The organism is Micromonospora sp. WMMA1976, from assembly GCF_027497335.1.
GTDB classification, from domain to species: domain Bacteria; phylum Actinomycetota; class Actinomycetes; order Mycobacteriales; family Micromonosporaceae; genus Micromonospora; species Micromonospora aurantiaca.
Map to the genome: position 1 here is coordinate 113905 of NZ_CP114912.1, position 110555 is coordinate 224459.

Below are 110555 nucleotides of genomic sequence, written 5' to 3' on the forward strand. Positions count from 1 at the left end.
GCAGTACGCCCATGGTCAGGCCGGGCGGCAGGTACCAGAACGTGAGGAAGCCGGCCGGTGGCGTCAACGGCAGTGCCGCGACGAGCGCCCACGCGACGCGGCGTGGCAGCACACCGCGACGCAGCCCTTGCAGGCCACACCAGACGGTGCCCACCAGCGCCGTCAGCAGGGCCAGGAGGTCGAAAATCCACCCGTACCCGGGGCTGTTGTATTCCAGGCCGATCGCGATGGCCGCGGCGAGGAGCCCGTAACGCGTGAGGCGCCGGGGCGTCGCGGTGGCGTGGCCGGTCACCGTCCAGACGAGCGGCAGCGCCAGCAGCACCGACACGAAGAAGGGCCCACGCCAGATCCACGCGGGCTCCCCACCGTCGAACAACGGCAGGTTCTCGGCCATCCATCGCGCCGGAGCGGGGAGAGAGCTGACGGCTCGGCCGCCGCCGACCTCCCACTGCGTGGCCATCGCGGCGCCGAGCACCGCGGCGACCAGCGGCGCGAGAATCGCAAGGGCGCGCCGCCAGCGGGCGACCGCCCACTTAGCCTCGACACCGGGCGTGCCGGTGCGATCGGGTACGTGCCGCGGATGCTCCTGTCGCATCGGATGATCGTCCCCGCGCTGCTCGGAAATCCCATCAGGAGAACAGTCGGGATCACCAGTAGCGTTTCGGCTGTAGACGCGGTTACGAGGCCGCCCGTGCTCTTCTGCCCGGAGCGGGCAGTTCGGCGGCGACCGTGCCCAGCAGCGCCAGGGCCTGCGCCGAACGACTGCCGGGCTCGGCCTGGTAGACGACCATCTGCTGGCCGGTCGCGCCCGCGACGGTGAGGGAGTCGTACGTGAGGGTCAGCTCGCCGACGTCGTGATGGTGGAACAGCTTCGCCTCGTGCGTCTTTCCCCGTACGTCGTGGCGGGCCCACAGCCGGCGGAACTCCGGACTCTTCAGCGATAGTTCCCCGACCAGTTCGGTGAGCCGCGCGTCGTCGAGCATGTCGGCTGCGGCGGCCCGCAGCGCGCCCAGGCTGGACCGCGCGACCCGGTCCCAGTGGGGATAGAAGGAGCGGGCCGCCGGGTCGAGGAAGACGAACCGGACGAGGTTGGGCTCGTCGGCCTCGAACAGCTTGGCGAACAGGGCGCGTCCGAGCCGGTTGGCAGCAAGCACGTCCATCCTGCGGTCGATGATCAGCGCGGGTGTGTGCAACCAGCCGTCCATCAGGCGCAGCAGGCTCGGCCGGACGGTCTCCCGCGTACCCCGGCGGACAGGCTTGCGGCCGATTCTGGCCAGCAGGTGCAGATGCGCCGTCTCCTCGGCGTCGAGTCCGAGGGTGCGGGCCAGGGCGTTCAGCATCTGTTCCGACGGATGCTGTTCCCGCCCCTGCTCCAGGCGCGCGTAGTAGTCGGTGCTGACCCCGGACAGCTGGGCGACCTCCTCGCGCCGCAGACCCGGCGTGCGGCGCCGGCCCGAGGAGACGATGCCGGCCTCCGCCGGACTGGTCGTCTCACGCCGGGCACGCAGGAACTCGCCGAGCGGATTGCTGCCGTCCACCACCCCAACATAACCGCGGCCGACCGGCCGCCAGGAGCCTCAGCCGGGGTGTGACGCACCCTGGTTGCAGCAGGCCGTACTCCGCACCGTGGAGTCATGGAATCCACACAGAAGGTCGTTCTGGTCACGGGCGCGAGCAGCGGGATCGGTGAGGCGACCGCGCTGCGTCTGGCCGCCGAGGGGCACGCCGTGGTCGCGGGCGCGCGGCGCGGCGAGCGGCTCGCCGCGCTCGCCCAACGGCACGACAACATCAGGGTACGGCGGCTCGACGTGGCCGACCGTGAGGACGTCGCGGCGTTCGTCGGCAGCGCAGTGGCTGAGTTCGGGCGGGTCGACGTGCTCGTCAACAACGCGGGTCTGATGCCGTTGTCCCGGCTCGACGCCCTGCTGGTGGACGAGTGGGACCGGATGATCGACGTCAACGTCCGGGGTCTGCTGCACGGCATCGCGGCCGTCCTACCGGTCTTCCAGCGGCAGGGCAGCGGCCACCTGATCACCGTCGCCTCCGTCGGCGCGCACGAGGTGGTGCCGACCTCCGCGGTGTACTCGGCGACGAAGTTCGCCGCGTGGGCGATCACCGAGGGTCTGCGCCTGGAGGCCGACCCGAGCCTGCGGGTCACCACGATCACGCCCGGCGTCGTCGAGTCGGAGCTGGCCGAGTCGATCACCGACCCGGTGGCCCGGGAGGCGATGCGGGAGTACCGCCGGAACGCGATCTCGCCGGACGCGATCGCGCGAGCCATCTCGTACGCCGTCGGCCAGCCGGCGGACGTGGACGTCAACGAGATCATCATCCGTCCGACCCGGCAGCGAGGCTGACATGTCCGGCACCAACCACCGCAAGGCCGCCACCGTCTTCGTGACGGCGGCGCTCACCGCCTGCGGGACGGAGACGCCGCCCCCATCCCGGTCCGCGCCGGCCACGACGCAGGCGCGGCCCCCGGCCTCCGGAACCGTCCATCCGTACGTCGGGATGTGGGTCACCGCCGACGGCCACATCCGGCAGGAGCTGCTGCCCGACGGCCGGTACGACGAGGCGCGTGGCGACCGGGCGAGCGCCTACACCGGCCGGTACGAGGTGACCGGCGAGCACATCGACTACTGGGACGACAGCGGGTTCACCGCCGATGGCCGCTTCGACGGCGACGTCCTGCACCACGGCGGCTACCTGTTCTACCGGGAGGGCAGTGCGGCCCACCGAAACGCCGTCGCGGACCGGGCGTCGAATCGCCCGTCCGGATAGGCCGGACAGGGGAGCGCCGGGCGCCCGCTACCGGCGCCCGGCGCGTTGCCGGGCGGCCTCGTAGAGCGCCACCGTCCCGGCTGCCGCCGCGTTCAGCGAACTCGCCGCCCCCACGATCGGGATGCGCACCATCCGGTCGCTCGCCTCCTGCCAGCCCTTGCTGAGTCCGTGCGTCTCGTTGCCGATGAGCAGGAGAGTGGGGCCGGTCAGGTCGTGCTCGGCGACGTCGACGTCCCCGTGTTCGTCCGTACCGATGATCTGGACCTGCGGAAGTCCGTCCGCGCGCACGGCGGCGACCCAGTCCAGGACTTCGCGGTGACCGGCGACGCGCACCACCGGTACGGCGAACAGCGAGCCGGTGCTGGCCCGGACCGCCTTGGGGTCGTACGGGTCGGCGGCGTGGCCCGTGATGATCACGCCGGACGCGCCGAAGGCGTCGGCGGAGCGGACCAGCGTGCCGATGTTGCCAGGGGTCTTGGGGCGGTCGAAGACCACCACGAGCATCGCCGGCCCGACCGGGATGCGGGCCAGGTCGTCGGCGGGCTGCGCCACCACGGCGAGCAACTCGGGGGACTCCTCGTCCTTGCCGCTCAGTTCCCGCATCAGCTCCGGCGCGAGCGCGACCCGCCGGGCGTCGGCGCGGTCGAGCAGGTCACGGCACCAGCGGGACAGCGGCTGCCGGTCCGGGTACAGGAGCGCGCGGATCTCCCAGCCCTGCTCCAGGGCCACGGTGATCGGGCGTACCCCCTGGACCAGGAACTCCCCGGACCGCTGCCGCTTGGTGCGGTTGGTCAGCAGCGCCTGCCACTGCTGGAAGCTCGCGTTGCGGGTGGTGATCGTCAGGGTCTTCGCCACGCAGCCGATTCAACCGCATCGGGGTCGGCGGCCACGCGGCGGTGAGGCGTACGACGCGGCGCGATTGTCCCGCCGAGTGACCAGCCGCTATCGTTCCCTCGCCCCCAGCCGCAGAGTTTGAGGATCGCGATGACTTCCCCGCCGTTGACGAAGGTTGCCGATCGGGAAGGTTCACCCTCCGAGGAGCCGGGCGGTACGTCGACCGCGCGCGAGCCGGGCAGGGAGGCGACGCCGAGCCGGTTCCGGGCCGACGTCGCCGGGCTCCGGGCCGTCGCCGTGGGGCTGGTGCTGCTCTACCACGCCGGGCTGCCGTTCATCCCCGGTGGTTTCGTCGGCGTCGACGTCTTCTTCGTGATCTCCGGTTTCCTCATCACCGGGCAGCTCATCTCCGAGATCGAGCGCAGCGGCCGGGTCTCGCTGATCGGCTTCTACGCGCGCCGGGCCAAGCGCATCCTGCCCGCCGCCACCGTGGTGCTGGCGGCCACCGCCGTCGCGGTCCGGCTGTTCGTACCCCGGGGTGAGTGGCAGGTCGTCGGCGGTGACATCGCCGCCGCGGCGACGTACATCGTGAACTGGCGCTTCGCCGACCGCGCGGTCGACTACCTGGCCGAGGACGTCGCGCCGTCGCCGGTCCAGCACTTCTGGTCGCTCGCCGTGGAGGAGCAGTTCTACCTGCTCTGGCCGCTGTTGATCGTGCTGGCCATCCTCGCCGCGCGCAAGCTCCGGCGGGCGAACGTACGGCCGGTCCTGTGGGTCGGTCTCGCGGTGCTGGCGGTGCCGTCGTTCGTCTGGTCGATCGTCGAGACGGCGAACTCGCCGCAGCGGGCGTTCTTCGTCTCCACCACGCGGTTGTGGGAACTCGGGGTCGGCGCCGCCATCGCGCTGCTGGCGGTCCGCGCCGCCCGGATGCCCCGGTCCGTGGCGGTCGTTCTCGGGTGGCTCGGCCTCGCCGCGATCGTCGCGGCGGCGCTGCTTGTCAGCGGGAAGACCGCATGGCCGGGGTACGTGGCGGCGCTGCCCACGCTCGGCGCGGCGGCGGTGATCGCGGCCGGCGCGGCAGCGGGCTCCCGGGGGCCGGTGATGGTGCTCGGCACGCGTCCGTTCCAGTGGATCGGTGACCTGTCGTACTCGCTGTACCTGTGGCACTGGCCGATGCTCGTGGTGGCCGCCGCGCACTTCGGTGACCTGTCGCTGACCGAGGGCCTGCTGGTGGCGCTCGCCTCGGTGATCCCGTCCTGGATCACGTTCCGGCTGGTGGAGAACCCGCTGCGCTACTCGCGGAAGATCTCCACGTCGCCTCGTCTGGCGTTGAGCCTGGGCGGCAACTTCACGCTCGTCGGCATCTGCGCCGGCATGGTCCTGGTGCTGATGGGCGCATGGGCCGCCGCCGCGACCACCACCAAGGGCCAGTACGCCCCGGGGGCCGCGTTGCTGTCGACAGCGCCCGGTACCGCCCCGATCGGCCCGGTCCCGGAGCGGTTCGACGTGATCAAACCGGATCCGCTGCAGATCCGGCAGGGCTTCATGGACGTGCCCGACACCAACCGGGACAAGTGCTTCCAGCAGGTCGACGGCGCCGAGGTGCTGTCCTGCACGTACGGCAACCCGAACGCGGCCACCACCGTCGCGCTCGTCGGCGACTCGAAGATGGACCAGTGGCTGCCCGCGTTCCAGGTGCTGGCCGAGCAGAACGACTGGAAGATCCTGATCGCCGCGAAGGCGTCGTGCCCGTTCACCAGCGCGCCGGCGGTCCGGGCCGACGACCCGAGCAAGCTCTACACCGACTGCATCGACTGGAACCGGTCGCTGATGCGCAAACTGGTCGAGGAGCGACCCGACTACCTGGTCACCTCGCAGGGCGCGGCGCGCGCCTTCGACAGCGACGCGAAGGAGCCGACGGTCGAGGCGATGGTCGCCGGGGTCCGGTCGGCGTGGAAGAAGCTCGACGCCGTGGGCACGCAGGTCGTCGTGCTCGCCAACAACCCCGGCCCCGGCCCGGCGGTGACGTGCGCCGACAAGAACCGCAAGCGCCTGTCCCGGTGCGCGTTCGACAGGGAGCGGCACGACCAGGACCCGGCGTACCGGATGCAGCGGCAGGCGGTGTCCGGCGCGCCGAAGGTCAAGATGATCGACCTGTTCGACGCCGTCTGCCCGACCGACAGGTGCCCCGTGGTATTCGGCAACGTGCTCATCTACCGGGGTGGCTCGCACATCGGCGCGGCGTACGTGAAGACGACAGCGCCGCACCTCGCCCGCGCCCTGTCCGACGTCGGCGTGCCGGCGCGCTTCAGCCCGGCCGGATAGCTCGCCCGGGTTGCGGCGCCCGGTCACGATGGCGGAGTGATCATGCGTCGGCCGCTCTGGCTCAGCCTCGCGTACGCGCTGCTGGCGGTCGCCGGTGCCACCCTGCTCTGGCTGCCGTTCCACACCCAGTCGGCGCTCGACGACTGGGGGGTGACGCTGCGCGAGCGGGGTACGCCCGCCCGGGCGACGGTGGTCGACCAGGTGACCGAGAGCGGCGGTAACAAGGGTTCCTCGTCGAGCACCATGTACTTCAGCTACGTGGTCGAGGGCCGGACGCACGCGCAGGAGGTGCCCTGCTTCGAGGTGTGCCGGGCGGCCGGCGCCGAGGTGCCGATCTGGGTCAACCCGGCGGACCCGGGCGATTTCGTCACCGACTTCGGGCAGCTCAGCGGGCATCGCGGGCGCGTGCAGGGCGTACTCGGCGTGGTCGGGCTGGCCGCTCTGGGCGCCGGTGTGGTGCTGACGCTGTCCCGCATCCGGCGCGCCGCCCGGCCAGGCCACGACCGCGCAGCCCGGCCGGGCAGAGACCGCGCCGTCCGGCTGCGCCGGGTGGCGCCGGCGCCGGTCGGAGACGGCCGCCTCTACACCGGCCGGGGCAAACGCAAGCGCAACGTCCGGCGCTGACGCACCGCTCGGCGGCGACGCGCTCAGCGGTAGAGCGTCTCCAGGTACGCCGGGCCGTAGTGGCGCTCCAGGTCGGCCAGGCTCTCCGCCGGGGCCTCCACCTCCTTGATCAGCCGGGCCCGCGTCGGCAGCACGTCCGGCTGCCAGGTCTCCGGCTGCCACAGCTCGGAGCGCAGGAACGCCTTCGCGCAGTGGTAGAAGATCTGCTCGATCGCGACCTCGACCGCGAGCAGCGGCCGGTGACCCTTGACCTCCATGTCGGCGAACCACGGCGCGTCGGAGATCAGCCGGGCCCGGCCGTTGATCCGCAGCGTGTCGGTGCGGCCGGGGATCAGGAAGATCAACCCGACGTGCGGGTTGGCCAGGATGTTGCGGTAGCCGTCGGCCCGCCGGTTGCCGGGCCGCTCCGGAATCGCGATCGTGGTGTCGTCGAGCACCAGCGCGAAGCCGGGCGGGTCACCCTTCGGGGAGACGTCGCAGGTGCCGTCCGCTCCGGCGGTGGCGATCAGGCAGAACGGCGAGGCGGCGAGCCACTCCCGGTCGCGTTCGTGCAGCGTACGGCGGTCCTTGGCGGCAGCGCGCGGCATCGGCGTGCCGATCAGCTCACGTAGTTCGGACTCGCTGGTGATCTCCCGGGTCGTCACGTCTTCCTCCCCCGTCCGTTGACCTTGACGGCGGTTTCGCCCCGCGATCCGCCACTGTCAGCCTAGGAGAGCGCGTCGAGCGCCGGGTTTGCCCCCGGGGCCGGCGGGTAGGGACCGGTTCGCAGCGTGCGGCCGGACGTGACGGATGGAGGCCGAGATGGAGAGCCGGCTCAAGGTGCTCGGCCATCCCGTGCATCCGATGCTCGTGATGTTCCCGGTGGCGCTCTTCGTGACCGCGGTGATCTTCGACGTGGTGGACACCGTGGGCGGGCCCGGCTTCCTGGCCGAGGTCGCGTACTGGAACATCACAGTCGGTCTGATCGGCGGCCTGCTGGCCGCGGCGGCCGGGGCGTTCGACCTGCTCGCCCTGCCGGCCGGCACCCGCGCCAAGCGGGTCGGTGTCACCCACGCCGCCGCCAACGTGGCGGTCATCCTGCTGTTCGCCGCGGTCTGGGCGGTCCGGCTCAACGCCGACTCCCGGGCGGCCGGCGGCGCACTCGTCGCCATCGAGGTGGTCGCCCTGGCGATCCTCGGCGTCAGCGCGTGGCTCGGCGGCGAACTGGTGGACCGGCTCGGTGTCGGCGTCGACCCGGAGCACGATCTCAACGCGCCCAGCTCGCTGCGACCCCCCTCGGCGACACAGCGGATCGGAGACGCGCGATGACGGAACAGGGCGGCGGACGGGGCTGGCGTGGCCGCCAGCAGGGCTGGGATCCGATGGGCGAGCTCCAGTCGCTGCGCTCCGAACTGAGCCGGCTGGTCGGCGGACGCTCCGGCGGCCAGGACGTGGACCTGGCCGAGACGGCCGACGGCTGGGAGGTGGTCGTCCGGCTCCCCGGCGTCGCGCCGGAGGAGGTCGCCGTCGAGCTGGACGACCGCGAGCTGTGCGTCCGCGCCCGGTCGGAGGCCGAGGTGAACGCCGACCACGGCATCCCGGGCGGGTTCACCACCCGGGGCTTCGAGTACCGCGTGGACCTGCCGTCCCGCGTGGACCCGGACCGGATCGACGCGGTGATGGACCACGGTCTGCTCCGGGTGCGTCTGCCCCGGGCGACCCGGCCCGCGCCGCGCACCATCACCGTCGGGCGGACCGGTCCGCGACCGGGTGCCGACCGTACGCAGATGCCCGCCGACCCGGCCGCGGACCGGGAGCTGCACCACCCGGACACCGCGCTCGACGAGATCGACAGGCCGTAGGGGCCGCGTGACCAGCCCGTCGGGCGACTCCGACTCGCCGCGCCGCGACCCGGGGCCGTCGTCGGTGCTCGGACCGGTCGGCGAGCGCGTCCCTGACGTCGAGCGGATCGCCGTGCTGCGCGCCAACGCGCTCGGCGACTTCATCTTCGTGCTGCCGGCGCTGGACGCGCTGCGGTCCGCGTACCCGTCGGCGGAGATCGTGCTGCTCGGCGCGCCGTGGCACGCGGCGCTCTGGCGCGACCGGCCCGGCCCGGTGGACCGGGTGCTGGTGGTGCCGGCGGTGCCCGGCATCCGCGATCCCGGGCCCGGCGATTCGCCGGGTGACGTCCCGGCGTTCCTGGCCGCCGCCCGCGCCGAACGGTTCGACCTGGCGTTGCAGGTGCACGGCGGCGGCGGCAACTCGAACCCGTTCGTGGCCGGGCTCGGCGCGCGGGTCACCGCCGGGCTGCGGGCCGAGGGAGCGCCGCCGCTGGACCGGTGGCTGCGCTACGTCTACTACCAGCACGAGGTGATCCGCTACCTGGAGGTGGCCGCCCTGGTCGGCGCGCCCGCCACCACGATCACCCCGGCGCTGGAGGTCACCGCCGCCGACCGGGCGGAGGCCGCCGCCGTGCTCGGCGAACCCACCCGGCCGCGGGTCGCGCTGCACCCGGGCGCCACCGACACGCGGCGGCGCTGGCCGCCGGAACGCTTCGGCGAGGTCGCCCGCGAGCTGACCGGAGACGGGTACGAGGTGCTTGTCACCGGCACCCCCGCCGAGCAGGAGACGGTCGATGCGGTGGTGGCGGCGGCAGGCGTTCCGGTGCGTCCCCAGGTCGGCACGCTCAGCCTGGGCGCGCTCGCGGCCGCGTACGCGGAGTGCGCGCTCGTGGTCTCCAACGACACCGGCCCGCTGCACCTGGCCGCCGCGGTGGGCGCGCCGACAGTCGGCGTCTTCTGGGTCGGCAACCTGATCAACGGGGCGTCGCCGCTGCGCGGGCGGCACCGCCCGATCGCCGCCTGGACCACCCACTGCCCGGTCTGCGGCGTCGACTGCACACCCGGGATCTACCCGCACCGGCCCGGCGACGGCGAGTGCCCGCACCGCGTCTCGTTCGTGGCCGACGTGCCGGTGGCCGAGGTGGTCGAGGCGGCTCGCGAACTGCTCACACCTCCGCCGGCGACTCGCTGAGCACCACTTCCCACGCCTCCACGTCGCGTTCGGTGACAGTGGTCGGCGACTCCAGGTGGTAGGCCCCGCTGGGCAGCACCCCGGCGCCGCCGTGGCGCTCCAGCACGGCGAGCTGCGCGGCGACGTCCTCGCCCTGGTGCCGCTCGGGCAGCCGCTCCCAGAAGTCGAAGCCGCCGGCGTCGACGAGCTTGGCGCGGTCGTAGAGCACGCACCCGCCGATCCAGGAGACCTTGTACGCGCGCCACTCGCCCGCCGCCAGGTTCAGCTTCTCGGTGATGTGCAGCAGGTTCGCCGCCGGGTGGATGGACGCCCGGTGCCACTCCGGCGTGCCGGGCATGATCCGTTCCGGCACCGGCGGCCCGGTCCACTCCTCGTAGTGCCGGTGCGTGTCCGGGCGGACGTCGTCGGCGTAGGAGAGGCCGTGCACCGCGTTGCCGACGAACCCGCAACCCAGCTCGTCGAGCGCGGTGACCAGGCGGGACAGCGCACCCGGCTCCAGCCACACGTCGTCGTCGAGGCAGAGCACGACGTCGGCAGCCGACTGGGCCAGCAGGTAGGACCGGTGCTCGGCCAGGCCGCGGCGGGGCAGCCGCCGGGTCAGCAGCACCGGGTGCCCCCGGTGGCGCAGCGCCCGGACCATCGTGGCGGCGGCCGGGTGCGCGTACGCGGGCTCGCCGTCGGACTGGTCGCTGACCACCACGCCGAACCCGGGTACGCCCTCCTGGGCGGCCAGCCCGGACAGCGTGACAGCCAGTTCGGCGGGCCGGTTGCGGGTGGGGATCAGCACGTCGAGCCGCCGGTGGTGCCGGAACCGTCCGGGCGTGCCCGGGTCGAGCGGACGGGTCACGCCGGCCTGCTCTCGCCGACCGTGTCCGTAACCGGGTGGGCACGGATGCGGTCGATGATCGCCGAGGTGGAGCGGTCCGGCACGTACCCGAGCGTGCGCACCTGCCCGCCCAGCCGCCGTACCAGCGGCGCCTCCGGCACCATCTCCGGCGGGTAGTCGCCGCCCTTGACGTAGACGTCGGGCCGGACCGCCTCGATCAGCCGGGCCGGGGAGTCCTCCTCGAAGACCACCACATGGTCGACGCAGGCCAGCGCCGCCAGCAGGGCGATCCGGTCCTCGACCGGGTTGACCGGCCGGTCCGGGCCCTTGAGCCGCCGGACGCTGCCGTCCGAGTTGACCGCCACGATCAGCAGGTCACCTAGCGCGCGGGCCTGGGTCAGGTAGCGGACGTGCCCGGGGTGCAGCACGTCGAAGCAGCCGTTCGTGAACACCACCGACCGGCCTGCCTGCCGGTGCTCGTCCACCAGCGCGGCCAGCTCGTCGGCGCCGACCAGCGCCGGGTGCCCGCCCTCGTCCGGGCCGGTGCCGAGCGCGGCCAGCAGGTCCTGCCGCCGGCACACGCAGGTGCCGGTGTCGGCCACCGTGATGGTGGCGGCGAGCTGGGCGAGCTGGGCGGCGGTGGGCAGGCCCGCGTCGGCGGCGAGCGCCAGCGTCATGGCCGCCAGGTACGCGTCTCCGGCGCCCACCGCGTGGCTGGCCGGGACCGGGGTGCTGTGGCTGCGCCGGGGCTCGCCCTCGGCGCCGCCGACCACAGCGCCCTCGGTGTCCAGGGTCACCGCAACCACGTCGGCGCCGGTGTGCGCGCGCAGCTCGGGCAGGCGCGACTCGGCCAGCACAGCCCGGTCCACCCCGGCGCCGGCCGCCGCGCTCACCGTCACGCCGGTCCCGGTGACGCTCAGCCCGTCGCCGGTCAGCGCCACCCGCTCCTCGCCCGGCACCGGCTCGCCGGTCGGCCCGGTGGGGGCCTCGGCGGCGGGCGTACCGGAGGTCGGATGCGGGCTGCCCGGTACGCGCTCACCCGATCCGCCGGGCGCGGCGCCCACCATCAGCTCGGACGGGCCGTCGGCCTCGGCCGGGTGGTCCAGGTGCACGTCGCCGCTGGGGACGGCACCCCGCTCGGCGTGCGCGAACCCGGCGGCGGCGCGGGCCAGCAGCCGGGTCGCCTCCGCGAAGCTCGGCGTCACCACAGTCGGGTTCAGTCCGCGCCAGTCGGCCAGGTCGTGCGCGTCGAGCGCCACGGTGCCGTACCGGTCGCGGTTGGCGACCAGCCAGGCGCGCACCGCCGACGGCAGCGCGCCCAGGCCGTAGTCGCAGACCACGAGCGTGAGCGGCTGGCCGGCGGCCACCGCCCGCAGCTCCTCGGTGGCGCAGTGCAGCGCGGTCAGCAGGCGGGCCACGCCGTCGGCGCCCAGCCCGTCCTCCGGGCCGCCGGAGTCCTCGCGGAGCAGGATCTGGTTGCCGGCGAGCATCCGCCGCTTGACCGGCGTGGGCCGGCCCGGCTGGCTCACCGTACGGTCCCAGACCGCCGCCCGGTCCAGGCAGTCGTGCAGTTCGTCGCCGGCCACGTCGGCGCCGACCGGGGCGACCAGCGCGGCCCGGCCGCCGAGCGCCGCGACGTTCACCGCCGTGTTGGCGGCGCCTCCGGCCGCGGAGATCCGCCGCCGCAGGGTGAGGACCGGCGCGGGTGCCTCGCGGCAGAGCCGCTCCGACTCGGCGAACCGCCACTCGTCCAGCATGGCGTCCCCGACGACCAGCACGGGGCGCTGCTGCCAGCTCGTCACGACTGTGGCGAGCCGGCGCTCTTCCGCTGCTGCTCCTGCCATGCCCCTGCGGATCCCCCCGGGCCGTCGGGCCAAACGCGACGCGGGCCACCCGATGCGTCCGGTTTCGTGGCATCGGGCCGGGGAACCGTCTCAGACGTACCCCGGAGAGGAGAGAACAGCATGGCAGCGACACTTCAGGGCAAGCGCATCGCCTTCCTGGCCGCCGACGGCGTCGAGGAGGTCGAGTACACCAAGCCCCGGGAGGCGGTGGAGAACGCCGGCGCCCAGGTCGAGCTGGTCTCCATCGAGTCCGGCACGATCCAGGCCTTCAACCACCTCGACCACGGCAAGCAGTACCAGGTCGACGTCACCACCGAGGAGGCGGACGCCGGGGCGTACGACGCCCTGGTCCTGCCCGGTGGCGTGGCGAACCCCGACTTCCTGCGGACGGACCCGGAGGCGGTCCGGTTCGTCAAGGCGTTCTTCGACGCCGGTAAGCCGGTCGGGGTGATCTGCCACGGCCCGTGGACGCTCGTCGAGGCGGACGTGGTGCGGGGCCGCACCATCACCTCCTGGCCGAGCCTGCGCACCGACCTCACAAACGCCGGCGCGAAGTGGGTCGACCAGGAGGTCGTCACCGACAACGGGCTGGTCAGCAGCCGCAAGCCGGACGACCTGCCGGCGTTCTGCGCCAAGATCGTCGAGGAGTTCGCCGAGGGGCGACACGCCGCCCGGTGAAACTCGTACGCCCACCGGGGGCATGATCCGCCCCCGGTGGGATAGGAAGCGGGATGACCGCCCAGGCCGCCCCTCCCGCGTTGCCCGCCCGACAGATCCGCCTGCTGATGTTCGGTCTGATGACCGGCATGCTGCTGGCGGCGCTGGACCAGACCATCGTCGGTACCGCGTTGCCGACCATCGTCGGCGAACTGGGCGGCATCAACCACTACTCCTGGGTGGTCACCGCGTACCTGCTGGCCTCGACCGCCTCGACGCCGCTGTACGGCAAGATGGCCGACCTGTACGGGCGCCGGCCGGTCTTCCTGTTCTCCATCGGGATGTTCCTGCTCGGCTCGCTGCTGGCCGGGCTGTCGCAGGACATGACCCAGCTGATCGTCACGCGGGGCGTGCAGGGCCTGGGCGCGGGCGGCTTGATGACGCTGGCGTTCACCATCATCTCGGACGTGGTGTCGCCCCGGGAGCGTGGCCGCTACCAGGGGTTGTTCGGCGCGGTGTTCGGCGTCTCGTCGGTGGCCGGACCGCTCGTCGGCGGTTACTTCGCGGAGAACAACTGGCGGTGGATCTTCTACATCAACGTGCCGCTGGCGATCCTCGCCATCGTGGTCTGCTGGCACGTGATGCGACTGGTGCCGTTCGAGCGGCGGGAGCACACGGTCGACTGGATCGGCGCGGCGCTGCTCGTGGCCGGCGTGAGCTGCCTGCTGCTGGCGCTGAGCTGGGGCGGCGCCGAGTACGCCTGGGGCTCCGGCGTGATCGTCGGGCTGTTCGCCGCGGGCGCGGTGCTGGGTGTGCTGTTCGTCGTCCAGGAGGCCCGGACCAGGGAGCCGATCCTGCCGCTGCGGCTGTTCCGCAGCGCCACGTTCGCGCTCGCCAACGGCGCGGGTTTCGTGCTCGGTCTGGTGATGTTCGGGTCGATCATCTTCATCCCGCTCTACCTCCAGATCGTCAAGGGCGCCTCGCCGACCCGCAGCGGTCTGCTGATGCTGCCGATGATGGCCGGCGTCATCGTCACCTCCGTGCTCACCGGCCGGGCGATGAGCCGGATCGGCAGGTACAAGTGGTTCCCGGTGGCCGGCGCGGCCGTACTGGTGGCCGGCATGCTGCTGTTCCAGCAGCTCCAGGTGGGCACCTCGCTCTGGCTCGCGTTCGGCTACATGGTGGTGATCGGCGTCGGGCTGGGCCTGTGCATGCAGTCGCTGATCCTGGCCGTGCAGAACGCGGTGAGCGTCCGCGACCTGGGCGCGGGCACCTCGTCGGCGACGTTCTTCCGGTCGCTCGGCGGCTCGTTCGGTGTGGCCATCCTCGGTGCGGTGCTGTCGTCCCGGCTCACCTCGGAGATGTCCGCGCGGCTGCCGGGTGCGCTGGCACAGCTCCCGCCGGAGCAGCGGGCCGCGGTGACTGCCGGCGGGGACTTCTCGATCAACGATCCGGCGGCGATCCTCGCCCTGCCCGCCCCGGTACGCGCCGCCGTGCAGGCCGCGTTCGTCGAGTCGCTGCACCTGGTCTTCCTGACCACCGGGCTGATCGCCGTGATCGCCGTGCTGGTCACGCTGGCGATGCCGAACCTTCAGTTGCGCGGCACCGGCCCGCAGGGCGCCACCGGTGGCGCCGACCCGCTCGGCGGGAAGGCGCCCGCGCCCGGCGGCAAGCCGCTGACGAAGGAGTCGAAGGACGAGGCCGCCGCCGACATGGAGGCGAAGTCGCAGACGATGCTGTGACCTGCGGCTACTTGAGGATCAGCCGGTTGGTCTGCTCGAACACGTCGAGGTCGGCGAGCGTCTCGTGCACGCTCGACGACAGCGGGTGCGGGAAGTCGGCCGGGTGGAAGAAACCGGAGTCGGTGGTCTCGTCGGTGAACCGGGCGAGTTCGCCGTCCCACTCGTCGACCCGGAACGCCGTGGTGAAGACCTGGTACGTGTGCCCGTACATGTTGGTGTGGGTGCGGTCGGGGCCGGTGTAGAGCGCGAACGCGCTGACCCGCAGCGCCCGCAGCCCGGTCTCCTCCCGGACCTCCCGGACCGCGCAGTCGGCGATCGACTCGCCGAGTTCCATGGCGCCGGCCGGCAACGCCCACTGGCCGTTGTCGGAACGCTGGATCAGCAGCACCCGGGCGGCGTTGTCGCGCACCACGGCGCGCGCGCCGACGAACATCAGGGTGCGGTCACCGGCCAGGGCGCGGAGCTGCCCCACGTACGAGTCGGCCCACGAGATGCTCACCCGGACAATCTACGCACCATCCGTGATCACCTCGCCGATTCCGGGGGGTTCCGCAGATGTGACCGCCGCCACTACCTTGTTACCCATGCGTAGCACGATGATGGATGCCCCTCTCCAGGTCGCCCGGATCCTCGAACACGGCTCCACCGTGCACGGCGCGGCGGAGGTGGTCACCTGGACCGGCGCCGAACCCCGCCGGATGACGTACGCGGAGGTCGGGCGCACCGCCGCCCGGCTGGCCCATGCGTTGCGTGACGAGTGCGGGGTGACCGGCGACGAGCGGGTCGGCACGTTCATGTGGAACAACAACGAGCACCTGGTGGCGTACTTCGCCGTGCCGAGCATGGGCGCGGTGCTGCACACGCTCAACATCCGGCTCTTCCCCGACCAGGTCGCCTACATCGCCAACCACGCGCAGGACCGGGTGGTGCTCGTCGACACCACGCTCATCCCGCTGCTCGCCCGGGTGATCGGCGAGATGACCACAGTGGCTCACGTGGTGGTGGTCGGCGGTGGCGACCCGGCGCCGCTGCTGGCCGCGGCCGGCGACCGGATCGCCGTGCACCACTGGGATGCGCTGCTGGCCGACCGCCCGGACCAGTTCGACTGGCCGGAGGTGGACGAGCGCGACGCCGCCGCCCTCTGCTACACCTCTGGGACCACCGGCAACCCCAAGGGCGTCGCCTACTCGCACCGCTCGATCTACCTGCACTCGCTCCAGGTCTGCATGCCGGAGGGCTTCGGGCTCGGCCCGAACGATCGGGAGCTGGCGATCGTGCCGATGTTCCACGCGATGTCGTGGGGCCTGCCGTACGCGGCGTTCCTCTCCGGCGCGTCGCTGATCATGCCGGACCGGTTCCTCCAGGCCGAGCCGATCGCCGCGATGATCGCCGCCGAGCGACCCACGCTCGCCGGCGCGGTGCCGACCATCTGGACCGACCTGCTGGCCTACCTGGACGCGCACGAGGTGGACCTCTCCTCGCTCAAGGAGGTCATCGTCGGTGGTTCGGCCTGCCCGCCGGCGCTGATGCACGCGTTCCACGACCGCTACGGCATCGACGTCATCCACGCCTGGGGCATGACCGAGATGTCGCCGCTGGGCTCGGTCTCCCGGGCACCGGCCGGTGCGACCGGCGACGACGCCTGGCGCTACCGCTACACGCAGGGCCGCGTCCCGGCGGGCGTGACCGCGCGGATCGTCGGCCCGGCCGGCGAGCCGCTGCCGGCCGACGGGACGTCGGTGGGGGAGCTGGAGGTACGCGGGCCGTGGGTGACCGCCCGCTACATCGGCGACGACGCCCCGGACGAGGAGAAGTTCCGGGACGGCTGGCTGCGGACCGGTGACGTCGGCACGCTCTCGCCGGACGGCTACATCACGCTCACCGACCGCGCCAAGGACGTGATCAAGTCGGGCGGGGAGTGGATCTCCTCGGTCGAGCTGGAGAACGCCCTGATGGCGCACCCGGCGGTGCTGGAGGCGTGCGTGGTGGGCGTACCGGACGAGCGCTGGGACGAGCGGCCGCTGGCCACCGTGGTGGTCCGCGAGGGCACCTCGGTGACGGCCGAGGAGCTGCGGGACTTCCTCGCCGGCTCGGTGGCGCGCTGGCAGCTGCCGGAGCGGTGGGCGTTCATCGACGCGGTGCCGAAGACCAGCGTCGGCAAGTTCGACAAGAAGGTGGTGCGCTCGCGGTACGCCGACGGCGGCCTCGACGTGCGGGAACTGACCGCGTCGTAACGTTTCGCGGCGTACCGTCGCCTACACGGGTAGGACGCGTTCCCAACGGACATTCCTCCCAGAGGGCGGCCCCGGCGTTCGCACCGCGCCGGGGCCGCCCGTCCGTTACGGGGTGACCCGCACCGTCATTGTTGCGAAACTTGTTCGCTTCTGTCCGGCTGTCGCGGAAATCCGGTCGCCTACTCGTCGGCGGTGCTCACCAGCACCTTGCCCACCACGCTGTCCTGCACCGCCTGCTGCGCTGCAGCGGCCTCCGCCAGCGGATACCGGTGCAGCGGCAGGCCCGCCTCCTCACCGACCCGGATCGCGCCCTGAGCCACCGCCGCCGCGATGTCGGTGACCGCCTGCGCCTTCGCCACCTTCGGCGCGGTGTAGATCAGCACGAACTGCCAGCGCGCGTTCGGGACCATCAGCGGCCGGATCGGCAACGTCACCCCGTCGCCGCCGTCGTCGGCGTACACGCAGACCGCCCCGCCGGTGCGCAGCATCCGGACGTCGGCGGCGGCGTTGCGGGCGGCGGACACCTCGACGATCGTGTGCACCCCGTCGGGCGCGACCTTGCGGACCTCCTCGACCACGTCCTGCTCGCGATAGTTGATCACGAAGCTGGCGCCGGCCGCCGCCGCGAGCTGCGCCTTCTCCGGGCTGCTCACCGTGGTGATCACGCACGCGTCGGCCCAGCGGGCGAGCTGGATCGCCGCGTTGCCCACCGCGCCCGCACCGCCCTGCACCAGCACCACGTGGTCGCTCAACGCACCGGCGTGCAGCTTGTCCGGCATGAACTCACCGGCGGTCAGGCAGCGGTGCGCGGTCATGAACGGGATGCCCAGCGCCGCGCCCAAATCGAACGAGGCCGGACCGAGCGGCACCGCGTGCCGGACCGGCACCAGCGTGTACTCGGCGGCGGTGCCCCACGGCCGCTGCCACGCCGCCTCCCACACCCAGACCCGCTCACCGATCAGCGTCCGGTCGACGCCCTCGCCGACCGCCTCGACCACCCCGGCGCCGTCCTGGTGCGGGATCTGCCAGCCGGCCGGCAGCGGCCACGCCTGGCGGGCCTTCCAGTCGGTCGGGTTCACGCCCGACACGGCCATCCGGACCAGCACCTCGCCCGGCCCGGGTTCCGGCACCGGCCGCTCCACCACCTGGAGCACCGAGGCGTCCCCGCTGCGCTCGTACACGATCGCCTTCATCGCCGTCCCTCCGCCGTCCTTCCGGGTGCGCTACCCGGCAGCCGCCCGAACATGCGGCCCCGGGCACACCCGGCCACCGTACGACGGCTCGTCAGGCGGCCGGCTTGAGCACGACCTTCGAGTAGCCCGGTTCGCGGCGGTCGAAGCGCTGGTACGTCTCCGGCGCCGCGTCCAGCGGCAACTCCTTGCTCACCACGAAGCTCGGGGTCGCCCGCCCCGCCGTGATCAGGTTCCGCAGGTACGCGTTGTAGGTCTTCACGTTCGCCTGCCCGGTGCCGATCCGCAGGCCCTTCTCGAACAGCTTGCCCACCTTGAACAGCAGCTCACCCCGGGCGGAGTGCTCGTCCGGGGCGCCCGGGTCCGCCGAGAGGTAGAGCCCGACCACGCCGATCGCCCCGGTCGCGCGCACCACCTCCACCAGCGTGTTCAGCACCAGCGCCGGCTGCTCCTCGCCGCTGGGTGCGGACGCCTGGTATCCCACCGCGTCCACGCCGTGATCGGTCCCCACCCCGGCGGTCCGGTCCCGGATCTGCTCGACCGGGTCGCCCGCGCTGAAGTCGATCGGGGTGGCGCCGATCGACTCGGCCAGCCGCAGCCGGTCCGGCACCCGGTCCACCACGAACACCTCGGACGCCCCGATCAGCACCGCCGAGTACGCGGTCATCAGCCCGACCGGCCCGCCGCCCATCACCGTCAGGTTCTCGCCCGGCCGCAGCCCGGTCATCGCCACCCCGTGGTAGCCGGTCGGGAAGATGTCGGCGAGCATCGCGTAGTCGTTCTCGTGTTCGGTGCCCGGCGGCAGCTTCAGGCAGTTGAAGTCGGCGAACGGCACCCGCAGGTACTCCGCCTGCCCACCCCGGTACGGCCCCATCGACACGTAGCCGTACGCGCCGCCGGCGAAGCCCGGATTCACCGTCAGGCAGAACCCGGTGCGCTGCTCGCGGCAGTTGCGGCAGAACCCGCACGCCACGTTGAACGGCATCGAGACGCGGTCACCCACGCGCAGGCTCGTCACGCCCGGCCCGGTCTCCACGATCACGCCCATGTTCTCGTGGCCGAACACGATGCCCGGCTCGGCGGCCGTCCGTCCCTCGTACATGTGCAGGTCGGAACCGCAGATCGCGGTCGTCGTCACCTGGACGACCACGTCGTTCGGGTCCTCGATCCGCGGATCGTCGACCTCGTTGACGGCCACCTCGTGCGGCCCCTCGTACACCACAGCCCTCATGTCACCGACCGTAGGCCGGGTGGCGGCGGCGGGTGGGTGGTTCAGTCGATCCCCGCCACCACCTCGGGCGTGAGCGCGCCGATCGAGGGGAGCAGCACGGCCGCGAGCGCCTCGGCGTCCGGATCGAGCGGGTACGACGCATGCGGCACCGCCACCACCCGGCACCCGGCGGCGGCCGCCGAGCGGACCCCGTTCGACGAGTCCTCCACCGCGACGCACCGGGCCGGGTCGACGCCCAGCCGCTGCGCCACCGCGAGCCACACGTCGGGCGCGGGCTTGCCCCGGGCGGTTTCCTCGGTCGACAGCGTCGCGCCGAACGAACCGGCCAGGCCCGTCGCGTCGAGCGCCGCCGCGATCAGCCGGGTGGGTGAGGAGCTGGCCAGCCCGAGCGGCCACCGCGCGGCGATGCGGCGCACGACCGCGTCGGCGCCGTCGATCAGCGGTACGTGTTGCGCGTACCGCCGGGCCATCTCGGTCACCACCTCGGTGGCGACCTGCTCGGCCGACCTGTCGACGCCCAGCTCCCCGCTCAGGTAGCCGGCCCACTCGGCGGTGCTCATGCCCATCAGCCGACGCTGGGTGTCCGGCTGCCAGACGCCGCCGTGCTCGGCCACGTACGCCCGCCGGACCTCCTCCCACACCGGCTCGGAGTCCACGATCACGCCGTCCAGGTCGAAGAGCACCGCGTCCACCATTCCGCCATCCTGCCCCAGCCGGCGGCCCGGTTCACCGCGGCTGCGCCGCCTTCGCCGAACGCTGCGCCGGAAGGCCGATCGGGGCCTTGGCCGGGATGATCGTGCGGCAGCGCGTCGCGATCGGTTCCAGCAGCTCCCGCAGCCGGGCGGTACGCTCCGCGCCCAGCGCCCGCCACGGGCCCGACGCGGCCCGGTCGGTGGCCTCCTCGACCACGCGGAACGTCTCCGTGGCGTACGCCGTGGGGTCCAGGTCGTCGGTCAGCCAGCCCTTGTCCACGAGGCGCTGCTCGGCGGCGGTCCACTGCTCGTCGGTCCAGCCCCGGGCCGGCTGGTGGAACTCGCGCGACTGGTCGACCCGGCACCGCCAGGCCACCACCTCGACCGGTTCCAGGCCCGTGGTCACGAGCGCCGCCACGTGCCCGTCGCCCCGGTGCTCGCGCAGCGTCGCGGCGGCCTGCCAGAGCCGGGCGAGCGGGTACTCGCCCCGGGGCAGGGCGGCGTTCACCGCGCCGAGCACCCGCCCGGCCGTGTCCACCCGCCCGGCCGCCTCCTCCAGCAGGTCGGCGGCCTCGACCAGGTGCGATTCGGGCAGCTCGTAGGTGAACTCGGCGAGCGCCTGCACGCCACCGGTGAGCCGGGCCCGCAGTGCCTCCTCCGGGGTGGCCAGGCGCCACACCGACGGCAGTGCGCGGGCCACCATGGCCGGCGCGAAGCTGAAGAAGGCAGCAGTCACCGCCGGGGCGTCGACCGGTCCGAGCGGCGCGGCCCGGCCGGCGAAGTAGCCGCGCCAGTAGCCCCGCAGCCCGACCGCCTCGAACGCGGCCCGGGCCCGGGGGTGGAAGTAGGTCACCGCGTGGACCGGCTCGTAGAGCGTCCACATCTGCCGGGTCACCCCGGCCTCGTCCAGCGCCGCCACGTGCACCTCCGCGTCGGTGGGCAGATCACCACGGACGGATGTGCCGCCCGTGGTGACCATGAACCTACTGCCGCTGGGTGACCGGACGGAAGCCCGGAGTGATCTACTGCGCAGCGAGCACGTCGACGACGAAGCGCAGCGGCCCGGCCGGGCGACCGCCCGCGGCGTCGTTGCCGTACGCCAGCTCGGCCGGAAGGTCCAGCTGGACCCGGCTGCCCACCGGCACGCCGACCAGGCCCTGGTCCCAGCCCTTGATGACCTGGCCCACGCCGATCTGGAAGGTGGCCGGCTGGCCGCTGTCCCAGGACGCGTCGAACTGCTTGCCGTCCTTGTAGAACACGCCCACGTAGTTCGTGGTGATGTTCTGACCGGCCTTCACCGCCGGCCCGGTGCCCTTCACCAGGGTGGTGACGGTGAGCTTCTTCAGCTCGCCGGTGCCGGCCTGCACTGTCGGCTTGGTCTTCAGCGCCGGGTCGATGCCGGCGGGCAGCTCCTGGGCGGGCGCGGTGGGCTCGGCCGGCGCGGTGGGGCTGGCCGACGAGCCGGCGGTGGACGTCTTGTCGTCGTCCCCGCTGTTCAGCCAGACCAGGCCACCGACCAGGGCCACCACCGCGAGCACGCCGACCGCCGCGCCGAGGATCGACTGCCGGCGGCGACGCGCCTCGGCTGCCTTCTTCTCGGCCAGCTGGGCGGCCAGCCGCCGCTGTGCCTTGGTGGCCGGGGCCTGGCCCGCCGACCGGTTCTCCACACGCTCGCTCACGTCGACTCCCTGCAGGGTGGGTGGGTGCGCCCCCGGCGGGCCGCCGCCGAGGCCAGCGCACACGGTACCCGCCCGGACCCCCAGCGTGCCCATACGGCCGCCACGATCCGGACACGATGCCCGATACGGGGGCACCGCACGGGGTACGTTCCGACAATGGCGATCCTCAGCGAAGAAGACCTTGCCCTGCTCGGCGAGCCGCAGCTCGCGCACGTGGCGACGATCGAGGCCGACGGCACCCCGCACGTCACCCCGGTCTGGGTCGACACCGACGGCGAGCACATCGTGTTCAACACGGCCAAGGGCCGGCAGAAGTACCTGAACATGTCCCGCAACCCGGTGGTTGCGGTGTCGGTCGCGGACAAGGCCGACGACTTCCGCACGCTCTGGGTCAAGGGCACCGTCGAGTTCGTCACCGAGGGCGCCGACGAGCACATCGACCGGATGGCGAAGAAGTACCTCGGCCAGGACACCTACCCCTGGCGCCGCCCGGGCGAGGAGCGCGTCATCGTGCGCGTCACCCCGACCGAGAAGCTCGGCCGCGGCTGAACGGCGGGAGCCCCGCCCGCCACCGGGGCGGGGCCATCGCCGTACGCGTCAGGCGGTCTTCTTCTTCGCGGGCGCCTTCTTGGCGGCGGTCTTCTTCGCCGGTTCGGCCTTCTTCGCCGCCGTTTTCTTCGCGGGCGCCTTCTTGGCAGTGGTCTTCTTCGCCGGTTCGGCCTTCTTCGCCGGCGCCTTCTTCGCGGCCTTCTTGGCCGAGCGGGCCGACGAGATCGGCGTCGGCTCGGCCCCGCCGCCGGACGGCGCCTCGCCCCGGGCCGCCCGGGCCCGCTCGACCGACGCCTTCAGCGCGGCCATCAGGTCCACCGCGGCGGCGGGCGCCGCTTCTTCCTCCTCCGGCTGCACCACCTCGCGGCCCTCGACCTTCGCGTCGATGACCTCCTGCAACGCCGCCCGGTAGTCGTCGGTGAACGCGTCCGGCTCGAACTCCCCGGCCATCGAGTCGATGAGCGAGCTGGCCATCGCCAGTTCCGGCGGGCGTACCTTCAGGTCCTCGTCCAGGAAACCGAAGTCGGGCCGGCGGATCTCGTCCGGCCACAGCATGGTGTTGAGCAGCAGCACGCCCTCGCGGACCCGCAGCGTGGCGAGCTGCTCACGCTGGCGTAGCGCCACCTTGACGATCGCCACGCGTTCCGAGTCGGACAGCGCGTCGCGCAGCAGCACGTACGGCTTCGTCGCCGAGCCCTCCGGCTCGAGGAAGTACGCCTTGTTGTAGAGGATCGGATCGACCTGCTCGGCCGGTACGAACTCCAGCACGTCGATCGCGTGCGACGTGCTCAACGGCAGGTCGGCGAAGTCGGAGTCGGTGAGGATGACCATCTCGCCGCCGCCGATGTCGTACCCCTTGGCGATGTCGTCGTAGGTGACCTCCTCGCCGCAGACCGAGCAGGTGCGCTTGTAGCGGATCCGGCCGCCGTCCTCGCGGTGCACCTGGTGGAAACGGATGTCCTTCTCCTCGGTGGCCGAGTAGACCTTCACCCCGATCGACACCAGGCCGAACGACACCGCTCCTTTCCAGATCGCCCGCATAGCCGCGCTCCTCTCCCCGGTTGACCACCAGAATCGCAAACGATCGAACGCGACGCACGCGCTTCGCTACGCAACTACAGTCAGGAGGTGCCCGGCGCGCCGTTGAAGCCGATGCTCGCGACGACCGGGCAGCTCCCGGCCGGCGCCGCCTGGTCGTACGAGTTCAAGTGGGACGGCGTACGCGCGCTCGCCGACATCTCCCGCGGCGACAGGCACTTCTACGCCCGCTCCGGCGTCGAGATCACCACCGCGTACCCGGAACTGCTCAACCTGGCCGAGCAGGTGGACGACGCGCTGCTCGACGGCGAGGTGGTCCTCTTCACCGACGGGCAGCCCTCGTTCACCGCGCTCGCCGAGCGGATGCACGTCCGCAACCCGGCCAAGGCGGCGCGGCTGGCGGCGACCGTACCCGTCACGTACATGATCTTCGACCTGTTGCGGCTCGACGGCGTCGACCTGACCTCCCGGCCCTGGCGGGAGCGGCGGGCGGCGCTGGAGTCGCTCGGGCTCGGCGCCGCCCGGTGGGCGGTGCCGCCGGTCTTCGGCGACGGCCCGGCCACCTACGCGGCGGCCGGCGAGCACGGGCTGGAGGGGGTGATGGCCAAGCGGGTCGACTCGCTCTACCGGCCCGGCGTGCGCTCGCCGGACTGGGTGAAGGTCAAGCTGGAGGTCACCGCCGACTTCGTGGTCGGCGGCTGGCGGCCCGGCGCGCGGCGCGTCGGTGGCCTGCTCGTCGGCGTGCCCGGCCCGGACGGGCGGCTCGTCTACCGGGGGCGGGTGGGCGGCGGGATCGGCGCGGCCATCGAACGGGAACTGCTGCGCGAGCTGGAACCGCTGCGTGCCACCGACTCGCCGTTCGCGGCCGGGGTGCCGCGCGAGGATGCCCGGGGCGCGATCTGGGTAACTCCCCGGATCGTGGTGGAGGTCAAGTACGGCCAGCGCACGCCGGACGGCCGGCTGCGCTTCCCGCGCATCCTGCGCCTGCGCCCGGACAAGCCGCCCGAGGAGGTCGACGATGCCGTCTGACCGGCTCAAGGTCGAGGTCGAGGGGCGCTCGCTGGAGCTGTCCAACCTGGACAAGGTGCTGTTCCCGAAGGCCGGCTTCACCAAGGGAGAGGTGATCGACTACTACACCCGGATCGCCCCGGTGCTGCTGCCGCACCTGAGCGATCGCGCGCTGACCCGGATCCGGTTCCCCAACGGCGTCGACGGCGGCTCGTTCTTCGAGAAGAACGCACCCGCCGCGACCCCCGGTTGGGTACGCACCGAGAACCTGCCCGCCCCCGGGTCCACGAAGGGGCGGGAGACCATCGACTACGTGGTCTGCGACGAACTCCCGACACTCGTGTGGCTGGCCAACCTGGCCGCGCTGGAGCTGCACACTCCGCAGTGGAAGATCGGCGCGCACCCGGACATGATGGTCGTCGACCTGGACCCGGGCGCCCCGGCGGCGCTCAAGCAGTGCTGCCAGGTGGCGCTGCTGATGCGCGACCGGCTGGCTTCCGACGGCGTCGAGGCGTACCCGAAGACGTCGGGGAAGAAGGGCATGCAGCTCTGCTGCCCGATCGCCGGCACGCAGGACGCCGATCTCGTCTCCGACTACGCCAAGCGGATCGCGCAGGAGCTGGAGCAGGCACACCCGAAGCTGATCGTGTCGAAGATGGCGAAGAACCTGCGCCCCGGCAAGGTCTTCATCGACTGGAGTCAGAACAACGCGGCGAAGACGACAGTGGCGCCGTACTCGCTGCGCGCCCAGCCGGTGCCCTCGGTGTCCACGCCGCTGACCTGGGACGAGGTGGAGGCCGGGGCGGCGGGGAAGCGGCCGTCGACGCGGCCGTACACCGCCGGCGAGGTGCTCAAGCGGGTGGAGAAGCAGGGCGACCTGCTGGCGCCGCTGCTCGACGGCGGTCCCGAGCTGCCCGTGCGCTGATCCGGGCTGCTTCGGCTGCTCCGGACGGGCGGCTCGGACGGTTAGGGTGAGCGGACCGGCAGACAGGAGTTTCGCGCATGGCACACCAGGCAGCCGTCGCCGTCGCGCCCGACGCGGTCGGGTACCCGCTGCTCAGCTACCACGACGACGCGACGGGCGAACGCACCGACCTGACCGCCGCGCAGCTCGGCGAGTGGGCGGCCCGCAGCGCCGGGCTGCTGCGCGACGGATGTGGGCTGCGCCCCGGTGACCGGGTGGCGGTGCTGCTGCCGCCGCACTGGCGTACCGCGGCGGTGCTGCTCGGCGCCTGGTCGATCGGGCTGACCGTCTCGTTCCGTCCCCGTGCCCTGGCCGGGCTGCCGGTGCTGGAACCCGGTGCCGACCGGCCGTACGACGCGGTGTTCGTGACGCCGGAACGCCTCGACGACTGGCTGGAGGACGTACCCGAGGGGACGCACCGCTACCTGGTGGGCACCGGGCCGGAGCCGCTCGGCGAGGTGCCGCCGGGCTGGCTGGACTGGTCGGCCGAGGTGCTGCGACACCCGACCGACCCGCCGGACTACACCGCCGTCGACCCGTCCGACCCGGCCACGCCGGACGGCACCAGCTTCGGCGCGTGGCGGCGCCTGGCCGCCGAGATCGCCACCCGGATGGACCTGCACCCCGGCGACCGCCTGGTGGTGGACCCGAGAGAGGACGAGCAGCCCGTGAGGTGGCTGCTGGCCCCGTTGTCCGCCGGCGCCACAGTCCTGATCCACGCCACCCCCACCCCCTAGCCCTGGCCCGAGCCCCCGCCCGAGCCCCCGTCGATCTTGCGGTTTCGGCCCTCCTGGTGCCCGGGTTGCGGCTTCTGTCGGGGCGGCAACTGCATGATCGACAGGGCGGTGGGGCCGCTTCTGCCGATCTTGGAGTTGTGGCGCCCAGATGGTCGGTTTGGCGGCCTTTGTGAGTGCCACAACTCCAAGATCGCGGTGGGCGGGCGGGTGGGTGGGTGGGTGGGTGGGGAAACTGGTTGACCGTGGGGGACGGGGTGGGGCCTACTGCGTCGGTGTGCCGGACCGTGAGGGGCGGGCGGGGTGGCGGGAGTGGGAGTGGGCGTGGGCGGGACGGATGCGCTGGTGTGGCGGGAGTTCGGCGAGGAAGAACTGCCCGCCTTGACCGGCCTGGCGCAGGCGTGCCTCGCCACTGACGGCGGGTTGCCGCTGTTCGGGCGTACCCCGTTGGCGCGAGCGCGGCTGCTGCAGACGCGTACCCACGGCGCCTGGTCCGGCAACGACCTGGTCGCGGCCGTCGGGGTCGGCACGGGACGGACGCCCGCCACCGCCACCGGCCTGGTGCACCCGGCGTGGCGCGGCCGTGGGCTCGGCGGCGCGCTGCTGGACTGGGCCGAGAGGCACACCGGCGACGCGGGCCTGCTGGTCACCACGGAGACGTGGAACGTGGCAGCGGAGGAGTTGTTCGCGGCGCGCGGGTACACGCGGACGTTCCTGGAGTGGGTGCTGCGGCACGACCTCGACGTGCTGCCCGAGGTCGCCGTCCCGGACGGCGTGACTGTGGAGCCGGCGACGCTGGGAGCGGAGCTGTTCACCGCCTACCGCGCGTCGTTCGCCGATCGGCCCGGATTCGTGGAGCCGGAGGCCGACGAGTGGCTGGGCGACCTGCGTGACGACGAGGACTTCCGGCCGGAGTTGACGCTGCTCGCACGCGGCCCGGACGGCGCGGCGGCCGGCTTCGTCACCGTGCTGGACAACTGGATCGATCAGGTCGGCGTGGTGCCCGGGTGGCGCGGGCGACGGGTCGGCGCGTACCTGGTGGCGCGCGTCCTGCGCGGCCTCGCCGACGCGGGCGTGGACGCCGCATGGCTCTGCGTCAACGACGACAACCCGGCCGCCGGGCTGTACCGGCGGCTCGGCTTCCGCGACTTCGGCCGCCGCGCCCGCTATCTGCATGGCTGACCCGACGCGGGAGGCGATTCTGCGGGCCCTCGCCGATCTGTGGGCGAACGGCTGCCCGGTGCCCGCGCCCGAGCTCCACGAACGGCTCGCCGACGTCGGTCTGCGCCGCTGGCGCAGCGTCGCCCGCCGGCACCGGGGGCGGCTCGGCCCGGACGATCGGCTCAGAGATCTGGTACGCGGACTGGTCGCCGCGTTCGAGCCGGACCCCAAGCTGGTCGGGCCGCTGGTGCGCGACTACGAGTGCGTGGCGCGCGCCATCGCCGACGCCGTGCCATCGACCGAGTCGCCGGGGGCTGTTGCGGATGCCCGGTGACGTGGTCTTATGGCGGGACGACGACGTCATCGATCCGCAGCTTTGACAACCCCGCGTCGGTACTCCTTTCATGCCTCTCGAAAGGTGCAACGATGCACAGGAAACCGACGATCCACCTGGCAGTGCTCGTGGCTGCCGCAGCCACCTTCCTGACCGCCGGCGGAGCCCCCGTCGCGGCCACGGCCGCACCCGTGACCGCCTCTCCCGCCGCCGCCGAATGTGAGCCGGGCGCCGACACGCACAGCGCCGCCCGGGTACGCGAGGGCGCCACCGCCAAGGAGCCCGAGCTCTACTCGACGAACGAGGCCAAGGCGTACGGCGTCATCAAGGACTCGCCACGTCTGGCGAACGGCAGCGTCACCGTACCGACGATCTTCCACATGATCTCGGACCACGAGCTGAGCGCGGCCGAGAAGGCCCGCTGGAACACGCTCATCTCGGCGCAGATGACGGTGCTCAACGACTCGTTCGCGGGTCGTACCGCGGCCGACGCGTCGGACACGCCGTTCCGCTTCTCGCTCGTGGACACCACCTGGACCGTGAACAGCGCCTGGTACACGGTGGTGCCGGGCAAGAACGAGCGGGACATGAAGAAGGCGCTCTACACCGGTGACTCCCGCACGCTGAACGTCTACGCGGCGAACATCGGTGACGGGCTGCTCGGCTGGGCGTACTTCCCGAAGGGCTACAACAACGGCCGCGACTACATCGACGGCGTGGTGATGCTCGACGAGTCGATGCCGGGCGGTACGGCCGGCAAGTACGCGCTCGGCGACACGCTCACGCACGAGGTGGGCCACTGGCTGATGCTGGAGCACACGTTCGCGCACGGCTGCTCCGCGTCCGGCGACTTCGTGGCCGACACGCCGCGTGAGGCGGCGCCGCAGTTCAACTGCCCGATCGGGGCGGACACCTGCACCGCGCCGGGGCTGGACCCGATCCACAACTTCATGGACTACACGCAGGACTCCTGCATGAACATGTTCACCCCGGGCCAGGCCGACCGGATGAGCGACGCCTGGGTCGCGTTCCGCGCCAGCGGCAAGGGCTGACCGCCGGACCGGGCGGGCCGCGCCGATGCGGTCCGCCCGGTCGGCTCAGGCCACCCGAATCGGCGTACGCCTCTGTCGTCCCCCTTCGATACCCTCAGGCGACTCGACGGCGATGCACGCCGTTGTCCTACGGGGGAAGGGGCATCGTCGTGCGCGCACGAAGAATGCTCGCCGCGTCACTGGGCATAGTGCTCGGTGCCGGCCTGATCAGCGTCGGCACCAGCCCGGCGCAGGCCTACGAGCAGCGCGACACCAGCAAGTCCGGTTGGGCCTACACGGATTCGCACCTGCCGAAGAAGTCGTTCGTCAACCCGTCCGGGGATGCGCCGATCGGTGCGTGGACGGATGCGGCAGGCGCCCGGCACAAGTCCCGGTCCTACTTCACCTTCGATGTCGCACGCTTCCGCGGCACCGTCATCCACAAGGCCGACCTGGTCATCGCGGAGCGGTCGGCGGCGGACTGCTCGACCGCCCAGCCGGTCGAGCTGTGGCGCACCGACCCGATCACGGCGACCACGAGCTGGGAGTCCTCGCCGCGCCGGCGCGAACTGCTCGGCACGGTCCAGGCCGGCGGGGAGGCGGCCTGCCCCGGCTATCTGGTCTGGGACATCATGCCCGCCCTGCAGAAGCTCGCGGATCAGGGCAAGCAGACGCTGACCGTCGAGATCCGGCTGCCGCACGGCTTCGAGTCCAAGCTCTCGCACGGTCGTAAGCTCCGCCCGTTCCCGGTGATCCACAGCGAGTCGAACCACGCGCCGACGGTCGGGCAGATCGGCCTGGAGTTCCCGTCGTGGGCCTGCGGGACGGCGGCGAAGCCGCAGCCCGTGGGGCCGCGCTCCTACACGCTGATGGTCAAGGGCGCGGACGCGGACCCCTACGACTACAACTACAACGGGCAGTTCGCCGCGTGGCCGGTCGGTGACGAGAACCAGCGTGCCGAGCAGTTCGGGTACAGCTACGGCGGCGCCCTGTCGAAGCTCTCCTGGGACATGTCGCAGTACCCCGACGGCACCGTGGTGGCCTGGACCGTCCGGGCGTACGACGGGTACGACTTCTCGGCCTGGGCCAAGCCGTGCTACGTCAAGGTGGACGCGCAGCGACCCGCCGCCCCCGTGGTGACCTCGGAGAAGTACCCGAACGACGGCCTGCCGCACGGTGGGTCGGGGGTGCCGGGGACGTTCACGTTCAAGGCCAACGGCTCGCCGGACGTGGTCGGCTACTACTGGGGCCGCTTCGGCGACACGTACCACTACATCCCTGCGCCGTCGCCCGGCGCCGACGTGACGCTCGAATACACCCCGACCTCGTTCTCCGACTCGCTGAGCGTGCGCAGCGTGGACAGCGCGTCCAACTCGTCCGAGACGGTCCACTACGAGTTCCGGGTGAAGTCGACCGCGCCGCAGGTCGAGGTGACGATGGCCGGCATCGGGCTGCCCAGCAAGCTGGCCGTCTCCACGAACGTGGAGGGGGTCACCGAGTTCGGGTACCGCATCGGCGACGGCGCTGAGACCCGGGTGCCGGTGAACCCCGACGGCCCGACCGAGATCCCGGTGACGTTCGCCGAGGGGGGCCTCGTCAAGGTCGAGGTCCGCAGCTACGCCGGGAGCGAGCTCGTCGGCGGGTACACCGAGAACGTATCGGTCCGCGACCTCCCGACCGTGGAGTCGGACGACTTCGACTTCCCCGAGCACGACGGGGTGGTGGACCGTCCCGGCACCTTCACGTTCCGGCCCGGCCGGACCGGTGTGGTGGCGTACGAGTACACGTTCGGTGGTGGCGATCTGCTGCGCATCGACGCGGCCGCGGACGGCACGGCGGTGCTGCACTGGACGCCCACCGAGGGTGGCTGGCACGTGCTGAACGTCCGGAGCATCAGCGCCGACGGCACTGTCTCGGAGACGCAGGAGCAGCAGTTCAACGTCATCGACACCAAGCCGTACGTCTCCTCCAGCACCTACTACGAGAACGGCGCATGGGGTGGCGTGGGCATCCCCGGTGAGTTCAACTTCGACACCGGCATGCCCGACGTCGACGTCTACCTCTACCGCCTGAACGACGGGCCGGAGCAGGTCGTCGACCCGGACTACAGCTGGGCGCGGGTGACGCTCACCCCGGACCGTTCCGGCAGCAACACGCTGACGGTGCGTACCCGGTTCCAGGACGGTTCCTTCTCCCCGACCCGGACGTACACGTTCGAGGTCAGCGACGCGCCGGTGGTGACGTCCGAGGACTACCCGGAGAACGGTGAGGGCGGCCAGCCCGGGCAGACGGGCCGGTTCACCTTCAACCCGGGCCGCTCCGGCGTGACCGAGTACCGCTACGTGCTGGAGTACACCGGCGAGGAGCAGGTGGTGGCCGCCGGCGCGGACGGCCGGGCCACCGTCGAGATCACGCCGGCGCACTCCGGCTACACGCTGCTGACTGTCACCAGCCGGACGGCCGACGGCACGGTCAGCCCGGAACGCCGGTACTACTTCCGGGTCCGCGACTCCCGGGTGAACGTGAGCAGCGCGTACGACGAGTACAGCCCGCGTGGCGGGATCGGGTCGGTCGGCACGTTCGGGGTCTACACCGAGATCAGCGAGGTGACGACCTTCGAGTACCAGCTCAACGGCGGCGCCTGGCAGAGCGTGCCGAAGAAGCCCGATGCGCTGGTCACGGACATCACGGTGATCATGGACCGCAACGGCGCCAACCTCATCTCGGTACGGGGCCGTACCGCCGCGGGCGACTACACGCCGCAGACCGACTATCCGTTCCTGGTCGGCACGGCGCCGCTCGTCAGCTCTGGCACCTACCCGGCCGGTCAGTGGTCCGGCGGTGTGGGCGTGGCCGGTGAGTTCACCTTCACCCAGGGCAGCCCGGGTGTGACCGAGTTCGAGTACACAGTCGAGGACGGGCAGCCGGTGACCGTGGCCGCGAACGCCGCCGGAGTCGCCACGGCCACCTTCACGCCGACCTCGGCCGGCTCGTACAGCATGCGGGTGCGCGGCCGGACCGCCGACGGCGTGTGGACCGACACGACGAGCTACTACTTCCTGGTCAACTACTCCTGATCCGCTGGTGACGGTGGGCCGCCCGGAACGGGCGGCCCGCCGTCACTCAGTCGACTGTGGGCAGCGACGGCCCGAGCACGTCGTCGGCATCCACGATGGTGTACGCGTACCCCTGCTCGGCCAGGAACCGCTGCCGATGCGCGGCGTACTCGGTGTCGATGGTGTCCCGCGAGACCACCGTGTAGAAGTGCGCCTGCCGGCCATCGGCCTTCGGGCGCAGCACCCGGCCCAGCCGTTGCGCCTCCTCCTGGCGGGAGCCGAACGTGCCGGACACCTGGATCGCCACCGCCGCCTCCGGCAGGTCGATGGAGAAGTTGCCGACCTTCGAGAGCACCAGGGTCCGCAACGAGCCGGAGCGGAACGCGTCGAACAGCCGCTCGCGTTCCTTGTTCGTGGTGGAGCCCTGCACGATCGGCGCGTCCAGGTATTCGCCGAGCTGGTGCAACTGGTCGAGGAACCCACCGATGACGAGGACCTGCTCGTCCGGGTGCCGCTCCACCAGGGCCCGCACCACGGGCAGCTTCGTGCGGGCGGTCGCCGCCATCCGGTAGCGCTCCTCCGCCTCCGCCGTCGCGTACGCCAGCCGCTCGGCGTCGGTGAGCGTCACCCGTACCTCGGTGCACTCCGCCGGGGCGATCCAACCCTGCTGCTCGATGTCCTTCCACGGCGCGTCGTACCGCTTCGGGCCGATCAGGCTGAACACGTCGCCCTCGCGGCCGTCCTCGCGTACCAGAGTCGCGGTGAGGCCGAGCCGGCGGCGGGCCTGGAGGTCCGCCGTGAAGCGGAAGATCGGCGCGGGCAGCAGGTGCACCTCGTCGTAGACGACCAGGCCCCAGTCGCGGGCGCCGAACAGGTCCAGGTGGGTGAACGCGCCGCCGCGCCGCGAGGTGAGCACCTGGTACGTGGCGATGGTGACCGGGCGGATCTCCTTGCGCTCGCCCGAGTACTCGCCGATCTCCTCCTCGGTCAGCGAGGTGCGGGCGATCAGCTCGCGCTTCCACTGCCGTCCCGCCACCGTGTTGGTGACCAGGATCAGCGTGGTCGCCTTCGCCTCGGCCATCGCCGCCGCGCCGACGAGCGTCTTGCCGGCGCCGCAGGGCAGCACCACCACGCCGGACCCGCCGGCCCAGAACGCCTCGACGGCTTCCCGCTGGTACGACCGCAGCGTCCACGGCTTGCCGCCGTCGGAGCCGGACTCGGCCAGCTCGATCGGGTGCGCCTCGCCGTCCACGTACCCGGCCAGGTCCTCGGCCGGCCAGCCCAGCTTGAGCAGCGCCTGCTTGAGCCGCCCCCGCTCGGACGGGTGCACCGCGACGGTGTCGTCGTCGATCTTGGCGCCGAGCATGCCGGCGAGCTTCTTGCTCTTGGCGACCTCGATCAGGACCACTCGGTCCAGGGCGCGCAGCACCAGGCCGTGCACCGGGTCGTTGGCGAGCTGGAGCCGGCCGTACCGGTCCATCGTCTCGGCCACGTCGACGAGCAGAGCGTGCGGCACCGGGTAGCGGGAGTACTTGATCAGCGAGTCCACCACGCCCTCGGCGTCGTGGCCGGCGGCTCGGGCGTTCCACAGGCCCAGCGGCGTGAGCCGGTACGTGTGCACGTGCTCGGGGGAACGTTCCAGCTCGGCGAAGGGCGCGATCGCCATCCGGCACGCCTGCGCGTCGGGGTGATCCACCTCCAGCAGCAGCGTCTTGTCCGACTGCACGATCAGTGGTCCACCGCTCACGCCAGCGTCCTCTCGCATCGCCCGGAACCCGCTGCCCGGAAACTCGTCGCCCGGAACCCGGTCGCCCGGCATCCCGTCCACACCCCGGCTGACCTGCCGCAGGCCGACCATCCAGTGTTGCACGCCGGAGGGCGCCGCAAAAAAGTCTCGCTGGACAGGCAACGTCATACTCGTCCCACACGTCTAGCAAGCGGGACGACTGTCCAGGGAGGGCCCATGCAGCGTGTCCGGTTTCTCGCACGGGCCACCGCCCTGGCGGTGGTCGTGCTGGTCGGTGTCGGCGCCTGCGCGCTCGATCCGCAGGCGGAAGGCGCCGGGGGCAGCACCCCCGGCCCGGTCGGGCTGACGGAGGGAGCATCGGGGGCGAGCGCGTCGCCCATGCCGGAGCAGCCGGTCACGTCCCCGTCGGCGCAGCCGAGCCGGACGGCCTCGCCGAAACCCTCCCGGTCGCCGGAGGCGACGAAGACGACGAAGCCCAAGCCGAAGCCGAGCGCGTCCGCCGGGTGCCCGCAGGGGGAGCACCAGCGGGCGGTGGAGACGTACCTGACGCGGCTGGGCGGCTTCGGGACGCTGACCGTGGACGGCGAGCAGTCCGCCGCCGACTGCGCGGCGATCAAGAAGTTCCAGATCCGGTACGGGATCAGCCCGTCCTCCGGTCGCGCCGGTCCCACCACGTACGACGTGGCGAAGCGGCTCGCCGCCACCGACACCGCGCGGTGCAGGGCCGGTTCCCGGCTCACCTTCTGCGTCGACCTGACCCGGCAGACGGTCTGGGCGATGCGCGGCGGGAAGGTGGTGATGGGTCCGACGGTCACCCGCACCGGCATGTCCGGGTACGCCACCCCGGCCGGCACGTACTCGGTGGGGCGGAAGAACCCGCGCGAGTGGTCCAACCCGTACGAGGTGTGGCTGCCGTACTGGCAGCAGTTCAACGGCGGGATCGGCTTCCACGAGACCACCACCTACCTGCACAACGGCGCGATCGGCTCGCACGGCTGCGTGAACCTGCTGCACCGCGACGCGGTACGCCTCTGGGAGCTGGGTTCGGTCGGCACCCGCGTGGTCGTGATCGGCCGCCGCCCCGGCACCTGAGCCCGCCCGGAACCCGCCCCACCCGTGACCGGACCGCCCGGATCAGGGTTTTAACCCCTGTCCGCGCGATCCGGTTGGTGTAACCCTGGAAGCCGGGTCCATGCCGGGACGGGGAGGGACTGCCATGACCGTTGACCAGGACGTGCTTCCCGAGGACGAACGGACGCGGCAGCAGGAGGTGCCCACGGCGGTGGTGCTCGCCTACGCGGCCGCCGCCGCCGGGGTGTTCGGCTGGTTCCTGTTCGGGCTGTTCGTGCAGCAGCAGGGCTTCGTCGACTCGGTGGGTGAGGCGGCCGGTACCGCGTTCGCGTTGCTGCTGGCCGTGTCGGTGATCGGCACGCTGCGCCGCAACGGCGAGTAGCTCACTCCTCCAGCACTGCCGCCGTGATCCGGTGCAGCGCGAACGTGTGCAGCATCTCCGTCCGGTCGTCCTCGGCGCGCAGGTAACCGGCACCGATCGACACCGGCCGGACCAGCCGGGACGCCGTCGCCCCGTGCGCGTCGACGTAGCCCACCCAGACCAGCGCCTTGTCCCGTACCGCCTGTTGGAGCACCGCCAGCGCGTCGCCGTGCCCGGACACGGGCGCCGGGCCGCCCGCCGCCGGGGCGCCGCGGACCACCGCCGGGGCCCGCCGCGCCGCCCGGGCCGCCGCCTCGCCCCGGCGGATCTGCTCGACCACGCCGAGCAGGCGGGGCATCGGCAGCTTCGGCGTGGCGAGCGGATCGACCGCACGACCGATCGCGGTACGCGCCGGCGCCCGCCGGGTCTTCGGGCGCGCCAGCACCGTCGCGCCGCTGGCGTCCTCTGGCACCGGGGCGTACCCGGCGTCGCGCAACGCGGTGAGCATCCGGTTGACCTGGTACGGGGTGACCAGCACCGTCGGCGCGAGCCGGCGGAACGCCAGCGGCTCCAGCCGCCGGTCCGCCTGCACCTCGGTGAGCAGTGCCTCGTCGTCGCTGCGCACGTACGCGCCGGCCGACCCGACGCGCAGGCCACCGTGCTTGCGGGCCACGTCGTCGACCAGATAGGTCAGGCCCTGCGGCACCGGGGTACGCGAGCGGCGGCGGAACAGCGTGTGCAGGTCGTCGGCGGTGTAGCCGGCGTCGAGCGCCCGCCTGATGCTCCCCGTGGTGACCCGGTGCACGCTGGCTCCGCCCGCCGACTCGTGCTCGGCCACCACGTCCAGCTCGGCGGCGAGCGCCGGGTCGGGCGGGCCGGGCACCACCACCGACAGGTCGGCCTGCACCAGCACGTGGTCGACCGGGGCGGGCAGCAGCCCGTCCAGCGCCCGTACCGTCGTCGAGGCGTCGCCCGACTCGGCGTCGGAGCGCAACCCGAGCGGGTCGTCACCGCGCTCGTCGGCCTCGGTCAGCTCGGCGAGCAGCAGCCGCCCGTACGAGGTGAGCGCGCCGAGCCCGGTCACGCCCAGCGTGGCCGCCTCGGCGAGCACCTCCCGGTGCGCCGTCTCCCGCCCCCGGGCCCGCCGGGGCGCGCGCCAGTCCAGCAGTTCCAGCACCTCCTCCGGCGTCGGGGCGGTGCCGGGTGTCAGGTCGGCCAGCACGGCGAGCACCGCACGACGGGCGGCCGGCGCACCGGCTCGTTCCGCCTCGGCGGAGAGCACCGAGATGGGCCGGTCCCGGTCGTCGCGCTGCCCGATCAGGCCGGCCTGGCGGGGCATCGACATCCAGGCGCGGGCGAGCTGTTCCCAGCGCTGGGCCAGCGACACCGCGCGCCACACCTCGTACCCGCCGGTGGGCAGGATCTGCTGGTCGCCGCCGTACCGGGTGGTGACCGCGCCGGTCAGCTCCATCTCCCCGGTCAGCCCGGCCGCGTACGCCACCTCGAACAGCAGCGCGGTGGTCGGCTCGTCCAGCCCGAGGCCACGGGCGAGCCGCCGCAGGTCGCGGACGCCGACGCCGCCGGAGCGCAGCACCGGTGCCGGTTCCGCGGTCAGCGCCTCCAGCATCGCCTCGGTGTGCCGGACCACCTCCATCGTCTGCCCGGCCCCGGCCGAGTCGACGGACTTGACCTCGCGCGGTGGGCCGGACACCACCGGCGGGCTGGTGCGCAGCGGGCCGAGCGGACCGGCGTCGCGGCGCAGCACCAGCCCCACCTCGCGGGGCAGCTCGACGGTGCCGTTGCGGCCGCCGGACATCCGGACCAGCAGCCGGTGCTCGACCAGCCAGCGGATCGGGGATCCGGTCGGTGCGCCGCCGTTCACCAGGTCGGGCGGGAGCACGTCCTCGGCGCCGGTGGCGGGGGCCTCCAGCGCGCCGGGGGCCACGGTCCCGACCGGTGGCCCGGCGGCGAGCCGGTCCAGGACCGCCCGGGCCGAGGGCGGCGCGGACAGCAGCGTCCGCCGCAGCTTCGCCGGGTCCGCGCAGAGCGCCGCCGCGCGCGGATCAAGCTCCGCCGCCGGTCGGCCCAGCCCCGCCGGGTACGGGGACACCTCGTCGATGCCGCCGGCCACGCACAGGTCGTGTTCGGGGCCGTACAGCAGGAACCGCGCCCGGAGCCGGTCGACGGCGGCGCGGACCGCCGTCGGCGCGGGTGGGTGCGGCCCGGCGGTGGCCAGGGCGAGGATCTGGTCGGTGGAGGTGGCGCCTTCGGGGCCGCGGGTGAGGCGGGCGGCGTCGAGGATCTGGAGGGTGAACTGGTCCAGCCCGTCGAGCGCCCGGGCCACGGAGACCCGGGACTGGGCGCGCAGGGCGAGGGCGGACACGTCGGCCGGCACCGGCACGACGAGGTCCGGCCGCAGCTGGAGCAGCGCGGCGAGGGAGTCGTCGGGGAGGGCCCGCAGGTGGTCGGCGAGTGAGGTGGTCATCGTCGTACCACGCTAGCCCGCTGGGTAGGTTCTCGGCATGTCTCCGCTGATGGTCGGCTTCGACCTCGACATGACCCTGGTCGACTCCCGTCCCGGGATCGCCGCCGCGTTCCGGGCGCTGACCGCGCGCACGGGTGTGCACGTGGACGGGGATCTGGCCGTCTCCCGGCTGGGCCCGCCGCTGCGTACCGAGCTGGCGCACTGGTTCCCGCCGGAGCGTGTCGAGGAGGCGGTGACGCTCTACCGCGAGCTTTATCCGGCGTACGCGATCACCCCGACCGTGCCGATGCCGGGTGCGGAGGCCGCGCTGCGCGCGGTGCAGGCGCGCGACGGCCGGACGATGGTGGTGACCGCGAAGATGGGCCGGCTGGCGAAGCTGCACCTGGACCACCTCGGACTACCGGTGGACGAGCTGGCCGGGGACGTGTTCGCCGAGCAGAAGGCGGTCGCGTTGCGCGAGCACGGCGCGACGCTGTACGTGGGCGACCACGTGGCCGACATGGCCGCCGCGCGAGCCGCGGGAATCCCGGGCGTGGCAGTGGCGACCGGCCCGTGCTCGGCCGACGAACTGACCGAGGCCGGGGCGTACCTGGTGCTTGATGATCTCGTCGAATTCCCGAGGGCGCTGGACCGGATCATCGGGCTAGCCTTGGAGGGGTAGACGGTTCGAGTGGAGCGGGGTTCAACAGGTGCCGACGGGTCGAGTGAAGTGGTACGACGCCGCCAAGGGGTACGGGTTCGTCACCAGTGACGAGGGTGGCGACGTGTTCCTGCCGAAGGGCGCGCTACCGGCGGGTGTCGCCGACCTGAAGGGTGGCCAGCGGGTCGATTTCAGCGTGGTGGACAGCCGGCGGGGCGCCCAGGCGATGGGGGTCAAGCTGCTGGAGGCGCCGCCGTCCGTGGCGGAGCTGCGCCGCCGGCCGGCCGAGGAACTCCACGGCCTGGTCGAAGACATGATCAAGGTGCTGGAGGCGAAGGTCCAGCCGGACCTGCGCCGGGGGCGCTTCCCGGATCGGAAGACCTCCCAGAAGATCGCTCAGCTGGTCCACGCGGTGGCGCGCGAGCTGGAGGTCTGAGGGACGAGCCCGGCGTCGGCGGCCCGGCCCAGCAGCGCTTCCACGGCGGCGAAGCCGGCCTCTCCCAGGTCGGCGGTGAACTCGTTGACGTAGAGGCCGATGTGCCGGTCCACCACGTCGGGCTCCATCTCCTGCGCGTGCGCGAGGACGTACTCGCGGCTCGCAGCCGGGTCGGCCCACGCCTGGCGTACCGACTCGCGGATCCAGGTGGCGGCCTCGACCGGGTCGACGGCGCCCCGGCGGGCCAGGATGGCGCCGAGCGGGATCGGCAGCCCGGTGTCGCCCTCCCACCACTCGCCCAGGTCGACCAGGGCGGTCAGCCCGTGCCGCGGGTAGGTGAAGCGCGCCTCGTGGATGACCAGGCCCGCGTCGTACCGGCCGGCGGCCACGCCCGGCATGATCTCGTGGAACGGCACCACCTCGATGCGCGCCGGTGCCTGGCCGGCCGCCCAGAGGCGGAACAGCAGGTACGCGGTGGTCCGCTCGCCGGGCACCGCCACCGTCGCGCCGGACAGGTCGGTCCGGTCGCCACGGGTCAGCACCAGCGGGCCGCAGCCCCGGCCCAGCGCGCCGCCGCAGGGCAGCAGGTGGTAGTCGTCGAGCAGCCACGGCAGCGCCGCGTAGCTGACCTTCACCAGGTCGAACGCCCCACGCTCGGCGGCGGTGTTGGTGACGTCGACGTCCGCGTAGGTCACCTCGACCGCCGGCGCGCCCGGCACCCGGCCGTGCACGAGGGCGTCGAAGACGAACGTGTCGTTGGGGCAGGGGGAGATCGCCAGGGAGAGCGCCACGGTCCCACCGTAACCCCGGCGGCCGGGCGGCCCGTCACGGCGTCCGGTGTGACGTCCAGCCGGTCCGGTGCAGCCGCTCGATGCCGTCGAGCAGCAGGTCCAGCGCGAATTCGAACTCGAACTGGTCGTCGCAGCCCGGCCCGACCACCGAGTCGTCGTCGTGGGACGCGGCGGTGGCGATGGCCGCGAGGTTGGGGAAGCGGTCGGCCACCTCCGGTGGCAGATCGGCCGGCGCCTCGGGCACCGTCGCGCCGGACCGGCCGGCCTGCCGGGAGGTGTCGAACAGTTCCTGGCTGAAGCCCAGCACCCGGCTGCCCAGCGCGTGCATGACGTGATGGGCCAGGTCGGTGGAGAACCCGCCCGCCCGCAGCGCGCCGACTGTCGAGTCGAGGTACGCCAGGACGGCCGGGGTCGGCGTGGTCCGGGACTCGATCGCCAGCGACGCCCAGGGGTGGCGGAGCAGCATCTGCCGCGCCGACAGGATGCGTCGGCGGATCGCCTGCTTCCAGTCGCCGGGCACCGGCGGGTCGATCTCCGCGACGACGATGTCGATCATGCCGTCGAGCAGTTCGTCCTTGTTCGCCACGTGCTTGTAGAGGGCCATCGGCACGACGCCGAGGTCCTGCGCGAGGTTGCGCATGCTCAGCGACTCGATGCCGGTCCGGTCGGCGAGCACGACTGCGGTACGCAGGACGCGATCCCTGGTCAGGGGTGCCCTTCGCGCCGTCTCCGTCTGCTCCGCCATGTCGTCCCCAGTCCTCCCGAAGGCCGTTGACACAGTAACCGCCTTGACTGGTGTACGGCGTACACCTAGCCTTGTACTCATGAAGGTGTACGCCGTACACCTGGGAGGAGTGCGACATGAAGGCGATCGTCCAGGACCGGTACGGCCCCCCGGAGACACTCGCGCTGGCCGATGTCGAGACGCCCGAACCCGGCCCCGGCGACGTCCTCGTGCGGGTCGAGGCGGCAGCCGTGAACGCGTACGACTGGCACGTCATGCGCGGCGACCCCCGGCTGTCGCGGCTTGCGCTCGGCCTCACTCGGCCCCGCGCCCGCATCCGTGGCCGCGATGTCGCCGGCCGGGTCGAGGCCGTCGGCGCCCAGGTGCGGCACGTACGCCCCGGCGACGCCGTCTTCGGCGACCTCGGCGAGGCCGACGGCGCATTCGCCGAGTACGTCTGCGTGCCCGAGCACCTGGTCGCGCCGCGCCCGACGAACCTGACCCCGGCGCAGGCGGCGGCCCTGCCGCTGGCCGGCGTCACCGCGCTCCAGGGCCTGCGCGACGCCGGGCAGGTCGGGCCCGGCCACCACGTCCTGATCAACGGGGCCTCGGGCGGCGTCGGCACGCTCGCCGTCCAGTTGGCCAAGGCGCTCGGCGCGACGGTGACCGGCGTGTGCCGCACCCGCAACGTCGACCTGGTCCGCTCCCTGGGCGCCGACCACGTGGTCGACTACACCCGCGACGACTTCACCCGCGGCGGGCGCCGCCACGACGTGGTGTTCGACCTGGTCGGCAACCGCTCCCTGGCCGCGTTGCGGCGGGCGCTCACGCCGGACGGGACACTCGTGCTCTCCGGCGGCGGCGTCTACCGGGGCGGCAGCCTGCTCGGCCCGATCGGGCTGCTGGCGCGGGGACGGCTGCTCGCGCCGGTCATCAGCCAGCGCGTCGTCGTCCTCGCCACCTCACCCGGCCGGGCGCACCTCGACGTGCTGCGCGAGCACGCCGAGGCGGGCCGGCTCACCCCTGTGGTCGACCGGACCCATCCGCTGCGCGAGGTGCCCGAGGCCGTCCGCTACCTCGAAACCGAGCACGCGCGCGCCAAGGTCGTCATCACGATCTGACGCCGCCGTCCCCAGCCCGCCGACTTCTCCACAGGGTTGTCCACAGGTGGACGGGATCAGTGGAGGGCGGCCGCCGCGGCGGTGAGCGCGGCGAACGCCTCCCGCATCCGCCACGCGCTCCGGTCACGCGGGCCGATCGGGTTGGAGACGGTCCGCAGCTCGGCGAAGGGCACACCGGCCTGGGCGGCGGCGACCGCCACGCCGTACCCCTCCATCGCCTCGGCCACCGCGTCCGGGTGCCGTTCGGCCAGCTCCGCCGTGCTGGCGGCGGTGCCGGTCACCGTGCTGACGGTGAGCACAGTGCCGACGGTGGCCCCGGGCAGCGCGGCGCGCAGGCGGGCCAGCAGGCCCGGGTCGGCGGGCACGATCCGGCCGCCGCCCAGCAACTCGGGGGGCATGCCCAGGTCCTCGACCGGGATGAAGCCGGCGGGTGATTCGGCGCCGAGGTCGGCCGCGACGCTGCGGTCGGCGAGCACCGTGCCGCCCACCGCTACCCGGCCGACGAACCCTCCCGCGATGCCGGCGCTGACCACCGCCCGGTACGGCCGCCCGGCCGCCTCGGCCAGCGCCAGCAGCCGTGCCGTGGCGGCACCGGCGACGGCCGGGCCGACCCCGACCGGCAGCACAGTCACGTCCGGCGCTGCCGGTGCGGTGAGGCCGGCACGGATCGCCTCGGCCTCGGCCGGCACGGCCGTGACCACGAGCAGACCGGTCACGCCACCGGCCCCCGGGGGTCGCGCCGCTCGGTGTCCTCGACGCCGCCCGGCCCGCCCACCGAGGAGGACGGCCGGTAGATGTGGAAGCCGGGCGGGGCCAGCCCGTCGTCGTCCGGCGGCGGGCCGGAACGCTGGGGCGCCGGTGACGTGGGCGCCGGGTCGTCGAACGAGGTGGTGGCCGGTTTCTCGTCGCGGGTCGCCTGCTCCGCCGCCAGTTCCTCGTCGCCGAGCGGCCGGCCGGCCAGGTGCTCGCCGCGCAGCTTGCCGGCGACGAGCACGCCGCGTACGGCCACCAGCGCGGCCACCGCGGCGGCGACAGTCACCCCGATCAGGCCGGTGAACGGCACCAGCCCGAGCCCGCCCCCTGCTACGAACGCGAGCATCAGCGCGGTCTCCGAGTGCGCGAACGAGCTGGCGCGCAGCCGCTCCGGTATGCGTTCCTGGATCGAGGCGTCCACCGCCAGCTTGGCGATCCCGCTCATCATCGCGGCCACCAGGCAGAGCAGCGCCACCATCGGCAGCGAGAACTTCAGCGCGGCGAGCACCGCCACACCGGCCACCACGATCGTGCCGCTGGACTGGAGCGCTGTCGGCCGGTGGATGCGCAGACGGGTGCCGAGCGCGGTGGCCAGGAACGTGCCGACCGCCAGCGCGCCGCCGACCAGGCCCAGCGCGCCCTGGGCGCCGAGGTCGCGGCCGAAGAAGTCGGTGGTCAGGTCACCGGCCTTGATCGCGAAGGCCAGGAACAGGAGCAGGAAGCCGTAGAGCCCGCGTAGCGCCGCCGCGCCGATCAGCGTGGCGATCACCAGCCGGCCACTGGGGCGACCCCGGCCCAGCGGGCGCTCGCCGTCACGGCGGCGCAGCGCGCGCAGCGGGTGCGGCATCCGCTCCGGCGGCTCGGAGTCGGCCTTCGGTGGCAGCCGGAGCGAGATCACCATGCCGATCAGGAAGATCACCGAGGCGACCCGCAGTGGCCACTGCGGCCCGAACCAGAACGCGGCCAGCCCGATCGGCGCGACGAGCGCGCCGGCCACCGTGCCGTAGACGCTCGCGCGCGCCCCGACCTGGGACAGCCCGAGCCCTTCCGGAAGCAGCCGGGGGACAGCCGCCGAGCGGGCCACGCCGTACGCCCGGGAGAGCGCGAGAACGCCGAACGCCGCCGGATAGAGCCCGAAGCTGCCGATGTAGTCGGAGATCAACCAGGCCAGGAACGCCCGGCCGAGCATGGTGGTGGCCAGCGCGTACCGCCGGCCGTGGCGGAAGTGGTCGAGCAGCGGGCCGACCACCGGGGCGAGCATGGCGAACGGAACCATGGTGACCAGCAGGTAGAGGGCCACCTTGTTGCGCGCCTCGCCCAGCGGCACGTCGAAGAAGATCGTCCCGGCCAGGCCGATCGCGATGAGCGTGTCACCGGCGCAGGAGAGCGCGTGCAGGTCGAACAGGCGGACCATGCCCACCTCGTTGCCGGCGCTGCGGGCCCGGGCGGTCCCGGCCCGCCGGGTCATCCAGCGCCCGCCGTGCATCGAGCCCCGCAGCAGCAGCCGGGTGGCGCGGATGCCGGTGCCGACGGTCCGCCCGAGGAAGGAGCGGCCGGAGCGGGAGGACAGCGCCATGCGTCCCATCCTCGCCCATCCTTTCCACGTGCGCCGCATCACCCGGAGAGAAAGACTCCGGGGAGTGCCTGTCGCCCGTGGACGGGCATGGGGAACAATGGTCCGGTGACCAGGCCCGCCTCCGCCCGCGCTCCCCGGCTCGACCAGGTCTGCGCCGCCGCCGTCGAGGTGGCCCGCGACGCGATCACCGAGGTGGAGCCCACCGACATCGGCGATCATCTCCAAGCGGTCGCCGAGGGCGATCGGGTCGTCACCCACTACTTCGAATGCCGGATGGCCGGCTACCGCGGCTGGCGCTGGGCCGTCACGGTGACCCGGGTGCCGCGCAGCCGGCACGTCACCATCTGCGAGACGGTGCTGCTGCCCGGCCCGGACGCGCTGCTCGCCCCGGGCTGGCTGCCGTGGCAGGAGCGGCTCAAGCCGGGCGACCTGGGCCCCGGCGACCTGCTGCCCACCCCTGCCGACGACGAGCGGCTCGCCCCCGGCTACCTGCTCTCCGACGACCCGGCAGTCGAGGAGACCGCCTGGGAGCTGGGCCTGGGCCGGCCCCGGGTGCTGTCCCGGGAGGGCCGCGCCGAGGCCGCCCAGCGCTGGTACGACGGCGACCACGGCCCGGACGCCGCGATCTCGGTCGCCGCGCCGGCCGCCGCCCGCTGCGGCACCTGCGGTTTCTACCTGCCGCTCGCCGGTTCGCTACGCCTGGCCTTCGGCGCCTGCGGCAACTTCTTCGCCCCGGACGACGGCCGGGTGGTGAGTGCCGACCACGGGTGCGGCGCGCACTCGGAGACCCTGGTCGAGGTGGCCGAGTCGCCCGTCGACGAGCTGCCGACCGTCTACGACGACAGCGCGGTCGAGGCCATGACCGTCAGCCGGGCACCGGGCTCGGTGGAGTCGGCCGAGCCGGCGGAGCCGTACGGCCACCCCTGACGGGTCAGCGCCGTCGCTGCGCGGCGGCAGTGCGTCGGCGACGCCGGTTGGCGTCGTGCCGCATCATCACCGCCAGGCCGGGAAAGCCCCACAGAAAACCGGCCAGGCAGGTCCAGAGCCAGTTCTGACGCCCGGACTCGGTGAGCCAGTCCCGGAAGAAGATCAGTAGCACCAGGCCGGCCACCGCCCAGGCGATCAGCCCGGCGACGGCGAACGGCACCATCGGCGGGTCGAGCGGCTCCGGCCGCGGCTGTTGCTCCTGTGACACCGGCCCAGCCTACGTGATCGTTCTTCCCTGCCGGCCAGGTGATCTGGGACGATGCGCGCGACAAAACCCGGCCGATGACCAGATGAGGAACCATGTCCATTGCCCCGCCGCCGGATCACGGCACGCCGCCCGATCCCGCGCATCCACGTAACGCCTTCGACCGCTACTTCCTGATCTCGGCACGCGGGTCCACGCTGAGCCGGGAGCTGCGAGGCGGCTTCGCCACGTTCTTCACGATGGCGTACATCGTGGTGTTGAACCCGCTGATCCTGGGCAGCGGGAAGGACGGCGACGGCCGTTCGCTTGCGATTCCGGCGCTCGCCGCGGCGACCGCGCTGGTCGCCGGCCTGATGACCATCCTGATGGGCGTGGTGGCCCGGTTCCCGATCGCGCTCGCGGCCGGCCTGGGTGTGAACGCGCTCGTCGCCTACGAGATCGCGCCGCAGATGACCTGGGCGGACGCGATGGGCCTGGTGGTCATCGAGGGTGTGCTGATCGGCATCCTGGTGCTCACCGGCCTGCGTACCGCGGTGTTCCGCTCGGTGCCGACGCAGCTCAAGACCGCGATCGGCGTCGGCATCGGTCTGTTCCTGACCATCATCGGCCTGGTCGACGCCGGTTTCGTCCGGCGTGTGCCGGACGCCGCGAACTCCACCGTGCCGGTGGGGCTTGGCATCAACGGCAAGATCGTCAGCTGGCCGATGCTCGTCTTCGTGGTCGGCCTGCTGATCACGCTGGTCCTGGTGGTACGCCGGGTCCGCGGCGCGATCCTGATCGGCATCCTGGCCTCCACCGTGCTGGCCATCGTGGTCGAGGCGATCGCCAACGTCGGCCCGTCCTTCGTCGACGGCAAGCCGAACCCGAAGGGCTGGGCGCTGAACGTGCCCGAGCTGCCCAAACAGATCGTGGACCTGCCCGACCTGTCGTTGCTGGGCCAGTTCAACGTGCTGAACTCGTGGAGCCGGGTCGGCTGGCTGGTGCCGCTGATGTTCATCTTCACGCTGCTCATCACGGACTTCTTCGACACGATGGGCACGATGGTCGCGATCGGCCAGGAAGGGGACATGCTCGACGAGACGGGCACCCCGCCGAAGGCCAAGGAGATCCTGCTCGTCGACTCGATCGCCGCCGCCGCAGGTGGTGCCGCCTCGGTGTCCAGCAACACGTCGTACATCGAGAGCGCCGCAGGTGTCGCGGAGGGTGCCCGGACCGGCGTGGCCAACCTGGTCACCGGCGCGTTGTTCCTGCTCGCCATGTTCCTGGCGCCGCTGTCGCTGATCGTGCCGTTCGAGGCCGCGTCGACGGCGCTGGTGGTGGTCGGCTTCCTGATGATGACGGCGGTCCGCACGATCGACTGGACCGACTACGAGATCGCCATCCCGGCGTTCCTCACCATCGCGCTGATGCCGTTCACCTATTCGATCTCCAACGGCATCGGGGCCGGCGTGATCAGCTTCGTGCTGCTCAAGGTGGCCAAGGGTAAGGCCCGCGAGGTCCACCCGCTCCTGTACGGCGTCGCCGTGCTGTTCATCGTGTACTTCCTGCGCGGGCCGGTCGAGTCCGTGTTGCTCTGACGCTGGTGAGCCTGGTCATAACGCATGTCGTTAGCCAGGCTCATTAGTTAAGCTAACTAGTGTGACGGAGCGGACGGTGACGGCGAAACGCGTGCCACCGGCGCAGCTGGCTCCTCAGCTGCGAGATGCGATCACCCGGCTCAACCGGCGGGTCCGACAAGCCCGGCCGGTCGGAGACCTCACGGTCACCCAGCTGTCGGCGCTCACCAGCCTCAATCTGGCGGGCGCCCTCACGCCACGGGAACTCGCTGATGTCGAACGGGTGCAGCCGCCCACGATGACGAAGATCGTCGCGAAGTTGGAGGAGCGCGGCCTCGTGCAGCGCACCCCCCATCCGACCGACGGACGGCAGGTCATCCTGGCGGCGACCGAAGGGGGACGGGCCGTACTCGACCAGTTCGAGCGGGCCCGCAACGAGTGGCTGGCCACCCGGCTGGCCGCGCTGACCGAGGACGAACGCGAAACGCTACGGCGTGCAGCGGAGATCCTCCAGGGCATCGCTCGCGCCTGACACCGCCGCCCGCGGTTCGCTTCGTCAGCTGTGGATGAAGCGTACCGACGCAAGGAGGCGCACCTAGAGTGCAGGCCAAGCTGAGCACGATGTTCCAGTCCCTACGAGTCCGTAACTACCGGCTCTTCGCCACCGGACAGCTGATCAAACTGATCGGCGTCTGGATGATGTTCATCGCCCAGGACTGGCTCGTCCTCGAGCTCAGCGACAACTCCGCGACCGCGCTCGGCGTCGTCACCGCGTTGCAGTTCACGCCCGTACTCCTGCTCACGCTGCTGTCCGGCCGGCTCGCCGACCGCTACGACAAGCGGATGCTGCTCTTCGTCGCCAACGCGTTCTGGACCGTCCTCGCGCTGGCCATGAGCATCCTGGTCCTCACCGGCCTGGTGCAGCTCTGGCACGTCTTCACGTTCGCCGCCCTGCTCGGCGTCTCCAACGCGGTCGAGACGCCGGTCCGCCAGGCGTTCGTCTCCGAGCTGGTCGGCATGCCGCTGCTGCCGAACGCGCTCTCGCTCAACGCGGCAGTGTTCAACTCCGCCCGGATCGTCGGCCCCGCCGTCGCCGGCCTGGCCATCGCCGTCGTCGACGTCGGCCCGGTCTTCCTGGTCACCGCGCTCAGCTCGATCGCCCCGCTGGTGAACGTGGTCCGGATGCGTACCGACGAGCTGCACCGCAAGGACCTGCCGCCGGTCGGTGAGCGGGACCAGGCCCGGGTGGTCGACGGCCTCCGGTACGTGGCACGCCGCCCCGACATCCTGCTGCCGATGGTCCTCATGTCGGTGATCGGAATGAGCCTGTTCAACTTCCAGCTCACCCTCGCCGCGCTGGCGAAGACCGTGTTCAACACCGGCGCCGCCTCGTTCGGCCTGTTCAGCACCGCGCTCGCGGTCGGTGCGCTGGTCGGGGCGCTGGCCGGCACCGGACGGCGCAGCCGGCCCTCGGTCTGGCTCGTGCTCGGTGCCGCGATCGGCTGCGCGGTCTTCGGCACGCTCGTCGGGCTCGCCCCGGCGTACTGGCTGGTCGTGACGCTGCTGCTGCCCGCCGGGTTTTTCATGATCTACTTCGCCCAGGCCGCCAACCAGCGCGTACAGCTCGGTGTCGACGCGTCCTTCCGGGGACGGGTGATGGCGCTGTGGGTGCTGGTGTTCCTGGGCACCAACCCGGTCGGCGCGCCGCTGATCGGCTGGGTCGCCGAGAAGTACGGCGCCGGCGCGAGCATCTGGGCCGGCGGCCTGATCTCGCTGACCGCCGCGTTGCTGGCGCTCACCTGGCAGCTGCGCCGCTCCGGCGCCCGCCTGCGGATGCGGGTGCTGCCGATGCCCCGCTTCTACGTGGTGTCGCCCGGGGCGAAGTAGCCCCGATAGCCGGTCGTACCGGTCCGATTACCCAAACGGGTGGCGGGCCGGTGCGGCAGGGCTTAGCGTCGATGTGTGGAAGTGGGGCAGGGAGTGCTGCTGGCGCTGGCGATCCTCGCCGTCTGCTGCCTGCCCGCCCTGTTCGCGCTGCTGTTCTGCGCTGACGAGATCATCGACCGGGTCGCATGCGGGTGGGCCGAGTGGCGGGAGCAGCGCCGGGAACGCCGTACCATCGCGCGGCTCGACCGCGCCATCGAGGCCGAGGCGTTGACCCGCGACATCGACCTCACCGAGTTCGACAAGGACGGCCGCCGTTCGCTGGAACAACTCGCCACCGACCTGCGCCGGCTCGGCGGCCACCGGCTCGCCGCCGCCGACCGCAGCGTGGTGTGGCACGGCGCGGTCATCGAGGCGTACGACGAACGGCTGCGCGCCGCCTGCCACGCGCTCGGCATCGCCGAACACCTGGCCGAGCTGGACGGCGTCGACCGGGAGATCGAACGGGTACGCGTCGAAGGGCTGCTGCACGCCGCCGGGCTGACCCTGCCGGCCGCCCGCGCCGCGCACCACCAGCGGCACCGCTGACCGGGTGCGTCTCTTCGCGGCGATCTACCCACCTGCCGTGGCGGTCGCCGACCTGACCGCCCGGATGAAGGGCCTACGGGTCGCGTCCGCCCGCCACGCCCGCCTGGCCGACCCGGCGAACCTGCACCTCACGCTCGCCTTCCTCGGCGAAGTGCCGGACGACCGGCTGGCCGATGTGAAGCACGCGCTCGCCTCGGCTGCCCGGACGGTTCGCTCCCCACTGCTGCGTCTGGCGGGCGGCGGCAGTTTCGGTGCGGGCCGGTCCACAGTGCTCTGGGTCGACGTGCGCGGCGAGGTGGAGGTGCTCGACGCGCTCGCCCTGTCGATCCGCGACGGGCTGGGCGAGGCCGGGCTGCCCTGCGACGACAAGCCGTTCCGGGCGCATCTGACCATCGCCCGCCCCGGCGACCGGGTGCCCGAGCCCGATCTCCGCGCCGACCTGGCGACCCTGGACGACTACACCGGCCCGGAGTGGCCCGCCGACCGCCTGACCCTGGTCCACAGCAATCCAGGCCCGCCCACCCGCCACACCCGAGTCGCCACCTGGCCGCTGTAGCGCTGCCCTCCGCCCTCGCCCCGCCCTCTCCCGCGATCTTGCAGGTTCGGCCCGGGCGAAAGCCCTGAACCGCCCTCGATCGGGGGCACAAACTGCAAGATCAACGGGGTGAGGGGGAGGGACGGGGGAGAGGGCGGGACGGGGGCTACCAGGCCCAGGCCTCGGGGCCGGGGCCGCCGTTGCCGACCGGCGGGAACAGCTCGTCGAGGCGCGTGAGCGTGGCCTCGTCCAGCTGGACGTCGAGGGCGCCGAGGTTGCGGTCGAGCTGGTCCATCGTGCGCGGGCCGACGATCGGCGCGGTCACGCCCGGCCGGGACAGCAGCCACGCCAGCGCCACATCCGCCGGGTCGTGGCCGAGGTCGGCGCAGAGCTTCTCGTACGCCTCGATGGTGTTCCGGTGCTCGGCCAGCGCGTCGGCCGAGCGGCCGGTGGTGCCGCGCGCCGCGCTGCCGTCGGCCATCTTGCGGATGATGCCGGAGAGCAGCCCGCCGTGCAGCGGCGACCAGGGGATGATGCCCAGCCCGTAGTGCTGCGCGGCCGGTACGACCTCCAGCTCGACGTACCGGGTCAGCAGGTTGTAGATGCACTGCTCGGAGACGAGGCCGAGGAAGTTGCGCTTACCGGCCGCGGCCTGCGCCTGCGCGATGTGCCAGCCGGCGAAGTTGGACGAGCCGACGTAGAGCACCTTGCCCTGCGCGACGAGCGTCTCCATCGCCTGCCAGATCTCCTCCCACGGCGTGGTCCGGGAGATGTGGTGCATCTGGTAGAGGTCGATCGTGTCGGTCTGGAGCCGGCGCAGCGAGTCCTCACAGGCCCGGATGATGTGCCGGGCGCTCAGGCCCTGCTCGTTGGGCCACTCGCCCATCTTGCCGTACACCTTGGTGGCGAGGACGACCTTGTCGCGGCGCCCGCCGCCCTGCGCGAACCAGCGGCCGACGATCTGCTCGGTGACGCCCTCACCGAGCTTCCAGCCGTAGACGTTCGCGGTGTCGAAGAAGTTGATCCCGTGTTCGAGCGCCCGGTCCATGATGGCGAAGCTGTCCGGCTCGTCGGTCTGCGGACCGAAGTTCATCGTGCCGAGGCAGAGTCGGCTCACGGACAGACCGGTGCGTCCCAGGTTCGTGTACTCCATGACTCCACCCTGGCACGCCGGCACTTCGAGTGCCCTCTCAACGAGCCAGGGTGGAGCTTGCGATCAGGAGGATTCGCGGGCCGCCGGGCCGGTGCCGAACAGCACGTCGTCCCAGCTCGGCAGCCGCTTGCGCGGCTTGCCGGCGGCGTCGGTGGACTCGGTGGCCGCACCGCCGGTCGCCGCCGCCGGGCCGGTGCGGCGGGGCCGCAGCACGGCAAGCGAGGGTACGGCCGGGATCTCCTTCGGCGCGTCCGAGTCGTCGTCGAAGGCCGAACCCTGCCCACCACCGAGCAGCGCGGCGGCACCACCGGCGACGGCCCGCTGACGGGGCGCCTCCTGCCCGGCCAGCGCGGCCGGGGAGCGGGTGTCGAGACCACGCCCGGACGTGCCGCCGAGGGGACGGTCCAGCGAGGCGAGCAGCGCGTCCCGGCCGGCGCGGATCGGGTCACGCCCCGGACGGGCGTGCTCGGAGGCGGCCGGCAGGCCGTGTCCACCCCGGCTCGGCTCGCCGCGCGACGGACCGGGCAGCGCGTGACCGCCTCGCTCCGGCGCCGGCTCCTGGCCGAGGATCGGCGTGGGCCGCTCGGCGCACAGGTATTGCGCCATGTCGTCGTGCGGGGCGACGTTCTGCCGGGTCTTGTCCAGATCCCACACCGCCTGCGCGGTGGCCTTGCCGGACGGCCAGGTCGCGATGATCCGCCAGGTGCCGTCGTCGCGGCGGTAGGCGTCCCACGAGATCTTCTCGGTGTCGATGCCGTGCTGGGCCAGCCGGCCGTTGACGACCTCGGCCAGCGGGGTCGGCTTCTCCGCGCCCTTGAGCCGGGTGCGGCGGGCGTGCTGGGCGAGCATGGCCCGCTCCTGGAGCACCGGACCGGCGTAGCGCAGCACCCGGTCGACCGGCACACCGGCGATGCGGGCGACGTCCTCCGCGGACTCGCCGGACCGGATCCGGGCCTGAATGTCCCGTGGGGACAGCGACGGCGTCGGGTCGGTGGCGCTCGGCACCACCGCGAGCGGCGGGGCGCCCGGCTCGGCGTGCAGCGCCGACGCGATCCGCTCGTCGATGGGCAGCGCCAGCAGGCGCCCCACCTCGTCGGCGAGCACCAGGGCCTGGCCGTCCTCGGAGAGGGCGACGAAGCGTACTGGGCGCATGGGCTTGCCTCCGTCCCGCTTCGCTGGCCGTCACGCCACGGGAGCCGGCCACCCGGGCGTCTCGCACCACCGTACGCTCATCTACCCGCCGATGGGGACTGCGACACCCCGGCATGTCGTGACTGAGCTGCGGTAACGATCACGGTGGGTGGCCGCCGGAGCCCCGACGGCCACGCACCGTGACGACGTGATCAGAGTCGCTCTACCACGTAGTCGATGGACGCGGTGAGCGCCTCGACGTCGGCCGGCTCGACGGCCGGGAACAGCGCCACCCGCAGCTGGTTGCGGCCCAGCTTGCGGTACGGCTCGGTGTCGACGATGCCGTTGGCGCGCAGCGCCTTGGCGATCGCAGTGGCGTCCACCCCGTCGGCGAAGTCGATGGTGGCGACCACGTTGGAGCGTAGGGCCGGGTCCGACACGAACGGCGTGGCGAACGACGAGCGCTCGGCCCAGCCGTACACGATGCCGGCGCTCTCGGCGGTGCGCTTGGCCGCCCAGGCCAGCCCGCCCTGGGAGTTCATCCAGTCGGTCTGCTCCGCGGCCAGGAAGATGGTCGCCAGCGCCGGGGTGTTGTACGTCTGCTCCAGCCGCGAGTTGTCGATCGCGGTGACCAGGTCGAGGAAGGCCGGGATGTAGCGGCCCGAATCCTTGACCTCGGTGGCACGGGCCAGCGCGGCCGGCGACATCAGGGCCAGCCACAGCCCGCCGTCGGAGCCGAAGCACTTCTGCGGGGCGAAGTAGTAGACGTCGGTCTGGGCGACGTCCACGTCCAGCCCGCCGGCGCCGGAGGTGGCGTCGACAAGCAGCAGCGAGCCCTCGTCGGCACCCGCCACCCGGCTGATCGGCACCGCGACACCGGTGGAGGTCTCGTTGTGGGGGGTGGCGTAGACGTCCACGCCGGCCTCGGCCACGAGCGCCGGGGCGCTGCCCGCGTCGGACTTGCGGACGGTCGGCTCGCCCAGGAACGGCGCATCCTTGACCGACTTGGCGAACTTGGCGCCGAACTCGCCGAAGCTGGCGAACTGGGCCCGGTCGCGGATCAGGCCGAACGTGGCGACCTCCCAGAACGCGGTGGTGCCGCCGTTGCCGAGCACCACCTCGTACCCCTCGGGGAGGGAGAAGAACTCGGCCAGGCCGCGGCGCAGCCGGGCCACCTGGTCGCGGACCGTCTTCTGCCGGTGCGACGTGCCCAGGTAGCTGGTGGCGACGTCGGAGAGGGCGGAGACCGCGGCCGGACGGACCTTGGACGGGCCGCAGCCGAATCGTCCGTCGGCGGGCCTGATCTCGTCGGGAATCCGGATGGTCGGTGCGTCAGCCACGGTCTGAGGATCCTTCCGCATGGGCGAGAGGTGAGCTGGCAGGGCGCGGACGATGTGCTGCCGCGTGGCGGCGGGCGTCCGAGCCCGTTCCGGCGACACTGCCACGGCCATCCTCGCACCTGCCCGGGCACGTCCGGCGGGCTGTCCCACCCCGGTCGGTGAGGCGTCCGCCACACGTGGGCCGCACCCGTTCCGGAAATGCCGGAGCCCCGCTCCGCCGGCTGGGGAACGGGGCTCCGGGCGAGACGTCAGACGCCGTGCGGGATGGCGTCCCAGCCCTCGACCTGCTGCGGCTTGCGCGGGCCGTGGCCGACGTACGTGGCCGACGGCCGGACCAGCCGCTGGAGCTTCTTCTGCTCCAGGATGTGCGCGGACCAGCCGCCCATCCGGGCGCAGGTGAACATCGAGGTGAACATGTGCGCCGGCACCTCGGCGAAGTCCAGCACCACCGCCGACCAGAACTCGACGTTCGTGGCGAGGACGCGGTCCGGGCGGCGGGCCTGCAGCTCGGCCAGCGCGGCCTTCTCCAGCGCCTCGGCGACCTCGAAGCGGGGCGCGCCCAGCTCCTTGGCGGTACGCCGCAGCACGCGGGCGCGCGGGTCCTCGGCCCGGTAGACCCGGTGGCCGAAGCCCATGAGCCGCTCGCCCCGGTCGAGGACGCCCTTGACGTACCCGTCGGCGTCGCCGCTGCGCTCGACCGCCTCCAGCATGCTGAGCACCCGGGACGGGGCGCCGCCGTGCAGCGGGCCGGAGAGCGCGCCGATGCCGGAGGAGATGCAGGCCGCGGCATCCGCGCCGGTGGAGGCGACGATCCGGGCGGTGAAGGTGGAGGCGTTCAGGCCGTGCTCGGCGGCCGAGATGAAGTACGCGTCGACGGCCTTGACGTGCCGCGGGTCGGGCTCACCCCGCCAGCGCTTCATGAACCGCTCGACGATGGTCTCCGCCTTGTCGATCTCCTTCTGCGGCACGGCCGGCAGGCCCAGGCCGCGCGCCGACTGGGCGACGAAGGACAGCGCGGTGACCGACACCCGGGCCAGGTCCTCGCGGGCCTGCTCGTCGGAGATGTCGAGAAGCTGGTTGAGCCCCCAGTACGGCGCGAGCATGGCGACCGCGGACTGCACGTCGACGCGGATGTCACCGGAGTGCACCGGCACCGGGAACGGCTCGGCCGGCGGCAGGCCCGGGCCGAACCGGCCGTCCACCAGCAGCGCCCAGACGTTGCCGAACGAGACCTGGCCGATCAGGTCCTCGATGTCCACGCCCCGGTAGCGCAGTGAACCCCCCGCGCGGTCGGGTTCGGCGATCTCGGTCTCGAAGGCTACGACGCCCTCCAGGCCCGGTTTGAAATCGGACATGTCGTCTCCTGGCTTCGGCTCGGCGCGCCCGGGCGGGCTGATCGAGCCCCGCAGCTCAGGCGACCCTTCAGGGATGTGGTTCGGAACATCTTGCCCGCTGGGTAACAAGCTGCGCGACCCACAGCCACTGTGCGCCACGCGACATCCCCGCCGCTGGACGTCGGTGAGAGAGGGAGAAGACTGGGTACCGGGGCCTGGCCAGCGTCGGGGGACGCCGGCACGCCCGGGAGAGGGACTACCACAGTGACAGGCGACACACCCGCCCCGGCCGGTATGCGTAACGAGTACGCCGCCGACCTGGGCCTGACCGAGACGGATCTGGCGCCGGACTGGCACACCCAGTTCGCCCGCTGGTTCGCCGACGCGGTGGCCCATCCACTGCCGGAGCCGAACGCGATGGTGCTCGGCACCGCCGACGACCGGGGCCGGCCCAGCGGGCGCACCGTGCTGCTCAAGGGGTACGACCCGGAGGGCTTCGTCTTCTACACCAACCACGGTTCGCGCAAGGGCACCGAGGTGACCGGGAATCCGTGGGCCAGCCTGGTGTTCCCGTGGTTCCCGATGCAGCGGCAGGTGACGGTGACCGGCCGGGTCGAGCAGGTGGACCGGGCCGAGACGCAGGCGTACTTCGCCGGCCGGCCGCGCGGCTCGCAGCTCGGGGCGTGGGCCAGCGCCCAGTCGGCGGTGGTGCCGGACCGGGCCGCGCTCGACGCGGCGTACCGGGCGGCGGCCGAGCGGTTCGCCGACGTGGACCCGATTCCCGCGCCGCCGCACTGGGGCGGGTTCCGGGTCCGGCCGGAGACCGTCGAGTTCTGGCAGGGCCGGGCCAGTCGGCTGCACGACCGGCTGCGCTTCCGGCGTACCGGGGACGGGGTCTTCGTCGTCGAGCGGCTCGCGCCGTGACCGACGTCACAACGCCCCGGCGGCGGGGACCGCGCCGCTGGGCGATCGACCTGCGCCCGCTGCGCGTGCCCGCGTACCGGCGGGTCTGGACCGGCAACGCGATCGCCATGTTCGGCTTCCAGTTCACCGCCGTGGCGGTGCCGGTGGAAATGTTCGACCTGACCGGCGGCTCGCTCTGGGTCGGTCTGCTCGGCATCGCGGGCTTCGTACCGTTGCTGCTCTTCGGGTTGTGGGGCGGCGCGGTCGCCGACGCCCGGGACCGCCGCCGGGTGCTTCTCGTCGGCGGCTGCGTGCTCTGGGCCTCGACGCTCGGGCTGCTGGTGCAGTCGCTGGCCGGGGTGCGCAGCCCGCTGCTGCTCCTGCTGCTCGTCGCCCTCCAGTCGACCGCCTTCGCGATCACCTCGCCGGCCCGCAGCGCGATCCTGCCCCGGCTCGTGCCGGCCGAGCTGGTCCCGGCGGCCACCACGCTGAACTTCACCACGTTCACCGCCGCCGCCGTCTTCGGCCCGCTCGCCGCCGGCCTGATCTTCGCCGCCTGGCAGGTCGAGACGGCGCTGCCCATCGCGTACGCGGCGGACGCGCTGCTGTACACGGCGGCGCTCTGGGCCACGCTGCGGCTGCCCGCGATGCCGCCCACGCCGGACCCGGACGGCGGCGTCCGCAAGGCCGGGCTCGCCAGCATCGTCGACGGCTTCCGCTATCTGGCGACCACGCGGGTGCTGCTGCTCTCCTTCGCCATCGACCTGATCGCGATGATCCTGGCCATGCCGCGGGCACTCTTCCCGGAGCTGGCGCAGGAACGCTTCGGCGGCGCGTCGGCGGTGGGCTGGCTCTACAGCTCCATCGCCATCGGCGCGATGCTCGGCGGCCTGACCTCCGGGTGGATCGGCCGGGTCCGCCGCCAGGGCCTCGCGCTCACCGTGGCGGTGGTCGGCTGGGGCGTGGCGATCGCGCTCGCCGGGCTGGCCGGCCAGTTGTGGGTGGCGGTGGTGCTGCTGGGCGTCGCCGGCGCCGCCGACCTGGTCAGCGCCACGCTGCGCCAGTCGATGCTGCTGGTCTACGCCCCGGACCGGATGCGGGGCCGTCTCCAGGGCGTGAACACGGTCGTGGTGGCCGGTGGCCCGCGCCTGGGCGACCTGCGCGCCGGTGCGACGGCCGCCGCCTTCGGCACCGGCTTCGCCATGGTCGGTGGCGGTCTCGCCGCCGCCGTACTCGCGGTGCTGCTGGTGGTGGCGTTCCCGGCGCTGCTGCGCTATCGCTCGACCACCCCCGCCGAGGAGCGCCACTGACGGTAGGGTCGCCGACATGGGGATCGACGCGCAGCCACCGTCCGGTACACAGTGGACCATCGCGGCCGACGGCCACGAGGCCGTCGTGGTCGAGGTGGGCGGCGGGCTGCGGGCCTACCGCTACGACGGCGTGGACCACCTCGACGGGTACGCCGAGGACGAGGTCTGCCCCGGGTCGGCCGGGCAGGTGCTGGCGCCCTGGCCGAACCGCATCCGGGACGGCGTCTACACGGTCGGGGAGCGGTCGTTTCAGCTCGACCTCACCGAGCCGGAGCGGCACAACGCGCTGCACGGCCTGGTGAACTGGGTGCGGTGGCAGCCGATCGAGCAGTCGGCCGACAGCGTGACCATCGGCTACGACCTGCCGCCGAGCCCCGGCTACCCGTGGGCGCTGCGGCTGCGGGCCCGGTGGAGCGTCGGCCCGGACGGACTGCGGGCCGAGCACGAGGCGACGAACCTCGCCGACGAGCCGGCGCCGTTCGGCTTCTCCGTCCACCCCTACCTGCAACTGCCCAAGGTCGGCGTGGACCAGCTGCGGCTGCACCTGCCGGCCCGGCGGCGGGTGCTGGTGGACAGCCGCCTGCTGCCGGTCGCCGCCGCCGAGGTGTCCGGCTCCGAGTTCGACTTCACCAGCCCGCGCCCGATCGGCGATCTGGTGCTCGACACCGCGTTCGGTGACGTCGAGCGGGACGCCGACGGCGGCTCGGCGGTGGTGCTCAGCGCGCCGGACGGCTCGTCCGGGCTGCGGATCTGGGCGGACCGCGAGTTCGGCTGGTGGCAGGTGTTCACCGGCGACACGCTCGGCGGGGAGCGGCACCGCCGGTCGGTGGCGGTGGAGCCGATGACCTGCCCGCCGGACGCGTTCCGCTCCGGCAAGGATCTGATCATGCTGGAGCCGGGGCAGACCTGGCGGGGCGCCTGGGGCGTCCGCCCGGAGGTCTGAGCGTGGAGTTCGCCGAGGTCGTCCGGCGCCGCCGGATGGTGCGCAACTACGAACCCGCCCGGCCGGTGCCGCCGGAGGTGGTCGACCGGCTGCTGGACCACGCCGTCCGGGCCCCGTCGGCCGGTTTCTCCCAGGGCTGGGGCTTCCTCGTGCTGGAGGAACCCGAGGACCGGGAACGGTTCTGGGCCGCCACCACTCCCGGTGGCGGCGGCCGGGAGCGCTGGCTGGCCGGGATGCGCCGGGCGCCGCTGATCGTGGTGCCGCACGCCAACCGCGACGCCTACCTGGACCGCTACGCCGAGGCGGACAAGGGCTGGTCGGACCGCGCCGAGGACCGCTGGCCGGTGCCCTACTGGTACGTGGACACCGGTTTCGCGGCGTTGCTGATGCTGCTCACCGCCGTCGACGAGGGGCTGGGCGCCTGCTTCTTCGGCATCCCGCCGCAGCGCATCGGGGCGTACCGGGACGCGTTCGGGGTACCGCCGGAACTGCACCCGATCGGTGCGATCACAGTAGGTTACCGAGCTGTCGACCACCGGTCACCGTCGCTGCGCCGAGGGCGTCGTCCGGTGCAGGATGTGGTGCGGCGGGGACGGTGGACCTGAGCGGTTAGGCTGACATCCACATTGTCAGCCTGGCCTGGGGAGGAGAGCACGCCGTGATCTTCAGGGCGGTCCGGGACGGGCGTCCCTACCCGGAGCACAACCTCACGCTGAAGCAGTGGGCCGAGATTCCGCCGCGCCCGCTGCGGCTTGACCAGCTCATCACCACCAAGCGCGAACTCGCGCTGGACAAGCTGCTCGCGGAGGACTCCACCTTCTACGGCGACCTCTTCCCGCATGTGGTCCAGTGGAACGGCGGCCTCTACCTGGAGGACGGCCTGCACCGGGCGCTGCGCGCGGCGCTCCAGCAGCGCAACCAGATCCACGCGCGGGTGCTCGTGCTCGGTGACCAGGGCGAGTGACGCCTCCCTGAGTCTTGGTTAAGGTGACGCCATGACTCCTCTCGACCTGCTCGACATCGATGCGTCGCTCAGCGACGAGGAGCGGCAGATCCGCGCCGTCGTGCGCCGGCTCGTGACCGACCGGGTACGCCCGCACGTCGCCGGATGGTACGAGGACGGCCAGGTGCCGGCCCGCGAACTGGCCCGCGAGTTCGGCAAGCTCGGCCTGCTCGGCATGCACCTGACCGGGTACGGCTGCGCCGGTTCCTCGGCCGTCGCGTACGGGCTGGCCTGCCTGGAACTGGAGGCCGGCGACTCCGGCGTCCGGTCCCTGGTCTCGGTGCAGGGATCGCTGGCCATGTACGCCATCTGGCGCTACGGCAGCGAGGAGCAGAAGCAACGCTGGCTGCCCGCGATGGCGGCCGGCGAGGCGATCGGCTGCTTCGGGCTCACCGAACCCGACCACGGCTCCGACCCCGCCTCGATGGCGACCCGGGCCCGCCGGGACGGCGACGACTGGATCCTCAACGGCAGCAAACTGTGGATCACCAACGCGCCGATCGCCGACGTGGGCGTGATCTGGGCGCGTACCGACGACGGGGTGCGCGGCTTCGCCGTACCCATGGACACGCCGGGGGTGACGGCGCGCGAGATCCGGCACAAGATGTCGCTGCGCGCGTCAGTGACCGGTGAGATCGCGCTCGACGACGTCCGGCTGCCGGCTGATGCGCGACTGCCCGAGGCGATCGGGCTGAAGGCGCCGCTGGGGTGCCTGACCGAGGCCCGGCACGGCATCGTCTGGGGCGCGCTCGGCGCGGCCCGCGACTGCCTGGAGACGGCGCTGGAGTACGCGACCACCCGCACCCAGTTCGGCCGCCCGCTCGCCGGGTTCCAGCTCACCCAGGCCAAGCTCGCCGACATGGCGGTGGAGTGGAACAAGGGCATGCTGCTCGCGCTGCACCTGGGCCGCCTCGCCGACGCGGGCACGCTGCGGCCCCACCAGGTGAGCGTGGGCAAGCTGAACAACGTCCGCGAGGCGCTCGCCATCGCCCGGCAGTGCCGCACGATCCTCGGCGCGAACGGCGTCTCGGGGGAGTACCCGGTGATGCGGCACGCCAACAACCTGGAGAGCGTGCTCACCTACGAGGGCACCTCCGAGATCCACCAGCTCGTCATCGGCCAGCGGCTGACGGGCCTGTCCGCGTTCGCCTGACCTGCGGTTTCACCCGATCGGGTCGCTCGGCGAGCGACTGTCGCACGGTGGCCGTACCGTCATTGTCAGTCGATGTGTCGGACGAGGACGGTGAGGGCGATGGCCCGCGACGGTGACATCAACGAGCCCACCCGGGAGTTCCCGGACTACCCCACCAGCGAGTCCCTTCGCGACCGGGCGGAGGGCACGCCCGACCACGACCGCGAGTACGCCCCCGGTGCCCCGGGCTCGGGCGGCGGTGCGGCGCGCGGCCTGCTCTGGGTGCTCGGCGCGGCGGCGCTGGCGGTGGTGGTGCTGCTCGGCGTGCAGGCCACCGGTCTGCTGCCCGACTTCCGCAACCCGTTCGCCAAGGAGCAGACCGACCGCAGCCAGCCGCCGCTGCTCAAGTCGATCCGTGACCTGAGCCGCTACGTCGCCGCCGAGGGCAACTTCCAGGTCGTGGTGGACGTGCAGAACGACAGGCGCAACGTGCCCGACTTCCTGCTCAACGAGCGCACGCTGTTCGTCGGGGCGGGCCGGGTCGAGGCGTACGTCGACTTCACGAAGATCGCCGACGGTGCCGTGGTGGTCTCCGAGGACGGCAAGTCCGCCGAGATCAAGCTGCCCGCGCCGCAGCTCGGCGAGACCGATCTGGACATGGACAAGAGCTACGTGTTCGCCGAGCAGCGCGGTCTGATCAACCGGCTCAACGACCTGGTGGCGGGCGACCCGAACCGGCAGCAGCAGATCTACAAGCTCGCCGAGGACCGGATCACCGCCGCCGCCCGGGACAGCGGGCTCACCGCCCGCGCCGAGGAGAACACCCGCAAGATGCTCGAAGGGCTGCTGCGCTCCCTCGGATACGAGAAGGTGACAGTCACCTACGCGGCACCCTGAGCTTCCTGCTCTGACGCCGCGCGCCCGCCCCGAGGATCCGGGGCGGGCGCGTCGCGTGTGTGCCGGCGTCCCGGCTCGTGTCGCGTCAGCGGGTGGCGAGGTAGCGGTCCTCGTTCGGCATCAGGACCCACAGGACCAGGTAGATGATGACCTGCGTGCCGGGCAGCAGCAGCGACAGCAGGAACAGCAGCCGGACCATGCCGGCCGACATGCCGAACCGCTGCCCCAGGCCGGCGCAGACACCGGCGATCATGCGCCCCTGGCGGGGCCGGACCAGTTTGCGACTCATCGTCGTCTCCCACTTCTGCGGCGATCCGCCGCGCTGATTCCACGGTAGAAAGGGGTACGCGCCGCGCCCTCAGCCCCGAGGAGGATCGGCGACCCGGGCACCCGTAGGTGCTTACCCCGGCCCCTCCCCGCCAACGCACCCCCGCTCCCCGCCCCGCTCCCCGCCCCCCGCCTCCCGCCCTGCTCCGCTTCCGCGATCTTGCACTTGCGGCCCATGTTCTGCCCCATTCGCGCCCTTTCTGAGGGCCGCAACTGCAAGATCGCGGGATTGGTGGGGTGGCGGGGCGTTCGGCCGGACCGCTGCGTCGAGCGCGTTCCGCCTCGCCGGGAGCCGGGATGGATGCGTCGATCTTGGAGTTGTGGCACCTCGCGAATGGCGTTAATCGGGCATCCTGGGTGCCACAACTCCAAGATCGACGGGGCGGGGCGGGGCGGGGCGGGACGGGGCGGGGCGGGAGGGGGGCGGCGGGTCGGGTATGTGGCGGAGTGGGGGCGGGTATTCACGGGGGCGAGGTAGGCTCGCCGGTCGGGCGCCCCCACCCCGGGCGCCGGCCGTCTACCCGCCCGGCGGGCGCGGCACCTACGCACCGGCTCGGATCCGCACAACGGGGACGACGGCGAGGAAACAGCAAATGATCAGTGTCTTCGATCTTTTCAGTGTCGGTATCGGGCCGTCCAGCTCGCACACCGTCGGGCCGATGCGGGCCGCCCGTACGTTCGTGGCGGGCCTGAAGGCCGACGGGCAGCTCGCCGACGTGGCGCGGGTACGGGCGGAGCTGTTCGGTTCGCTCGGCGCGACCGGGCACGGGCACGGCAGTGACCGGGCGGTGCTGCTGGGGCTGGAGGGCGAGGTCCCGGAGACCGTCGACACCGACTCGGTGGGGCCTCGGGTGGAGCGGATCCGCACGCAGCGGCGGCTCGACCTGTTCGGCAGCCAGGGGATCGACTTCGACCCGGACACCGATCTGGTGCTGCACCGCCGGCGGTCGTTGCCGTACCACCCGAACGGGATGACGTTCGCGGCGTACGACGCGGCCGGGAACGAGGTGCGGACGCGCACGTACTACTCGGTCGGTGGCGGGTTCGTGGTGGACGAGGCGGCGGCCGGGGCGGACCGGATCAAGGCGGACAGCACCCGGGTCCGGCATCCGTTCCTCACCGGCGCGGAACTGCTGACCGTCACCTCCGAGACGGGTCTGTCGATCAGCGAGGTGATGCTCGCCAACGAGTTGTCCTGGCGCAGCGAGGCGGACGTGCGGGCGGGGCTGCTGGAGATCTGGCGGGTGATGCGCGAGTGCGTGGAGAGCGGCTGCACCCGCGACGGCGTACTCCCGGGTGGGTTGAAGGTCCGGCGGCGCGCGGCGGAGATGCGGCGCGGCCTGGAGGCGGAGACCGGCAGCGGGGATCCGCTGCGCGCGATGGACTGGGTGACGTTGTTCGCGTTGGCGGTCAACGAGGAGAACGCGGCCGGCGGGCGGGTGGTCACCGCGCCGACGAACGGGGCTGCCGGGATCATCCCGGCCGTGCTGCACTACTACACCCGGTTCGTACCGGGTGCCTCCGAGGAGGGCGTGGTCCGGTTCCTGCTGGCGGCGGGCGCGATCGGTGTGTTGTTCAAGGAGAACGCGTCGATCTCCGGGGCCGAGGTGGGCTGTCAGGGCGAGGTCGGTTCGGCGTGCTCGATGGCGGCGGCCGGGCTGGCCGAGGCGCTCGGCGGTACGCCGGAGCAGGTGGAGAACGCCGCCGAGATCGGCATGGAGCACAACCTGGGGCTGACCTGCGATCCGGTGGGCGGCCTGGTGCAGATCCCGTGCATCGAGCGCAACGCGGTGGCGAGCATCAAGGCGATCACCGCGGCGCGGCTGGCGTTGCGGGGCGACGGGGTGCACCACGTGTCGCTGGACAAGGTCATCAAGACCATGCGGGAGACCGGCGCGGACATGAAGGTCAAGTACAAGGAGACCGCGCGCGGCGGGCTCGCCGTCAACGTGATCGAGTGCTGACCTCGTTGGGGTGATCCCGGCCCGCACCCGGCCCGGGAGCGCGACTGACAAAGCGACCATCATGCGGTGACGTCAGGCGTCGCGGCGCTCTGGTCCGCCCGCACCTCGCTGCGCATCCTGGTCCGCCGGGATCTCGCGGTGAAGTACCAGCAGTCGGTGCTGGGCTACTTCTGGTCGCTGATCGAGCCGCTCGGCATGGGCCTGATCTACTGGTTCGTCTTCGGCGTGCTCTACTCCGGCGCGACCCGGCGGCACCTGGGCGAGGCGGCCGGGTCGTACCCGCTGTTCCTGATCACCGGCATCTTCGCCTGGATGTGGGCGAGCTCGGCGCTGACCGAGGCCGCGAACGCGCTCACCGGGCAGTCCCGGCTGATCACCACGATGAACCTGCCTCGGCCGATCTTCCCGATCGGGCGGGTCGCCGGCCGGTTCGCCGAGTACCTGGCCGGGTTGCCGATCCTGGCCGCCGTCGCGGCGATCTATGCGAGCCAGGGGAAGATCCGCCCCGGCTGGAGCCTGCTCGCCCTGCCGCTGGCGGTGTCGGTGCAGTTCGTGCTGCTGGTGGGCCTGGCGTTGCTGCTGTCGGCGGGCAACGTGCTGATGCGCGACATCGAACGCACCATGCGGTTGATCATCCGGCTGCTGTTCTACGCGACGCCGATCATCTATCCGCTCGGCCTGGTGCGGGAGTCGGGCATGCCGGGCTGGCTCAAGATCGGGTACGAGCTGAACCCGCTGGTCGGGATCTTCCAGCTGCACCACGCGGTCTGGTATCCGGACGAGTTCCCCGATGCCCGGCTGCTCACGATCACGGTGTCCGGCAGCGTGCTGGTGCTGGCGCTGGGCTGGTGGGCGTTCCACCGCCTCGAACCGGCAGTGCTGAAGGAACTCTGAATGGCTCCGATCATCGAGGCGGACGGGCTCGGCATCCGGTTCGTCCGCAACCGGCGCCGTCAGCTGCGGCTGCGGGAGCTGATCGTGCACCGGGGCGCCCGCGACCCGGACGCGGGCCGGTTCTGGCCGCTGCGTGACCTGTCGTTCCGGGTCGAGCCGGGCGAGACGGTGGGCGTGGTGGGCCGCAACGGCACCGGCAAGAGCACGCTGCTGCGGCTGATCGCCGGTGTGCTCATCCCGGACGAGGGCTCGATCCGGGTGCACGGCCGGGTGGCGCCGCTGCTCGAACTGTCCGCCGGGTTCTCCGGCGACCTGACCGGGCGGGAGAACCTCTACCTGGTGGGCGGGCTGCACGGGCTGTCGTCGGCGTACCTGCGGGAGCACTTCGACGAGATCGTCTCGTTCGCCGGTGAGCAGGTGGAACGGGCCATCGACACGTCGGTGCGGCACTACTCGTCGGGGATGAAGGTGCGGCTCGGGTTTGCGGTGATCGCGCACCTGCCGCACCCGGTGCTGCTTGTGGACGAGGTGACAGCGGTCGGGGACGCGGAGTTCCGCGCGAAGTGCTATGCGACCATCGAGCGACTTCTCGCGGAAGGGCGCACGCTGGTGCTGGTGTCACACAACGACAAGGACCTCACCCGGTTCTGCCGTCGGGGGCTGTACCTCGACGCCGGACGGCTGATCGTCGACGGGACGATCGACGAGGCGCTGGCGGCCTACGCCGACGCGGCGAAGCGGTGACGCTCGCGATCGTGCTCGCCGCCGAACCGGCGGCGGGCCACCTCACCGAGCCGCCGGGCCGTCCGGCCGAGCCGGGCCGTCCGATCGAGCCGACAGCGGGCCGACCTGCCGGGGAACCACTCACCGAGCGGCTGGCCGCGCAGTGGCGCCGGGCCGGGGCGGACGACGTGCGTATTGCCGCCGACCTGACCGAGCTGGCCGACCTGGTGGCCGGCGCGACCGGGCCGGTGCTGGTGAGCGGCGCTGACCTGGTGGCGCACACCGCCGTACTCAAGCACCTCGCGACCAGCCCGGTGGGGCCGACGGTGGCGCTGGTGCTCACCGATCCGCCCGCTCCTGGGCAGGCCACGGTGCGCGAGGAGCGCGGGCAGGTGGTCGAGGTCGGCGCCGCCGACCCGAGCGGCGTGTTCGGCGGCGCGCTGCGGGTGGGCGCGGCCGACCTGCCCGCGCTCGCCGAGGCCGCCCGCCGCGCCGCGGGTACCGTCCCCGACGTGCCGCCGTCCGACCTGGCCGCCCCGGCCGCGCCCGGCACCGCCGGGGGCGGGCCGCTGGACGCGGTGGACCGGCTCGTGGCCGGCCTCGCCGCCCGCGGCACGCTGATCTTCGCCCACCGGGTACGTCTGCTCGTGGCGCACCGGGTGGGCGACGAGGCGCAGCGGGCGGCGGCCGAGGCGGCGGTGGCCGCCGTCGACGAGGACCGCGCCGAGTTGAAGCTGTCGGTGAAGGAGCGGGACGACTTCTTCACCACGTTCTTCGTCAGCACCTGGTCCCCGTACGTCACCAAGGCGGCGGCACGCATCGGGATCGGTCCGACCGGGGTCACCCTGGTCTCGGTGGCGTTCGCGGTGGCCGCGGCGGTGCTGTTCGGCACCGGTGGACGGCCCGCGCTGGTGGCCGGCGCGGTCCTGCTCTACCTGGGTTTCGTGCTGGACTGCGTGGACGGGCAGCTCGCCCGCTACACCCGGCACTTCAGCGCCTGGGGCGGCTGGCTGGACACGATGGCCGACCGGTTCAAGGAGTACGTGGTCTACGCCGGTCTCGGCTTCGGCGCCACGCATGCCGGATTCCGCTACGGCTGGGCGCTGGCGCTGGCCGCGATGACGTTGCAGACCGTGCGGCACATGACCGACACCTGGTACGGCGCGCTGCACGACGAGGCGGCCCGGCGGCCGAAGGTGGTGAGCGCCGACGCGGGCGGCATCGGCGGGAAGCTGAACGCCGCGTCGACCCGGGTGCAGGCGGACACCGGCTCGGTGTCGTACTGGCTGAAGCGCACAGTGGTGTTCCCGATCGGGGAGCGGTGGGCGCTCATCGCCATTGCCGCCGCGCTGTTCGGGCCGCTGGTGGCGCTGGTCGCGGTGATGGCCTGGGGGACGCTGGCGTTCGCGTACACCGGGGGGTTGCGGACCTTGCGGGCGCGGTGGATGCGGGTGCCGGTGCTGACCACTGTGGACGCGGCTCTGCACCGCGACGACGGCCTGCTGGCCCGGACGCTGCCGGTCGCACGACGGCCGCTGCTGCTGGCGGTGCTCGGCGCGCTCGGCGCGGCCGGGACGCTGGTGTGGGCGCTGCTCGCGGTGCACGGCGGCGGCGACCTGCCGATCTGGGTGCCGGTGCTCGCGCTGGTGCTGCTGCTCGGTGCGGCCCAGGGCTCGCGGGCGTCGCACGACGGGTCGCTGGACTGGCTGGTGCCTGCTGCGCTGCGAGCCGCCGAGTACCTGTTCGCGATCGCGATCGGGGTGGCGGGCCGGGCGCCCGCGTGGCTGATCTTCGGGTACGTGCTGGTGCTGACGCTGCACCACTACGACCTGACCGCCCGGCTGGAGAAGCGGCAGTCGGCGCCGCCGTTGCACGCCGCCACGCTGGGCTGGGCGGCCCGTTCGGTGTTGCTGGTAATCGGGCTGATCGCCGGATATGCGAGTATCGCTCTGGCTACACTCGGTGCGTACCTTCTCGTGGTTTTTGTCGCGAGCGTGGTCCTCGCCTGGGTGGTCCTGCCGGCCCGCGCCCGTGGGGGTGTGCGCTCGCCGGGCTGACGGAGGGCGGGCCGGGGTGACCTTGATCAGCTTCGTCGTGCCGGCCTTCAAGGTGCAGGGCTACCTGCGGGAATGCCTCGACTCGATCCTCGACCAGCCGTTCGGCGACATCGAGGTGATCGGTGTCGACGACGCCTCCCCGGACGACAGCGGCGAGATCCTGGCCGAGTACGCGCTGCGTGACCCCCGGGTCCGCCCGGTGCGGCTCGCCGAGAACGTCGGGCTCGGTCCGGCCCGCAACATCGGGCTGGACCGGGCCGTCGGCGAGTACGTGTGGTTCGTCGACGGGGACGACTGGCTGGTGCCCGGCTGCCTGCCGCACGTCGCGGACCGGCTCCGCGACACCGCGCCGGACGTGCTGATCGTCGACCACGTCCGGGCGCACTGGAACAACATCGGCACCCGCAGCGCGATGCGCGACGTGTTCCCCGACCCGCCCGGCGCGACGACGTTCACGCTGCGGGACCGGCCGGAGACGCTGAAGCTGCTGCACACCGCGTGGAACCGGGTGGTACGCCGGGAGTTCCTGCTCGAACGCGGGCTGCGCTTCGAACCGGGCTGGTACGAGGACGTGTCGTTCAGCTATCCGGCGCTGATGGCCGCCGGGCGGATCGGCGTACTCGACCGGATCTGCCTGAACTACCGGCAACGCCGCACCGGCGCGATCACGAAGACCCGGGGGGACCGGCACTTCGAGGTCTTCGCGCAGTGGCACCGGGTGTTCGGGCTGATGGACCGCTGGCAGGTGACCGGACTGCGGCCGGCCGTCTTCGAGCGGATGATCTGGCACTACCTCACGGTGCTCGGCAACGGCGACCGGATCGCGCCCGAGCTGCGGGCACCGTTCTTCGCCCAGATGCACGCCGACTACGTGCGGTTCCTGCCGTCCGAGGGCTACCCGGTCCCGCCCGGCCCGGAAGGGCTCAAGCACCGGCTGGTGGCGGCCGGGCGCTGGCGGACGTTCAGCGCGTTGCGCGAGGCGCACCAGGCGGGGGAGACGGCCCGGCGGACCGCGCGGCGGGCCCGGCGACGGGTGACACCTGTGGTGCGGCGTACCGCCCGGCGGGCGCGTGACCTGGCGCTGGGCGAGTACTACCGGGCCGAGTTGCACCGGCCGATCGACCCGACGCTCGCCGTGTACGCGGCCTACTGGTACCGGGGCTACTCGTGCAACCCGGCGGCGATCTACGAGGCGGCCCGCCGGCTCGCGCCGCAGGTACGCGGCGTGTGGGTCGTCCGCCGCGACCGGGTGGCCACGTTGCCGCCGGGCGTCGAGTACGTGGTGGCCGGCAGCCGCGAGTACCACCGCGTCCTGGCCCGCGCCCGCTGGCTGGTCAACAACGTCAACTTCCCGGACTTCGTGCGCAAGCGGCCCGGGTCGGTGCACGTGCAGACCCACCACGGCACGCCGGTCAAGGTGATGGGCCTGGACCAGCAGCGCTACCCGGTGGGAGCGATGGGGATGAACTTCGCCGGCCTGCTGCGCCGGGTCGACCGCTGGGACTACAGCATCACCTCGAACAGCTTCTCCACGCAGATGTGGGAGCGGGCGTACCCGGCGGACTACACCACGCTCGAGGTCGGCTACCCGCGCAACGACCGGCTGGCGCTGGCCACCGCCGAGGACCGCGGCCAGGTCCGCGCGGCGCTGGGCATCGCACCCGACGAGTACGTGGTGCTCTACGCGCCGACGCACCGGGAGCACCTGCCCGGGTGGCGGCCGCCGTTCGACCCGGACCGGATGCTCGACGTGCTCGGGCCCCGGGGCCGGCTGCTGATGCGCAGCCACTACTTCCACGACCGGGAGCGGCATCCCCGGGGGCCGGCGGCGGACGGCGTGCTGGACGTGAGCGCGTACGAGCGGGTGGAGGACCTCTACCTGGCGGCGGACGTGCTGGTCACCGACTATTCCTCGGCGATGTTCGACTACGCGGTGCTGGACCGGCCGATCGTGGTCTACGCGCCGGACTGGGACGCCTACCGGGTTGCCCGTGGCGTCTACTTCGACCTGCTGGCCGAGCCGCCCGGCGCGGTCGCGCGGGACTTCCCCGGGCTGCTCGACGTGTTCCGTTCCGGCGCGGTCGACGACGAGGCGGCCGAGTTGGCCCGGACGGCGTTCCGGTCGCGGTTCTGCGCGCTCGACGACGGCCACGCCGCCGAGCGCGTGGTGCGCCGCGTGTTCCTCGGCGAATCGCCGTAAAAGGGGTTACCGGCAGGTCACTTAACAACAGAGACCGGCGAATACCGCTTAATAGGACTGTCACGAGCTGAACATGGCACGTTTACCCGATGTGCGAATCAGATGATCCTGGTCACAGTCATTCCCGGGTTTGGGGCGAAGAACTGGGGAGGTGACGGTGGCGACCGTCGCGCTCAAGGATGTCACCAAGGTGTTCCCGGACGGAACAGTCGCGGTCGACACCATCAATCTGGACGTCAACGACGGCGAGTTCATGGTGCTGCTCGGCCCGTCGGGATGCGGCAAATCGACAGTGCTGCGCATGGTGGCCGGGCTGGAGGACCCGTCCTCCGGTGCCATCATGCTCGGCGGTGAGCTGGCGAACGACCTGCCACCGCGCGACCGGAAGATCGCCATGGTCTTCCAGGACTTCGCGCTCTATCCGCACATGACGGTCGGCGACAACATCGGCTTCCCGCTGCGCCTGAGCGGCGTCGAGCCCGCCCCGCGCGGCGAGCGGATCCAGGACGTGGCGAGCGCGCTCGGCATCGGCGACGTGCTCGGGCGCAAGCCCAGCCAGCTCTCCGGCGGCCAGCGGCAGCGGGTCGCGATGGGGCGGGCGATAGTGCGCCGGCCCGGCCTGTTCCTGATGGACGAGCCACTTTCCAACCTGGACAGCGGGCTGCGCGCCGAACTGCGGGCGGAGATCTCCGGACTCACCCGCGAACTGGGCGTAACCACCATCTACGTGACCCACGACCAGGCCGAGGCGCTGACCATGGCCGACCGCGTCGCCATCATGCGCAAGGGCGTGCTCCAGGACGTGGGCACCCCCACCCAGGTGTACGGGCGGCCGGCCACGCTCTACGTCGCCGCGTTCCTGGGCAGCCCGCGGATGAACCTGCTGGAGGCGTCGGTCTACGTCCACCTCGACCGGTACGTCGCGCTGAACCTCGGTGAGCAGTCGCTCTACCTGCCCTGGGACGACATCCGCAGCCGTGCGGTGGCGCACTACCACGGTGAGCGGATCGTGGTCGGCATGCGCGCCGAGGCGCTCACCCCGGTCGCCCCGGACACCGCCGGTGACGTGCTGCACGGGCGCATCCGCTACCTGGAGCACCACGGCCACGAGTCGCTCGCGTTCCTCGACATCGGCGCGACCGCGATCGTGGTGGACGAGATGGGCACGCCGGTCGAGCAGGCCGCACCGGGCCAGCGCGGCCTGCGCCGGTTCAACCAGGTGATGCAGCGGCTCACCGGCCGCGCGACGGAGTCGTCGGCCCCGGCCCCGGAGGCGGGCGGAGGCGGCGGCAACCGGACGAGCGTGCTGCCCGACCCGGGCCGCCACCACCGTCGTCCGGCGGAACTGGCGGTACGGCTCGCGCCGTACCCGCAGGTGTCGCCCGGGCACCCGCTCGCCGTGCAGGTGCGGATGGACGCGCTGCACTTCTTCGACGAGCGAGGCGACCGTATCGACGTCGGCTGGCGGTGAACTGCCGGTCGCATCCGCGGACGGGCGGACGGCTCATCCGCGGATGATCGGCCGCCGGTGCGGGCCCCAGGCGACGAAGCGGGCGAACATGTCGGCGGGGGCGGGCGCGTCGTCCGGGTTGAGCCGGTAGAGGTCGCGCGTGGCCTCGTAGAACAGCCCGCACAGGTAGATGGCCAGGCCGATCTGGTTGTCCTCGTACTCGGTCTTGAGCAGCAGGCGGGCCATCGGGCACGGCCACGGCTGGCCGCAGGCCCGGCAACACCACATCGGACGCAGCGGCGTGTGCGGGGTGGCGTGCAACGGATACGGCCGGGGACGATCGGGCCTGGGCCCGTCCGGCGGCTGCCCGAGCTGGTGGCTGATCACCGGCGCTCCTCGTGGTGGCCGTCTCGCCGGTTGTCGGCGTCGCCTCCGCGCTGCTCCGGTACGGACCAGCGACCGCCGTTCGCCCGCCACTGCTGGGCCGGGGTGAGGTTGCCGACCCGGCCGGGGCCCATCGTCGGCAGTGGACGCGTCGGCTGCCGCATCCACTCCGGCAGGTTGTCGCCCCGTACCCGGTGGGGCAGTGTCGGTGCCGACGCACCCCGGCAGCGGAACCAGCGCAGTCGCACGGCGCAACTCCTCTCGGTAGCGGGAACCGGACGAATTCGGCTCCACTGCGTGACAGTCTCGTCACCGCGCCGCTAGGGTCGGAAGGCGTTCCACCCCCACCTTCCCGGCCGTCCGACCGGCCGATTTCCGTGTGCAGCCGTGTGCAGAGGTGTGCAGATGATCCGTGTGCCGTTGTGGGAACTGTTCGCCGGTGAGCTGCGCCGGTTACGTACCGATGCCGGGCTGACGCAGGAGGCGCTGGGCGAGCGGGTGAGCTATTCGGCGTCGCTGGTGGCGGCCGTCGAGCAGTGCCGCCGGGCGCCGCGCGCCGAGTTCACCGAGCGCTGCGACGAGGTGCTGAACGGCGGCGGCCTGCTGGTGCGGATCCGGGACGCGCTGATGCAGGAGGCGCTGATGCCGTGGTTCCGCGAGTGGGTGAGCATCGAGCAGGAGGCTGCCTCACTGCGTAGCTTCCAACCGCTGGTGGTGCCCGGCCTGTTGCAGACCGAGGAGTACGCCCGTGCGCTGCACGAGGGCGCTAGCCCACTTGTCGGTGATGCTATGGAGCAGCAGGTGGCCGCACGGATGGCGCGGCAGGTGGTGCTGGATCGCCCGGCTCCGCCGCAGTTCGTGGCAGTGCTCGACAATTCGGTGCTCACTCGCGCCGTCGGCGGCCCAAAGGTGATGCGGGAGCAGTTGGCGCATCTGGTCGAGGTGGGTCGTCGGCCTCGCGTGCACCTGCACCTGGTGCCGGAAGCGGTCGGTGCCTATCCGGGGCTCAACGGTGCTTTCGTGCTCGCGACCCCCGCCGACGGTGACGACGTGGGCTACCTGGACAACCAGTTGCACGGCACAATCGTGGAGCGGCACGCGGACGTAAAATCACTTCGGCAAACCTGGGAGTCGGTGCGTGCGGAAGCTATGCCGCACGGGGCGACTCTGGCGGCGATCTCGGAGGCGGCGAAGCGATGGAGTTGACCGGCGCGATCTGGCGCAAGAGCACCCGCAGCAGCGGCAACTCCGGCGACTGCGTCGAGGTGGCGGACAACCTGCCCGGTGTGGTGGGGGTGCGGGACAGCAAGGACCGGCAGGGGCCGGCGCTGACGTTCACGCCGTCGAGCTGGGCGGCGTTCGTCGCGCACACCAAACGGGCGTGACCGACGTACCGGATCTCGGTCCCCCGCCACGGCGCACCGCCGTCGACGTGGCGCAAGTGCGTCGCCTGGTCGCCGACCAGTTCCCGCACCTGGCCGAGCTCCGGATCGAACCGGTCGCCAAGGGCGGCTGGGACAACTGGACCTTCCACCTCGGCCCCGAGCTGCTGGCGCGCCTGCCCAGCGCTGCCGAGTACGCCCTGGCTGTCGAGAAGGAACACCTGTGGCTCCCGGCCCTCGCCGCTCGGCTGCCGCTACCAATCCCCGCACCGCTGGCGAAGGGCGAACCGGGTGCGGGCTACCCGTATCCGTGGTCGATCTACCGCTGGCTCGACGGCGAGACCGCCGCCGTGGGCCGGATCGCCGACCCGGTGCGGTTCGCCCTCGACCTGGCCGGATTCCTCGCGGCCCTGCGGGACGTCGACGCCGCCGGTGGTCCGCAGCCGGGCGTCCACAACTGGTTCCGGGGCGGCACGCTGCGCACGTACGACAAGAAGGTCGAGGATGCGCTCGTGGCGCTGGACGGCCACGTCGATGCCGCGCTGATACGCGAGATCTGGGCGCGAGCGGTCGGCGCCCGCTGGGACGGGGTGGACCGCTGGTTCCACGGCGACATCGCCCCGGGGAACCTGCTGCTCGCGCACGGCCGGCTGGCGGCCGTCATCGACTTCGGGACATGCGGCGTCGGTGACCCGGCCTGCGACCTGGCGATCGCCTGGACGTTGCTGACCGCCGAGGGCCGGGCGGCGTTCCGCGAGCGGCTCTCGGTGGACGACGCGACCTGGGCGCGCGGACGTGGCTGGGCCCTCTGGAAGACGCTTTCCACCTACTCCCGCACCTTCGACGACCCCGAGGACGCGGAGGAGTCGGCCGAGGCGCAACGCATCCTCGGGGAGATGTTCGCCGAATAGGCGGCCGGTCTCTCAGCCGGCGGCGGCCCGCTTCTCCGGCGCGAACGGCCACTCCTCGAACGACACGCACCGGCCGTCCTCGGCGAACCGCATGATCCAGAGGTCGCGCCACTCCTGGTGCACGGGGTCGCCGTACCGCACCTGTACCCGGGCCACAGCGGTGTCGCCGTCGACCGCGACGATCTCCGATGTCATCTCGAAGACCTCGTCGGGTCCGTCACGCTCGCTGTCCCACATGCGGGTGATGGCGGGCAGGCCGACGACCGGATCCCGGTACGGCCCCTGCCGATAGGTCGCGTCGGAGGTGAACATCGTGCCCAGCGCCGCCGTTCCCGGTGTGCGCCACGCCTGCTCGTACGCCGCGATCCAGGCGGCCACCCGATTCCTGTCCATGATTGCCAGCCTGCCACCCGGGTGGGTCCGGGTCTCCCAGATCGGCTGCCGGGGATCGTCGTTGTGCACGACGACGTGGGCGTGCTCGGCCGGGCGGGCCGTGGCGAAGTAGAGCCGCTGGGCGGGCAGGTAACGCTCCCGCCAGCGCCGTTCCACGTCGGCTCTCGTTGACACGCGGCTCTCGCGGATCACGGCACGATCCACCGTCTTGTCGAGCGCGGTGGACACGAAGACGCGCAGCTCCCACCGGTCGAGCAGTTCCGGGCGCAGGAGGAAGACGCCGTCGAACACCAGCACGGCGTCGGCGGGAGCGGTGGTGAGCGGCGGGGACAGCACCTCGTCGGTGGCGTGGTCGTAGACCGTGTGCCGGAAGCGCCGCTCGCCGCCCGGACCGAGCGGATCGAGCAGCACCCGCTTGAGCGTCCCGTGGTCGTGGGTGTCGACGTAGCAGCCCTGCGCCGAGAACTCGCCGCGTCGGTAGCGCCGTGCCCGGGGGAAGAGGAAGTCGTCGACCGTCGCCCGGATGACGTACCGGCCGCGGGCCCGCAGGGCGGCGGCCAGCTCGTCGGCGAGCGTGGTCTTGCCGGCGGCGGGCGGCCCGTCGACGGCGACCCGCGTCGGGTGCGCCACTGTGACGGACCCGACCGCGTCGGCCAGGAGGTCGATCAGCTGATCGCGGCGGGGATAAATGGATTGCCCCCGCGCCGGGCCGGGAGTTTGACTGCCGTCCATGCCGTCCCCCTCACCGGTCTTCGTCGCGGGCACTGGTCGTTCGGGCACGTCGCGGATCGCCGACGTCATCGGCCAGCATCCGCTGATCCACCGGATCCCGATGGAGACCAAGTTCCTCGTCGAACCGGGTGGCCTGCGGGACCTGGCCGACGCGCTCACCGACCGGTACGACCCCATCGTCGGCGAGGACGCGCTGCACCGGCTGAGCGACTTCCTCACCGTACGCGTGCCCGGGCGGCGTGACGACCGAGGCAAGACCGTGCCCGAGCTGGTCGGCGTGGGTCGGTACCGGGACGCCGTACACCGGCTCTGGCCGCAGCTCATCGCGCACGCCTTCGAGGAGCCCGCGCCCGCGGAGGGCTTCGGCGACGGCGACCGGCCCGCCGGGCCGTTCGGGCCGGCCAGCCGACGGCGGGCCGTCCCGAGGTACTTCAGTGACCGGAGCGAACTGATCGGCGTCCTACGGGGCCTGGTCGACACCCTGTTCGGTGGGGCGGCGGCCGACGCGGGCAAGCCGACCTGGTGCGAGAAGACGCCGTTCAACCTCTTCAACCTGGACTTCCTCTGGGAACTGGTGCCCGAGGCGACGATCGTGCACATCAAGCGTCACCCGGTCTCGGTGCTCGCCTCCCACCTGGCCCAACCGTGGGCGCCGTCCACTGTCGACGGGGTGCTCGCCTACCTCGTGCCGGTCTACCACCGATGGCTGGCCTGGAGGAACGCGGCCGACCTGACGGGCCGGCGATACGTCGAGGTGAAGGCGGAGGACCTCGCGGCCGACTGGCCCGGGCAGCGGCGGGCCCTGTTCGAGCGGCTCGGCGTCGAGGACGCCGTCACCGCGTTGACGTTCCAGGCGGACAAGCTGGCGCACCGCGACGACCAGTTCGACGCCGGCACCCGCGCGTACGTCGAGCGGGAGTTGGGCGAGATCATCCCCGCGATGGGGTACGAGTGACGGCCGCGATGGCTCCCCGGATCACGCCTTGTGGCGCAGTTCGCGGAGCACGCCGTGCCGGCGCAGGGCCCACCCCAGCCGTCGCGCGCTGGGGTGCCTGACGAACAGTACCGCCGCCCGGCGGATCAGCCCGAACCGGTTGTCGCTCACCTGGTCGTCGACCGCCCGCCAGATCAGCTCGCGGACGTCGGCGCTGTCCAGCATCGCCCGTACCTCGTGGCGTACCCGGGGATCCTCGGCCGCGGACGTGACGGCGGTGACCAGGCCGGGCCGGTCGGCGAGCGGCTCCACCGCCGCGGCGACGAGCGGCCGGCGTACGGTGTCCCGCTCCAGCAGCAGCAACACCGCCTCCCGGACCTCGGTGCTGTCGAGCCCGGACCGCAGCAGGCCCAGCGCGCTGCGCTCGACCTCGCGGTCGCGGTCCGGAAGGGACAGCGCGGCCAGCAGCACCGTCACCTCGTCGAGGTCGACGAGGTGACGCAGCCCGTCGCGGAACTCCGGCAGCGCCCACGCCACCGTCAGCCCGCGCGCGAGATCGCGGTTCATGGGCCACTCGCTACCCGGAGTCGGCAGCCGCCGAAACGCCGCTGGACTGATCACCGGGCCGGACAGCGCCGTGAAATGGACCGTGGTTACAACCGCTCACCTGAGCCGGTCGTATTGGCAGCCTCGGTCGCGAGAACGACCGGCATGGCCGGATAGGGGTCGCTGATCGGCTTGCGCTGAGCATGGACCCGTTCCCGCACCATCACCAGCGTGGGACCGGCGACGTAGTGCCTTCCCCGCCGTTCGCCACGTGCTTCCAGTAGCCCGTGCTCGACAAGGTTGGCCAGATCACGAGATGCGGTCCGATCCTCGACATCGGCAAGTTTGACGTACCCGGAGCGGCGGATGCGATAGCCCAGGACTGCCTCGTAGAGCAGATCGGTCACCCGCTCAGGGAGCCTGTTCTCGCCAACGATCGCGTCCAACTTCGACCAGATGCCAGACGCCTCACCGAAGCGGCGCGCGACGGTCTGCGCCTGCATGTGATGGGCGCGCAGGTTGAACGACACCCAGAGGTGCGCCGAACCCTCGGGGTTCCAGCGGCCCCGTCCGGTAACCGCCAGCACTCGGTAGTAGTCCTCCGTGTTGCTGCCCAGCCATTCCTCGATGCTGGAGAAGGCTGGCTCAACGATTGCGCGGCGGGAAAGCACCAGCGTCTGAAGGGCGCGTGCCATCCGCCCGTTGCCATCGCGGAACGGATGGATCATCACCAGGTTCAGATGCGCCATGGCTGCTTTGACGAGCGGGGAGGCGGTCACGTCCGACCGTAGATCTTCGGCTAGTTCCTCCATGAGGTGAGGTACGTGGTCAGCGTCCGCGCCCTCGTACACCCGCTCATCGGTCCGCTCATCGTGTACATAGATCGAGCCCTTGCGATATTGCCCCGGGCTCTTGCCCAAATCGTGCGAGAGCATCATGTAGTGCATGCTGCGGATCACCGACGTCTCGAAGCGGAAGTGCGAATCCCCGGCGGTTTGCAGCACGTATCCCAGAGCCTGCCGATAGCCCCGGATCTCGGCGAAGGTCCGGTCGTCGGCGCTCAGCGGTTCCTCGCCGTCGAGCGCGGCGGCGGCGTCGTCCTCGGCGACCACGTAGCCCTCAATGCTGTTGGAGCCGAGAATCGCGCGGGCCAACATCGTGCGTCGGAGGCCACCGGTCCACCGGCGAGGAGTGCGCAGGACATCGGCGAGGGTGCGGCGCATGTCATGCACCTCCGCCAGCACGGTCTCGTCGTGATCGCTGAGTTCTGGGGTGGCGTAGATCATCTCATGTCCTAATGTCTCTTAATAAGAGACAAGCCTAGCGTTTGTCGACGCGGATGTCACTTAGTTAGTGACATTGGGACATCGTGACCCGATGCCTTGCCGGGGAAGTTACTGGCGAGTAGCGTTCGGGCATGAGTATCGACTCTCGCCAGGTGGCGGCCGGTCTCCTCGAAGCCGTGCCGTTCGCCCGCACGCTCGGAATCGAGTTCGTCGAGGTGGCGCCCGAGGCCGAGGGCGGGGTCCGGGCCGTGGTCCGGCTCCCCGACGACCCGGCGCACCACAACCACGTGGGCGGCCCGCACGCCGGGGCCATGTTCACGCTGGGGGAGACCGCCTCGGGCGCTGTTGTGCTGGCCGCGTTCGGGCAGGTGCTCGACCGGGCCGTACCCCTGGCCGTGACCGCGACCATCCGCTACCTCAAGGTGGCGATGGGGCCGGTGCTGGCGACGGCGCGGCTCGGCGGCGTACCCGCCGAGGTGCTTGCGGAGCTGGACGCCGGACGGCGGCCGGAGTTCCCGGTCGAGGTGGAGGTCCACACCGAGGACGGCACGCTCACCTCCTCGCTCACCGTGATCTGGACGCTGCGCCCGAACCGCTGAGCGCCGAATGGTGTTTGCCCGGTGCGAGGGCTGGATAGATTCAAGCGATGCTGGGCCTCCCCGCGCACGTGCGCGCTTGTCTCTTCGATCTGGACGGTGTGCTGACGCAGACCGCCAAGGTGCACAACGCCGCCTGGGCGGAGACGTTCGACGCGTACCTGCGGCGACGGTCGGCGGAAACCGGCGAGCCGTTCCACCCGTTCGACCCCGGACCGGACTACAACCGGTACGTGGACGGCAGACCGCGCGCCGACGGGGTGCGCACATTCCTGGCCTCGCGCGGCATCACGCTGCCCGAGGGATCGCCTGACGACCCGCCCGAGGCGGACACCGTCAACGGCCTCGGCAACCGTAAGAACGTCGTGCTGCTCCAGCGGATCGAGCAGCACGGCGTCGAGGTGTACGAGGGTTCGGTGCGCTACCTGGAGGCGGCCACCACGGCCGGACTGCGCCGCGCCGTCGTCTCGGCCAGCGCCAACTGCGCCGCCGTGGTGCACGCCGCCGGACTGGACCGCTGGCTGGAGGCGCGGGTGGACGGCGTGGTCGCCCGCGCGAACGGGCTGCGCGGCAAACCGGCCCCGGACACGTTCCTGGAAGGCGCCCGGCTGCTCGGCGTCGAACCGGCGCAGGCCGCCGTCTTCGAGGACGCCCTCGCCGGTGTCGCCGCCGGGCGGGCCGGCGGATTCGGGTACGTGGTGGGCGTCGACCGGGTCGACCAGGCCGACGAGCTGCTGGCGCACGGCGCCGACGTGGTGGTCACCGACCTCGCCGACCTGCTCGCCGCGGAGCCGGCCGCGTGATCCGGGAACGGGCGTATCCGGTCGAGCCCTGGCACGTCCGGGAGATGCAGCTCGACATGGACGTGCTGGCCCAGTCCGAGTCGGTGTTCGCGCTGTCCAACGGCCACATCGGGCTGCGGGGCAACCTCGACGAGGGCGAGCCGCACGGACTGCCCGGCACCTACCTGAACTCGTTCTACGAACTGCGCCCGCTGCCGTACGCCGAGGCCGGCTTCGGTTTCCCCGAGTCGGGGCAGACCATCGTCAACGTCACGAACGGCAAACTGATCCGGCTGCTCGTCGACGACGAGCCGCTCGACGTGCGCTACGGCGAACTGCTCGCCCACGAGCGGGTCCTCGACATGCGCGCCGGCACGCTCCAGCGGGACCTGCACTGGCGCTCCCCGGCCGGCCGGGAGGTCAAGGTCCGCACCACCCGCCTGGTGTCGTTCACCCAGCGCTCGGTGGCGGCGATCCACTACGAGGTCGAACCGGTCGACGGGCCGCTGCGGTTGATCCTCCAGTCCGAGCTGGTCGCCAACGAGTCGCTGCCGCCGCAGAGCCGTGACCCCCGGGTCGCCGCCGTCCTGGAGTCGCCGTTGCAGGCCGAGGAGGAGCTGACCACCGACGACGGCGGCCAGCTCATCCACCGCACCAAGGTCAGCGGTCTGCGGGTCGCCGCCGCGATGGGCCACGACGTCGACGGGCCCGAACGCACCACGATCGAGAGCGAGGGGTACGAGGACTGGGTCCGCACCACCATCGGCTGCGTGCTCAAGCCCGGCCAGACGCTGCGCGTGGTCAAGTACCTCACGTACGGCTGGTCCAGCCGCCGGTCCCTGCCGGCGCTACGCGACCAGGTCGGCGCGGCGCTCGCCGCAGCCCGGCTCGACGGCTGGGACGGCCTGCGCCGGGCCCAGCGCGAATACCTGGACGCGTTCTGGGACGCCGCCGACGTGCGCGTCGAAGGCGACCCCGAGGTGCAGCAGGCCGTCCGGTTCGGCCTCTTCCACGTCCTCCAGGCCGGCGCCCGCGCGGAACGGCGGCCGATCTCGGCCAAGGGCCTCACCGGCCCGGGGTACGACGGCCACGCGTTCTGGGACACCGAGATGTTCGTGCTGCCGGTGCTCACCTACACGCAGCCCAGCGCGGTCCGCGACGCGTTGCAGTGGCGGTACGACACGATGGCCCAGGCCCAGGAACGCGCCCGCACGCTGAACCTCGAAGGTGCCGCCTTCCCGTGGCGCACCATCGAAGGGCCGGAGTCGTCGGCGTACTGGCCCGCCGGCACCGCCGCGTTCCACATCGCCGCCGACGTCGCCGACGCGCTGCGCCGCTACGTGCTGGTCACCGGCGACGAGGCGCTGGAACGGGAGATCGGGCTGGAACTGCTCGTCGAGACCGCCCGGCTGTGGCGTTCGCTCGGCCACCACGACCGCGCCGGGCGGTTCCACATCGACGGCGTCACCGGCCCGGACGAGTACACGGCGGTGAAGAACGACAACGTCTACACCAACCTGATGGCCCAGCGGAACCTGCGTACCGCCGCGGACTGCGCGATGCGCTACCGGGACCAGGCGCTCGACCTCGGCGTCACCGAGGAGGAGGCAGCCGCATGGCGGGACGCCGCCAACGACATGCACGTCCCGTACGACGCGGAGACCGACGTGCACGAGCAGGTGGAGGGATTCACCCGCTTCCAGGAGTGGGACTTCGAGCACACGCCGCCGGAGAAGTACCCGCTGCTGCTGCACTATCCGTACTTCGACCTCTACCGCAAGCAGGTCGTCAAGCAGGCCGACCTGGTGCTCGCCATGCACTGGCGGGGCGACGCGTTCAGCGCCGCCGAGAAACTGCGCAACTTCGTCTACTACGAGCGGCGCACCGTACGCGACTCGTCGCTGAGCGCCTGCACCCAGGCGGTGCTGGCGGCCGAGGTCGGCTACCTCGAACTGGCCCACCGCTACATGCGCGAGGCCGCGCTGATGGACCTGCACGACCTCAACGAGAACACCCGCGACGGCGTGCACATGGCGTCCCTGGCGGGCGCCTGGATCGCGCTCGTCGCCGGGTTCGGCGGGCTGCGGGACCACGACGGGATGCTCTCCTTCGCGCCCCGGCTCTCCAGCCGCCTCAGCCGCCTGGAGTTCTCGCTCCAGTGGCACGGGATGCGGCTGCGCGTCGACGTCCGGCCGCACCAGACGACGTACTCGCTGCGCAACGGCGGCCCGGACACCGTCGTGGAGCTGCGGCACCACGGCGAGCCGCTGCGTGTCACCTCCGCGCAGCCGGTCACCGTGGCGGTGCCGCCACCGGCACACCCGAGCGGGCCGCAGCCGGAGCAGCCGCAGGGCCGCGCGCCGCTGATGCACCTGCCGGAACGCACGGACTGAGCGGCCCCGCCACGAGGGGCGGGACCGCTCGGTACACGTACCTCAGAACTGGCGGCCGTTTGACGGACGCCCGCCGGTGTCGCGCGGCGCCGTGGCCCGCGGATCGTCGGACGTCCGCGCCGTCGCGGCGCGGTCGGCCCAGTCCGGCGAGTCCTTCAGCTCCTGCTTGCGGCGTTCCTGGTCGGTGAGTTCCTGGTCCCGGGACCTGTCCTGTTTCGCCATGACGATCCTCGCGATCGGTCGGGGTCCGTGGTCACCCGGCGCGTTCCCGCCCGGCGGCGGCTCAACCGTCCAGGCGCGGGCTCAGCCGTCCACGTGCTGGGCGAAGCTGCGCCGCAGATGGTCCTTCGGGCGGGAGCCGACGATCGAGCCGACCACCTCGCCGCCCCGGAACACCAGCATGGTCGGCGCGGACATGATCCGGTGCGCGCGTGCGGTGGCCGGGTTCTCGTCGGTGTTGAGGGTGACGAAGCGCAGCGCGTCGCCGAACTCCTCGGCCAGCTCGGCCAGGTGCTTCGACACCACCCGGCACGGCGGGCACCACTCGGCCCAGAAGTCCACCACCACCGGCCGGTCGGCGGCCAGCACGGTGGCCGCGAAGGTGTCGTCGGTGACCGGGTTCAGCCGGCCGGTCCCCGTGTCCTGAGACATGTTTCCTCCCGTTGGGCGATCGCGTGGGCGAGCTGGTCGTGCAGCCGGCGGCGGACGTCGCCCAGCCGGTCGAGGTAGTCGTCCACCTCGGCGAGCTTGCGCCGCAGCACCGCCACCGAATCGGGGCAGACGTCACCGGAGTCGTTCCCGGCGCGCAGGCAGGCGACGAACGGGCGGATGTCGTCCAGGCCGAAGCCGATCGCCAACAGGGACCGGATCTCGCGGACGACGCGTAGTTCCGCCTCGTCGTAGACCCGGTATCCGTTGGCGGACCGGTTCGGCCGGACCAGGCCGTGGGCCTCGTAGTAGCGCAGGGTGCGGGTGCTCGTACCGGCCCGCTGCGCCAGCTCCCCGATCCGCATCCGCCGCCCCCCGTCCCTCACTGCCAGGCTGACGCTAAACCTTGCCGCCGACGTCAACGCAACCCCGCGCGCGTCCGTCTTCCCCTGCTGTCCCCGTCGATCATGAAGTTGACGGCGTTGTGGATCTCGGAATCTGCCGCCAACTTCATGATCAACCCGATAGGGGGCGGGGGCTTTCTGGGCCGCCAACTTCATGATCGTCGGGGTGGGGGGTATGCCGTGGGGGAGAGCGGGGGTGGGCGAGAGGGGGGTGGAGGAGATGCGTGAGGTCTCGGTGCCTGTGGTGGACGGCGGGCTCGTGGGAGACGTGGTGGTGCCTGCCGAGGCGCGGGGGGTGGTGCTGTTCGCTCACGGGAGCGGCAGCTCGCGGCACAGCCCGCGCAACACGGCCGTCGGGCGCGCGCTCAACGAACGCGGGCTCGCCACGATGCTCGTCGACCTGCTGACCGCCGACGAGGAGGCCCGGGACGAGATCACCGCCGAACTGCGTTTCGACATCGGCATGCTGGCCGGGCGCCTGGCCGGGATCGTCGACTGGATGGGTGCCGACCCGGAGCTGGGGCGGCTCCCGATCGGACTGTTCGGCGCCAGCACCGGCGCCGCCGCCGCCCTGGTCGCCGCCGCGGCCCGGCCGGACCGGGTGGGCGCTGTGGTCTCCCGGGGCGGCCGGCCCGACCTGGCCGGCAGCTCACTGACCGCGGTACGCGCACCGACGCTGCTGCTCGTCGGCGGCCTGGACGAGCAGGTGATCGTGCTCAACGAGCAGGCCCGGGACGCGCTGGGCGAGGTCGCCGAGTTGCGGATCGTGCCCGGCGCCACGCACCTGTTCGAGGAGCCCGGCACGCTGGAGCAGGTGGCCGACCAGGCAGGTACGTGGTTCACCACGCACCTGCGCCAGCCACACCCCGCCTGACCGGCGCCGTCAGCCCGCCGCCTCGGCGGCGCGGCCCGGGTCGGCGGTCGGCGCGGGAACGTCGGAGCCGCTCCGCTCGGCGGCGCGGTGCCGCTGGACGGTGTCCAGCACCCGCCACAGCACCGCCGCGATCGGCACCGACACGAACGCCCCGGCGACCCCGGCCACCAGCGTGCCGGCGGTGACCACCACCAGGATGACCGCCGGGTGCAGCTGCACCTGCCGCCGCATCACCAGTGGTTCCAGCAGGTTGCCCTCGATCTGCTGGACGGCGATCACGGCGGCCAGCGTCAGCAGCGCGGTGGTGGGACCGTTCGCGGCGAGCGCGACGAGCACCGCCACCGCACCGGCCACCGTGGCGCCGATGATCGGTACGAACCCGCCGAGGAACGTGATCAGGGCGAGCGGCAGGGCCAGCGGGACACGCAACACCACCAGGGCCAGCCCGATGCCGATGGCGTCGATGGCCGCGATGATCATCGTGCCCCGGCTGTACGCGCCGAGCGTCCGCCAGCCCGCCCGTCCCGCCTCGGCGGTCAGCTCCCGGCGCGGGCCGGTGAGCCGGCGCAGCACCCAGTGCCACATCGAGCGGCCGTCCTTGAGCAGGAAGAACAGCAGCACCAGGGCGAGCAGCACCGCGCCCGCCACCTCGGCGACCTTGCGCGCACCGGCGACCGGGTCGGGCGCGCCGCTGCTCAGGCCCTGCCGGATCTGCTCGACGAGCCGGTCGAGCTGCTGGTCGGTGACCGGCAGGCTGGACGTGACGAAGTCCCGGGTGCGCTGCAACCCCTCGTCGAGTTGCTGGCTCAACTCGCTGAACTGGCTCGCGGTGAGGTTCCAGACCAGGACGCCGGCGCCGCCCAGGATGCCGAGCAGCAGCAGGATGCTCAGCAGTGCGGCGAGCCCGGCCGGCACCCGCAGCCGGCGCAGGCGTACCAGGATCGGGTCGAGCAGCGCGGCGAGGAAGAGCGTGCCGGCCAGCGCCACCGCCAGCGGCGCGAGCAGTACGGCGATCTGCCCCAGCAGCCACAGCCCGGCGGTCACCACCAGCAGGCAGGCGCTCCAGGTGACCGCCGTCCGTACCGGCCAGGGAAGTCCCGCCCAGGTCTGCCGCGGTCCGGCGGTCGGTGCCCGCCCGGTTATGCCAGCGTCGTCGTCCACGTCGCCCTCCTCGATCCGGGCCGTTGGTACCCGACGCGGGCCGATCCGACACCAGGGACGTAACCGCCCACCCGGTGTTTGTGCCCCCGGCCTCCGGGAAGGCATTCACCGTATCGAAGGGAGATCGGGCATGAGTGACTTCATGGACAAGGCCAAGGACTTCGCCGACAAGCACGACAAGCAGGTCGACCAGGGCATCGAGAAGGCCGGTGACGCGGCGGACAAGCGCAGCGGCGGCAAGTACGACGCGCAGATCGACAAGGGCGTCGACATGGCGCAGCAGCGCACCGGCGACGGCGACACCGGCCGCTGACGTACCTCGACGGCGGGCCGGCCCCCCAGAAGGGGACCGGCCCGTGCGGGTCAGGAGCTGTAGCCGCGGCCGGCGATCCAGTTGGCCAGCTCGGTCACGTCCATCCAGTACGTCGGCTCGTCCGGCCGGGCCGGGTCGGCGATCAGCACCCGGTCGCCGTCGCCCTCGTACCGCACGACAGTCACGTAGTGGCCGGGGTAGCTGTGCTCCACCCCGTCGATGTCCCGGGCGCCGCCCAGGATGTTCGCCACCACCGGGCGGTCGTCGTCCACAGCGGTACGGATGTCCGCGCGCAGACGTTCGACCTGGTCCCGGGTGGCCACGTCGTCGCGGATCTCGGTGGTCCTGTACTTGCCACCCGTGTACTCGTTGAGCACGCGGGTGATGTCGATGGCCGAGTCGGTGCCGTTCTCGGTGGTGCCGAGCTTCGTCGCCAGCTCGTCCTGGCTGACGTCCCTGCCCTCGGCCGACAGGGCGATCCGGGTCGAGGCGGGACCGCAGTAGAAGTAGTTCGGCTGTGCCTGGTACTCGTAGTCGGCGGCACGGTCGCCTTTGCCCTTGACCGGGGCGGCGTGGGCGGCGGCCGGACCGGCCACGGCACCGCCGGCCGCGGCCAGACCGGCGACGGACAGCACACACTTACGGATGATCGGGTTCATGGTCGAGGCTCCATTCGGGGGTCGACGGCTCCGTGCGGGAGACGCGGCACCAGGAGTGGCGCTCGGCGTACGGAGAGTTCAACCGCCCTGCCGCTGCGGCTCATTTCCGGCCGTGACCGGTGCCACCGCGGAACCGGACAGACGCCTCAGTCGGGGAGGCTTCCCAGGAGCCCGGTCACCGCGATCTCGATGACCACCCGTTCCGGATTCGGGCGCGGCGTGCGATACCGCTCGGCGTACCGGCGCTCGGCCTCGGCCACCGACTCCGGGTCGCGGCGCAGCACCGCGCGGCCCTCCACCGTCAGCCACCAGCGGCCGTCGACCTGGCACACCGCGACCGGGACGCCGTCCGGCCCGGCCGCCGCGACGTGCCGGGCCTTGGCCGACCCGGCTGAGGTGATCACCCGGGCCAGCCGGGCCGCGGGATCGAAGGTCACTCCCACGGGTACGACGTGCGGAGTGCCGTCGGCACGCGGAGTGGTGAGCGTGGCGAGGTGCCGGTCCGCGAAGAAGCGGGCCACCCGCTCGTCGTTCGGATCCAGCCGGTGCCGTGCCGCCATGTCGTCTCCTCGTTCCGTGCCGGTGACGTCTCAGCGGCGGGGTGCCGCGCCGGGCGGCAACGTCGCCACCGGAGACTCCCCGGCGGCCCGCTGCTCGGCGCGGTGCTTGGCGACCAGCCGGCCCAGGTAGAACAGCGCGCCGGCCAGCACGCCCATGTCGTCCAGGTAGATCGGGTCGGGCAGCAGGTCCACCGGCAGGATCGTGTAGATCAGCGCGCCGTAGAACGCGACCTTGCCGCCGGCGCCGAGCGCGCCGAGCATCCGGCGGGTGCGGACCACCCGGATGGCGAGCAGTACCGCCCCGGCCAGCATGGCCGCCGCGAGGACGGCGGCGAGGACGACCAGCACCCAGGCTTCACGGGACACGCCACCACGCTAGCCGAGCCGGGCCCGGGCCGCGCGGTGTCGAAGCTCCGAGCCTCCCCGTTCTCGGTGGTGTCCGCTACTTCCTGTGGCCGCCGCCGACAAACGGCTCGGAAGTCATCCATCCGCGAGCCCGGGCCACGGTGCTCTCAGGCCACGACCGCCGCCCGGCCCCGGGCCACCGGTGTCGGCTCGCGAGTGGTCTCCACGCCCGCCGCGGTCGGCAGTTCCCGGGTGGCCTCGGGGCCGGCGAACCCGACGATGGAGAGTTCCGTCTGCGGCTCGGCGACCGGGTGCAGGGCCGCGAACGCCTCGTCACGCAGGCTCTGCGCCGCCGCCGCGGCCAGCTCGGCCGCCTGCCAGGCGGCCTGCTCCCGCTGCATCGCGGCCCGGTGCCGGGCCGCCATGTTGTCCCGGACCAGCCGGCGCAGCAGCAGCTCCTGCTCCACCGGATGCCGGCTCGGGTCCCAGCCGTTGCCGCCGAGGATGTCGCTGAGCTGCCGCACCGTGATCTCGTTCCGCCACTGGGCGTCCATCGCGGCCCGGTGCAGCCAGCGCTCCCGGTCCGCGTACTCGGCCGGGGTCCGGGCGGTCCGGGGCAGCGGCAGCGCCGCGGCGGCACTCAGGCGACGGACGTCCTCCTCGGCCGCCTGGTACGCCTGCCAGGCGGCCTCGGCCTCCTCCTGGGCGGTCAGCCACTCGGATCGGCTCCGCTCGGCGGTCGCCGTGGCACGGGACGCGGCCACCGCCACCTCGTCGGCGTAGCGGATCTGCTCCTGGCCCCGTACGCGGGCACGCTCGGCCCGATCGATGCTGCTCGGCCGGGCGGCGTCGCTGATCCGGTCGATCAGTTCCGAGCGGAACCGGGACGGGCGGACGATCAGCGCGGTGACCACTGTCGCAGCCACGGCGAGCAGGACCAGCCAGATCACGGCGACCGCGGGCATGTCGGGCAGGACGGAGGAGAAGACGGTCTGCATCACCAGCACCTCGTGGTGGAACGAAGGACGATAAACGGTCGTGGCCCGGACATCCGGGTGGGTGCGCGTCGTGACTCGGACGCGACGGGACGCGCGGCAGGGCGCGAGGCGTGCGGCCGGTGGGGCCGCGCCGGGGCGTACCGGAAGGGGCGCCCGGTCAGGCGCGCGGCGGACCGCGACGGGCGATGTCCGCCCGGCCGGGGTCGGCGGCGGCGACGACCTCGACGCCGGGGACGCGCCCGGCGGAGTCGGTGGAGAGGGCTTCCGTTACGGCCGGGCCGGTGCCGGGGCCGGTGGTCCGCGGGGCAGCGGTCGTCGCGTCGGCGGCCGGGAGGCCGGCGGAACGCGCGGCGCCGGTCGTGACCGCCTGCCGCGCCGCGACGTGCTCGATCGCGACGGCGTGCGAGACGACTGTGGCGTGCGAGGCCGCAGCGGTGTGGGCGGGTGCGGCGGCGATGCCCTGGAGGCCGACGATGATCACCAGGCCGGCCACAGCCGTGCGGGCGATCCGGCGCAGCGTCGCCGTCCAGGTGGACGGGGTGAACGCTACGGGCAGCACCTGTTCAACCTATCGGTCGACGGACGATCCCGCAGCTCAAGGATCTTGCGGGTTACGTGAGCCACCCCACGGGTCGGTGTGGACGGACATCCGCGCAGGCCCGACGCGCAACGGCGCGGCGCCCCTTCCGGGGTGCCGCGCCGTCTCGTGAGGGCCGGGCTCAGTTGCCGCCGAGCACCGGCGGCGGGGCGGCGTCGCCGTCGCTCCAGACCATCTCGTCCTCGGTGAGCCAGGTCAGCCGGCCGTCGGACTCGTCGTCGCCGTGGCCGCCGCGCCCGCCCAGCACGCCGCTGCGGCCGGCCATCGCGGGCCGCCCGGTGGCGCCGCCGGTGCGCTCGGCGCCCTTGCTTCCGGCGTCGACGACGAGGCCACGACCGGAGGTGAGCCGGCCGGTGCCGGCCGCCGAGCGGTTCTCCGCGCCGGACATGCCGCCGAAGCGGGCCGAGGACGCCGCGTTGGTGCCGGTGCCCGCGAGCGAGCCGGTGCTCAGCACACCGGGGGCGCCGTAGAGCCCGCCACCCGGTCCGCCGGCGCTCATCGTCGTCGGGCCGGCACCGCCTGGACCGAAGCCCGGGCCGCCGCCGATCGTCGGACCACCGACGGTGCTGGTCAGCGGCGCGGCACCGGCCAGCGAGGTGCCGCCCGGGTCGACGGTGCCGCTGGTCGGCACCGAACCCGGAGCGCCGGCGCCGGGCTGGCCGCCCGGAGTGCCCGCACCGGGCGTGCCCTCGCCCGGCGTACCGCCGGTCGGGGCCGTGTGGTGCACGCCCGACGAGGTGGCGGTGGCGTTGGCGCCCGGGCCGAAGCTGCCCAGGCTCGGGCCGGACGACGGCGTCTTCACCGACGGGCCGTTCTGCAGCGTCGGGTCGCCGTTGCTCGTGTGGCCGGGCAGTTCGGTCTCCGGCGGGTCCGGCACGACGATGCGGCCGTACGCCGAGAAGTCGTAGCCCTCGGCGAGCTTCGCCACGACCTGCACCATCCGCTGGTGCGCCTTTTCCTGCTCGGCCTTGTCCTGCTGGTGGCCGACGATCCCGCCGATCACCGCGCCCGGGGCGCCGCCGATCAGGAAGCCCTTGCCGGCGCCGGAGAGCAGCTTGTCGTTGTCGTCGGTCTTCTCCGGGCTCTCCGCCTTGGACTGCGCGGCCCGCAGCTCGCTGGACATCATGTCCAGGCCCTGCCGGATGCCGGTCATGCCCTCGGACAGGTTGCCGGAGTAGCGGACGACCATGTCCAGCCGACGGTGGAACTCCCGCGCGGCGTCGCCGGTCCAGGTCTTCGCCAGCGCCTCCAGGTCGGCGGTCAGGTCGCGGCCGAGGTCGTCGAGCGTGCCCTTCAGGGAGGTCCACTGGGCGCTGAGCGCCTCGATCTGCTTCGGGTCGCCGGCGTTGACGCCCTGGTAGAGCTCCTCGTGGCTGACGTGCTCGTAGCGCCGGGTGTACTCAGACACGCGGGTCCTCCTTCGGCTGCTTCATCGCCTCGTTGAGCCCGGAGAGGGCGGCGGCGATGTCGGCCGCGGCGGCGGCGTTGCGGGCCTCGGCGGTCTTGTAGTTCGTCATGATCTTGTGGGTCGCCTCGCGGGCGGCCAGGATCGCCCGGCGCAGCCGGTCGACGTGGTTGACGTAGCTCTGGTGCGTCTCGGAGTAGCGACGTGCGTTGTCGGTCGCGTCGGTGAACGTGCCGAGCGCCGGCGGGCGGCACTGCATCTGGGTGTTGAGCTTGCGCAACACCGACTCCGCCTCGTGCAGGCGCCGCTCGAGCCGCTGGTGGAAGTCCTCCAAGGACAGTACGTCTACCGTCGTGCGCCCCGTCATGGCTGCATCCCCGTAGTCATCGTCGATAACCGTTCGCCGTACTCAGGTTAGTCGAAGCGAGCCAACCCGGGCGACCCGTGACGGGGTTCCTCCACTTCGGATCGGCCGACGGCCGTTCAACCGCCCTGGACCTGCGCCGCCGCGCCCCCGGCCGAGGGCGTCGCGGTGGCCCCCGGGGGTGCCGACACATCGAAGTAGGTCATCGCGTCCTCGCGGGACAGCGTCGGGCCGGTCGGCACCAGCGCCAGCAGCGAGGCCGGTACGGCCACTGGCGTCACGTCGCCGTACCCGAGCGCGCTCTTCGCGTCGCCCCCGGCGGTGCCGAGCGGATAGCGGATGCCCTGGGCGGTGATCAGGTAGACGGTCGAACCGGCCGCCGCCTTGCCGCTCTCCCCGGCCGTGGCCTGCACCAGCACGCCCTTGCCGCCCGGTAGCAGCACGTTCTCGGCGGTGCGTACCGCGTCCCGGGCGCCCTGCCGGGCCGGCATCGCGGTCGCCGAGGTCAGCTCGGCCGGCGGGGAGTCGAAGACCTCCAGCGTGGTGGTCGGCGGCTGACCGGCCGGGCCGGGCCGGTAGGTGGCGCACAGCACGGTGCGGCCCGGCCGGACCTCGTGCAGCGTCGGCAGCCGGGCCGGCAGGCCGTCCGCGTCCAGCCGCTGGTCGGTGAGGAGCCGGCCCGCCTCGTCCGGAGTGATCTGCGTCACCTCGCCGCCGCTGCCGAGCAGCAGCAGCGCGGTGACCTCGCGGACTGTGGCCAGGCCCTGGCGGGTGAGCACGTAGTACTGGCCGGCGGCCTGGTAGACCTGGCCGATCCGGGCCGGCCGGTCGGCCACCGTGAGGCCGCTCGCGCTGCCGTCCCCGGCGATCGTGGGCTTGCGCAGCACCGGGCCGACCGGCACCGCGTTCAGCAGTTGCTGCCCGACCGTCAGGTTCGTCGCGCCGGCCATCTTCAACGCCACCAGCGCCTGCTCGTCGCCGGCGACCTGCAGCCGGGAACCGCCGGTGAGCAGGTAACGGGCGTCGCTGGTCCGCACCACCACGGCCCGGTCGGTCAGTGCCGTGCCGCCCGGCAGCGCGCGGTCGATCACCAGGTGTGTGGTGGAGCGCTGCGGGTCGTTCGGATCCGGTACGTCGCACACCGACCACGGCAGCCCGACCAGGGACTTGCGGTCCGGCAGGTCGTCCGGGGCGCCCACGATGCCGACCAGCCGCCCGCGTGGACGGTCCTTGATCGACGCCTGGGACATGGTGCGCGGCTGCGCCGCCGCGTCGTTGACGATCAGCCGCGCCGAGGCGTAGTTGAGCGTCGGGCGCAGCACCTGGTCCTCGCCGAAGTAGTACGTCGCGCCGGTCTCCCGCTCGATCACCAGCGTGTTCGGCTCCAGCGGCGCGGAGTTGCTGGTGAGCTGCCCGTACGCGCCCACACCGCCGAGCACCACGGCGGCCGCGATGACGCTGCCGAACACCGCCATGCCGAGGCGGCGCATCGGCAGGTCGTTCGTCTCCGGATCACCGGAGAGCAGCGCCGAGACGATGCGGCGGGTGACGAAGCGGTACGCCTGCACCTGATCGCGGCGGGTCCGCATGACTAACCTCCGGCGGGGGTGGGTCCGCGGCGACAGGTCCGAACAGCGCCGCGGGCTTCCCTACGATAAGGGGCCGTCGGGGGTGCGCCGGACCCCGTCCGCCGCCCGAACGACCGCACCCGCCCGGCGGATGCCCAGGATGTCCAGAAGGGACGCACACCGATGACGCAGCTCCAGGCGCCACCCGGTCGTACCGCCACCGCTCCCGCCGTGCCGCCGGACCGGCCGGTCACCCCGGCCGACAAGCGCCGCCGGGGACGCCTCGGCCCGGTCGTGGTCGGGCAGCTCGTGGTGGTGGAGTGCGCGGCGCTCGCCGTCTGGTTCGCCACCGCCGGCCCGGCGTGGCTGCTCGCGGCGGTCGGCGTCCTGGCGCTGCTGGCAGTGGCCGCGGCGTTCGCGCGCCGGGGCGGCCGCTGGTGGTACGAGGACCTGATGCTCCGCCGCCGGCTGCGCCGGCGCCGCGACCGGGCCCGGGGCGCGGCGCCGGGCGGTGACCCGCGGCTCGCCGCGCTCGCCCCCGAGCTGACGGTGGTGGAACTGACCGAGCGCGGCACCCGGCTCGGCATCGGGCAGGACGACCGGGGCTGGTTCGCCGCGCTGGCGCTGACCGGCCGTCCCGGGGCGCCGGCCGGCTCGATCGATGCGGCGGTGGTGGACCGGGCGCTCGCGGTGCTCGCCGACTTCTCCGGCCCGGTCACCCAGACCCAGGTCGTCTCGCACACCCTGGTCTGGTACCCGGCACCCGGCGCGCCGCCGTCGGCGTACCGGACCGTGTGGGTGGCGCTGCGCCTGTCGGTGTCCGACGCGCGGGCCGAGGCGGTGAGCCGGGGCGGCGGCCTGCGCGGCGTGCACCGCACGGTGGCGGCCGGGGTGGGCCGGCTCGGCAAGGCGCTCAACGCCGCCGGCCTCGGTCACCGGGTGCTCGACCGCAACGAGCTGCACGCGGCGGTGGTGTCCGGCGCCGGGCTCGACCTGGCGCCGGAGTCCCCGGTGGAGACGTGGACCAGCCTGCGCGGGGGCGGCTGGACGCAGCGCTGCCTGGCCCTGCGGGTACGCCCCAACGGCTCGCTCGGCGCGCTGGTGGACGCGGTCACCTCCACCTCCGCGCCCTCGCACACGGTCGCCGCCGTGGTGCTCCCGGGCGGCCGGCGGGTGCCGCCGCTGCTGCGGGTGGCGGCCATGGACGGGCACGCCGAGGCGCTGGTGAAGGCGGTCCGGGAGATGGCCCGGCGTGCCGGCGTGCCGGCCCGCCCGCTGGACGGCCAGCACGGCCCGGGCGTCTACGCCACCGCGCCGGTCGGCACCGCGATGGGGACCGTCACGGTCGAAGGTTGACGATCCAGCCGTACGCGCCGCACACCCAGACGGCCAGCGGCACCAGCGCGATGATCAGCAGGATCTCGACGATGTCCAGGGTCCGGCCCCAGACCGGGGAGATCCGCTTGCCGGCCACCGTCAGGCCGTAGACCAGGCTGATCACGGCCACCACGGCCAGGCCGCCGAGGATCAGGCCGAGCCGTACCGCCAGTGAGCCGGCGGCGAAGGTGGCGGCGGCGACCAGCCCGAGACCGACGGTGCCGGCCAGCAGCACCGGCGTGCGCTGGGCGCGGCCGAGGAACGGGCGGGCCCGCAGCAGCGACAGCAGCGCCAGCACCAGGCAGAGCAGGACCGCCGGGAGCCGGCCGTCCTCGGCCAGCACCACCTCGCCGCCGAGCACCAGCAGCGAGACGGTCCACAGCAGGCCGGTGAGGAACGCGTCCGCGCGCTCGCTGTTGCGCAGCACCGACGGCCCGTCCACCGACTCGGTGTCGGTCTTGAGGTCGTCCGGGCCGGTGGGGATGGACGGCACCGGCAGCCGGGCCAGGCGGTAGGCGAGCATCGGCAGCGCGGGCAGCGCGCCGAAGGCGACAGTCGCCACGACCGCCGCCGAGGCCGCCGCGCCGATGTCGAAGGACAGGCTGAGCACCGCACCGAGGCCGACCGCGCCGCCCACACCGACCGCGCCGAGGAACAGTGGCAGGCGGTCGCCGACCGCCAGCGCGGCGATCGCGCCGAAGACCACCACCGCGGTGCCGGCGAGCAGGACGTGCGGGCCGGCCAGCTCGCCGAGCGTCCGTTCACCGGCGAGCACCAGCAGGCCGCCGACGCCCGCGTACCCGATTCCGACCAGGGCCAGCACCGCGCCGGTGCGGCTGTCGCCGGCGGCGCGGGACAGCACCGCGGCGCCGACCAGCAGTGCCACCGCGACCACGAACGCGGCCGCCGCGCCGGGTAGCTGTGGCGGGCCGGTGAGCAGCGTCGCCACCGCGCCTCCGGCCAACGCCGAGGCGGCCAGCAGGACCGCGAACGCCCGGGTGGTGCCCACCTGCCAGGCGCCCGCCCGCTGGGTGGTGGAGGTGGCGACCGCATCCACCACGTCGTCGAAGACGATCTCGGGGGCGGTCGCGGCACGCGGGTTGAAGTAGAGCACCTCGCCGTCGCGGACACCGAGCTGCGCGGCGGTGCGGCCACCGTCGAGCGGTTGACCGCCGAGCCGGGACAGGGCCCAGCCGCCGTGCCGTACGCCCTCGTCGGCCAGGTCCTCGCCCGCGTACCGCAGCAGCGTGGGGAGCAGGTCGGCGAGCGGCACGTCGGACGGCAGCGCCAGATCCATCCTGGTACGCGGCGCCACGATGGTGATCCGGCTCAGCCCGCCGGTCGCCGTCTTCGTCGCCACAGTGGCCTCCTCGTGCTCGCATACGATCCGCTGGGCCGTCGGCGTCGCGCCCCACGGGTCCACGACGCCTGACGGAGATTACCTACGATGGCGGTCGCACAGGTTGCCCACCCGACGCTCACCGGCGGTGGCAGACCACGATCAGGGCCGCTTCTGGGGAGGGGAGAGCCGTGAGTACGGTGGTGTTCCGCCGACTTCCGCGTCAACCGGGGCCCGCGCTGCCGCGCGGCGAGGTGCTGCTGGAATCCCCGCCCGAACTGCCGGAGCCGCAGGCCAAGGGCATGGGCCAGGTGCTGATGATCCTGCCGATGCTCTGCGGCGTGGGCGCGATGGCGTTCCTCTACGCCGGCCGGGGCGGCGGCATGATGACGTACGTCGCGGGTGGTCTGTTCGGTGTGTCCATGTTGGGCATGGCGATCGGCACGCTCGGCAACGGCGGCAAGGACAAGGCCGAGCTGAACGCCCAGCGGCGCGACTACATGCGTTACCTGGCGCAGATGCGCAAGCGCACCCGGCGGGCGGCCGAGCAGCAGCGCGCCGCGATGACCTGGCGGCACCCGGAGCCGGACGCGCTCTGGTCGATCGCCGCCTCGCGCCGGCTCTGGGAGCGGCGGATCACCGAGGACGACTTCGGCGAGGTGCGGATCGCACTGGGCCCGCAGCGGCTGGCGGTGGAGATCGTGCCGCCGGAGACCAAGCCGGTGGAGGACCTGGAGCCGATGAGCGCGATCGCGCTGCGCCGGTTCGTCCGGGCCCACTCCAGCGTGCCGGATCTGCCGACCGCGCTGTCGCTGCGCGCGTTCAGCCGGATCGCGTTGCGCGGCGACCGGGAGCCGGTGCTGGACCTGACCCGGGCCGCGCTGGGCCAGCTCGTCACGTTCCACGCCCCGGAGGACCTCCTGGTGGTCGTGGTGGCGGCGCCGGACCGGCAGGCCGCCTGGGACTGGGTGAAGTGGCTGCCGCACGCCCAGCACCCGGGGCGTACGGACGCGGCCGGCGCGCGCCGGATGGTGTTCGCCGCGCTGGACGAGGCGGAGACCGCGCTGGCCCAGGACCTGGGCGGACGGCCCCGGTTCGCGCCGGAGGCGAAGCCGCTGACCACCGCGCCGCACGTGGTGGTGGTGCTGGACGGCGGTGAGGTCTCGGCGACCTGCGCGCTGACCGGGCCGGGCCTGCTCGGCACGACGGTGTTCGACCTGTCCGGCGCGGTCCCGCGCGACGCCGGCCGCTGGCTGCTCTGCCTGGACGCCGGGGACGGCACCGGGCTGGACCTGGTGCGCGGCACCGCCACGTCGCGGCTCGGCCGGCCGGACCGGCTCTCCCTGAGCGCGGCCGAGGGGCTGGCCCGGCAGATCGCCCCGTTCCGGCTCTCCCAGCAGCAGGGCGCCAGCACCGAGGAGCCGCTTGCCCGCAGCATGGAGCTGCCCGACCTGCTCGGCGTCGGCGACGCGGCGACTGTGGACACCCGGCAGACCTGGCGTCCGCGCAGCCACCGCGACCGGCTGCGCATCCCGCTCGGCCTGGGACCGGACGGCAACGTGGTGGAGCTGGACTTCAAGGAGTCCGCGCACGAGGGCATGGGCCCGCACGGCCTGGTGATCGGCGCTACCGGTTCCGGCAAGAGCGAACTGCTGCGTACGGTGGTCGCGGCGCTCGCGGTGACGCACTCGTCCGAGGAGCTGAACTTCGTCCTCGTCGACTTCAAGGGCGGCGCCACGTTCGCCTCGCTGGACGCGTTGCCGCACACCAGCGCGGTGATCACCAACCTGTCCGACGAGCTGCCGCTGGTCGACCGCATGCGGGACGCGCTCGCCGGTGAGATGAACCGCCGGCAGGAGGTGCTGCGGGCGGCGGGCAACTACGTCTCCCGGTACGACTACGAGAAGGCGCGGGCCGCCGGTGAGCAGCTGGAGCCGATGCCCAGCCTGCTGATCATCTGTGACGAGTTCTCCGAGCTGCTCGCGGCCAAGCCGGACTTCATCGACCTGTTCGTGATGATCGGCCGCCTCGGCCGGTCGCTCGGCGTGCACCTGCTGCTCGCCTCGCAGCGGCTGGAGGAGGGCAAGCTGCGCGGCCTGGACACGCACCTGTCGTACCGGATCGGTCTGCGCACGTTCTCGGCGGTGGAGAGCCGGATCGTGCTGGGCGTGCCGGATGCGTACGAGCTGCCCAGCGCGCCCGGTCACGGCTACCTGAAGACCGACACCGCGACCATGCTGCGGTTCCGCGCCGCCTACGTGTCCGGCCCGTACCGGGCGCCCGGGCAGGTGCAGCGCTCCACCCGGGCGCAGGTGCAGCGCCGGATCGTCCCGTACGGCATCGACTACGTGCCGGTGCCGGCGGCGCCGAGCCCGGCGGAGGCCGCTCCGGAGCCGGAGCAGAGCGGCGACGGCAAGGCCGTGGCGATGCTGGACGTGCTGATCGACCAGCTCAAGGGCCGGGGCAAGCCCGCACACCAGGTGTGGCTGCCGCCGCTGGCCGAGCCGTCCGGGCTGGCCGAGCTGCTGCCGAAGCTGAGCGTGCACCCGACGTACGGCCTTACCACCGCCGACTGGCCGGGCCGCGGCCGGCTCGCGGTGCCGGTCGGCATCGTGGACCGTCCGTACGAGCAGCGCCGCGACCCGATGATGGTGGACCTGGCCGGGGCCGGCGGCAACGTGGTGATCGTCGGGGCGTCGCTGAGCGGCAAGAGCACCATGCTGCGCTCGATGCTGGCCTCGCTGGCGCTCACCCACACGCCGCGCGAGGTGCAGTTCTTCTGCCTCGACTTCGGTGGTGGCGCGCTGCGCAGCCTGGACGGGCTGCCGCACACCTCGGGTGTGGCGGGGCGGCGCGACGTCGAGGCGGTCCGGCGGACGGTGGCCGAGGTGGTCGCCGTGATCGACGAGCGGGAGAACCGGTTCACCCAGCACGGCATCGACTCGGTGGCGAGCTACCGGCGCCGCCGGGCGGCGGGTGAGTTCACCGACGACCCGTTCGGTGACGTCTTCCTCGTGGTGGACGGCTGGAACACGCTGCGCCAGGAGTACGAGGAGCTGGAGCAGACGATCACCAACCTGGCGAATCGGGGCCTCGGCTTCGGCGTACACGTGGTGATCACGGCGGTGCGCTGGGCGGAGATCCGGATCAACATGCGGGACCTGCTCGGCACCAAGCTGGAGCTGCGGCTCGGTGACCCGTCGGAGTCGGAGATCGACAGGCGGGCCGCGCAGAATGTGCCGGTGGGCGCGCCGGGTCGCGGTCTGACCCGGGACAAGCTGCACTTCCTGACCGCGATCTCGCGGATCGACGGCAAGCGTGACATCGAGGACCTGACCGAGGCGTCGGTGGCGCTCGCCGGTCACGTCGCGGCGAACTGGCCGGGACAGCCGGCGCCGAAGGTCCGGCTGCTGCCGCGCAAGCTGGCGGTCAGTGAGCTGGCGAAGGTCGTCGACAGGTCCGCCCCGGGCATCCCGATCGGCGTCAACGAGTCGGCGCTCGCCCCGGTCTACCTGGACCTGGCCGGCGAGCCGCACCTGACCGTGTTCGGCGACGCCGAGTGCGGCAAGACGAACCTGCTGCGGCTGATCGCCCGGGGGATCGCCGAGCGCTACACCCCGGCCCAGGCGCGGCTGGTCATCGCCGACTACCGGCGTGGTCTGCTGGGCGCGGTCGAGGGGGATCACCTGCTCGACTACGCGCCGTCGAACCAGGTGTTCAGCCAGGGCCTCGGCTCGATCCGCAGCGCGTTGCAGAACCGGCTGCCCGGCCCGGACGTGACCACCGCGCAGCTGCGTGACCGGAGCTGGTGGAAGGGCCCGGACCTGTACATCCTGGTGGACGACTACGACCTGGTCGCCTCCGGTGGCAGCAACCCGCTGAGCGCGCTGCACGAGCTGCTGCCGCAGGCGCGGGACATCGGCCTGCACCTGATCGTCACGCGCCGGGTCGGCGGTGTGGCCCGGGCGCTGTACGAGCCGGTGCTGCAACGCCTGCGCGAGCTGGACTCGCCGGGCCTGCTGATGTCCGGCAGCAGGGAGGAGGGCGCGGTGTTCGGCAACCTGCGGCCGACCCCGCAGCCGCCGGGCCGGGGCACGCTCGTGCGCCGCCGCGACGGCCAGCAGCTGATCCAGACCGCGTGGACGGAACCGGCCTGACGGGACGGACGGCGGGCCGCCCGTCCGGTAGCGTCGGCCCGATCGACAGCCGCGAGTGGAAAGGGGCGCGTCCATGAGCAGCCCGTCGGGTTTCGGTGCCGCCGTGGAGGGTCTGCTGCGGCAGGCGCAGGAGCAGCAGCGCCGGCTGGCCGAGGTCCAGCGGCAGCGCGCCGAGCTGCGGGTGACCGGGGAGAGCCCGGACGGCCTGGTGCGCGTGACGGTCGACGGCGACATGAAGGTCGGCGACGTCGAGCTGAACGCGCGGGCGATGCGGCTGGACAGCTTCTCCCTGGCCGAGGCGATGCAGGCGGCGATCGACGCGGCCTACGCCGCCTTCGAGGAGCGGCAGCGGGAGATGCTGGGCGAGATGCTCGGCGACTCCGAGATGGTCCGCCGGGCGCAGGACGGCACGCTCACCCCGGAGGGCTGGTTCCGCCAGTTCGGGGTGGACCTGTCCGACCCGACCCGCAATCTGCGGCGCTGAGCGAGAGGAGCCGACGATGCCGAACACGGTCGACGTCGACGCGATCCGGAAGGCCGGGCAGCGGCTCGACGCCCCGGACGGCCCGATCCAATACCTGCGCAACGTCGAGACGTTGCTGGCCGAGGTGAAGCTGCCCGGTGGCGCGCTGAGCTGGTTCGGCACCGGCGCGGTGGAGCGGCACAACGCGGCGGTGGACGGGCACCTGGACAACGTCCGCACCGGCGTGGAGCATCTGCGCAGGGCCGCCGCGCAGCTCGAACAGAGCGCGAAGAACTGGGAGAAGTCGGATCAGCCCTGGGTGGTCAAGTGATCGGCCGGGTCCGCCACGGGAAGGACGCCTGATGCCACCGGAGATCCTCATCGCCAATGCGTCCGGGACGGTGACCGGCTCGGTGTCGGTCGCGCAGACCACGGCGCCGGTCCGCTCGGCGGCGGCCATCGCCAAGGGCAACCTGGTCTGGATCGCCGCCTCGGCGGCGCTGATCGGCACGATCCTCTACCTGGAGTCGTTCGACAACCAGGAGGTGAACGAGTCCATCAAGAAGTGGGACGAAGCGGCCCGTCTGCTCGGCGCGGACCAGTTCGGCGCGGCGATGGCGGCTGTCCCGCCGGACGCGGCGGAGTGGGACTTCGACGACCGGGACGCGTTCGACCTGTTCCTGCGCAAGCTCGGTGCGGAGATCAACTCGCTGGCCGAGGCGTTCGCCGCCAACCGGGACACGCTCACCGCCGCCCGGGACGCGTACAACGACGCGGTCTCCGGTCTGGCCCAGGCGCTCATGCCGATCCTGGTCGCGGTGATCGCCTCGATCGCGCTCCAGTTCTTCCCCGCGACCACCGCGCTGGCTCAGGCCATCGGCATCGCCGGCCTGGCCGCCACCGCCGCCATCCTGGTCCTGGTCTTCGGCGAGATCAGCGCGTTGCTGCACGCGCTGATGGCCGCCTTCCACGCCGACAGCAGGTTCACGTTCACCGCGGACTCCCGTCCCGGCTGGGCGCCGACCGGCTCCGACCCGGACATCAAGGACATCAAGATCAACTGGGTGCGGGACTCCAAGTTCTACGGGTGACGGGAGCGACGCGTGGACACCCTGCTCTTCTCGCTGCTGCTGTACGTCCTGCTGACCATCCCGGTCTTCGTGGTCCTGATGCTGTTCGCCGGGCTGAACCGCTCGGCGCGGTTGCGACGGGCCGCCGAGATGGTGGCGCTGAGCACCTGCGCGGCGCTGCTGGTGCTGTCGTTCCAGCGCGCGTTCGAGAAGCCGGTGCTGTGGGTCGTGGTGGTGATGCTGGTCGCGGTGCTGGCCTTCGGCGTGTCGACGATCGTCAAATCATCACGCGATCGGTCCTGACCTCGCCCTCGACCGTCCACCTGGTACGGAGGGGGTGCGGTCCGCGACCGTCGACAGTGGCATGTCGGAATACGACGATGGGTCAGCAGGGCTGCGCGGGTTGGACGTCGTCCGCTACGGTTCGGATGAAGTGTCCGTCGGTGGGGTGTGTACGCCTTGCCGCGGGGGAGGGCGCGGCGGAACCGCCGCCACAAGATGACGGAAGGGTGTGAAGCATGGCGTTCGAGGTCAGTGCAGCGACTCTGCACACCGCCGCGAGTGACGTGCGGTCCACGCGCAGCGACGTCGACGGCGAGCTCAAGAAGCTGTGGAACGTGGTCGACGACCTGGCGATGGCCTGGAAGGGCCAGGCGTCCACGGGCTTCCAGAGCCTGATGACTCGCTGGAACGAGGACACGACGAAGCTGCTGACCGCGATGGACAACATCGCGGACCTGCTCGACAAGTCGGGCACCACGCACCAGGTCAACGACGAAGAGCAGCAGCAGATGCTGGACAAGTTCCACGCTGCGCTCAACCCGTGATCCGCGAAGACAGGCAGAGGAGGAATCGATGAGCATCAAGGTTGACTACGCTGTTCTGGAGAGCAGCAACCAGCAGATGCAGGCCATCTCGCGGACCATCGACGAGAAGCTGGACACGCTGCGGGCGATGCTGACCAAGCTCGAGTGGGAGGGCCAGGACCGGGCCGCCTACCAGCAGCACCAGGCCCAGTGGGACGCCGCCGTGCGGGACATCAACAAGGTCCTGAACGAGATCGGTGGCGCGGTGGGCATCGCGCGCGAGAACTACATGACCACGGAGATGAGCAACTCCAAGGTCTGGGGCAACTGACCCCCGACCGGTCCACAGCGGCTCCGCTACGGCTCGCGCCGGGCGGAGCCGTCGTGCATCGTCAGGCGTCCTGCGGGACGTCGCGCCGGCCCGGCCGCCACCCGCGCCGCCGTCCGCGTACCAGGATGGGCCGCAGCGTCAGCAGGGCGCCGGCCAGCAGCGCGCCGACGACGGCGACCCAGATCGCGACGGTGCGTTGCCAGGCCAGCGGGTCGGCCGGCGGCGCCGGCGGCGGCATCGCGCCCAGCGGCGGGTCGCTGCGGGTGCCCAGCAGGCTGGTGACGGCCCGGTACGGGTTGACCATCCCGTAGCCGACCTCGGCGTTGTGCCCGTCCGGCGGGCTGTCGGCGGTGCGGGTCAGCCGGTAGGCGACCTCGTCGGCGCTGATGTCCGGGTGCGCGGCCCGCACCAGCGCGGCCACCCCGGAGACGTACGCGGTGGCGAAGCTCGTCCCGCCCTGCGGCTCGCCCCGGTAGCCCGGCCCCTGCGGCGCGGGCCCGACGATGTTCAGGCCGGGGCCGGCGATGTCCACGTAGTCCCCGCTGACCGAGCTGCCGACGTGCCCGCCCTGCTCGTCGATCCCGGCGACGGCGACGACACCCTCGTACGCCGCCGGATAGGCGGGCCGGTCCTCCCGGTTCTCCTGCCGGTTGCCGGCGGACGCGACGATCACCACGTCCTTGCCGAGCGCGTACTGCACGGCGGACTTCAGCGCCGGGTCGTCGAGCGTGACCAGAGACAGGTTGATCACGTCGGCGTCATGGTCGACAGCCCAGCGGATCGCCTTGCCGATCTCGGCCGGCACGTCCGGGTCGAAGTTCTCCTTGTTCTCGGCCAGCACCCGCAGCGGCAGGATCTTCGCCTCCGGCGCGATGCCGGTGTACGGCGTGCCGGTGCCCTCCCGGCCGGCGATGATGCCCGCGACCAGGGTGCCGTGGCCGACCAGGTCGCACTGCCCCTTCAGGCGGACGAGCTGGTTGAAGTCCTCACCCGGCAGCACCCGCCCGCGCAGCAGGGGATGGGTCGGTGAGACCCCGGAGTCGATCACCGCGACGGTGATGCCGGCGCCCTTGCCGAGCCGCCAGGCGGCGGCCGGGTCGAGACGGCTCAGCGCCCACGGCACCTCGGTGGGTGCGGGGCCGCCGGCCGGGCCGCACTTCGGGGCGGCCAGCGCGGGCGCGGGCACCGCCAGCGTGCCGCCGAGCAGGGCGGCCACCGCCGCTCCGGTAAGGACGGACCTGATCCGGTGTCCGGCCCGGACGCGTCCCGTGGTCGCGCCCGGCCGCAAGCTGTCGCGCACGCGGTGAGATTACCCGCCGCGCCCGTCCGCGCGGGGCACACGTGGTGCCGGCCGGGTCACCGGCCGGCGGCGGCGTCCCCGGCGGGCTCGGCGGCGAACAGGGCCAGTAGCGCGCCGACCTGCTGGTCGGCCTCGGCCGGGTGCCGGAAGCGGCCCTTCGGGTTGATCGTGTACTCGTTGCGCCGTCCCACCCGCGTACGCCGCAGGTAACCCCCGGCTTCCAGGTCGGCCACGATGGCCTGGGCCGCCCGCTCGGTCACGCCCACCTCGTCCGCCACGTCCCGCAGCCGGGCGGTGGGGTTGCGTGCGATCGCCAGCAGCACATGGCCGTGGTTGGTGAGGAAGGTCCAGTTACGGCGGCTCCCGTCCTCAACTGGTGTGGTCGCCATGATGGTCATGCTATGGCCACCCGCGCCACCGGCCGAATCGGCGCGTGCCGGTGCGTCCGGCGACGGGGAAAGTATGAAATGCGTATCACGAATCTTGACGGACCCCGAGGGGCGTGTGACCGTGGGTCGCGAGGCCGTTCGGCCTGGTGGTTCCCCAGGTAGACGAGGTGAGGGACATGACGCCGAGCACCCCGGAACAGGCACTGACCGAGCTGCGTGCCGGTAATCACCGGTTCGTCACCGGCGTCCCGCAGCATCCGAATCAGGACGCCGGGCATCGGGCGGCGGTGGCCGACGGCCAGCACCCGTTCGCGGTGATCGTCGGCTGCTCCGACTCGCGGCTCGCCGCCGAGATCATCTTCGACCGCGGTCTCGGTGACCTCTTCGTGGTGCGTACCGCCGGGCACACCGCCGGGCCGGAGGTGCTCGGCAGCGTCGAGTACGCCGTCACCGTGCTGGGCACGCCGCTCGTGGTGGTGCTCGGGCACGACTCGTGCGGCGCGGTCCAGGCCGCCCGGGAGGGGGTCCGGACCGGCGCCGCCCCGGCCGGTCACCTGGGCGCGGTGGTGGACGCGGTCTCGCCGAGCCTGCTGCGAGCCGCCCGCCAGGGCGTCGAGGACCTCGACGGCATCATCGACGTCCACATCGCGCAGACCGTGGAGACGCTGCTGGCCCGGTCCGCCGTGCTGGCCGAGCGGGTGGCCGCCGGGCGCTGCACGGTGGTGGGCATGTCGTACCGGCTCGCCGGTGGCGAGGTGCGGACCGTGGCGCAGTCCCCGGCCCCGCTGCCCGCCCCGGCCGCGCCCGCCGACCCGGCGCTGGCGGGCTGACCCGTACGGACGAGAAAAAGGGCCGCCCTCGGGCGGCCCTTTTTCGTGGTGCCCGGATCAGAGCAGCGACATGTGGACGTGGTCGGTGTGGTTCGACGGCCCGCTGTACGAACTCCAGCCGGTGGCCGGGAACCAGATCTGCCGGTTCCAGATGACGTAGTAGATGCCCAGCCGGTCGGCGTTGCGGATGAGGAACGCGGCCACCTCGTTGCCGTACCGGCGGGTGTCGTTGTTGTGCCAGGGCGCGAAGCCGCTGTTCTGGAGCGACCAGTCGCACGCCTTGCCCTTGGGGTGCTCCCACGGCCCGCCGGGCCGGTAGCAGCCCACGAAGCGCTTGAAGCCGGCGCGCCGGACCTCCTTGTACGCGTGCAGCGTGCGCGGCGTGACGCAGCCCGAGGTGGTCGGGTCGTCCTCGCTGCACGACTCGGCCTTCCACCCGCCGTCGGAAGTGCGGCCGGGAGCGATCTTGGCGACCGGTGAGGTGGCGGAGACCAGGCCGCCGGTGAAGCCGAGACCGCCGACGAGCTTCAGTGCGCGCTCGGCCTGCACCTTCTCGCGCTCCATCGCGTTCTTCTGCTTCTCCTGCTCACGCACCTCGGCGTCGAGCGCGATCTTGGCCTGCTCGGCGCGGGTCTTGACCGCGTTGATGGCGGCCAGGCGCTGCGCGTTGAGGAGGTTCAGCTCGTCCAGGGCGTTGACCCGGCGGACGAACGAGTCGGGGGAGTTGCTCTCCAGCAGCATCGCCATCGCACCCATCCGGCCGGTCCGGTAGGACTGGGCGGCGAGCTGGTTGACCTGCGGGCTGAGCGCGTCGAGTTCGGCCTGTGCCGTCTTCACCTCGGCCGCCAGCCGCCGCTGGCGGTCCTGGGACTTGGCGAGCTTCGCCTTGGCCTGGAGGAAGTTCCGGTTGGCGGAGTCGATCGCCTCGGTGATGAGTGGCGGATCGCCGTCCTCCTCGTGGCCCGAGGGGGTGCCGGGGGCCGCCGCGGCGGGGGCCGCGGTCGCCGGGTTCGGGCCGGCCAGCACTGCTAGCGAGGCCAGCACGGCCACCACGGGTGTCAGCCAGCGGCGCAGGGGTGCCGTCACAGTGTTCCCTTCCGTCGGCCGCCGACCGGGTTAGCTGACGGGTTCGGGACGGAAGTGGCCCCTACCGCTGTCGCGGATTCACCCCATGTACCTGGTTCCCCGGTTCGCCCGTGGGCGATTGGGCGGCGGCACCGCTGGCGCCGGTGCGCGCCTTCGGCGGTGACCGGCAGCGAGGTTACCTGACAGCACTCGTGAGGATCTACGTCCGGAAGCCGACCAATAGCGAGATTTCGCCGTGGCACACCGTGACCAGCGTCGCGTTTGAATTCGATGGTCACGCTGCGGAGTGTCACCATGCGGCCTCCGTACTCTTCCCGCCGCCGAGCGCCTCCAGTGCGTCGTCCCGTCCGGCCGGCGGCCGGGGCGCGGCGGGCGCCGGCTCCGCGCCGGGCGAGCGCCGCCCGGCGGTGGTCACGATCGCGGCCAGTCCGGTCGTCAGCGGTACGGCGGCGATCAGGCCGAGCGTCGCCACCGCGCTGCGGACGATCTCCTGGGCGAGGAACTCACTGGTGAGGATCTCGCTCACCGGGCGGGAGTCGGCGACCAGGAGGAGCAGCAGCGGCAGTGAGGCGCCCGCGTACGCCAGCACGATGGTGTTGACGGTGGACGCGATGTGGGCCCGGCCGACCCGGGTCGCGGCCCGGTAGAGCTGCCGCCGGGACAGTCCGGGGTTGGCGTGCGCCAGTTCGGTGACGGTGGCCGCCTGGGTGACCGTGACGTCGTCCAGCACGCCCAGCGAGCCGATGATGATGCCGGCCAGAAGCAGTCCGTGCAGGTCCACGCCGCCCTGGAACATGGACAGCGTGGTGGCGTCCTCGCTGCCGAAGCCGGTCAGGTGGGTGGCGGACGTGGCGAGCAGGCCGAGCACGCCGGTGACCACCAGGCTGCCGAGCGTGCCGAGCACCGCGACGGACGTCTGTGCGGTGATCCCGTGGGTCAGGTAGAGCACCACGAACATGATCAACGCGGCGCCGACGATCGCGACGAGCAGCGGCGGCTGGCCGGCGCCGATACCAGGCAGCACGAAGCCGAGCAGGATGGCGAAGCTGGCCACCAGGCCGCCGAGCGCGGCGAGCCCGCGCCACCGGCCGAACGCCACGATCGCGGCGGCGAACAGCACCATCAGCCAGATCAGCGGCGTACCGCGCTGGTGCTCGGCGATGTTGTAGGACTTCACCGCCGGGTCGGCCGGGTCGGTCAGTTCGACCAGGACGACCTCGTCGCCGACCGCGACCCGGGGCGCGCCCGGCCCGGCCGGGATCGGCGTCTCGACCTGCCGGCCCGCGTCCGGGCCCTGCTCGGCGGTGACCGTCACCGTGCCGCACGGGCCACCGCCGCCCTCCGGGGCCTCCGGCGTCGGCGGGCAGGGCTCGGTGACCACCCGGGTCACCGTGCCGTGGTAGCGGGGGACGTCCGCGCCGCCGACCGGCTCCCGGTCCTGCCGGGGCCAGAGCACCAGCGCCGCGATCACGGTGAGCGCGAACAGCGGCACCACCACGGCGACGAGCAGCCGTCGTACGCCCGGCGGCGCGGCGGGTGCGGGGCGGGTGTGGTCGGCACCCATGAGGTCTCTCCCAACGGTCGCGGCGACGCCTGGTCCGCCGGACCGGTCTGGTCACCCGGCCGGGGCGGACGTGTCGACCACGTCCGGGTCGTCGCCCGCACATGGTAGGCAGCCCGGCCGTCCGGTCCCGCACACCGTGGCCGTTGACGCTCGCCCCGCGTGGTCAGGCCAGGCCGGCCCGGCGTCGCCGGTACTCGTCCTCGTCGATCTCGCCACGGGCGTACCGCTCGTCCAGGATGCGCCGCGCCGTCGTCGGGCCCAGGTACTGCGGGCCGGTCCACCGCACGGCCGCCCAGACGAGCCCCGCCAGCACGGCGAGCACCAGCAGGGACCAGATCCACATCCAGCCCATCATCGGGCTCTGCCACATCATCGGGCCGCCCTCCGTCCGTCACCGCGGGTCCGCCGGGCCGGCCTGCCCGCCACGTCGACGGTACGTCCGCCCGGGTGCGCCGGCACGGGTCGATGTGCCCTGGTCCGAGGGTCGGAGGTCCCCGCTCAGCCGCGCTTCATCAGGCGGCCGACGGCGGCCATCATCTCGGTCGCCATCTCGTCGGCCCGGCCCTCGGCGGCGCCCTCGTGCATGCAGTGCCGGGCGTGGCCGTCGAGTAGACCCAGGCCGACCTTGTCCAGCGCCGCCTGGATGGCCGAGATCTGGGTCAGCACGTCGATGCAGTAACGGTCGTCCTCGACCATCTTCTCGATGCCACGGACCTGGCCCTCGATCCGGCGGAGCCGGGCGAGGAGTTGGTCCTTGCTGGCGGTGTAGCCCCGGGTCGGGCTGGACGGCGCGGTCATGAAACCGAGGATAGCGTACCCCTCGGGGGTATGCTAACGTTCCGAACGTACCCCTGGGGGGTATCAGATCGGAGGGCGAGATGGAGACCACCTACCAGGTGAGCGGCATGACCTGCGGGCACTGCGTCAACTCGGTGAGCACCGAGCTGAGCGCACTTCCGGGCGTCACCGACGTCCAGGTCGACCTGGCCGGCGGCCGGGTCACCGTCACCAGTCAGAACCCGCTGGACGTGGACGCGGTCCGCGCGGCGGTCGACGAGGCCGGCTACGACCTCGTCGGTGCGTGACGGGTCCGACGACCCGTAGAAACCGAGGAGACACCATGAACACGGCGACGAAGCTCAGCGGCTTCGCCCTCGGCCTCGTGGCGGTGTTCGGCGCGGCGTACGGGATCGGCAACCTGGCCGATCCCGTCGCCCCGGCCGCCGAGACCCGACACGACGACACCGACAGCGAACACGGGGCCGGCGACACCGGCCACGGTGACGAGAGCGGCGCCTCCGCGCACCTGCCCGGCGGGCTGCTCGTCTCCGAGCGTGGCTACACGTTCCAGCCCGCCGACGCCCCGGCCGGGCAGTTCGCCTTCCGGATCACCGGCCCGGACGGTACGCCGGTCACCCGCTTCGAGGTGGCCCACGACAAGCGCATGCACCTGATCGTCGCCCGCCGGGACCTGTCCGGGTTCCGGCACGTCCACCCGGAGATGGCCGGCGACGGCACCTGGCGGGTCGCCTCACCGCTCGGCGGCCCCGGCGTCTGGCGGGCGTTCGCCGACTTCACCCCCGAAGGCGGCGAGCCGCTGACGCTCGGCCTGGACGTCACGGTCCCCGGCGAGCTGACCGCCCGGCCGTTGCCGGCGCCGGTGACCAGCACCACAGTCGACGGCTACACGGTCACCCTGACCGGCACGCCGGAGCCGGGCCGCACCAGCCGGCTCACGCTCTCCGTCAGCCGCGACGGGCGGCCGGTCACCGACCTTGCGCCCTACCTCGGCGCGTACGGCCACCTGGTGGCGCTGCGGCAGGGCGACCTGGCGTACCTGCACGTGCACCCGGAGGGCACGCCCGGCGACGGGCGCACACCTGCCGGTCCGGCGGTCACGTTCGCCGCCGAGGTGCCCTCGGCCGGGGCGTACCGTCTCTACCTGGACTTCCGGCACGGCGACGCGGTGCACACCGCCGAGTTCACCGTCCTCGCCGGCGACCGGACCGCGCCGCCGCCCGCCGCGCCGGCATCCACCACCGCACCGACCCCGGACGCCGGACACGGCACTCCGGGGCACGGGCACAGTTGAGCGCCGGAGGTGCCGCGATGACTGCCACGGGAAAGGCGCTGCCCACCGCGCCGAACCTGATCGAACTGGCGATCGGCGGGATGACCTGCGCGTCCTGCGCCGCCCGGATCGAGAAGAAGCTCAACCGGATGGACGGCGTCGAGGCGACGGTGAACTACGCCACCGAGAAGGCCACCGTCCGGTACGCCGACGACATCGCGCCGGCCGACCTGATCGCCACCGTCGAGAAGACCGGCTACACCGCCGTGGTGCCGCCGCCGCCCGAGCAGGCGGAGGCGGCAGCGGCCGGGGAGCCGGTGGACGAGCTGCGCACCGCGCGTACCCGGCTCTGGGTCTCCGCCGTGCTCACAGTGCCGGTGATCGTGCTCGCCATGGTTCCGGCCTGGCAGTTCGACTACTGGCAGTGGGCCTCGCTCACGCTGGCCGCCCCGGTGGTGGTCTGGGGCGGGCTGCCGTTCCACCGCGCCGCACTGGTCAACCTGCGGCACGGTGCGGCGACCATGGACACGCTCGTCTCGCTCGGCACGCTGGCCGCATTCGGCTGGTCGCTGTGGGCGCTGTTCCTCGGCGACGCCGGCATGCCCGGGATGAAACACCCGTTCAGCCTCGACATCACCCGCGGCGACGGCGCCGGCAACATCTACCTGGAGGCCGCCGCCGGGGTGACCGTGTTCATCCTGGCCGGGCGGTACTTCGAGGCCCGCTCCAAGCGCACCGCCGGGTCGGCGCTGCGCGCCCTGCTCGAACTCGGCGCCAAGGACGTGGCGGTGCTGCGCGACGGGCAGGAGACCCGGATCCCGGTCGGCCGGCTCGCGGTCGGGGACCGGTTCGTGGTCCGGCCCGGCGAGAAGGTCGCCACGGACGGTGTGGTCGAGGAGGGTACGTCGGCGGTCGACGCCAGCATGCTCACCGGCGAGTCGGTGCCGGTCGAGGTGGGCCAGGGCGACGCCGTGGTCGGCGCCACGGTGAACGCCGGCGGGCGCCTGGTGGTCCGCGCCACCCGGGTCGGCGGGGATACCCAGCTCGCCCAGATGGCACGGCTGGTGGAGCAGGCACAGACCGGCAAGGCGGCGGTGCAGCGGCTCGCCGACCGGATCTCCGGCGTGTTCGTACCGATCGTGATCGCGCTGGCCGCCGGCACGCTCGGCTGGTGGCTCGGCACCGGCTCCGGGCCGACCGCCGCGTTCACCGCCGCGGTGGCCGTCCTGATCATCGCCTGCCCGTGCGCGCTCGGCCTGGCCACCCCGACCGCGCTGCTCGTCGGCACCGGCCGTGGCGCGCAGCTCGGCGTGCTGATCAAGGGGCCGGAGGTGCTGGAGTCCACCCGCCGGGTCGACACCGTGGTGCTGGACAAGACCGGCACCGTCACCACCGGCCGGATGGCGCTGGCCGAGGTGCTGCCCGCCGGCGGCGAGGACGCCGACGAACTGCTCCGGGTGGCCGGCGCGCTGGAGGCCGCCTCCGAGCACCCGATCGCGCGGGCCGTCGCCGAGGCCGCGGCCGAAGCCGGACCGCTGCCGCCGGTCGGCGAGTTCGCCAACGCCGAAGGGCTGGGCGTGACCGGCACCGTCGACGGCCGGACCGTGGTGGTCGGCCGGGCCCGGCTGCTGCGGGAGCGGGGTCTCGACGTACCCGAGGAGGTCGTGCGGGCCGCGACCGGCGCGGAGGCCGCCGGGCGGACGGCGATCCTGGCCGGCTGGGACGGGCGGGCCCGGGGTGTGCTCGCGGTGGCCGACGCGGTGAAGCCGACCAGCCGGGCGGCCGTCGCGCGGCTGCGTGAGCTGGGCCTGAAGCCGGTGCTGCTCACCGGCGACAACACCACTGTGGCGAAGGCGGTGGCGGCCGAGGTCGGCATCGACGAGGTGATCGCGGAGGTGCTGCCCGCCGACAAGGTCGACGTGGTCGAGCGGCTCCAACGCGAGGGCCGCGTGGTCGCCATGGTCGGCGACGGGGTGAACGACGCCGCCGCGCTGGCCCGCGCCGACCTCGGGCTGGCCGTGGGCACCGGCACCGATGCGGCGATCGAAGCGGCCGACCTGACGCTGGTCCGGGGCGACCTGATGGCCGCCCCGGACGCCATCCGGCTCTCCCGGCGGACGCTGGGGATCATCAAGGGCAATCTGTTCTGGGCGTTCGCCTACAACGTCGCGGCGCTGCCGCTGGCGGCGGCCGGACTGCTCAACCCGATGCTCGCCGGGGCGGCCATGGCGTTCTCGTCGGTGTTCGTGGTGGGCAACAGCCTGCGGCTGCGGAGCTTCCGCCCGATCGGGTGAGGGGATTGAGCCGACGGCCGAGGGGGTAACAAGTTGTCGTCAGGCAAGCGCATCAGTGGAGGTCATCATGGGTCTGGACGACAAGATCGACAACGCTTCCCAGGACACCGCGGGCAAGGTCAAGGAGGGCGTGGGCCGGGCGACCGACAACGAGCGCCTCGAGGCCGAGGGCCGCAACGACCAGGCGGGCGCCAAGCTCAAGCAGGCCGGCGAGAAGATCAAGGACGCCTTCAAGAGCTGAGTACGCGACGCACACACACCACCGGGTCGGCCCACGGGCCGGCCCGGAGTGCTGTCCGGGCGCGGGTCAGCGCGGCCGGTCACCGGCCAGGCGCGCGGCGCGTACCTCCAGATAACGCCGCTCCGGCAGGCTCGTGGTGGCCCGCGCGGCGGCCAGGTACGCGGCCCGGGCCTCCGCACGGTCACCGGCCAGGTCGAGCAGGTGTGCGCGGACGGCGGCGAGCCGGTGGTGCCCCGCGGTCCGGTCGTCGCCGTCGAGCGTGGCCAGCAGCGCCAGCCCGGCACGCGGGCCGTCCACCATTGCCACCGCGACGGCCTGGTTGAGCGTGACCATCGGGTTCGGCGCGACCTGCGCCAGCACCCGGTAGAGCGCGATGATCTGCCGCCAGTCGGTGTCCTCGGCGGTGGGCGCCTCCGCGTGCACAGCGGCGATCGCCGCCTGCACCTGGTACGGCCCGGGCGCCGACCAGGTGAGCGCCTCGGTCACCAGCGCCACCCCCTCCGCGACGGCGTCCCGGTCCCACCGGCTGCGGTCCTGCTCCGCCAGCGGCACCAGCTCGCCGTCCGGCCCGGTACGGGCGGCCCGGTGCGCGTCGGTGAGCAGCATCAGCGCCAGCAACCCGGCCACCTCGCCGTCGTCCGGGAGCAGCCGGCGCAGCTCCCGGGTCAGCCGGATCGCCTCTGCGGTCAGCTCGGCCCGGTGCAGCGCCTCGCCGCTGGACGCGGTGTAACCCTCGTTGAAGACCAGGTAGAGCACCCGCAGCACGGCGGCCAGCCGCTCGTCCCGGTCCGCCGGGGACGGCAGCGTGAAACGCGCGCCGGACGCCTCGATCCGCTGCTTCGCCCGGCGGATCCGCTGGCTCATCGTCGCCTCCGGCACCAGGTACGCGCGGGCGATCTCGGCCGTGCTCAACCCGCCCACGGCGCGCAGCGTGAGCGCCACCTGCCCGCTCACCGGCAACGCCGGATGGCAGCAGAGGAACAGCAGCTTCAACGTGTCGTCGCCGCTCGGGGTCTCCTCGTCGGCGGGCGGGACGACAGCCGCGTACGCGGGCTGCCGGACCGCGACAGCCACCTCGCGTTCCCGGCGGGCGTGCTCGCTGCGCCACTCGTCGGTGAGCCGCCGGGTGGCGACGGTGACCAGCCAGGAGCGGGGGTGGTCGGGCAGGCCCTGCTCCGGCCACTGCACGGCGGCGGCGAGCAGCGCCTCCTGGACGGCGTCCTCGCAGGCGTAG

Annotated in this window: 114 protein-coding genes, 1 pseudogene and 1 riboswitch (2 of these 116 only partly in view); of the genes and pseudogenes, 64 read left to right on the plus strand and 51 right to left on the minus strand. The window is 72.7% G+C overall.

Annotated features, from left to right (window positions below):
• Positions 1 to 595, minus strand: the 5' portion of a protein-coding gene (locus O7546_RS00540) for a hypothetical protein (protein ID WP_194798928.1). The gene continues 74 nt to the left of window position 1, outside the view; the window shows 595 of its 669 coding nt (coding positions 1-595); the start codon lies at positions 593 to 595; its stop codon lies beyond the left edge, outside the window.
• Between the two features lie 82 nt (positions 596 to 677).
• Entirely contained in the window at positions 678 to 1538 is an 861-nt protein-coding gene (locus tag O7546_RS00545; protein ID WP_194798927.1) for a helix-turn-helix transcriptional regulator, read from the minus strand.
• Between the two features lie 96 nt (positions 1539 to 1634).
• Between O7546_RS00545 and O7546_RS00550 the strand changes: the two genes are divergently transcribed.
• Together O7546_RS00550 and O7546_RS00555 are read left to right on the plus strand one after the other, a co-directional pair.
• Positions 1635 to 2357, plus strand: coding sequence for an SDR family oxidoreductase (locus tag O7546_RS00550; protein ID WP_194798926.1), 723 nt, complete (start codon positions 1635 to 1637; stop codon positions 2355 to 2357).
• Position 2358: 1 nt separating this feature from the next.
• Positions 2359 to 2781, plus strand: coding sequence for an Atu4866 domain-containing protein (locus O7546_RS00555; protein WP_281600347.1), 423 nt, complete (start codon positions 2359 to 2361; stop codon positions 2779 to 2781).
• Between the two features lie 27 nt (positions 2782 to 2808).
• On the opposite strand, the gene O7546_RS00560 is transcribed toward O7546_RS00555, so the two are convergent.
• Positions 2809 to 3636 (minus strand): TrmH family RNA methyltransferase, encoded by an 828-nt coding sequence (locus O7546_RS00560; protein WP_281600348.1) that lies wholly within the window; start codon positions 3634 to 3636, stop codon positions 2809 to 2811.
• A 129-nt stretch (positions 3637 to 3765) separates the two neighbouring features.
• On the opposite strand from O7546_RS00560, the gene O7546_RS00565 reads away from it, so the two are divergent.
• Together O7546_RS00565 and O7546_RS00570 are read left to right on the plus strand one after the other, a co-directional pair.
• The gene (locus O7546_RS00565; protein WP_281600349.1) at positions 3766 to 5940 is read left to right on the plus strand and encodes an acyltransferase family protein; all 2175 of its coding nucleotides are present in this window, start codon (positions 3766 to 3768) and stop codon (positions 5938 to 5940) included.
• 42 nt (positions 5941 to 5982) lie between these two features.
• On the plus strand, positions 5983 to 6564 hold the full coding sequence (locus O7546_RS00570) for a DUF3592 domain-containing protein (RefSeq protein ID WP_194798922.1): 582 nt from the start codon (positions 5983 to 5985) through the stop codon (positions 6562 to 6564).
• A 23-nt stretch (positions 6565 to 6587) separates the two neighbouring features.
• On the opposite strand, the gene O7546_RS00575 is transcribed toward O7546_RS00570, so the two are convergent.
• Entirely contained in the window at positions 6588 to 7151 is a 564-nt protein-coding gene (locus tag O7546_RS00575) for a pyridoxamine 5'-phosphate oxidase family protein (RefSeq protein ID WP_247678263.1), read from the minus strand.
• A 214-nt stretch (positions 7152 to 7365) separates the two neighbouring features.
• Between O7546_RS00575 and O7546_RS00580 the strand changes: the two genes are divergently transcribed.
• The 3 genes from O7546_RS00580 to O7546_RS00590 are packed head-to-tail and all read left to right on the plus strand — an operon-like array spanning position 7366 to position 9576.
• A complete protein-coding gene (locus O7546_RS00580) occupies positions 7366 to 7872 on the plus strand; it encodes a DUF2231 domain-containing protein (protein ID WP_194798920.1) in 507 nt (168 codons plus the stop codon).
• Positions 7869 to 8405, plus strand: a complete 537-nt coding sequence (locus O7546_RS00585; protein ID WP_194798919.1) for an Hsp20/alpha crystallin family protein — start codon at positions 7869 to 7871, stop codon at positions 8403 to 8405. The genes O7546_RS00580 and O7546_RS00585 overlap by 4 nt, the downstream gene beginning before the upstream one ends.
• 7 nt (positions 8406 to 8412) lie before the next feature.
• Positions 8413 to 9576 (plus strand): glycosyltransferase family 9 protein, encoded by a 1164-nt coding sequence (locus tag O7546_RS00590; RefSeq protein WP_194798918.1) that lies wholly within the window; start codon positions 8413 to 8415, stop codon positions 9574 to 9576.
• Here the strand turns inward: O7546_RS00590 and O7546_RS00595 are convergent.
• Positions 9551 to 10423: a glycosyltransferase gene (locus O7546_RS00595; RefSeq protein ID WP_194798917.1), complete on the minus strand. Its 873-nt coding sequence runs from the start codon at positions 10421 to 10423 to the stop codon at positions 9551 to 9553. The genes O7546_RS00590 and O7546_RS00595 overlap by 26 nt on opposite strands.
• Complete coding sequence (rfaE2, locus tag O7546_RS00600; RefSeq protein ID WP_281600350.1) at positions 10420 to 12246, minus strand: D-glycero-beta-D-manno-heptose 1-phosphate adenylyltransferase; 1827 nt, start codon at positions 12244 to 12246, stop codon at positions 10420 to 10422. Before rfaE2 ends, O7546_RS00595 begins: the two co-directional genes overlap by 4 nt.
• A gap of 120 nt (positions 12247 to 12366) precedes the next feature.
• On the opposite strand from rfaE2, the gene O7546_RS00605 reads away from it, so the two are divergent.
• Together O7546_RS00605 and O7546_RS00610 are read left to right on the plus strand one after the other, a co-directional pair.
• Positions 12367 to 12924 carry a type 1 glutamine amidotransferase domain-containing protein gene (locus O7546_RS00605; RefSeq protein ID WP_194798915.1) on the plus strand — a complete coding sequence of 186 codons (558 nt, stop codon included), beginning with the start codon at positions 12367 to 12369 and terminating at the stop codon, positions 12922 to 12924.
• A 53-nt stretch (positions 12925 to 12977) separates the two neighbouring features.
• Positions 12978 to 14645, plus strand: a complete 1668-nt coding sequence (locus O7546_RS00610; RefSeq protein ID WP_194798914.1) for an MDR family MFS transporter — start codon at positions 12978 to 12980, stop codon at positions 14643 to 14645.
• A 7-nt stretch (positions 14646 to 14652) separates the two neighbouring features.
• Here O7546_RS00610 and O7546_RS00615 read toward each other — a convergent pair whose 3' ends face one another.
• Complete coding sequence (locus O7546_RS00615; RefSeq protein WP_018785677.1) at positions 14653 to 15144, minus strand: NUDIX domain-containing protein; 492 nt, start codon at positions 15142 to 15144, stop codon at positions 14653 to 14655.
• 100 nt (positions 15145 to 15244) lie between these two features.
• On the opposite strand from O7546_RS00615, the gene O7546_RS00620 reads away from it, so the two are divergent.
• Entirely contained in the window at positions 15245 to 16879 is a 1635-nt protein-coding gene (locus O7546_RS00620; RefSeq protein WP_281601132.1) for a fatty acid--CoA ligase, read from the plus strand.
• Positions 16880 to 17058: 179 nt separating this feature from the next.
• Here the strand turns inward: O7546_RS00620 and O7546_RS00625 are convergent, their stop codons facing one another.
• The 5 genes from O7546_RS00625 to O7546_RS00645 all read right to left on the minus strand — a co-directional run bounded on the left by O7546_RS00625 (position 17059) and on the right by O7546_RS00645 (position 21764).
• Positions 17059 to 18072, minus strand: a complete 1014-nt coding sequence (locus O7546_RS00625) for an NADPH:quinone reductase (protein ID WP_194798913.1) — start codon at positions 18070 to 18072, stop codon at positions 17059 to 17061.
• 91 nt (positions 18073 to 18163) lie between these two features.
• Positions 18164 to 19300 carry a glutathione-independent formaldehyde dehydrogenase gene (locus O7546_RS00630; RefSeq protein WP_281600351.1) on the minus strand — a complete coding sequence of 379 codons (1137 nt, stop codon included), beginning with the start codon at positions 19298 to 19300 and terminating at the stop codon, positions 18164 to 18166.
• A gap of 41 nt (positions 19301 to 19341) precedes the next feature.
• Positions 19342 to 19995, minus strand: a complete 654-nt coding sequence (locus O7546_RS00635) for an HAD family phosphatase (RefSeq protein ID WP_194798911.1) — start codon at positions 19993 to 19995, stop codon at positions 19342 to 19344.
• Between the two features lie 31 nt (positions 19996 to 20026).
• Complete coding sequence (locus tag O7546_RS00640; protein WP_194798974.1) at positions 20027 to 20875, minus strand: hypothetical protein; 849 nt, start codon at positions 20873 to 20875, stop codon at positions 20027 to 20029.
• Between the two features lie 139 nt (positions 20876 to 21014).
• A complete protein-coding gene (locus O7546_RS00645) occupies positions 21015 to 21764 on the minus strand; it encodes an FKBP-type peptidyl-prolyl cis-trans isomerase (protein ID WP_269695965.1) in 750 nt (249 codons plus the stop codon).
• A 63-nt stretch (positions 21765 to 21827) separates the two neighbouring features.
• Here O7546_RS00645 and O7546_RS00650 point away from each other — a divergent pair, with 63 nt between their 5' ends.
• Entirely contained in the window at positions 21828 to 22220 is a 393-nt protein-coding gene (locus O7546_RS00650) for a PPOX class F420-dependent oxidoreductase (RefSeq protein ID WP_174536027.1), read from the plus strand.
• 48 nt (positions 22221 to 22268) lie between these two features.
• Here the strand turns inward: O7546_RS00650 and O7546_RS00655 are convergent, their stop codons facing one another.
• Positions 22269 to 23261 carry a Ku protein gene (locus O7546_RS00655; RefSeq protein WP_194798910.1) on the minus strand — a complete coding sequence of 331 codons (993 nt, stop codon included), beginning with the start codon at positions 23259 to 23261 and terminating at the stop codon, positions 22269 to 22271.
• 87 nt (positions 23262 to 23348) lie between these two features.
• Between O7546_RS00655 and ligD (O7546_RS00660) the strand changes: the two genes are divergently transcribed.
• The 7 genes from ligD (O7546_RS00660) to O7546_RS00690 all read left to right on the plus strand — a co-directional run bounded on the left by ligD (O7546_RS00660) (position 23349) and on the right by O7546_RS00690 (position 31567).
• On the plus strand, positions 23349 to 24287 hold the full coding sequence (gene ligD / locus O7546_RS00660) for a non-homologous end-joining DNA ligase (protein WP_281600352.1): 939 nt from the start codon (positions 23349 to 23351) through the stop codon (positions 24285 to 24287).
• On the plus strand, positions 24277 to 25191 hold the full coding sequence (gene ligD / locus O7546_RS00665; RefSeq protein ID WP_194798908.1) for a non-homologous end-joining DNA ligase: 915 nt from the start codon (positions 24277 to 24279) through the stop codon (positions 25189 to 25191). Before ligD (O7546_RS00660) ends, ligD (O7546_RS00665) begins: the two co-directional genes overlap by 11 nt.
• Before the next feature lie 77 nt (positions 25192 to 25268).
• Positions 25269 to 25967: a TIGR03089 family protein gene (locus O7546_RS00670; RefSeq protein ID WP_194798907.1), complete on the plus strand. Its 699-nt coding sequence runs from the start codon at positions 25269 to 25271 to the stop codon at positions 25965 to 25967.
• A 321-nt stretch (positions 25968 to 26288) separates the two neighbouring features.
• Entirely contained in the window at positions 26289 to 27146 is an 858-nt protein-coding gene (locus O7546_RS00675; RefSeq protein ID WP_281600353.1) for a GNAT family N-acetyltransferase, read from the plus strand.
• Positions 27139 to 27459 (plus strand): hypothetical protein, encoded by a 321-nt coding sequence (locus O7546_RS00680; RefSeq protein ID WP_194798905.1) that lies wholly within the window; start codon positions 27139 to 27141, stop codon positions 27457 to 27459. Before O7546_RS00675 ends, O7546_RS00680 begins: the two co-directional genes overlap by 8 nt.
• 92 nt (positions 27460 to 27551) lie before the next feature.
• Entirely contained in the window at positions 27552 to 28511 is a 960-nt protein-coding gene (locus tag O7546_RS00685) for a zinc metalloprotease (protein WP_194798904.1), read from the plus strand.
• Between the two features lie 149 nt (positions 28512 to 28660).
• Complete coding sequence (locus O7546_RS00690) at positions 28661 to 31567, plus strand: hypothetical protein (protein ID WP_269695972.1); 2907 nt, start codon at positions 28661 to 28663, stop codon at positions 31565 to 31567.
• 46 nt (positions 31568 to 31613) lie between these two features.
• Here O7546_RS00690 and O7546_RS00695 read toward each other — a convergent pair whose 3' ends face one another.
• Positions 31614 to 33293, minus strand: a complete 1680-nt coding sequence (locus O7546_RS00695) for a DNA repair helicase XPB (RefSeq protein ID WP_194798902.1) — start codon at positions 33291 to 33293, stop codon at positions 31614 to 31616.
• A gap of 216 nt (positions 33294 to 33509) precedes the next feature.
• Here O7546_RS00695 and O7546_RS00700 point away from each other — a divergent pair, with 216 nt between their 5' ends.
• Both O7546_RS00700 and O7546_RS00705 read left to right on the plus strand, forming a co-directional pair.
• Positions 33510 to 34385, plus strand: coding sequence for a L,D-transpeptidase family protein (locus O7546_RS00700; protein ID WP_194798901.1), 876 nt, complete (start codon positions 33510 to 33512; stop codon positions 34383 to 34385).
• A 124-nt stretch (positions 34386 to 34509) separates the two neighbouring features.
• Positions 34510 to 34746 (plus strand): hypothetical protein, encoded by a 237-nt coding sequence (locus O7546_RS00705; RefSeq protein WP_194798900.1) that lies wholly within the window; start codon positions 34510 to 34512, stop codon positions 34744 to 34746.
• 1 nt (position 34747) lies between these two features.
• Here O7546_RS00705 and O7546_RS00710 read toward each other — a convergent pair whose 3' ends face one another.
• Positions 34748 to 37210, minus strand: a complete 2463-nt coding sequence (locus O7546_RS00710; protein ID WP_194798899.1) for a helicase-associated domain-containing protein — start codon at positions 37208 to 37210, stop codon at positions 34748 to 34750.
• 37 nt (positions 37211 to 37247) lie between these two features.
• Here O7546_RS00710 and O7546_RS00715 point away from each other — a divergent pair, with 37 nt between their 5' ends.
• Positions 37248 to 37871, plus strand: a complete 624-nt coding sequence (locus O7546_RS00715; protein ID WP_194798898.1) for an HAD hydrolase-like protein — start codon at positions 37248 to 37250, stop codon at positions 37869 to 37871.
• A 28-nt stretch (positions 37872 to 37899) separates the two neighbouring features.
• A complete protein-coding gene (locus tag O7546_RS00720; protein ID WP_030503574.1) occupies positions 37900 to 38286 on the plus strand; it encodes a cold shock domain-containing protein in 387 nt (128 codons plus the stop codon).
• Here O7546_RS00720 and O7546_RS00725 read toward each other — a convergent pair.
• Both O7546_RS00725 and O7546_RS00730 read right to left on the minus strand, forming a co-directional pair.
• Positions 38247 to 39077 carry a 1,4-dihydroxy-6-naphthoate synthase gene (locus O7546_RS00725; RefSeq protein ID WP_194798897.1) on the minus strand — a complete coding sequence of 277 codons (831 nt, stop codon included), beginning with the start codon at positions 39075 to 39077 and terminating at the stop codon, positions 38247 to 38249. The genes O7546_RS00720 and O7546_RS00725 overlap by 40 nt on opposite strands.
• Positions 39078 to 39111: 34 nt before the next feature.
• Positions 39112 to 39822, minus strand: a complete 711-nt coding sequence (locus O7546_RS00730; protein WP_194798896.1) for a TetR/AcrR family transcriptional regulator C-terminal domain-containing protein — start codon at positions 39820 to 39822, stop codon at positions 39112 to 39114.
• Positions 39823 to 39938: 116 nt separating this feature from the next.
• On the opposite strand from O7546_RS00730, the gene O7546_RS00735 reads away from it, so the two are divergent.
• Complete coding sequence (locus O7546_RS00735; RefSeq protein ID WP_194798895.1) at positions 39939 to 40922, plus strand: NAD(P)-dependent alcohol dehydrogenase; 984 nt, start codon at positions 39939 to 39941, stop codon at positions 40920 to 40922.
• Positions 40923 to 40978: 56 nt separating this feature from the next.
• Here O7546_RS00735 and O7546_RS00740 read toward each other — a convergent pair whose 3' ends face one another.
• Positions 40979 to 41638 carry a futalosine hydrolase gene (locus tag O7546_RS00740; RefSeq protein ID WP_194798894.1) on the minus strand — a complete coding sequence of 220 codons (660 nt, stop codon included), beginning with the start codon at positions 41636 to 41638 and terminating at the stop codon, positions 40979 to 40981.
• Positions 41635 to 43251, minus strand: a complete 1617-nt coding sequence (locus tag O7546_RS00745) for an MFS transporter (protein WP_194798893.1) — start codon at positions 43249 to 43251, stop codon at positions 41635 to 41637. Before O7546_RS00745 ends, O7546_RS00740 begins: the two co-directional genes overlap by 4 nt.
• A gap of 87 nt (positions 43252 to 43338) precedes the next feature.
• Here O7546_RS00745 and O7546_RS00750 point away from each other — a divergent pair, with 87 nt between their 5' ends.
• On the plus strand, positions 43339 to 44178 hold the full coding sequence (locus O7546_RS00750) for a DUF3027 domain-containing protein (RefSeq protein WP_281600354.1): 840 nt from the start codon (positions 43339 to 43341) through the stop codon (positions 44176 to 44178).
• A 4-nt stretch (positions 44179 to 44182) separates the two neighbouring features.
• Here the strand turns inward: O7546_RS00750 and O7546_RS00755 are convergent, their stop codons facing one another.
• Positions 44183 to 44446: a DUF2530 domain-containing protein gene (locus tag O7546_RS00755; RefSeq protein ID WP_269695978.1), complete on the minus strand. Its 264-nt coding sequence runs from the start codon at positions 44444 to 44446 to the stop codon at positions 44183 to 44185.
• A gap of 92 nt (positions 44447 to 44538) precedes the next feature.
• On the opposite strand from O7546_RS00755, the gene O7546_RS00760 reads away from it, so the two are divergent.
• The 5 genes from O7546_RS00760 (at position 44539) to thpR (ending at position 49027) form a co-directional block, all read left to right on the plus strand.
• Positions 44539 to 46020, plus strand: a complete 1482-nt coding sequence (locus tag O7546_RS00760; RefSeq protein WP_030274922.1) for an NCS2 family permease — start codon at positions 44539 to 44541, stop codon at positions 46018 to 46020.
• A gap of 61 nt (positions 46021 to 46081) precedes the next feature.
• Complete coding sequence (locus O7546_RS00765) at positions 46082 to 46531, plus strand: MarR family transcriptional regulator (protein WP_194798891.1); 450 nt, start codon at positions 46082 to 46084, stop codon at positions 46529 to 46531.
• Positions 46532 to 46599: 68 nt separating this feature from the next.
• Positions 46600 to 47886 (plus strand): MFS transporter, encoded by a 1287-nt coding sequence (locus O7546_RS00770; RefSeq protein ID WP_194798890.1) that lies wholly within the window; start codon positions 46600 to 46602, stop codon positions 47884 to 47886.
• A 75-nt stretch (positions 47887 to 47961) separates the two neighbouring features.
• Positions 47962 to 48471 carry a hypothetical protein gene (locus tag O7546_RS00775; RefSeq protein ID WP_269695980.1) on the plus strand — a complete coding sequence of 170 codons (510 nt, stop codon included), beginning with the start codon at positions 47962 to 47964 and terminating at the stop codon, positions 48469 to 48471.
• 4 nt (positions 48472 to 48475) lie between these two features.
• Positions 48476 to 49027 carry an RNA 2',3'-cyclic phosphodiesterase gene (thpR, locus tag O7546_RS00780; RefSeq protein WP_269695982.1) on the plus strand — a complete coding sequence of 184 codons (552 nt, stop codon included), beginning with the start codon at positions 48476 to 48478 and terminating at the stop codon, positions 49025 to 49027.
• Positions 49028 to 49172: 145 nt separating this feature from the next.
• Here thpR and O7546_RS00785 read toward each other — a convergent pair whose 3' ends face one another.
• The 4 genes from O7546_RS00785 to O7546_RS00800 all read right to left on the minus strand — a co-directional run bounded on the left by O7546_RS00785 (position 49173) and on the right by O7546_RS00800 (position 53985).
• Positions 49173 to 50159, minus strand: coding sequence for an aldo/keto reductase (locus O7546_RS00785; protein WP_194798887.1), 987 nt, complete (start codon positions 50157 to 50159; stop codon positions 49173 to 49175).
• A 63-nt stretch (positions 50160 to 50222) separates the two neighbouring features.
• Positions 50223 to 51311 (minus strand): septation protein SepH, encoded by a 1089-nt coding sequence (sepH, locus tag O7546_RS00790; RefSeq protein WP_194798886.1) that lies wholly within the window; start codon positions 51309 to 51311, stop codon positions 50223 to 50225.
• Positions 51312 to 51502: 191 nt separating this feature from the next.
• Positions 51503 to 52630: a phosphoserine transaminase gene (serC, locus tag O7546_RS00795; protein ID WP_194798885.1), complete on the minus strand. Its 1128-nt coding sequence runs from the start codon at positions 52628 to 52630 to the stop codon at positions 51503 to 51505.
• A gap of 248 nt (positions 52631 to 52878) precedes the next feature.
• On the minus strand, positions 52879 to 53985 hold the full coding sequence (locus O7546_RS00800) for a citrate synthase 2 (protein ID WP_013283721.1): 1107 nt from the start codon (positions 53983 to 53985) through the stop codon (positions 52879 to 52881).
• A gap of 273 nt (positions 53986 to 54258) precedes the next feature.
• On the opposite strand from O7546_RS00800, the gene pdxH reads away from it, so the two are divergent.
• From pdxH to O7546_RS00835, 7 genes are all read left to right on the plus strand, one after another.
• Positions 54259 to 54888 carry a pyridoxamine 5'-phosphate oxidase gene (pdxH, locus tag O7546_RS00805; RefSeq protein ID WP_194798972.1) on the plus strand — a complete coding sequence of 210 codons (630 nt, stop codon included), beginning with the start codon at positions 54259 to 54261 and terminating at the stop codon, positions 54886 to 54888.
• The gene (locus O7546_RS00810) at positions 54885 to 56177 is read left to right on the plus strand and encodes an MFS transporter (protein WP_194798884.1); all 1293 of its coding nucleotides are present in this window, start codon (positions 54885 to 54887) and stop codon (positions 56175 to 56177) included. The genes pdxH and O7546_RS00810 overlap by 4 nt, the downstream gene beginning before the upstream one ends.
• 16 nt (positions 56178 to 56193) lie before the next feature.
• Positions 56194 to 57120 (plus strand): aldose 1-epimerase family protein, encoded by a 927-nt coding sequence (locus O7546_RS00815; RefSeq protein ID WP_281600355.1) that lies wholly within the window; start codon positions 56194 to 56196, stop codon positions 57118 to 57120.
• A 2-nt stretch (positions 57121 to 57122) separates the two neighbouring features.
• Positions 57123 to 57725: a nitroreductase family protein gene (locus O7546_RS00820; protein ID WP_269695988.1), complete on the plus strand. Its 603-nt coding sequence runs from the start codon at positions 57123 to 57125 to the stop codon at positions 57723 to 57725.
• Positions 57726 to 57778: 53 nt separating this feature from the next.
• Positions 57779 to 58084: a type II toxin-antitoxin system VapB family antitoxin gene (locus O7546_RS00825; RefSeq protein ID WP_013283726.1), complete on the plus strand. Its 306-nt coding sequence runs from the start codon at positions 57779 to 57781 to the stop codon at positions 58082 to 58084.
• A 31-nt stretch (positions 58085 to 58115) separates the two neighbouring features.
• The gene (locus O7546_RS00830; protein WP_194798881.1) at positions 58116 to 59276 is read left to right on the plus strand and encodes an acyl-CoA dehydrogenase family protein; all 1161 of its coding nucleotides are present in this window, start codon (positions 58116 to 58118) and stop codon (positions 59274 to 59276) included.
• 99 nt (positions 59277 to 59375) lie between these two features.
• Entirely contained in the window at positions 59376 to 60152 is a 777-nt protein-coding gene (locus O7546_RS00835) for a DUF4230 domain-containing protein (RefSeq protein ID WP_269695991.1), read from the plus strand.
• Positions 60153 to 60237: 85 nt separating this feature from the next.
• Here O7546_RS00835 and O7546_RS00840 read toward each other — a convergent pair whose 3' ends face one another.
• Positions 60238 to 60441 carry a PspC domain-containing protein gene (locus tag O7546_RS00840; RefSeq protein ID WP_135242981.1) on the minus strand — a complete coding sequence of 68 codons (204 nt, stop codon included), beginning with the start codon at positions 60439 to 60441 and terminating at the stop codon, positions 60238 to 60240.
• A gap of 631 nt (positions 60442 to 61072) precedes the next feature.
• Here O7546_RS00840 and O7546_RS00845 point away from each other — a divergent pair.
• The 6 genes from O7546_RS00845 to O7546_RS00870 all read left to right on the plus strand — a co-directional run bounded on the left by O7546_RS00845 (position 61073) and on the right by O7546_RS00870 (position 69788).
• Entirely contained in the window at positions 61073 to 62443 is a 1371-nt protein-coding gene (locus O7546_RS00845; protein ID WP_194798879.1) for an L-serine ammonia-lyase, read from the plus strand.
• A 66-nt stretch (positions 62444 to 62509) separates the two neighbouring features.
• Positions 62510 to 63337 (plus strand): ABC transporter permease, encoded by an 828-nt coding sequence (locus O7546_RS00850; RefSeq protein ID WP_194798878.1) that lies wholly within the window; start codon positions 62510 to 62512, stop codon positions 63335 to 63337.
• The gene (locus O7546_RS00855; RefSeq protein WP_013283732.1) at positions 63338 to 64081 is read left to right on the plus strand and encodes an ABC transporter ATP-binding protein; all 744 of its coding nucleotides are present in this window, start codon (positions 63338 to 63340) and stop codon (positions 64079 to 64081) included.
• An 83-nt stretch (positions 64082 to 64164) separates the two neighbouring features.
• The gene (locus tag O7546_RS00860) at positions 64165 to 66117 is read left to right on the plus strand and encodes a DUF5941 domain-containing protein (protein WP_281601133.1); all 1953 of its coding nucleotides are present in this window, start codon (positions 64165 to 64167) and stop codon (positions 66115 to 66117) included.
• A gap of 16 nt (positions 66118 to 66133) precedes the next feature.
• Positions 66134 to 68317, plus strand: a complete 2184-nt coding sequence (locus O7546_RS00865) for a bifunctional glycosyltransferase family 2 protein/CDP-glycerol:glycerophosphate glycerophosphotransferase (RefSeq protein ID WP_194798877.1) — start codon at positions 66134 to 66136, stop codon at positions 68315 to 68317.
• Between the two features lie 157 nt (positions 68318 to 68474).
• Positions 68475 to 69788, plus strand: a complete 1314-nt coding sequence (locus O7546_RS00870; RefSeq protein WP_194798876.1) for an ABC transporter ATP-binding protein — start codon at positions 68475 to 68477, stop codon at positions 69786 to 69788.
• A gap of 33 nt (positions 69789 to 69821) precedes the next feature.
• Here the strand turns inward: O7546_RS00870 and O7546_RS00875 are convergent, their stop codons facing one another.
• Together O7546_RS00875 and O7546_RS00880 are read right to left on the minus strand one after the other, a co-directional pair.
• Entirely contained in the window at positions 69822 to 70154 is a 333-nt protein-coding gene (locus O7546_RS00875) for a hypothetical protein (RefSeq protein WP_194798875.1), read from the minus strand.
• On the minus strand, positions 70151 to 70399 hold the full coding sequence (locus O7546_RS00880) for a hypothetical protein (protein WP_194798874.1): 249 nt from the start codon (positions 70397 to 70399) through the stop codon (positions 70151 to 70153). Before O7546_RS00880 ends, O7546_RS00875 begins: the two co-directional genes overlap by 4 nt.
• Positions 70400 to 70556: 157 nt before the next feature.
• Here O7546_RS00880 and O7546_RS00885 point away from each other — a divergent pair, with 157 nt between their 5' ends.
• From O7546_RS00885 to O7546_RS00895, 3 genes are read left to right on the plus strand one after another with little or no spacing between them, the layout of a single operon-like run.
• Positions 70557 to 71357, plus strand: coding sequence for a helix-turn-helix transcriptional regulator (locus O7546_RS00885; RefSeq protein ID WP_269695995.1), 801 nt, complete (start codon positions 70557 to 70559; stop codon positions 71355 to 71357).
• Positions 71348 to 71536 carry a DUF397 domain-containing protein gene (locus tag O7546_RS00890; protein ID WP_194798872.1) on the plus strand — a complete coding sequence of 63 codons (189 nt, stop codon included), beginning with the start codon at positions 71348 to 71350 and terminating at the stop codon, positions 71534 to 71536. Before O7546_RS00885 ends, O7546_RS00890 begins: the two co-directional genes overlap by 10 nt.
• A complete protein-coding gene (locus O7546_RS00895) occupies positions 71533 to 72444 on the plus strand; it encodes an aminoglycoside phosphotransferase family protein (RefSeq protein ID WP_194798871.1) in 912 nt (303 codons plus the stop codon). Before O7546_RS00890 ends, O7546_RS00895 begins: the two co-directional genes overlap by 4 nt.
• Positions 72445 to 72456: 12 nt before the next feature.
• Here O7546_RS00895 and O7546_RS00900 read toward each other — a convergent pair whose 3' ends face one another.
• Complete coding sequence (locus tag O7546_RS00900; protein ID WP_228531403.1) at positions 72457 to 72837, minus strand: nuclear transport factor 2 family protein; 381 nt, start codon at positions 72835 to 72837, stop codon at positions 72457 to 72459.
• Between the two features lie 30 nt (positions 72838 to 72867).
• Positions 72868 to 73569: pseudogene (locus O7546_RS00905) on the minus strand (AAA family ATPase); the annotation flags it as partial.
• Here O7546_RS00905 and O7546_RS00910 point away from each other — a divergent pair.
• Complete coding sequence (locus O7546_RS00910; RefSeq protein WP_228531256.1) at positions 73568 to 74524, plus strand: sulfotransferase; 957 nt, start codon at positions 73568 to 73570, stop codon at positions 74522 to 74524. The pseudogene O7546_RS00905 and the gene O7546_RS00910 overlap by 2 nt on opposite strands.
• A 21-nt stretch (positions 74525 to 74545) precedes the next feature.
• Here the strand turns inward: O7546_RS00910 and O7546_RS00915 are convergent, their stop codons facing one another.
• Positions 74546 to 75070 carry a hypothetical protein gene (locus O7546_RS00915; RefSeq protein ID WP_194798868.1) on the minus strand — a complete coding sequence of 175 codons (525 nt, stop codon included), beginning with the start codon at positions 75068 to 75070 and terminating at the stop codon, positions 74546 to 74548.
• Between the two features lie 86 nt (positions 75071 to 75156).
• Positions 75157 to 76335 (minus strand): Fic family protein, encoded by a 1179-nt coding sequence (locus O7546_RS00920; protein ID WP_281600356.1) that lies wholly within the window; start codon positions 76333 to 76335, stop codon positions 75157 to 75159.
• A gap of 131 nt (positions 76336 to 76466) precedes the next feature.
• Between O7546_RS00920 and O7546_RS00925 the strand changes: the two genes are divergently transcribed.
• Genes O7546_RS00925 through O7546_RS00935 form a run of 3 tightly spaced genes read left to right on the plus strand, consistent with a single transcriptional unit; the run spans position 76467 to position 80106 of the window.
• Positions 76467 to 76934, plus strand: a complete 468-nt coding sequence (locus O7546_RS00925; RefSeq protein WP_194798866.1) for a DUF4442 domain-containing protein — start codon at positions 76467 to 76469, stop codon at positions 76932 to 76934.
• A 47-nt stretch (positions 76935 to 76981) separates the two neighbouring features.
• Positions 76982 to 77734, plus strand: a complete 753-nt coding sequence (locus tag O7546_RS00930) for a beta-phosphoglucomutase family hydrolase (RefSeq protein WP_281600357.1) — start codon at positions 76982 to 76984, stop codon at positions 77732 to 77734.
• Positions 77731 to 80106 (plus strand): glycoside hydrolase family 65 protein, encoded by a 2376-nt coding sequence (locus O7546_RS00935; RefSeq protein ID WP_281600358.1) that lies wholly within the window; start codon positions 77731 to 77733, stop codon positions 80104 to 80106. The genes O7546_RS00930 and O7546_RS00935 overlap by 4 nt, the downstream gene beginning before the upstream one ends.
• Positions 80107 to 80148: 42 nt before the next feature.
• Here the strand turns inward: O7546_RS00935 and O7546_RS00940 are convergent, their stop codons facing one another.
• The 3 genes from O7546_RS00940 to O7546_RS00950 form a co-directional block, all read right to left on the minus strand.
• Positions 80149 to 80328: a hypothetical protein gene (locus tag O7546_RS00940; protein ID WP_281600359.1), complete on the minus strand. Its 180-nt coding sequence runs from the start codon at positions 80326 to 80328 to the stop codon at positions 80149 to 80151.
• 81 nt (positions 80329 to 80409) lie between these two features.
• Positions 80410 to 80757 (minus strand): thioredoxin, encoded by a 348-nt coding sequence (gene trxA, locus O7546_RS00945; protein ID WP_281600360.1) that lies wholly within the window; start codon positions 80755 to 80757, stop codon positions 80410 to 80412.
• A complete protein-coding gene (locus O7546_RS00950) occupies positions 80727 to 81119 on the minus strand; it encodes a MerR family transcriptional regulator (RefSeq protein WP_013283752.1) in 393 nt (130 codons plus the stop codon). The genes trxA and O7546_RS00950 overlap by 31 nt, the downstream gene beginning before the upstream one ends.
• Before the next feature lie 259 nt (positions 81120 to 81378).
• Between O7546_RS00950 and O7546_RS00955 the strand changes: the two genes are divergently transcribed.
• Positions 81379 to 82032: a dienelactone hydrolase family protein gene (locus O7546_RS00955; protein ID WP_281600361.1), complete on the plus strand. Its 654-nt coding sequence runs from the start codon at positions 81379 to 81381 to the stop codon at positions 82030 to 82032.
• Positions 82033 to 82041: 9 nt separating this feature from the next.
• Here the strand turns inward: O7546_RS00955 and O7546_RS00960 are convergent, their stop codons facing one another.
• Positions 82042 to 83193 carry an AI-2E family transporter gene (locus O7546_RS00960; protein WP_281600362.1) on the minus strand — a complete coding sequence of 384 codons (1152 nt, stop codon included), beginning with the start codon at positions 83191 to 83193 and terminating at the stop codon, positions 82042 to 82044.
• Between the two features lie 130 nt (positions 83194 to 83323).
• Here O7546_RS00960 and O7546_RS00965 point away from each other — a divergent pair, with 130 nt between their 5' ends.
• Complete coding sequence (locus O7546_RS00965) at positions 83324 to 83506, plus strand: antitoxin (protein ID WP_194798860.1); 183 nt, start codon at positions 83324 to 83326, stop codon at positions 83504 to 83506.
• Positions 83507 to 83556: 50 nt separating this feature from the next.
• Here O7546_RS00965 and O7546_RS00970 read toward each other — a convergent pair whose 3' ends face one another.
• The 8 genes from O7546_RS00970 to eccB form a co-directional block, all read right to left on the minus strand.
• Positions 83557 to 84165: a C39 family peptidase gene (locus tag O7546_RS00970; protein ID WP_194798859.1), complete on the minus strand. Its 609-nt coding sequence runs from the start codon at positions 84163 to 84165 to the stop codon at positions 83557 to 83559.
• A 146-nt stretch (positions 84166 to 84311) separates the two neighbouring features.
• Complete coding sequence (locus O7546_RS00975; protein WP_194798858.1) at positions 84312 to 84725, minus strand: TIGR03618 family F420-dependent PPOX class oxidoreductase; 414 nt, start codon at positions 84723 to 84725, stop codon at positions 84312 to 84314.
• A gap of 30 nt (positions 84726 to 84755) precedes the next feature.
• Positions 84756 to 85091 (minus strand): YkvA family protein, encoded by a 336-nt coding sequence (locus O7546_RS00980; RefSeq protein WP_013283759.1) that lies wholly within the window; start codon positions 85089 to 85091, stop codon positions 84756 to 84758.
• Between the two features lie 146 nt (positions 85092 to 85237).
• The gene (locus tag O7546_RS00985) at positions 85238 to 86068 is read right to left on the minus strand and encodes a hypothetical protein (RefSeq protein WP_269696009.1); all 831 of its coding nucleotides are present in this window, start codon (positions 86066 to 86068) and stop codon (positions 85238 to 85240) included.
• Between the two features lie 157 nt (positions 86069 to 86225).
• Positions 86226 to 86627 (minus strand): hypothetical protein, encoded by a 402-nt coding sequence (locus tag O7546_RS00990; RefSeq protein WP_269696010.1) that lies wholly within the window; start codon positions 86625 to 86627, stop codon positions 86226 to 86228.
• A 160-nt stretch (positions 86628 to 86787) separates the two neighbouring features.
• A complete protein-coding gene (locus O7546_RS00995; RefSeq protein ID WP_194798855.1) occupies positions 86788 to 88074 on the minus strand; it encodes a WXG100 family type VII secretion target in 1287 nt (428 codons plus the stop codon).
• Entirely contained in the window at positions 88067 to 88438 is a 372-nt protein-coding gene (locus O7546_RS01000; protein ID WP_013283763.1) for a hypothetical protein, read from the minus strand. Before O7546_RS01000 ends, O7546_RS00995 begins: the two co-directional genes overlap by 8 nt.
• A 116-nt stretch (positions 88439 to 88554) precedes the next feature.
• Entirely contained in the window at positions 88555 to 90024 is a 1470-nt protein-coding gene (gene eccB / locus O7546_RS01005) for a type VII secretion protein EccB (protein WP_194798854.1), read from the minus strand.
• Between the two features lie 162 nt (positions 90025 to 90186).
• Here eccB and O7546_RS01010 point away from each other — a divergent pair, with 162 nt between their 5' ends.
• Positions 90187 to 91359: a type VII secretion protein EccE gene (locus O7546_RS01010; protein WP_194798853.1), complete on the plus strand. Its 1173-nt coding sequence runs from the start codon at positions 90187 to 90189 to the stop codon at positions 91357 to 91359.
• On the opposite strand, the gene eccD is transcribed toward O7546_RS01010, so the two are convergent.
• Positions 91343 to 92740 carry a type VII secretion integral membrane protein EccD gene (eccD, locus tag O7546_RS01015; protein WP_194798852.1) on the minus strand — a complete coding sequence of 466 codons (1398 nt, stop codon included), beginning with the start codon at positions 92738 to 92740 and terminating at the stop codon, positions 91343 to 91345. The genes O7546_RS01010 and eccD overlap by 17 nt on opposite strands.
• A gap of 170 nt (positions 92741 to 92910) precedes the next feature.
• On the opposite strand from eccD, the gene eccCa reads away from it, so the two are divergent.
• The 7 genes from eccCa (at position 92911) to O7546_RS01050 (ending at position 99546) form a co-directional block, all read left to right on the plus strand.
• Positions 92911 to 96876: a type VII secretion protein EccCa gene (gene eccCa, locus O7546_RS01020; protein ID WP_194798851.1), complete on the plus strand. Its 3966-nt coding sequence runs from the start codon at positions 92911 to 92913 to the stop codon at positions 96874 to 96876.
• Between the two features lie 73 nt (positions 96877 to 96949).
• Entirely contained in the window at positions 96950 to 97360 is a 411-nt protein-coding gene (locus O7546_RS01025; RefSeq protein ID WP_194798850.1) for a YbaB/EbfC family nucleoid-associated protein, read from the plus strand.
• A 16-nt stretch (positions 97361 to 97376) separates the two neighbouring features.
• A complete protein-coding gene (locus tag O7546_RS01030; protein ID WP_194798849.1) occupies positions 97377 to 97670 on the plus strand; it encodes a hypothetical protein in 294 nt (97 codons plus the stop codon).
• Between the two features lie 31 nt (positions 97671 to 97701).
• Entirely contained in the window at positions 97702 to 98430 is a 729-nt protein-coding gene (locus O7546_RS01035; protein ID WP_281600363.1) for a hypothetical protein, read from the plus strand.
• Between the two features lie 12 nt (positions 98431 to 98442).
• The gene (locus tag O7546_RS01040; RefSeq protein ID WP_269696016.1) at positions 98443 to 98712 is read left to right on the plus strand and encodes a hypothetical protein; all 270 of its coding nucleotides are present in this window, start codon (positions 98443 to 98445) and stop codon (positions 98710 to 98712) included.
• 215 nt (positions 98713 to 98927) lie between these two features.
• Entirely contained in the window at positions 98928 to 99236 is a 309-nt protein-coding gene (locus O7546_RS01045) for a WXG100 family type VII secretion target (RefSeq protein WP_013283772.1), read from the plus strand.
• 28 nt (positions 99237 to 99264) lie between these two features.
• The gene (locus O7546_RS01050; RefSeq protein WP_013283773.1) at positions 99265 to 99546 is read left to right on the plus strand and encodes a WXG100 family type VII secretion target; all 282 of its coding nucleotides are present in this window, start codon (positions 99265 to 99267) and stop codon (positions 99544 to 99546) included.
• A gap of 61 nt (positions 99547 to 99607) precedes the next feature.
• Here the strand turns inward: O7546_RS01050 and mycP are convergent, their stop codons facing one another.
• Together mycP and O7546_RS01060 are read right to left on the minus strand one after the other, a co-directional pair.
• Entirely contained in the window at positions 99608 to 100846 is a 1239-nt protein-coding gene (gene mycP / locus O7546_RS01055) for a type VII secretion-associated serine protease mycosin (RefSeq protein WP_281600364.1), read from the minus strand.
• Between the two features lie 56 nt (positions 100847 to 100902).
• Positions 100903 to 101244 (minus strand): helix-turn-helix domain-containing protein, encoded by a 342-nt coding sequence (locus O7546_RS01060; protein WP_194798846.1) that lies wholly within the window; start codon positions 101242 to 101244, stop codon positions 100903 to 100905.
• A 167-nt stretch (positions 101245 to 101411) separates the two neighbouring features.
• Between O7546_RS01060 and O7546_RS01065 the strand changes: the two genes are divergently transcribed.
• Positions 101412 to 102065 carry a carbonic anhydrase gene (locus tag O7546_RS01065; RefSeq protein ID WP_194798845.1) on the plus strand — a complete coding sequence of 218 codons (654 nt, stop codon included), beginning with the start codon at positions 101412 to 101414 and terminating at the stop codon, positions 102063 to 102065.
• Positions 102066 to 102122: 57 nt separating this feature from the next.
• Here O7546_RS01065 and O7546_RS01070 read toward each other — a convergent pair whose 3' ends face one another.
• The 4 genes from O7546_RS01070 to O7546_RS01085 all read right to left on the minus strand — a co-directional run bounded on the left by O7546_RS01070 (position 102123) and on the right by O7546_RS01085 (position 105513).
• Complete coding sequence (locus O7546_RS01070) at positions 102123 to 103151, minus strand: hypothetical protein (RefSeq protein ID WP_194798844.1); 1029 nt, start codon at positions 103149 to 103151, stop codon at positions 102123 to 102125.
• Between the two features lie 3 nt (positions 103152 to 103154).
• A riboswitch (cyclic di-AMP (ydaO/yuaA leader) is annotated at positions 103155 to 103286 on the minus strand.
• A gap of 154 nt (positions 103287 to 103440) precedes the next feature.
• Positions 103441 to 104715, minus strand: a complete 1275-nt coding sequence (locus O7546_RS01075) for a YibE/F family protein (RefSeq protein ID WP_194798843.1) — start codon at positions 104713 to 104715, stop codon at positions 103441 to 103443.
• 163 nt (positions 104716 to 104878) lie between these two features.
• A complete protein-coding gene (locus O7546_RS01080; protein WP_281600365.1) occupies positions 104879 to 105058 on the minus strand; it encodes an SHOCT domain-containing protein in 180 nt (59 codons plus the stop codon).
• A 155-nt stretch (positions 105059 to 105213) separates the two neighbouring features.
• Entirely contained in the window at positions 105214 to 105513 is a 300-nt protein-coding gene (locus tag O7546_RS01085; RefSeq protein ID WP_013283780.1) for a metal-sensitive transcriptional regulator, read from the minus strand.
• Between the two features lie 80 nt (positions 105514 to 105593).
• Here O7546_RS01085 and O7546_RS01090 point away from each other — a divergent pair, with 80 nt between their 5' ends.
• From O7546_RS01090 to O7546_RS01105, 4 genes are all read left to right on the plus strand, one after another.
• Positions 105594 to 105800 carry a heavy-metal-associated domain-containing protein gene (locus tag O7546_RS01090; RefSeq protein WP_269696025.1) on the plus strand — a complete coding sequence of 69 codons (207 nt, stop codon included), beginning with the start codon at positions 105594 to 105596 and terminating at the stop codon, positions 105798 to 105800.
• Positions 105801 to 105835: 35 nt separating this feature from the next.
• Positions 105836 to 106807: a hypothetical protein gene (locus O7546_RS01095; protein WP_269696026.1), complete on the plus strand. Its 972-nt coding sequence runs from the start codon at positions 105836 to 105838 to the stop codon at positions 106805 to 106807.
• 17 nt (positions 106808 to 106824) lie between these two features.
• Positions 106825 to 109080, plus strand: a complete 2256-nt coding sequence (locus O7546_RS01100) for a heavy metal translocating P-type ATPase (RefSeq protein ID WP_281600366.1) — start codon at positions 106825 to 106827, stop codon at positions 109078 to 109080.
• 67 nt (positions 109081 to 109147) lie between these two features.
• On the plus strand, positions 109148 to 109321 hold the full coding sequence (locus tag O7546_RS01105; protein ID WP_013283784.1) for a CsbD family protein: 174 nt from the start codon (positions 109148 to 109150) through the stop codon (positions 109319 to 109321).
• 66 nt (positions 109322 to 109387) lie between these two features.
• Here the strand turns inward: O7546_RS01105 and O7546_RS01110 are convergent, their stop codons facing one another.
• Positions 109388 to 110555 carry the 3' portion of a sigma-70 family RNA polymerase sigma factor gene (locus O7546_RS01110; RefSeq protein WP_281600367.1) on the minus strand. It continues 83 nt past the right edge of the window, so 1168 of the gene's 1251 nt are visible here — the last part of the coding sequence; its start codon lies beyond the right edge, outside the window; its stop codon occupies positions 109388 to 109390.

Bases quoted from the DNA above. Each gene is read 5' to 3' on its own strand.
- O7546_RS00550 (WP_194798926.1), top strand. From the start codon at position 1,635: ATGGAATCCACACAGAAGGTCGTTCTGGTCACGGGCGCGAGCAGCGGG.
- O7546_RS00555 (WP_281600347.1), top strand. From the start codon at position 2,359: ATGTCCGGCACCAACCACCGCAAGGCCGCCACCGTCTTCGTGACGGCG.
- O7546_RS00565 (WP_281600349.1), top strand. From the start codon at position 3,766: ATGACTTCCCCGCCGTTGACGAAGGTTGCCGATCGGGAAGGTTCACCC.
- O7546_RS00570 (WP_194798922.1), top strand. From the start codon at position 5,983: ATGCGTCGGCCGCTCTGGCTCAGCCTCGCGTACGCGCTGCTGGCGGTC.
- O7546_RS00575 (WP_247678263.1), bottom strand. From the start codon at position 7,151: ATGCCGCGCGCTGCCGCCAAGGACCGCCGTACGCTGCACGAACGCGAC.
- O7546_RS00580 (WP_194798920.1), top strand. From the start codon at position 7,366: ATGGAGAGCCGGCTCAAGGTGCTCGGCCATCCCGTGCATCCGATGCTC.
- O7546_RS00585 (WP_194798919.1), top strand. From the start codon at position 7,869: ATGACGGAACAGGGCGGCGGACGGGGCTGGCGTGGCCGCCAGCAGGGC.
- rfaE2 (WP_281600350.1), bottom strand. From the start codon at position 12,246: ATGGCAGGAGCAGCAGCGGAAGAGCGCCGGCTCGCCACAGTCGTGACG.
- O7546_RS00605 (WP_194798915.1), top strand. From the start codon at position 12,367: ATGGCAGCGACACTTCAGGGCAAGCGCATCGCCTTCCTGGCCGCCGAC.
- O7546_RS00610 (WP_194798914.1), top strand. From the start codon at position 12,978: ATGACCGCCCAGGCCGCCCCTCCCGCGTTGCCCGCCCGACAGATCCGC.
- O7546_RS00620 (WP_281601132.1), top strand. From the start codon at position 15,245: ATGGATGCCCCTCTCCAGGTCGCCCGGATCCTCGAACACGGCTCCACC.
- O7546_RS00625 (WP_194798913.1), bottom strand. From the start codon at position 18,072: ATGAAGGCGATCGTGTACGAGCGCAGCGGGGACGCCTCGGTGCTCCAG.
- O7546_RS00630 (WP_281600351.1), bottom strand. From the start codon at position 19,300: ATGAGGGCTGTGGTGTACGAGGGGCCGCACGAGGTGGCCGTCAACGAG.
- O7546_RS00635 (WP_194798911.1), bottom strand. From the start codon at position 19,995: ATGGTGGACGCGGTGCTCTTCGACCTGGACGGCGTGATCGTGGACTCC.
- O7546_RS00640 (WP_194798974.1), bottom strand. From the start codon at position 20,875: ATGTGGACGCTCTACGAGCCGGTCCACGCGGTGACCTACTTCCACCCC.
- O7546_RS00645 (WP_269695965.1), bottom strand. From the start codon at position 21,764: ATGGGCACGCTGGGGGTCCGGGCGGGTACCGTGTGCGCTGGCCTCGGC.
- O7546_RS00650 (WP_174536027.1), top strand. From the start codon at position 21,828: ATGGCGATCCTCAGCGAAGAAGACCTTGCCCTGCTCGGCGAGCCGCAG.
- O7546_RS00655 (WP_194798910.1), bottom strand. From the start codon at position 23,261: ATGCGGGCGATCTGGAAAGGAGCGGTGTCGTTCGGCCTGGTGTCGATC.
- ligD (WP_194798908.1), top strand. From the start codon at position 24,277: ATGCCGTCTGACCGGCTCAAGGTCGAGGTCGAGGGGCGCTCGCTGGAG.
- O7546_RS00670 (WP_194798907.1), top strand. From the start codon at position 25,269: ATGGCACACCAGGCAGCCGTCGCCGTCGCGCCCGACGCGGTCGGGTAC.
- O7546_RS00680 (WP_194798905.1), top strand. From the start codon at position 27,139: ATGGCTGACCCGACGCGGGAGGCGATTCTGCGGGCCCTCGCCGATCTG.
- O7546_RS00685 (WP_194798904.1), top strand. From the start codon at position 27,552: ATGCACAGGAAACCGACGATCCACCTGGCAGTGCTCGTGGCTGCCGCA.
- O7546_RS00700 (WP_194798901.1), top strand. From the start codon at position 33,510: ATGCAGCGTGTCCGGTTTCTCGCACGGGCCACCGCCCTGGCGGTGGTC.
- O7546_RS00705 (WP_194798900.1), top strand. From the start codon at position 34,510: ATGACCGTTGACCAGGACGTGCTTCCCGAGGACGAACGGACGCGGCAG.
- O7546_RS00710 (WP_194798899.1), bottom strand. From the start codon at position 37,210: ATGACCACCTCACTCGCCGACCACCTGCGGGCCCTCCCCGACGACTCC.
- O7546_RS00715 (WP_194798898.1), top strand. From the start codon at position 37,248: ATGTCTCCGCTGATGGTCGGCTTCGACCTCGACATGACCCTGGTCGAC.
- O7546_RS00730 (WP_194798896.1), bottom strand. From the start codon at position 39,822: ATGGCGGAGCAGACGGAGACGGCGCGAAGGGCACCCCTGACCAGGGAT.
- O7546_RS00735 (WP_194798895.1), top strand. From the start codon at position 39,939: ATGAAGGCGATCGTCCAGGACCGGTACGGCCCCCCGGAGACACTCGCG.
- O7546_RS00745 (WP_194798893.1), bottom strand. From the start codon at position 43,251: ATGGCGCTGTCCTCCCGCTCCGGCCGCTCCTTCCTCGGGCGGACCGTC.
- O7546_RS00750 (WP_281600354.1), top strand. From the start codon at position 43,339: ATGGGGAACAATGGTCCGGTGACCAGGCCCGCCTCCGCCCGCGCTCCC.
- O7546_RS00760 (WP_030274922.1), top strand. From the start codon at position 44,539: ATGTCCATTGCCCCGCCGCCGGATCACGGCACGCCGCCCGATCCCGCG.
- O7546_RS00785 (WP_194798887.1), bottom strand. From the start codon at position 50,159: ATGGAGTACACGAACCTGGGACGCACCGGTCTGTCCGTGAGCCGACTC.
- sepH (WP_194798886.1), bottom strand. From the start codon at position 51,311: ATGCGCCCAGTACGCTTCGTCGCCCTCTCCGAGGACGGCCAGGCCCTG.
- O7546_RS00800 (WP_013283721.1), bottom strand. From the start codon at position 53,985: ATGTCCGATTTCAAACCGGGCCTGGAGGGCGTCGTAGCCTTCGAGACC.
- pdxH (WP_194798972.1), top strand. From the start codon at position 54,259: ATGCGTAACGAGTACGCCGCCGACCTGGGCCTGACCGAGACGGATCTG.
- O7546_RS00815 (WP_281600355.1), top strand. From the start codon at position 56,194: ATGGGGATCGACGCGCAGCCACCGTCCGGTACACAGTGGACCATCGCG.
- O7546_RS00830 (WP_194798881.1), top strand. From the start codon at position 58,116: ATGACTCCTCTCGACCTGCTCGACATCGATGCGTCGCTCAGCGACGAG.
- O7546_RS00835 (WP_269695991.1), top strand. From the start codon at position 59,376: ATGGCCCGCGACGGTGACATCAACGAGCCCACCCGGGAGTTCCCGGAC.
- O7546_RS00840 (WP_135242981.1), bottom strand. From the start codon at position 60,441: ATGAGTCGCAAACTGGTCCGGCCCCGCCAGGGGCGCATGATCGCCGGT.
- O7546_RS00845 (WP_194798879.1), top strand. From the start codon at position 61,073: ATGATCAGTGTCTTCGATCTTTTCAGTGTCGGTATCGGGCCGTCCAGC.
- O7546_RS00855 (WP_013283732.1), top strand. From the start codon at position 63,338: ATGGCTCCGATCATCGAGGCGGACGGGCTCGGCATCCGGTTCGTCCGC.
- O7546_RS00885 (WP_269695995.1), top strand. From the start codon at position 70,557: ATGATCCGTGTGCCGTTGTGGGAACTGTTCGCCGGTGAGCTGCGCCGG.
- O7546_RS00890 (WP_194798872.1), top strand. From the start codon at position 71,348: ATGGAGTTGACCGGCGCGATCTGGCGCAAGAGCACCCGCAGCAGCGGC.
- O7546_RS00900 (WP_228531403.1), bottom strand. From the start codon at position 72,837: ATGGACAGGAATCGGGTGGCCGCCTGGATCGCGGCGTACGAGCAGGCG.
- O7546_RS00910 (WP_228531256.1), top strand. From the start codon at position 73,568: ATGCCGTCCCCCTCACCGGTCTTCGTCGCGGGCACTGGTCGTTCGGGC.
- O7546_RS00915 (WP_194798868.1), bottom strand. From the start codon at position 75,070: ATGAACCGCGATCTCGCGCGCGGGCTGACGGTGGCGTGGGCGCTGCCG.
- O7546_RS00920 (WP_281600356.1), bottom strand. From the start codon at position 76,335: ATGATCTACGCCACCCCAGAACTCAGCGATCACGACGAGACCGTGCTG.
- O7546_RS00925 (WP_194798866.1), top strand. From the start codon at position 76,467: ATGAGTATCGACTCTCGCCAGGTGGCGGCCGGTCTCCTCGAAGCCGTG.
- O7546_RS00930 (WP_281600357.1), top strand. From the start codon at position 76,982: ATGCTGGGCCTCCCCGCGCACGTGCGCGCTTGTCTCTTCGATCTGGAC.
- O7546_RS00940 (WP_281600359.1), bottom strand. From the start codon at position 80,328: ATGGCGAAACAGGACAGGTCCCGGGACCAGGAACTCACCGACCAGGAA.
- trxA (WP_281600360.1), bottom strand. From the start codon at position 80,757: ATGTCTCAGGACACGGGGACCGGCCGGCTGAACCCGGTCACCGACGAC.
- O7546_RS00950 (WP_013283752.1), bottom strand. From the start codon at position 81,119: ATGCGGATCGGGGAGCTGGCGCAGCGGGCCGGTACGAGCACCCGCACC.
- O7546_RS00955 (WP_281600361.1), top strand. From the start codon at position 81,379: ATGCGTGAGGTCTCGGTGCCTGTGGTGGACGGCGGGCTCGTGGGAGAC.
- O7546_RS00965 (WP_194798860.1), top strand. From the start codon at position 83,324: ATGAGTGACTTCATGGACAAGGCCAAGGACTTCGCCGACAAGCACGAC.
- O7546_RS00970 (WP_194798859.1), bottom strand. From the start codon at position 84,165: ATGAACCCGATCATCCGTAAGTGTGTGCTGTCCGTCGCCGGTCTGGCC.
- O7546_RS00975 (WP_194798858.1), bottom strand. From the start codon at position 84,725: ATGGCGGCACGGCACCGGCTGGATCCGAACGACGAGCGGGTGGCCCGC.
- O7546_RS00985 (WP_269696009.1), bottom strand. From the start codon at position 86,068: ATGCAGACCGTCTTCTCCTCCGTCCTGCCCGACATGCCCGCGGTCGCC.
- O7546_RS01000 (WP_013283763.1), bottom strand. From the start codon at position 88,438: ATGACGGGGCGCACGACGGTAGACGTACTGTCCTTGGAGGACTTCCAC.
- eccB (WP_194798854.1), bottom strand. From the start codon at position 90,024: ATGCGGACCCGCCGCGATCAGGTGCAGGCGTACCGCTTCGTCACCCGC.
- O7546_RS01010 (WP_194798853.1), top strand. From the start codon at position 90,187: ATGACGCAGCTCCAGGCGCCACCCGGTCGTACCGCCACCGCTCCCGCC.
- O7546_RS01025 (WP_194798850.1), top strand. From the start codon at position 96,950: ATGAGCAGCCCGTCGGGTTTCGGTGCCGCCGTGGAGGGTCTGCTGCGG.
- O7546_RS01030 (WP_194798849.1), top strand. From the start codon at position 97,377: ATGCCGAACACGGTCGACGTCGACGCGATCCGGAAGGCCGGGCAGCGG.
- O7546_RS01035 (WP_281600363.1), top strand. From the start codon at position 97,702: ATGCCACCGGAGATCCTCATCGCCAATGCGTCCGGGACGGTGACCGGC.
- O7546_RS01045 (WP_013283772.1), top strand. From the start codon at position 98,928: ATGGCGTTCGAGGTCAGTGCAGCGACTCTGCACACCGCCGCGAGTGAC.
- O7546_RS01050 (WP_013283773.1), top strand. From the start codon at position 99,265: ATGAGCATCAAGGTTGACTACGCTGTTCTGGAGAGCAGCAACCAGCAG.
- O7546_RS01060 (WP_194798846.1), bottom strand. From the start codon at position 101,244: ATGACCATCATGGCGACCACACCAGTTGAGGACGGGAGCCGCCGTAAC.
- O7546_RS01065 (WP_194798845.1), top strand. From the start codon at position 101,412: ATGACGCCGAGCACCCCGGAACAGGCACTGACCGAGCTGCGTGCCGGT.
- O7546_RS01075 (WP_194798843.1), bottom strand. From the start codon at position 104,715: ATGGGTGCCGACCACACCCGCCCCGCACCCGCCGCGCCGCCGGGCGTA.
- O7546_RS01080 (WP_281600365.1), bottom strand. From the start codon at position 105,058: ATGTGGATCTGGTCCCTGCTGGTGCTCGCCGTGCTGGCGGGGCTCGTC.
- O7546_RS01085 (WP_013283780.1), bottom strand. From the start codon at position 105,513: ATGACCGCGCCGTCCAGCCCGACCCGGGGCTACACCGCCAGCAAGGAC.
- O7546_RS01090 (WP_269696025.1), top strand. From the start codon at position 105,594: ATGGAGACCACCTACCAGGTGAGCGGCATGACCTGCGGGCACTGCGTC.
- O7546_RS01095 (WP_269696026.1), top strand. From the start codon at position 105,836: ATGAACACGGCGACGAAGCTCAGCGGCTTCGCCCTCGGCCTCGTGGCG.
- O7546_RS01100 (WP_281600366.1), top strand. From the start codon at position 106,825: ATGACTGCCACGGGAAAGGCGCTGCCCACCGCGCCGAACCTGATCGAA.
- O7546_RS01105 (WP_013283784.1), top strand. From the start codon at position 109,148: ATGGGTCTGGACGACAAGATCGACAACGCTTCCCAGGACACCGCGGGC.